Here is a 112,124-nt window from a genome sequence, read left to right as displayed (position 1 = left end):
AGATTTGGAGCGATCCGCGTCTGTTCATTTATGTACGCGTCTCGCGTTTTCTCGTTAATCGAATTGACGAACCGAGAGAGGTTTCGAGTGCTGATCAGCTTAGTAACTTGAAATAGATTGCCCGATTTGGTCAAAGTGATGACTCCGCCTATCGCGTCTTTTGCCGCGGTGTATTTATCCCGCATGATTTCCCGGCGGGAGAGGAGAACTATCTTGATATACGGACATCAACTTCTAAGAATTTTCGAGCGCCTGCATGCTCTTGGACTGGCGGAGTCACAGCGTTCATTCGCGACACGTTGGTGTGGGATGGGGGAAGACTTTCTGCGGGACCACGCGAGACGCGATAGAACGACTGCACGCGTCTCCTCGCGCACCGTCACGCGCCTACGTGCACGACTGGCGGAAGCTGCTCATCTGCTACCTGCCGATGTAGCGGCACAGGTTCGAGAGATCGATCAGGAGATCGTACGCGACATTCACATAGCCGATCTTCTCGGGCGCCGATCAATCGCGACCTGAACCCGCGCCCCATGCCCTGGCAGTTATTCTCGACGATTCACGGCGCACAATTTCTTTGACTCGACGGAATCACTCTTGAACGAATCGAACCTCAAAATTCGCATTTAGCGAAGGGGTTGAGGGAGCGATAGCGACCGAGACATCCTGAGGCGCTGGCCCTGTTTCGTTTCCGTGTCGAGGCCGTAAGCGGCGAGACGCGGCATTGTATCGGGATCGAGCTTGCGAGGTCCCGATTGTCTCATCGAGACCTGTCGAGATGAGAGCTATTCTCATTGTATATACAACGTTGTCTTCTTTTTCTTCCTTAGAACACAATAGACAATGAGAAAGATATTGATGGCAAGGCGTCGATTCGAGTAAATCTCTGTGTACAAACAAAACCACGGAGATACAAGTGACATCGACAAAGACAAATCGTAAAAGCGAACCACTGAAGCCCTGCCCACGCAAAGACGGGATTCAGGTGATGCAGTTCCAGTTTTTCGATAACGACACATCGAAGACCAAGGGAGCGAGCCAGCACACGATGATGCTGGAGGCGTACTGCGAGGGACGCCTGAACCTGTTCAACCCGTATTGGAAGCGCACAGTCCAACTGATCGATCCGAAGCTCGTCATCAAGTGGGCTGACAAGAAGCTGGTCGAGGGCGAGATGACCCCGGAAATCCATGAGACCTACAAGCTCACATACGAGACTGCACAGACCATTGCGGAGAACGACCAGACCGAGTGGGTGAAGATGGGTCACATCGGCTCGAAGCGTGAGAACAAGCGGTACATCGGCCAATTCGTTCTGGTCAGCCGGGACAAGGACGGGCCGATGTCCTGTGTGGTCTTCATCGACGGCGATGTGTTGGCGGCCGGGCGATTTCAGCATGATCTGCGGGCGAAGCCCGGCACGGGTCGCCGCAAGGCGTATGCGTTCTACGACCCTACGGACATGTACGGGGCGATGCAGCGCGAGCAGGCACAGATTGCCGGAGCTTCCAGCCGTGCCGCTCCTGAGCCTCCTGAGGCCAGCTTAGGAGGCATGCCATGGCAGTGACCACGAATGCTACCGCAGAACTCGAATCCCTGCTCGAACTCGTCGCCACGCAGGACGCTCGTATCGCCGCGCTGGAGGCGGAGAACGACTTCCTGCACCGTGAACGCATCCTTTATCGGGAAGGCCCCCAGGAGCTTCTGAGGCAGTTTTCAGGGCCATCCGCAGGTGAGCCCACCCCACCGGGTTACGGCCGCGGAAACTCAGGCCAACTTATCATCCTCGATCCCGAACTGTTGTACCAACGGCTGAGAGAGCAGCGCCTCGGTCTCTGAATCGGCTCGTTTCGATCATGAAGCGGTTCATCCACGCCTTCAGGGCTGGACCAGTGATAGTCTTCGGATTGAGAGCAGGCGGGTGATTGGGGCGTTTCGAGCTAACGGGGGCCTCAGCCTCCTCAGCAGGCTCCTCGACCTGTTGCTCTGATGTCACATGGATGCACGGCTGTGCATCCTTAGAAGACTCAAGAAGGATTTGAGAAGAAAGAGAAAAATCGTTTTCGAGGTCGTGGCGTCTGGCTGAACGGTCGAGCCAAGCAGCCCAGCCAGGATTCAGGATTCGGATGACGTTGGTGTCCCGACGCCGACGCTGGATTCCGATCAGGCGGTACTCGGAGAGGACGCGCAGGGCGTTCTGAGCCGCGCGCTTACAGACCCTGGCCCCATGAGCCAGGAACTCGACCGTCACGTCACAGACGCCGAAGGGAGACTTCCGGACGAAATGGCAGATTCGAGCGATCACGGATTTGACCGCTGGCGTGAATCGCGCGTGCTGAACCAGTTTCGCGGGGATGGTCGCGACCTGGGACAGATAGGACCGTGCCGCTCGCCGATTCCTGTCTCGAACCTGTCGGGCCGAAGTCAGGACACGCCCCTTCTTCGGCGCTGACGGCATCGGGGGCAGGTGCGAGGCGATCTGGCCGCGATCGGCAATCGCCATGCGACGAGACCGGATCAGTTCCTCCAGCAGGCCACCGGCTTCGAGGTCGATGATCGGGTTGTGCCCGCCGTAAGCCTGGATGACCTCGCGCGACAGCGCATCGAGCGCGTCCGGAACCGCCGCGGCGATGCGGGCTCGCAGGCCCTGAACGTATTCTTCCATCCACTTCGACCCCATTCATGAGGCCGAGCGCGCATAGGTTCTCGATCAGAGGACTAGACCTCCGGCGAAACCTTCAATATGACGGGGACTGTTCACGACCCCATTTCGAATCCAACCCGGTCAGCCCTTGCAGGGGCGGCCGGGTTTTTCGCGCGCTCGACGCGAAGCGGGAGTCATGACAGGGAATTCTGAATAGGGCAAGCTGGGAGGCTTGGCTAGTCTATACTGTAGTATATTTAATAATAGGTCTACAGTATAGAAAACCTGATAGCCTCGAATTTGACAGGCTCGCGAATCGGTTTATCTTGTACGTTGGTCATCGGATAGTTGAGATACGATTCGGCAAGGTCTTCCCGGTAGATTCCGGGTTCCTACTTGGAGCCGGACTCGTGGTCGCGACCTTCATCCTGTTTCACAATCCGGCCGAGTACGCGGACGGACGACGGGTCCACAGATCGTTCGTGCATTTCCGCTCCCAAATCCGGAAGGGCAGCACGACCTACCAGATCATCGAGATGCTGATGCAGGAGACGCATCACCCGCTGAACACCTACAAGCGGCGCAACGCCGCTGAGTTTTGGCTCTGGCTCCGAGCACGCAAGATCGATCCGCTGTTCACAGTCTCGGCCAGCCGCCACGAGGGCATGCTGCTACTGATCACGTTCTTGGACGACGCACAGGCGTTCGAGTGGAAGATGCGCTGGGGGTAGGCCGCGGTGCCTAAGCACGGTGCCTATGCCAGACTGAGCTCAAGGCTAAGTGATTGATTTCAATGGTAAAATGGTGGTAGTGCCGCAAGAGGGATTCGACTCCCAGCACCCGCAGCGCTCACCGCACCGGCGCACCTCGGTGGGACCGTTCTCGCACATCTTTGTGCGCCGGAACAGTTCAAGGCGACGGCTGAGCCTCTGGTGCTCGGCATCCGTCTACACTGAATGGAGGTGAGGATTCGAAATAATAAGCAATCGGGCAGCGACCTACCTTCGCCCGGTAGATCATTGGCGTTCAACAATAATTTGCGGTGTACGCTCTCGTTCGGCCGTGGCTGCAACGACCTACGCCTCGTTCCCATCACGGTACCCGCTTCCGTTTCTATATGCGGTCCACTCTGATAGCAGGGCCGACAATGGAGCGAAGGACTTCGAGCCATGGTGCTCGATGTGATCAGCCTGGATCGGCTGGGGCATTATCTGGGTCGAGGCATCCGCTTGCGTCGGACTAAAAGGAGCCCGCGAACGCGAAGATCAGAGCAGATCAGCGAAGCCGATAGGATGACCCCCGCAGGCGGCTGGTCTCGGCAAAAATTCACTAGCAATAATTTCCGACTTGGGCTCAAATCTGTGTCCTAAATTCGTACGCCCCGAATCAGAGGAGGGTCGTGTGAGAGTGTTGATAGTGATCTCAGCGTTTTTCGTTGGTGTATCGTCGGCACTTGCGGTCGATACGCAAGACTTGATTGGGAACTGGCGACTTGTAACTGCTACCCGATTGCTCGTGGATACCAACGAGGTGATCGACGCTTATGGCGGACCAAGACCCACGGGCTGGCTAAATTATAGCTCGGATGGCCGAATGATGGTAGTCGTGGCCCACGAAGGGCGAACAAAACCAGTAGCCAACGATAAGATGACTGATGAAGATCGCGTTGGACTACATAAAAGCTTCTTTGCGTATGCCGGAACATACACCTTTGATGGCAAAAATGTTACTCATAAAATAGATACATCCTGGAACGAAGTCTGGTCTGGAACTTCTCAGGTTAGAAGTGCTGAGTATAAAGACAACAAGCTAGTTATCGCGACCCCGCCGTTCCGCTTTAACGTCGATGGGAAGATGAGCGTTCTCACGCTAACTTATGAAAAATATCCATAGACTACAATCTTTGCGGCACTAAGTTTAAGAATAGTTGACTTCGTAAAACAATAGTATGGGAGGTTCAAATGTTTCTCAGTATTTTGAAGCGGGCGGCGTGTGTATCGGTGGCGCTGCTTATTCCTGCGCTTGCCTTCGCGGAACCTTCCAAAGATGAAGGCCAGAAGGCGGCTGATCGTTGGGACCAAGCCTATAATGCTGGTGACATGGAGAAGCTGGGCAAGCTCTACACATCAGATGGGATGGTCGTTCCGAAAGGAGCACCTGTAAGCGGAGAGAACATTTCGAAATTCTTTGCAGGACTCAAGAGTAAGGGGTTTGAAGACCACAAGACCACGGTCAATTCTGTCTTGCCGAAAGATAAAGTGGTCGTCGTCACCGGTCGGTGGGAGATGATGGGACCCGGAGAGGGCGGCGCCAAAAAGAAGTTCGAGGGAAACTGGATTAATGTAATGGAGCGCCAAGGCGACGAATGGCGAACAGTGCTTCATACTTGGAACTAAATGGGTATTAGTTTAGCTTATTGAATAATCGGAGGGATGAAGGTCGAAATTTGCGACCTTCATCCCTGACCTCATCTAATACGAGTGATTCCAGTTTAGAAGGTGGGAATTTGAAAAAATAGCCAACCACCGCGTGACCTATCCCGCCCGCTTCCAGCTCGTGGCCGCGATGAATCCTTGCCGTTGCGGACAGGCGCTCGAGCCCGGCTACGCCTGCCGGCGCGGGCCCAACGACCGTTGCGTCGCCCAGTACGGAGCCCGCATCTCCGGGCCGCTCCTCGACCGGATCGACCTGCGCATCGAGGTCGGCGCGGTCACCGCCGCCGACCTGATCCTGCCGCCGCCCGCTGAGGGATCGGCCGAATGCGCCGCCCGTGTCGCCGCCGCCCGGCTCATCCAGACGGAGCGCTTCGCCGCCCGCGGGCTCACCGGCGTGATGACCAACGCCACCTGCCCGGCGAAGGTGATCGAGGAGGTCGCCGCCCCCGATGCCGAGGGGGCGACGCTGATCCGCGACGCGGCCGAGGCCATGCGCCTGTCGGCGCGAGGCTTTCACCGGGTGTTGCGGGTGGCGCGCACCCTGGCCGACCTCGACGGCGAGGCGAGGGTGCGGCGCCTCCACCTGGCGGAAGCGCTGTCCTACCGCGGCCGGTCGGAACGGGCCGTCGCCGCCGCCTGAACGTTCCTGCGGCGGTGGCCTATTCCGCCGCCTGCCGCGAAGCGTAGCCGAGGCGCTCGTTGAGTTCGCCGAGCAGCTTGATCGCCGCATCCGCGATCACCGTTCCGGGCGGGAAGATCGCCGAGGCGCCGGCGGCATGCAGGGCCGGGTAGTCGCCGGGTGGAATGACGCCGCCGATGACGATCATCACGTCGCCGCGTCCGGCCTCGTCGAGGGCGGCCTTGAGCTCCGGCACCAGGGTGAGGTGGCCGGCGGCCAGCGACGACACGCCGACGATGTGCACGTCGTTCTCCACCGCCTGGCGCGCCGCCTCGGCCGGGGTGGCGAACAGCGGCCCGATATCGACGTCGAAGCCGAGGTCGGCGAAAGCCGAGGCGATCACCTTCTGGCCACGGTCGTGCCCGTCCTGGCCCATCTTGGCCACGAGGATGCGGGGGCGACGCCCATCCGATTCCTCGAAGGCTTCCACGAGCTTCCTCACCGTCTCGACCACCGGCGACATGCCACCCACCTCCCGCTTGTAGACGCCCGAGATCGAGCGGATCTCGGCCCGGTGCCGGCCCCAGGCCTTTTCCAGCGCCTCGGAAATCTCGCCCACCGTCGCCTTGGCGCGGCCGGCCTGCACCGCGAGCTCCAGCAGGTTACCCTCGCCGGTGGCGGCTTTGGTGAGGGCCGCTAGTGCCGCGTCGACGTCGGCCTGGTTGCGCTCGGCGCGCAGGCGCTTGAGCTTGTCGATCTGGAGGGTGCGGACGTTGCCGTTGTCGACCCGCAGCAGGTCGATGGCACGCTCGTCGTCCGGCTTGAACTTGTTGACGCCGACGATGGTCTGGCGGCCGGAATCGATCCGCGCCTGGGCGCGGGCGGCGGCTTCCTCGATGCGCAGCTTGGGGATGCCGGCCTCGATCGCCTTGGCCATGCCGCCGAGTTCGTTGACCTCGCGGATGTGCTCCCAGGCGCGGGCCACGATGTCCTGCGTCAGCTTCTCGACGTAGTAGGAGCCGCCCCAGGGGTCGACGACGCGGGTGGTGCCGCTTTCCTGCTGCAGGAAGAGCTGGGTGTTGCGCGCGATGCGCGCCGAGAAGTCGGTCGGAAGGGCCAGTGCCTCGTCGAGCGCGTTGGTGTGGAGGGACTGGGTGCCGCCTTGCGTCGCCGCCATCGCCTCGATGCAGGTGCGGGTGACGTTGTTGAACACGTCCTGCGCGGTCAGCGACCAGCCCGAGGTCTGGCTGTGAGTGCGCAAGGGCAGCGACTTGTCGGATTTCGGATCGAACTCCTTGACGAGGCCGGCCCAGATCAGGCGCGCGGCCCGCATCTTGGCGATCTCCATGAAGAAGTTCATCCCGATCGCCCAGAAGAACGATAGGCGCGGCGCGAACTGGTCGATGGTCAGGCCGGCGCCCAGGCCTGCCTTGATGTATTCGACGCCATCGGCGAGCGTGTAGGCGAGCTCGAGGTCCTGCGTCGCCCCGGCCTCCTGCATGTGATAGCCGGAGATGGAAATGGAATTGAACTTCGGCATGTTCTTCGAGGTATAGGCGAAGATGTCGCCGATGATCCGCATCGACCCCTTCGGGGGATAGATGTAGGTGTTGCGGACCATGAACTCCTTGAGGATATCGTTCTGGATCGTGCCGGCGAGCTTTTCGGGCGGCACGCCCTGCTCCTCGGCCGCGACGATGTAGAGGGCGAGGATCGGCAGCACCGCGCCGTTCATCGTCATCGACACGGTCATCTCGTCCAGCGGAATGCCCGAGAACAGCGTGCGCATGTCGTAGATCGAATCGATCGCCACGCCGGCCATGCCGACGTCGCCCGAGACGCGCGGATGATCGGAATCGTAGCCGCGGTGTGTGGCGAGATCGAAGGCCACCGACAGGCCCTTCTGCCCGGCCGCCAGGTTGCGGCGGTAGAAAGCGTTCGAATCCTCGGCCGTGGAAAAGCCGGCGTACTGGCGGATGGTCCAGGGCTGGGTGACGTACATCGTCGGGTAGGGCCCGCGCAGGTAGGGCGCCACGCCGGGATAGGTCTTGAGGAAGGTGACGCCCTCGCGGTCGGCCGGGCCGTAGTGGCCCTTCACGGGAATGCCCTCGGGCGTCATCCACGGCTCGCCCGTCGGCGGCGCCGGCGCCGGGATGGCGTCGGCCGCGTAGGGGACGGTCGCGAAGTCGGGGATGCGGGACGTCATGGGCGGGTGCTCGTGCGGCGACAGGTTGTGCGGCATTATAAGCAAGGCCGCCCTGCGGGCTACTCCCATCGGCGTCGGCGCGCTCGCGCCCGGTCCCGATCCGGCGCGCGGCACGGTGCCGGGCCGTCGCGGGACGCGAGCCAACTTACGCGTTCGTCGATCAGCCCCGTCAGACGCTCGCGCCGGGCATTGCGCCGGCCGCAATCGCCGGGGCAGTCGCTGCCGCCGCCGGGATCGCACTGGACGATCGCCAGCACCAGGACGGCCAGCGCCAGAACGCCGAGGACCACCATCGGCAAGGCCACCCCGAGGCCGACGAGGGCCGCCAAGACGAGTTTTCCGCCGAGCGACCCGGCGACCTTCAGCTTCACCATGACGGCGAAGCTCCCACCGGCGCCGGCGAGCCCCCTCGTGACCCGTGCGATCCAGGTGCGCATCCTCCTGCGACGGGCCAGAGCCTCCAGGCGGGCGAGTTCGCGCCGGATGCGCCGGACGGCGGTATCGTCGTCACCGAGACTGACCTGATGCGGCAAACGGCAGCGCCCTCCACGAACCCGGAAGCGGAATCGATCATGAGGAGCTTAGGGAAGAACGGGGCCGACCTGAACCCGCGGCGCGTGACGGTCCGCCGGACGGCCGCGAGGGGGCACGGCCTCGATCCGTCGCAATTTTTCGGATCCCGTTGAGCAAACCTGAAGGGGTTGAGCCGTACCGTGGTCTCCGGAAACCGAAGGAGACCGACCCATGAGCGATTCCATTGCCGGCCTCGCCACGTCGATCATGGCCGACAAGGCCTCGGCCCTGCGCGGGTCGTTCCAGACCGCCGCCCTGCGTCAGCAGGGCGACAGCGAGAGGGCGATCGCGGGCCTGATCCAGGAGAGCGCCGAAACGCAGAGGGCCGCGCTGCCCGAAGGTCAGGGCAAGGCGGTCGACATCCTTGCCTGATGGCAGGGACGGACCCTCTCGCGCGGCGTGCCGGTCACGGGTCTGCCCCCGACCGAAGCGACGCGCCAAACCCGCAGGGGCCGGTGGCGGGGCTCGATCGAGGGAGAAGTCTGCGGTGAACGTCGTGCGGGCGCGCGGGTCGGCGCGCACCGACTTGGCGGCGGTGGAGCCGTCGATCAGTTGAGGTAGGTGCGGATCCAGTTCGGGGAGAGGATCTCGCCCTCTTCCGTGATGATCCAGGGCTGCTTGGCCGGGTCGGTGAGGGCGCCGGCGGCGGCTTCGATGGCCTCGCGCAGGGTGTCGAAGCGGGCCGGCTGCGCGACGGGGGAGGCGGCCGGCGCGGTGCGCCAGATCGTCAGGTCCGCCGGGCGTTCGAGGGCTTCGGTTTCCATGGTCTTCAGGGTCCTTGTTGGGGGCTGGCCGTTGCGGGCCCGCCGGGTTCGTCGAAGGGTGAGCCCCGGCGTCGCGAGGCATGTGTCGGGGATGATGGAAGCATCTGTGAGGCGATTTCGCGATCAATTGGGGCCGTTCGGCCACGATCGTCGCGTCATCCCCGGTTTCGTTCATCATGAATTCACCACGATGCTCGAAACCGTCGCCCCGGACCGCTCCTCTTGTTCGTCTGATCGCAGAATGATCAGAAGCCGTGTCCAATTCGTTACCGCCGATGACGCCGTGACACGGTGCGTGGACGCACAGTCGTCGATCGGCGCCACCTCACCGGGCCATGTTCCCCTGGTTGAAGGAATCGCGGTGAACGACCAGTTAACGAAGCGTGGCCGCGAAGGCACAGGGCCCCGCTGACCGAAGGAGTTGAGACGTGCCGGACCGGTTCGTGCGGGTCGCCTGGACCGCCGCCCTCTGCCTTTTGGCGCTGTACGTCCTGCAGCCCTACGTCAGCGGCTTCCTCTATTCGGCCGACCGGCCCCGGGCCGTCCTGGCGCGTGGCGACCTCGCCCCGGCCGAGACCTCGACGGTCGACCTGTTCGCCCGTGCCAGCCCCTCGGTGGTGCACGTCTTCGCGCAATCGGCGGCACAGGGGCGCGCGCTGATGGAGCCCGACCCTCAGGACGGCCAGGGCAGCGGCCAGCAGACCGGAACCGGCTTCGTCTGGGACGCGGCGGGACACGTCGTCACCAACAACCACGTGGTCGCCGGGGCGACGCAGCGCGGCGGTTCGATCTCCGTGCGGCTGTCGTCCGGGGACGTGGTGTCGGCGAGCGTGGTCGGCACCGCACCGAACTACGATCTGGCCGTCCTTCGCCTCGGCCGGACCACCACCATGCCGCCGGCGCTCGCCATCGGCACCTCGGCGGACCTCAAGGTCGGCCAGTCCACCTTCGCCATCGGCAACCCCTTCGGCCTCGACAGCACGTTGACCACGGGGGTCGTCAGCGCGCTCCAACGGCGCCTGCCGACGGGTGAGGGCCGCGAACTCTCGGGCGTGATCCAGACCGACGCGGCGATCAACCCCGGCAACTCGGGCGGTCCGCTGCTGGATTCCGCCGGGCGGCTCATCGGCGTCAACACCGCCATCTATTCGCCCTCCGGCGCCAGCGCCGGCATCGGTTTCGCCATCCCCGTCGACGTCGTGAACCGGGTGGTGCCCGAGCTCATCAAGAACGGGCGCACCCGCAATCCCGGCATCGGTATCATCGCCGGGCAGGAGGCCACGGCCGCCCGGCTCGGGATCGACGGCGTCGTGATCGTGCGCGTGATCCCCGGCTCCCCGGCCGCCGCCGCCGGCCTGCGCGGCGTCGACATGCAGACCGGCGACATCGGCGACGTCATCGTGGGCGCCGGCGGCAAGCCGGTAAACCGCCTCGCCGATCTCACCGCCGCCCTCGAGGCCGCCGGAATGGACGCGCCGGTGGACCTGGTGATCGAGCGCGACGGCCGCACCCGCAGGGTGCGGGTGACGACCGCCGACATCGCCCAGGCCCGCCTGTGATGTTCGCGGGCGCTCGACGCCCGAGGCCGCGTCACCCTCCGCAGGCAGTCCGCGCCTGACCGGCGTCGCGGACTGATCCCGGGTGAGGGATGCTACAACGGCCGGACCACCGCCTGGCCAAGACCACCATCAGGACGATCTCCCGCCCATGCCTCCGTTCCACAGATGACCCTGCTCTTCGGCGCCCTCGCCCTCCTCGGCCTGTGGTGGTGGGGAGGGAGCCTCCTACGCCTCGCACCGGCGCTGCGCGCGAAGGTGATCGCGCGGATCGCGGCCTTCGGTGCCCTGGCGCTGGCCGCCCTGTTCCTCGTGAAGGGACGGTTCGACCTGGCGCTGGTGTTCGGGCTCGGCGGGGCCTGGGCGCTCGACGGCGCTCCGGCCCTGGCCCTGCGGGCCCGCAGGGTCTTCGATCGTGCCCGGCGCTGGCGCCCGACGATCTCGGCCGGAGTGGTCCGCCCGGTGATCGGCGCAGACGGATCGATCGTCGACGGCACCGTGATGGCCGGGCCGGATGCCGGCCGCACCCTCTCGACGCTGCCGCGGGATTCCCTCGTCGCCCTGATGGCCGCCTGCCGCAGGCGCGATCCGCGCAGCGCCGACCTGCTAGAGGCGTATCTCGACCGCCGGCACGCCGGCTGGCGTGTAGACGCTGAGCGCGACTCCGACCCGCGGCCGGGCCGTCCGCCGGACCCAGGGGCGATGACGCAGGAGGAGGCCTATCAGATCCTGGGGCTTGAGCGCGGGGCGACCCTGGACGAGGTCCGCACCGCCCACCGGACGCTGATGAAGCGGTCCCACCCCGACCAGGGCGGAACCGTCGAGGGTGCGGCGCGCATCAATGCGGCCAGGGACAGGCTGACGAACCGACATCGCTGATACTCCACGCGCGTTGCCAGGGGGACATTCGGAACGGATCGTTCGGGCAGGTCGTATCGCGCACGCACGGGCGCCTTTCGCGTCCGTGCGCCTGACGAGATCGCGCGAAGGCAGGCGCAGGGTCGCGCCTGGACTTCAGCTACGGGTGGCGAAGCAGTTGAAGCCGTTGCGCTTCAGGGTGTTGCAGGCGTCCTGCGCCGCATCCTGCTCGGAGAATCCCGAGAACCGCGCCCGGTACAGCGTGGCGCCGCCGTGCTCGACCTTCACCGTGTAGGGGGAGGCCTTGGCGAGCGCTCCGCCGCCCCGCGAGCGGGCGGCGCTGAGCATGGACTTCGCCTTGTCCTCGTCGTCCATGGCACCGAGCTGGATGACCCAGGCGGTGGGGGTGACGCGCGGCAGGGCGGCGGATTTCGCGTCGGACCGCGCCTCGGCGCGGGCCGGCGCGTCGACGGAGGCGAGGCGGGCCTCCACCTTCCCGGAATTGGGGAAGGCCGGCTGGCTCGGGATCGCGGCGTAGGCCTGGGCGCTGGCGGTGGCGCCCAGGCGCGCCTTCGGGGCGGCGCTTCCGGGGGTGGTCGTGCGGCCGGGGCTGATGTCGAGGGGCTCGTCGGCGTTGGTCGAGGCCGTGGTGTCGACATCCTCGTCGTCGGCGGCGGAGGCGAACTGGGTGCGGGTGCGGGCGGCGGCATCCGCCACCACCGCCGGGCGGGCGCGCTCGGCGACCTCGACGATGGCCGGCGCCTGGCGGCTGCCGGCATAGGCGCGCGGCAGGCTCTGGCGCACGAGGTCGGCCATGATCCGGTCGCGGCTCGCGCCCGACTTGCCGCCGAGCACGATCGCCACGATCTGGCGGTCGTCGAGCTTGGCCGCGGTCATCAGGTTGAAGCCGGAATCGCGGGTGTATCCGGTCTTGATGCCGTCGACCCCCTCCACCGTGCCGAGCAGCCGGTTGTGGTTGCCGATGGTGCGGCCGTGGAAGGCGAAGGAGCGGGTCTGGAAGTAGCGGTAGTAGCGGGGGAAGCGGTCCTGGATCGCGCGGGCCAGGATCGCGAGGTCGCGGGCGGTGGTGATCTGGTCGGAATCGGGCAGGCCGGAGGCATTGACGAAGTTGGTCCGGGTCATGCCCAGCGAGCGGGCCTTGCGGGTCATCATCTCGCCGAACCGGCTCTCGGACCCGGCGATGTTCTCGCCGATGGCGCAGGCGACATCGTTGGCGGACTTGGTGACGATGGCCTTGATCGCGTCCTCGACCTCGATGGTGCCGCCGGCACGGAAGCCGAGCTTGGACGGCGCGCGCGCCGCGGCGAAGGCCGAGACGGTGAGCGGCGACTCGAGGGTATAGCGACCGCGCTCGAGCTGCTCGAACAGCATGTAGAGGGTCATCACCTTGGTGATGGACGCCGGATGCCGCAGCGCATCCTCGTTGACCGCGTGCAGGGTGCGCCCGGTCTTCACGTCGACCACGATGGCGGCGTAGGGCGGGTTGTAGCCGCCCGCGGGGCGGTGATGCCGGCTGCGGCGGGCTTCGGCCGAATCGGTGGTCACGGCGACGATGGCGGTGGCGGCCAGAAGGGCGGCAAGGGTCCGCGACGGCCGGGTTCGGTTGGGAACGCTACGCATCACGACACACTGTCCTCGGGCCCTGTCGGCACGGGGCCGACCGGCGACGCAAACCGACTGGAGCGGGACGCGGCCCTGCGGCCGTCTCCCTGCAACATCTGTCAATCAGGCTAGGAGGATGCGGTTACGGGCGGGTTAATGCAGCGCCCGCAAATTGCTCGCACATATTGCGACGCAGCATGAGCCTTGACGGGAAATGGTGCGGTGCACATAAATCGTGCGCGGGGCGACCCCTGCCGGATCGCCGATGGCGCCTGCGCGTCTTTCTCGCCTCAAGAAGGCATGCCCGCGAGGGCATGACGACCCCATGATGACCAACCCCCTCGACAAGGCCGCCTTCGACACGCTCCGTGAGACGGGCCATGGCGGCATCGGCGCGATGCTCAAGGCCGTCGGTACGTTCTCCCGGACCGCCCAGACCATGGGCATCGAATCCGTGGATTACGCCAAGCAGTCGATGATCCACGCCAATGAAACGATGAAGGCGCTGGCCAAGGTGCAGACCCCTCAGGCGGCCATGGAGATCCAGACCACATACCTGAAGGGCTCGTACGAGCGGCTGATGGATCAGGCCAAGCTGATGGCCGACCTCTACCAGGGTCTTGCGAAGGACCTGACCAAGCCCGTCGAAGGCCGGGTCCGGGGCGGGCTCCCCGCGGCGGTCTGAAGAAGGCATCGATCCAGCCGTCACATCAGGTCGTTCGGAGGGCGCCGTGGTGCCCTCCTTTCCGTCGTGGAGGCGAGTGGCACGGGCGGGAGGCGTAACGCCCTCGGGGCCGCCGATCCGGACAAGTGCGCGCAGCCGACTGGCGCAGGGCGCGGACGCTCTATAGATTGACGGCGAAGCGAGCGCGCCTCGCCGGCGCGACCCGCGGACCAGCAGCTTCACGAGCAGCATGCCGCACGAACGGGTCGATTCGAGTCAGATGGTTCACGTCCTGCCGCCGGGCGACGGCCCCTTGCGCCCCCACTCGGGCGCCGACCTGTCCGAGCCTCGCGCTTCGGACCCGCGCGATCCGGGCGGCAGCGACGACGGCCGCTCGGGCACCGCCATCATCACCCGAACCAAGACGCGGACCAAGCGCCCGAGCCTCTATCGGGTGCTGCTGCTCAACGACGACTACACGCCGATGGAGTTCGTGGTCCACGTCGTCGAAAAGTTCTTCAACAAGTCGCAGGAGGACGCCTACCAGATCATGATGCACGTGCATCATAATGGCGTGGGCGAGTGCGGGGTGTTCACCTACGAGGTCGCCGAGACCAAGGTGACGCAGGTCATGGACTTCGCACGCAAACATCAACATCCTCTCCAGTGCGTCATGGAAAAGAAATAGGCATCCCACTCAGAGGCCCCGCTTTGCCCAGCTTCTCTCGCAGCCTAGAACAAGCTCTCCACCGCGCCCTCGCGCTCGCCGGCGAGCGCCGGCACGAATACGCGACGCTGGAGCATCTCCTGCTCGCCCTGGTCGACGACCAGGACGCGGCGGCTGTCATGCGGGCCTGCAACGTCGAGGTCGACACCCTCAAGCGCAGCCTCGTCGAATATGTCGACACCGAGTTGTCGAACCTGATCGGCGACGGCCGCCAGGACGCCAAGCCCACCGCCGGTTTCCAGCGGGTGATCCAGCGGGCGGTGATCCACGTGCAATCCTCCGGACGCGAGGAGGTGACCGGGGCCAACGTGCTGGTGGCAATCTTCGCCGAGCGCGAGAGCCATGCCGCCTACTTCCTGCAGGAGCAGGACATGACCCGTTACGACGCGGTCAACTACATCAGCCATGGCATCGCCAAGCGTCCGGGCGCTTCGGAGACCAAGCCGGTGCGCGGCGCCGAGGAGGAATCCGCGGCCGAGCGGCCGAGCGGCGAGGAGGGCGAGCGCACGAAGAAGAAGGGCGACGCCCTCGACGCCTATTGCGTCAACCTCAACAAGAAGGCTCGCGACGGCAAGGTCGACCCGCTGATCGGCCGCGAGACCGAGGTTTCCCGCACGATCCAGATCCTGTGCCGGCGCCAGAAGAACAACCCGCTGCTGGTGGGCGACCCCGGCGTCGGCAAGACCGCGATCGCCGAAGGCCTGGCCCGGAAGATCATTCACGGCGAGGTGCCGGAGGTTCTGCTCGACGCGACCGTGTTCTCCCTCGACATGGGGACCCTGCTCGCCGGGACCCGCTATCGCGGCGACTTCGAGGAGCGTCTCAAGCAGGTGATGAAGGAGATCGAGGCGCACCCCAACGCGGTGCTCTTCATCGACGAGATCCACACCGTCATCGGGGCCGGAGCGACGTCGGGCGGGGCGATGGACGCCTCGAACCTCCTGAAGCCGGCACTCGCGAACGGTAGCTTACGCTGCATCGGCTCGACGACCTACAAGGAGTATCGGCAGTACTTCGAGAAGGATCGCGCCCTGGTGCGCAGGTTCCAGAAGATCGACGTCAAGGAGCCCTCGATCCCCGACGCGATCGAGATCGTGAAGGGCCTCAAGCCGTATTTCGAGGAGTTCCACAAGCTCAAGTACACCACCGAGGCGGTGAAGGCCGCGGTGGAACTGTCGGCGCGCTACATCAACGACCGCAAGCTGCCCGACAAGGCGATCGACGTGATCGACGAAACCGGCGCCTCGCAGATGCTGCTCCCGGAATCTCGCCGCAAGCGCACCATCGGCGTCAAGGAAATCGAGGCGACCATCGCCACGATGGCCCGCATCCCCCCGAAGACCGTGTCGAAGGACGATGCGGTGGTGCTCAAGAACCTCACGGAGAACCTGGGCCGCGTCGTCTATGGCCAGTCCAACGCCATCGAGGCGTTGACCTCGGCGATCAAGCTGGCGCGTGCCGGCCTGCGCGATCCCGACAAGCCGATCGGCTCCTACCTCTTCGCCGGCCCCACCGGCGTCGGCAAGACGGAGGCGGCCAAGCAACTCGCCGCCAGTCTCGGCGTCGAGATGATCCGGTTCGACATGTCGGAATACATGGAGCGTCACACGGTGAGCCGCCTCATCGGCGCCCCCCCCGGCTACGTCGGCTTCGACCAGGGCGGTCTGCTCACCGACGGCATCGACCAGAACCCGCACTGCGTGCTGCTGCTGGACGAGATCGAGAAGGCTCACCCGGACCTGTTCAATATCCTGTTGCAGGTGATGGACCACGGCAAGCTCACCGATCACAACGGCAAGCAGGTCGATTTCCGCAACGTCATCATCATCATGACCTCGAACGCCGGGGCCGCCGACATGGCACGTTCGGCCTACGGGTTCACGCAGACGAAGCGGACGGGCGACGACGTCGAGGCGATCAACAAGTTGTTCGCGCCGGAATTCCGCAACCGGCTCGATGCGATCATCTCGTTCGGTCATCTGCCGAAGGAAGTCGTGGCCAAGGTGGTGGACAAGTTCGTCCTCCAGCTCGAGGCGCAACTCGCCGACCGCAACGTCACCATCGAACTCTCCGACGAGGCCCGCGACTGGTTGGTGGAGCACGGCTACGACGACGCCATGGGCGCCCGCCCGATGGCGCGTCTGATCCAGTCGACCATCAAGACGCCGCTGGCCGACGAGGTACTGTTCGGGAAGCTGAAGGACGGCGGCGCGGTGCGCGTGGTCGTCAAGCCGCCGGTCGAGGGCGAAAAGGACGGGCTCGGCTTCGATTTCCCGGCCGGCCCCGTGACCCCGAAGCCCGAGAAGGACGTGGCCAACGCCGCCAAGCGCCACAAGAGGGTCAAATCGCGCACGGTGGTCCGCAAGAAGGATGACGGCAAGGACAAGGGCGGCGGTTCCGGCAGCGTTCGCACGGTGCCCAAGGTCCCGCTGGTCAAGGCCTGAGTCGACATCTCCGCCGACGGCGATTAGCAAGCGCCGGGATGCGCCCCCGCGAGGGCGCATCCGATGGTGGCGAGGATGGTTTCGCCTCGTCGGATGGCAAACGAAAGGGATGACCGATGAGCGACTTGCATGAGGGTCCCCTCACGCCCGTCTCCGTCGCTCCCTCGCAGGCCCTCACCGCGCGGGAAAAGCGCCGCCGACGCCGCACCCAGCGTCATCGGTTCGAGGAGATCCTGGGCTGGATCGTCGTCCCCTTCATCCTCTACGGGATCTGCTGGGGCGTCAGCGCCGGGTTTGACGTGCTCGGCACGACGCCGGGAACGGTCTGGGACCAGATGATGCAGGTCAAGCAGATGATGGAGAAGCGCGGCTGAGGCCGCGTTTCGAGTCCGTCGCTTTGCGCGGTCGTGGCGCGCTCAGCGCCTCCTGAGGGCGTGGACGGAAAACAACGCGTCGGCGTCGGTCCAGACGCTGACCGGCTCCCAGCCGGCCTCTGCCGCCAAATCGCGAAACGTCGCGACGGTGTACTTGTAGCTGTTCTCGGTGTGGATTGACTCGCCTTTTGCAAAGGAAAACGTCCGGCCGCCGATGGCGACGGATTGGTCGTCCAGGCTGACGAGATGCATCTCGATGCGGGAGGCCCGCGGGTTGAAGAAGGCCCGGTGCGCGAAGCGAGCGACAGCGAAGTCGGCTCCGAGTTCCCGATTGATCCGGTTCAGCAGGTTGAGGTTGAACGCTGCCGTCACGCCGGCCGTGTCGTCGTAGGCCGCCTCCAGAATGTCGACGTCCTTGACCAGGTCGACGCCCACGATCAGCGTCGCACCACGCCCCAGCACGCGCCCGAAATGCGCCAGGAGGTCGGCTGCCTGGGGCGGTTCGAAGTTTCCGATCGTCGAGCCGGGGAAGAAGCCGGCGACCGACTGGCCGCACAGGCCGTCGGGCAAGGTGAAGGGCCGCGTGAAATCGGCCGCCACGGGCTCGATGCCGAGATGCGGGAAGTCGACCGCCAGGGCGTCGGCCTCGCTGCGCAGGAAGCTCTCCGAAACGTCAACCGGCACATAGGCTGCCAGGTCCGGCAGGTGCCTGAGGAGCCGGCGGACCTTGACGGTGGACCCGCTCCCGAACTCGACGAGATCGGCCCGCCGTGGCAAGGCGGAGGCGATCGCCGGCCCGTCGGCGTCGAGGATGCCGAGCTCCGTCCGGGTCGGATAGTACTCCGGCTGGCGGGTGATCGCCTCGAACAGGTCCGATCCGGCAGCATCGTAGAAGTATTTGGCCGACAGGTACTTCTGCCGCGCCGAGAGCCCCTCGACGACGTCGGCGAGGAACTGGCGTTCCGGATCGACGGACGCGAGAGGGCTCGCGTTCGTGAAGACGGGGTTGATGGTCACGGCTCGTCTCCAAGAACGCGAGGACAAAAAGAACGCGAGGACAGTAGGAACGCGAGAATGAACGCTGGGGGCTAGATCAGGCGTTGGCGTCGGCGAGCCGAAGCCCGGTGAACTGCCAGCGCTGGTGCGGATAGAAGAAGTTGCGATACCCGGTACGCGCATGGCCCAGCGGCGTCGCCACCGAGGAGCCACGCAACACGAACTGGTTCGACATGAATTTGCCGTTGTACTCGCCGAGCGCACCAGCGACCGGGCGATAGCCCGGGTAGGCCGTGTAGGCGCTGCGGGTCCATTGCCAAACCGACCCGAAGGCGTCGGCGAGCAGGCCTTCGCGGGCGGCGACTTCCCATTCGAACTCGGTGGGCAGGTCGCGCCCGGCCCAGCGGGCATAGGCATCGGCCTCGTAGTAGCTGACGTGCGTGACCGGCAGGGTCGGCTGGATCGGCCGGCGGCCGGCCAGCGTCATGCTCGACCACCCCTCTTCCCCGTGCTGCCAATAGCCCGGGGCCTCCCACCCTTCCGATTGCGCCATGATCCAGCCGTCGGACAGCCAGAGTTCGGGACGGGCATAGCCGCCGTCCGCCATGAACGCCTGCCACTGAACATTGGTCACGAGGGCGCGGTCGATGGTGCAGGGCAGGATCAGGGTGTCGTGGCGCGGCGATTCGTTGTCGAAAGAGAAGCCATCGCCCTCGTGGCCGATCCGGGTGACGCCTCCCGGCAGCGCGACCGTGCCGGCGACGGCCTCCGGGGCGGGAAAGCGCCAAGTCTTGTCGTAGGCCGGGTTGAGCGGGTTCTGCCCGAAGGCGTGCAGGATATCGGTGATCAGCAGTTCCTGGTGCTGCTGCTCATGATACAGGCCGATCTCCAAGACGGGCAGCACCGACGCGAGAACCGCGTCGGTCGCCTGCGTGATCAGGTGTTCGACCGCCCGGTCGACATGGGTACGGTAGGCGCGGACCTCCTCGGCGTTAGGCCGGGTGATGAGACCCCGCATGATCCGCGGCTGGCGCGGGCCGGCGGCGACATAATACGAATTGAAGAGGTAGTGCAGGCGCTCGTCGTAGACGGAGAAGTCCGGCAGGTTGTCCCGCAGCAGGAACTGCTCGAAGAACCAGGTCGTATGCGCCCGGTGCCACTTCGTCGGGCTCGCATCCGCCATCGACTGGATCTGCTGGTCCTCTGCCGACAGCGGAGCGGCCCGACGCTCGGTCTCGTCCCGGACGTGCCGAAACGCGGCGATCCAGGCCGCTCGATCGATCGGGCGGGCGGCCGGGGAGGGCGGCGGAAACGTCGGACGCGAGAGAGGAGCGTCGCGGAATGCGGCCGTGGCTGCCATGTCGGATGTCCCTTGGTCGCGGTGGGACACCACATATGTGTCGGCCCCGTTTCGACAACCGCCACCCCGCGATCCGGTTCGTCGCGGACCGATCGGACGCCTTTTTCTCGCCGTGGTGAGATGTCCTTAACCCCATTTCGCGGACACTCATCCGTCATCGGGTGTCGCGCGAGAGTCCCATGCCGATCGATCTCATGGCCGGAACAGCGACATCCGCCGTCGTAACCGCCTCGACGCCCGAACCGACGATCCTCGTGTTCGATTCCGGGCTCGGCGGTCTCACCGTGTTCGAGCAGGTGCGCCGGGTCCGTCCGGACGCCACCTATCTCTACGCCGCCGACGATGCCGCCTTTCCCTACGGCGGGCTGCCCGAGCCCGTCCTTGTGGCGCGGGTGCTGGCGGTGATGGACCGGCTCATCGGCCGCCATCGCCCCGACCTCGTGGTGGTGGCCTGCAACACCGCCTCGACGCTGGTGCTGCCGTCCCTGCGGGCGCGCTTCGGCACGCCCTTCGTCGGTGTGGTGCCGCCGATCAAGCCCGCCGCTGCGGCGACGCGCTCCGGCATGATCTCGTTGCTGGCGACCCCCGGCACCGTGGCACGGGCCTATACCCACGACCTCATCGCCACCTATGCCGGCGCCTGCGACGTCACCCTCGTCGGAGCTCCCAACCTCGCGAACTTCGCGGAGGCCGAACTCGCCGGCCAGCCCGTGGACGATACGGCGCTCGCCGCCGAAATCGCCCGCTGCTTCGTGACCGCCGCGGACGGGCGACGCACCGATGTCGTGTGCCTCGCCTGCACCCACTACCCGCTGCTGCTGGCGCGGTTCGAGCGACTGGCGCCATGGCCGGTGACCTGGATCGACCCCTCGCCGGCGATCGCCCGGCGCGTCCTCCAGCTTCTCGGGCCGGCCCCTCAGGACGCCGACCGGATGCGGATGCCGGTGCGGGCGATCTTCACCGGCGGCGGGAGCGTGACCACGCCCCTGCGCCATTCGCTCGCCAGCCGGGGCCTGCGGGAGGTGATGATCGACGCGATGCCGTTGTGCGTGAACGACGCGCCGGCGGATTGACCGGAGCCGGCTTCTGACCTAAGGACGCGACTGCAGCGGGGCTCCGACGAGGGGCCCCGTCGCGTTTTCTAGCGCACCCGTGAGCGGCTCTGTCCGCTCTGTCGTCCCGCCCGCGCCGTATGGCCGCTCGGGAAGAGGAGGGCGCGTTCCTCACCTCTATCTCACCCGCTGAGAGGAACCGCGATGTCGAAACGCATTCAGGCGAAGCACAAGCTCGATCGCCGCATGGGCCAGAACATCTGGGGCCGGCCCAAGAGCCCCGTCAACCGCCGCGAGTACGGCCCCGGCCAGCACGGCCAGCGCCGCAAGGGCAAGATGTCCGACTTCGGCACGCAGCTGCGCGCCAAGCAGAAGCTGAAGGGCTACTACGCCAACATCACCGAGAAGCAGTTCCGCCGCTACTACGCCGAGGCGATCCGCCTGCGTGGCGATTCGGGCGAGAACCTGATCGGTCTGCTCGAGCGCCGCCTCGACGCCGTCGTCTACCGCGCCAAGTTCGTTCCGACCCCGTTCGCGGCCCGTCAGTTCGTCAACCACGGCCACGTCAAGGTCAACGGGCAGCGGGTCAACATCGCCAGCTACCTCGTGAAGCCGGGCGACCTGATCGAGGTCAAGGATTCCTCCAAGCAGCTCGAAATCGTGGTCGTAGCGGTGCAGCTCGCCGAGCGCGACGTGCCCGACTACATCGAGGTGGATCACTCCAAGATGACCGCCCGCGTCACCCGCGTTCCCGGTCTCGGCGAGGTTCCCTACCCCGTCCAGATGGAACCCAACCTCGTGATCGAGTTCTACTCGCGCTGATCGCTCCGACAGCGACCTCGGGGTCGCCGGCGCACTCGAAGGAAAGGCCGCCCCTCGGGGCGGCCTTTCTCGTTTCCGCGACGGTCGCGTCCCGGCGGGGAGAAACGGCCTAACGGACGAGGGCCGGCCCAGCCTTGGGTGCCGCCTTCATCGTCCGCGCCGCATTCGCGGCGCTGGGCGGAAGCGCCGTGGCATTCGAAGGCGGCGCGCCGGGCGTCGCGACCGGGGCGGGGGAGGTCGCCTCCGAGGTGTCCTTCCCGAAGGCGTAGCCTGCATTCACACCGGCGTAGAAGCCCGTGAAGTCCTCGGCGCTTGCCGCCGGTTCGGCGAGGCTTGCCGCCGAGGCGACGAGGACGGCGGCGAAGGTCGAGACGCGCATGCCTTGGCTCACGGTGATCCTGAACGACGAACGGCGGCCTCGCGGCCGCCGTTCAATCCATCGTCGATAGATCCGACGGAATCGGGGCGAACCCCGACCCTAGGATAAAATCAATCGTCGACCTGGACGCTCTGGGCCTCGCGGCCCTTCTGTCCCTCGACAACACCCAGGACGACCTGCTGGCCTTCCGCGAGCGACTCGAGACCGGCCCGCGACAGGGCGGAGCGATGGACGAACACGTCCTTCCCACCGTCGTTGACGGACACGAAGCCGAAGCCCTTCGCCGGATCGTACCACTTGACCGTGCCGGTCATCTCGGTGGACGGGCCGCTGGCGAAACGTCCGCCACCGCCGCCACCACCGGGGCTGCCGTAGCGATCGCCGCCACCGCCGCCGTAACCGCCGCCGGCGCTGCCGTAGCGATCACCGCCGCCGAAACCGCCGGTCCGCGGCGGGCGAGCCTCGCGGGCCGGAGGGGCCGCCTCGGCCGTGGAGGTGTCGACGCTGGTCACGTCGGTGACCTGCGGGCCCTTCTGGCCCTGAGCGGTGTGAACCGTCAGGCGCGTTCCGGGGAGGAGGTCGGCATGGCCCGCGGCCTCGACGGCGCGGATGTGGAGGAAGGCGTCGCCCGAACCATCGGCGAGTTCGACGAAGCCGAAGCCCTTCTCCTTGTTGAACCACTTGACCGTCGCGTCACGCTCCGGTCCGGAGGGGGCTGCCGCCGCGCGCGACGGGCCACGGTCGAAACCGCCGCCGCCGAAGCCACCGCCGAAGCCACCGCTCGGGGGAGCCTGATCCGGCCACCGGGGCTCGGCTCCACCCTCATCGAAGCCGCGCTTCTGCGGCCCCCTGAAATCACGACCACGTCCCATCGAAAGCTCGCCAAAAACCGTCCGCCGTCCATTAGTCTCCGACACCGTGTGCGCGCCGTCCCAGACAGCCCACGCAGCACAGAATCGTCATCCCCGGCAGCGGTAACCAAGAATAACGCCCTAGTCCTGACCGAAAGCTGCCGCAATCGCAAGACGCATCTCGGCTTTCGCCATTCGGTTCCGCAACTTTCCGAGCAAGGCTCCCACTTTTTTGTCGCAGGCGACACCGGGAGGACTCGCCGGGCTCGGCTCGCTGGCTGAATGGGACGCAGGCGCGCCAGGGCGGTCCATGGCAATCGCCGCGTTGCATTAGGGAAGAAAAAAGGCCGTTCGCCGTAACGTCCCGCGCAAGCGCGCTTCGCGCCGGGATGCAAGCCGCCACGCGATGATCGCAACTCCGTCGTTTCCGGATCTCTCGGCCCTCGTCGTCGACGAGAGCCTGTACATCCGCCGAATCGTCCGGGACATGCTGATGCGGGTCGGCATCAAGCGTGTCCTGGAGGCGCCGGACGGCGCCGAAGCCCTCGGCGTGCTCGCCGAGAGCAAGCCCGACATCACCATCATCGATTGGGATCTGGCGATCCTGTCGGGCGAGGAGTTCATCCGCCTCGCCCGCACGCCGATGACGTCGCCCTCGCCGACGGTGCCGATCATCCTGATGCTGGCCCAGCCCCGCCGCAACGTCGTCGACCGGGCCATCGCCATCGGCGTCAACGAGATCATCGCCAAGCCGTTCTCGCCCAAGACGCTGTGGTCGCGCCTCGACGAGGTGATCAACCGGCCCCGCCCGTTCTCCCAGGTCAAGAGCCTGCTACGGCCGGTGCCGCGCATGACCGCCGCCGGCAAGGCCTGACCGGGCCCGCCTGCCGCTCGCCACCATCGCCCCGATGTGGTCAAAGGGCGGCGCATCCGGCGACCGTCCCACCGAACGAGCACCCATGATCCGTCGCCTGTACGAGTGGATCCTCGCCCTGGCGGGAAAACCCGCCGCTCCCTGGGCGCTGGGTGCGGTGTCGTTCGCGGAGAGTTCGTTCTTCCCGGTCCCGCCCGACGTGATGCTGGTGCCGATGGCGGTGAGCCGGCCGGACCGCATCTGGTTCTATGCCCTCGTCACCACCCTGGCCTCGGTGGCCGGCGGCCTGCTCGGCTACGCCATCGGCGCCCTGCTGTTCGATTCGATCGGACAGTGGCTGTTCAGGGTCTACGGGCTGTCGGACAAGGCGGCGACCTTCCAGGCCTCCTACGCGCATTACGGCCATTGGGTGATCCTGCTGAAGGGCCTCACCCCGATTCCGTTCAAGCTCGTGACCATCACGTCGGGCTTTGCCCATTACGATCTGTTCTGGTTCATGGTGCTGTCGCTGATCACCCGCGGCGCGCGGTTCTTCGTGCTCGCCGGCCTGCTCGGACGCTACGGCGTCCAGATCCGCGAGGTGCTCGATCGGCATCTCAACCTCGTCGCCGCCCTGGCCGTGGCGGCGATCGTCCTCGGGTTCGTCTTGTTCAAGGTTCTGCTGTGATGGATGACCGTGCTCTTCTCAGGCTGCGCCAGGCCGCCCTCGTCCTGGTGCTGGGCTCGGGTCTGACGCTCGCCGGAGCGTTCTACTTCGAGTTCGTCCTCGGCTACGCCCCATGCAAGCTCTGCCTCACCGAGCGCCTGCCCCATTACGCGGCGATCCCCCTCGGCCTCCTCGGCCTCGCGGCACCCGAGCGCGCGACGCGCCTCCTGCTCGGCCTCGCCGCCGCCGGCCTGCTCTACGGGGCCGGTCTCAGCGTCTACCATGCCGGCGCGGAGTGGGCGTTCTGGCCGGGTCCCTCCGATTGCGGCGGGGGAACGGGAGCCGCGCCCGCGGCCATCGGCGATTTCCTGAACGCCCTCGAAAAGACCCGCGTGGTGGATTGCTCGTCCGCCGCCTGGCGGCTCTTCGGGATCTCCCTGGCGGGCTGGAACGGGCTCGTCTCGTTCGTCCTCGCGTCGGTCGCGGGCACGGCGGCCCTGCGGCGCTAGAGCGCCCGACCGGCCGAGATGTCCGGTCCGGCGCTCTAGCTCCTTGTTTTTGCATAGGATTTTTCGAAAAGTGGGTCCACTTTCCGGTCCGATGCTCTCATCAGTTGCGGTCGTCGGGCGCGATCGGCAGGGGCGCCACGGCGATCCCTTCCTCGATGAGGTCGCGGGCCTCCTGCGGGCTCGCCTCGCCGTAGATCGGACGACTGTCGACCTCGCCGTAATGGATGCGGCGGGCTTCCTCCGGAAAGCGGTCGCCGACATCGTCGGCGGTCTTCACCACGTGCTCGCGGATGGCGCGCATCATCGCGCGCAAGCGCCGGTCCGGTTCCGCGCTCAGGGCGACCGGCCCGGACTGGGGTTGCATCGGGACCGCAGCCGCCGGAACTTCGGACGGTGGCGTCGCGCGGCCACCACGGGCGATCGCCGGCGCCATCATGCCCTTGCCGACCTCCGCCGACCCGCACAGCGGGCAGGTCACGAGCCCGCGCGCCACCTGCTCGTCGTAGGCCTCGCTCGACGGGAACCAGCTCTCGAAGCCGTGCCCGGCCTCGCAGGCGAGGGTGTAGCGGATCATGAGCGGGGCCTGCCCTCGGGGTCAGGCAGGGCGCCCGACCCTCTCCACCGTAAAGGGCCTGGCGTGTTCGAGGGTCGGGATGCGGGCCCGCGCGTCGGTCACGCGGGAAAGGTCGATCTCCGCCAGGATGACGCCGGGGGCGTCGTTGCCGGCATCGGCCAGCACCTTGCCCCACGGGTCGACGATCAGCGAATGCCCGTAGGTCTCGCGTCCGTCCTCGTGGCGGCCGCCCTGCGCGGCCGAGATCATGAACGATCCCGTCTCGATCGCGCGTGCTCGGTGCAGCACGTGCCAGTGGGCCTGCCCGGTCTGGCGGGTGAAGCAGGCGGGGGCCGTGAGGATCGTTGCACCGGCTTCCGCCAGGGCCCGATAGAGGGCGGGAAACCGCAGATCGTAACAGATGGCGAGGCCGATGGGTGCCCACGGCGTCTCGGCCACCACCGCGCAGGCGCCGCCGGTGTAGATCGCCGATTCCCGCCAGCGTTCGCCGTTGGGCAGGTCGACGTCGTAGAGATGGAGCTTATCGTAGGCGGCGGTGATGTCCCCCTGCGCGTCGATCAGGAAGGCGCGGTTGGCGACCTTGTCGCCGTTGAGGATCGCCAGCGACCCGATCTGCACCACGATGCCCAGGGTGCGGGCGGCCTCGCGGCAGGCGGCCAGGGTCTCGTCCTCGTCCTGCGGGCGCACCTTGGCGAAGAGGTTCTCGCGCCCGCGCTCCACCAGGGAGGTCATCTCCGGCGTCTGGACGAAATCGGCGCCGGCGGCCGCGGCTTCGCGCAGGCCGGCCACCACCGCGTCGCGATTGGCGGCGGGATCGCGCCCGGAGCGCATCTGGACGCAAGCGGCGGTGAAGCGAGTCTCGGACATCGGAGCGCTCATGCCGCGGACAAGAGGGGGTCGAGCTTGCCGGCCCGTTCGAGGGCGTGGAGATCGTCGCAGCCGCCGACGTGGGTGTCGCCGACGAAGATCTGTGGCACGCTGGTGCGCCCGCCGGCTCGTTGCATCATCGCCGCGCGGGCGCCCGCCGTCTTCTCCACGTCGATCTCGGTGAAAGCGACACTCTTGTCGCGCAGCAGCACCTTGGCGGCCGCGCAATAGGGACACCACGACGTCGTATAGATGGTCACCGGCTGCGACATGGGGCTGAACGATTCCGGGGCGATGCATCGGCGCGATGCGACCGTGAATTCGCCTTGTACGCGCCAATCGCCGTTGCCGAAAGCACCCGTCCGTCGGTGACCTGGCTCGCCGCCGGTGGAAGCAGAAACGAAAAAAGCCGCCCGGTCACGGGCGGCTTTGCTGCTCGGCCGGGCGGTGACGCCCGATCCGTCTACTTGATCTTGGATTCCTTGAACTCGACGTGCTTGCGCGCGACCGGGTCGTACTTCTTCATGGACAGCTTGTCGGTCTGCGTCCGCGAGTTCTTCTTGGTGACGTAAAAATAGCCCGTGTCCGCGGTGGAGACGAGGCGGATCTTGATGGTGACGGCCTTGGCCATGACGTGACGCTCCTGGAGATTGCGGCATTCCGCATGAGCGAAACGCAAAATGGCCGGGAGGGCCCGGCGGAATACGAGGCGGGAAATGCCCGATCAGGCGCCGCGCGTCAAGACGGGGCGCCGGGCCGGAGGCGCCACGTCACCAGGAGCGCATAGGCGAGAAACAGCCCGCACAGGGCATGGGCGAAGCCCTGGGGCGGCATCAGGTCCATACCGCCGCCGATGAGCGGCGGCCCCAGCATCAGGCCGACGTTGTAGAGCACGACGAAGGCGGCGTTGGCGCCCGCCAACTCCCGTCCCCTGACGCTGGCGCCGAGGTGGGCGAGACCGACCGTGTAGAGCGTCCCGGCGAGTCCCCCCCAGACGACGAGGAGGATGGCCAGGGCCGGGAACGAGGTCGATGCCAGCGGGATCAGCGCCGCACCGACGGCGCCGCCGATCGCCGAGGCGAGGAGCACGTAGCGACGGTCGAACCGGTCGGACAGCCAGCCGAACGGGATCTGGAACATCACGTTGCCCACCGCCATGAGGCTCACGAGGCCCGCCGCCATGGCCGGCTCGTATCCGATGCGAAGGCCGTAGAGGGGAAGGATCGCGAAGCCCCCAGTCTCCACCGCGCCGTAGACCAACGCCGCGAAGGTCGCGGCCGGGGCCAACCGAAGGTACGCGAGGAACGGCAGGCCCCGGCCCCGGTCCATATGCGGTGACAGGCCACGGGCGAGCACGAGCGGCGCCATGCCGAGCACGAACAGGCCCGCACCCGCGAGGTAGGGCGCGTAGCCCTCGGTGCCGAGGAGGGCGAGCAGCGTCGGCCCGATGGCGAAGCCCAGCGCCAGCACGGTGGCGTAGATGCCCATGACGAGCCCGCGGCGGGCCGGCGGTGCCGCCTCGTTGATCCAGAATTCGGAGAGGACGAACAGCACTCCGAGGCTCATCGAGAAGACGAAACGCAGGACGAACCACCAGCCGAGTTCCGGCAGCACCTTGAACCCCACCAGGGTCACCGCGCCGAGCGCGATGGCCAGGAGGAGCAGGCGCACGACGCCGACCCGCGCGGCCAGGCCCGGCACGAACGGCACCGTCACGATGCTGGCGAGACCCGCCACGGCGGTGTTGATGCCGATCATGGTGCTCGAGGCGCCCATCCGCGACATTTCGAGCGACAGGAGCGGGATCGACAGGCTCAGGCCGATGCCCACCACCGCGACGCAGGTGATCGCTGCCGCGATGGCCGCGAAGCGGTCGCGGTCGAGGCTGGGGGTCGGCGTTGTGTCGAGCATGGCAGAGAGATGGGGTCCGACCGGCGGGGGCGCACCCTCTGGGCCGGATCGGGCCCCGCCGCAACCTCGGCCCGGGCGCCCCTACCGCGCCGAGGCCTGCTTGGGCGGCGCCTGCGCCGGGGGAGGGGGCGCGGCGCGCTCCATCGTCTGGCCGTCGCGCAGGTCCACCGGCGGGCTCAGGACGATCTGCTCGGACCCGTCCAATCCCTCGCTCAGTTCGATGACGGTCCCGCGGTCGCGGCCGATCCTGATGCTGCGCCATTGCACCGTGCCGTCGTCGCGGGAGATCGCGACCTGCGGCCCGCGCTGGTTGAAGACCAGGGCCTCGGCCGGGATCGTCACCGACGGCGCGGTGCGGGGAATCTTGAGCGTCACGTAGACGTAAAGCCCGGCGCGCAGGGCGCCGTCGCGGTTGGCCACGTCGACCTGCGTCGTCAGGGTGCGCGAAGCCGTGAGCAGGGCGACCGAGCTGCGCTCCACCACCCCCGAGAAGGTCCGGTCGGGCATCTGCGGCACCTTGATGGCGGCGGCGACCCCGGGCTGGACGCCGATGGCCACGGCTTGCGGCACGTTGACCGAAATGCGCAGGATGTCGTCGCGGTCCATGGTCAGGAGGGCCGTGCCGGTGCCGTCCGCATGGACGAGGTCGCCGACGTCGACGCTGCGGGTGGTGACGACGCCGTCGAAGGGCGCGGTGACGTCCTTGAAGCCGGCGAGCGCCTTGAGCCGGTTCACGGTGGCGAGCTGCGCCTTGATGTTGGCCTCGGCCACCTTCACCCCGGCCTGGGCCGAGGCGAGGGTCGCGCCCTGGCTCAGGACCGTGGCCTGGGAGTTGTCGGCGTTCTGCTTCGAGGCCCAGCCCTGGCCTGCGAGCGTCGAGGTGCGGTCGTTGGTGGCGTTGGCGAGGTTCACGTTCGCCTTGGCCTGATCGACCAGGGCCTTGGCCTGGAGGAGTTGCGCTTCCTGCTGGCCCACCTGCGCCTCCGCCTGGGCCAGCTGCTGGTCGAGGTCGGGGGCTGCGATGCGCAGGAGGACGTCGCCCTGCTTGACGCGGGAGCCGATGTCGACTCTGCGCTCGGCGATGTAGCCGGTGGCACGGGCAAAGAGGGCCGCCCTGGCGAAGGCGTCGGTCTGCCCCGGCAGCGTCAGCTCGATCGGCTTGTCGGTCCGCTGGACGGAGGCTGTGCGCAGCTTGGGCACGAAGGAATTGATCTTGCGCTGCGTCTCGGCGGCCGCGGCGCGCTGCTGCCACTGGCCGTATCCGCCCCAGCCGAGCAGGCCGATGGCCGCCAGCGCCACAAGGACGAAGGGCGTCTTGCGCGGTGGCGGCGGGATGTCGCCGGGGTCGCGCTTGTGGCTATGCCCCGTCACGAGCGTCCCGCCCCCATCGTCGCCGGCCTCATGCGTAATCCTCCAGCGGCCGCACTTCGGCCCGACGCAGCACCGTGTAGAGGAACGGCACGAACAGCAGCGTCGCGGGCGTCCCCAGCGCGATGCCGCCCATCACGGCGCGTGCCACGGCGGCGTTCTGTTCCGCGCCCTCGCCGTGGCCGAGCGCCATCGGGATGAGCCCGAGGAACATCGCGCCGGCGGTCATCAGCACCGGCCTCAGCCGAGTCTCCCCGGCCAGGATCGCCGCCTCCAGGGCACTGCATCCGGTGGCCTCGCGGTGTTCCTTGGCGAAGGTGACGAGCAGGATCGAGTTCGCGGACGCGATGCCCACCGACATGATCGCCCCGAACAGTGACGGAATCGAGAAGGTGGTGCCGGTGATGAACAGGCTTGCGACGATACCGCAGAAGGCGAGCGGCAGGGCGGCCAGCACCACGAAGGGATCGCCCCAGCTCTGGAAGTTGACCGCCATCAGGAGATAGACCGCCACCAGCGCGATCGAGAGCCCGATTCCCATGCGGAAGAAGGCCGATTGCATGTTCTCGATCTGGCCACGCACGGTGATCTTGTCGGGCGCCGGCAGGGTCTTCTGCTCCTCCTCCACGATCTTGCGGATCTCGCGCGCCACCGAGCCGAGGTCCGAATCCTGGACGGCGGCGTAGATGTTGAAGGTCGGCTGCGTGTTGACGTGGTTGATGACCGTTTGCGAGCCCTCGCGGCGCATCGTCGAGATGCTGGACAGGAGGGTGAGCACGCCGGGCGCGTCGCCGTTGGCGGCGACCTGGAGGGGCGTGTTCTGCAGGGCGGTGAGGGAATCGTTGCGGTACTCGGGGGTCTGGACCCAGAGCTGATAGGGGATGCCGGTCTTGGGGTCGGTCCAGAAGTTCGGCGTCACCTGGAAGGAGCCCGACAGGGAGACGTTGAGGGCCTGGCCGACCTGCTGCTGGGTGAGGCCGATCTCGGCGGCGAGCTGCCGGTCGACATCCACGAAGAACTGCGGCGTGCCGACAATCTGGTGCAGGCGCACGTCCACCGCGCCGCGGGTCTCCTTGAGACGCCGGACGATGGCCTGGGCCGCCGCGAGATCCTTCTCGGTGTTGCGGCCGGAGACCTGGATGTCGATCTGCGCGATGGTCCCGAAGTTGAGGATCTGCGTGATGATGTCGGAGGGCTGGAAGTAGGCCACCACGTCGGGGAAACGCTCCCGCAGGACCTCGCGCAGGCGCTTGGTGTACTCCGCCACCGGGCCGTGGCCCTTCTTGAGGTTGATGAGCATCTGGCCGTCGTTGTAGGCGACGAAGGATCCGTCAGAGAACGCGAAGTTGTAGTTGTTGGCCGGCAGGCCGAGGTTGATCAGGATCTGGTCGACCTCGCCTTCGGGGACGACCTCGCGCACCGTCGCCTCGACCGCCGCGAAGACCTGTTCGGCCGCCTCGATGCGCATGCCCGGGCGGGTGCGCAAGTGCAGCGTCATCTGGCTCGATTCGACCTGCGGGAAGTAGTCCTGGCCCACGACCGTGAAGAGGCCGGCGGTGCCGGCGAACAGGGCCGCGACCACCGCCAGCGTCGCGACCCGCCGGGCAAGCACGACGTGCAGCAGCCCGATGTAGCCGCGATGGAAGCGGGCGAACCAGGCCTCGAACCCCTGGCGGAAGCGACCGGCCAGGCGCAGGAGCGGGCCGAACGCGAAGCCGAGCGCCCTCGCGATTCGGCCCTGGCGCGGTAGGTCGCCCGCCTGCCCGTAGCGCTCGGCGTATTCGCGCGCCACCAGCACGTCGATGAGCACCGGCACGAGGGTCCGCGACAGCACGTAGGAGGTCAGCATCGCGAAGACGACCGCCAGCGCCTGGGGCGTGAACAGGTACTTGGGCGTATCGGCGAGCGCGAAGACCGAGACGAAGGCGACGCAGATCGACAGCGTCGAGATCAGCGCGGGCTTGGCGATGCCGGCCGCCCCCTCCACCACCGACTTACGGAAGGGTTCGCCCTCCTCGAACATCCGGTGGGTGTTCTCGATGGCCACCGTGGCGTCGTCGACGAGGATGCCGACGGCGAGCGCGAGCCCGCCCAGGGTCATGACGTTGATGGTCTCGCCCAGCGACGCCAGGATGGCGAGGGAGGTCAGGATCGAGAGCGGGATCGAGACCAGGACGACCAGGGTCGAGCGCCAGGAGCCGAGGAACAGGAGGATCGTCAGGCCGGTGAGGCTGGCCGCGATCACCGCCTCGTGGATCACGCCCTCGATCGCCGCTGAGACGAAGACCGACTGGTCGAACAATTCGCGCAGGGACATGCCCTCGGGGGCGGCCGCGCGGATGTCGGGCAGGGCCTTCTTGACGTTGTTGACGACATCCAGCGTCGAGGCGGTGCCGTTCTTGAAGACCCGCATCAGCACCGATTGGGCGCCGTCGGCCCGCACGACGTTGACCTGCGGCGGCCCGCCGTCGCGCACGAAAGCGACATCGCGCACCAGCACCGGCTGGCCCGACACCACCTTGATCGGGATGAGGTTGAGGGCGTCGATGGTATCGGGCGAGGCGTTGAGCTGGATCGGGTACTGCTGCTCGCCGATCTTGGCGAGGCCGGAGGGGATCGTGAGGTTCTGCGCGGTGATCGCGTTGGTGACGTCGACCGCGGTGAGACCGAGCGCCTGGAGCGCCTGCAGGTCGAGGTCGACCATCACCTGGCGCGGGGCGCCGCCGAAGGGGGAGGGCAGGGTCGAGCCCGGCACCTGGGTCAGGCGCTGGCGGATGCGGAACTGCGCGTAGTCGTTGACCTTGTTCAGACTGTCCTTGTCCGAGGTCAGCGACAGCTGGATCACCGGCACGGTGGAGGCCGAGAACCGTAGGACGATGGGTGGCTGCACCCCGGGCGGCATCGTCGAGCGGATGGAGTTCATCGCCGAGACGACCTGCGCGATGGCCAGATCGATGCTCACCGCCTGATCGAAGTACACCTTCTGGATCGCCGTACCCTGAAGGGTGGTCGATTCCATCCGGGCGATGTTGTTGACGTTGTTGGAGAGCGAAAACTCGGCGTAGGTGGTGATCCGCCGTTCCATCTCCGATGTGGAGAGGCCGTTGTAGGTCCACACCACCACCACCACCGGAATGTCGACGGTGGGTAGAACGTCCTTGGGCGCGACCACGACCGCCGCGGCCCCGCCGAGCATCATCAGCACGGCCAGGACGTAGATCGTGATGCGGAACTTCAGGGCGTACTGGACGAGGCCCATGGTATCCTCAGGGATCGCACGAGGGTCGGTGTTCGCATGGGAGCCCCGCCGATACAGCCCTGACGCGAGGTCGCAGGGGATGGACTATCACGTCATGGTTGTTCTTGCGCAAGCGAAATACCTGCACGTGAATAACCTATGGATACAAAATAAAAAATGATCCGAGATCGATAATACGGCGTGGTGTGCTCTGGCTGCCGTCGTCGTTTCAACGCACTTCGGTATATCGGTGGCGCAGGCGTGAGCACGATGTGCTGTGCAGTCCGCGTTCAACCCCCGTGCCGCGATGCGATCGTATTCCTCACGTCTTGTCCTCGCGATAGGGATTGCCTTGTCGTCGCTCGACGTTTCTCTCGCCCTGGCCGGCCCGAACCGGAAGCCGGAAGCGGGACAGGGGACATCGTCGGCCCAGAAGGGTGACGCCGCCGCCGGCGGTGAGAAGGACGTCGACACCGAGCACCTCTTCGGCTTCACGGAGGGTGCCGACGCGGGCGAGAAGGGCCAGCAGGAGGTCGTCGTCGACACCGTCGGCCGCATCGGCAAGCGGCGCTCCGATGCTGGCCCGTCGACGTACCGCGCCTTCAATACCCGCCTTGGATACCAGTTCGACCCCATCGATCGGCTGAGCATCGAGGTCAGCGCCTTCGGCGACGTGCGGCGGGTGCGCAATATCCTGGACCTCGACGACAAGTCCGCCGGTAGCTTCGACGGCGTCGGGATCGACGTGAAGTATCAGCTCCTCAAAGGCTCGGCCGACCAGCCCGTTGGGGTCGCCCTCGAAGTGAGGCCGCGCTTCGCCCGGGTCCTGCCGATCGAGGGCCGGGGCGCGGACATCTTCGATATCGAGACCCTGCTCGCCCTCGACGTGCAGATCGTGCCCAAGAAACTCTGGTACGGGACCAATGTCAGTTTCGAGCCGGCGGTGGGACGGGAGCGCGGCACGAAGGACGGGTACCGTTCGTCGACCTTCCTGTGGTCCAATGCCCTGGTCGGGGAGGTCGCCCCCGACACGTTCCTCGGACCGGAGGTCCGGTACCTGCGCGGCTACGAGGGTGCCTTCCTCAACCGCCTGGAGAGCGAGGCCGTCACCGTCGGCCCGGCCCTCCACCATCGCTTCACCGAGAAGGCCTGGGTGACGCTGGCCTACGCGGCGCAGGTGTGGGGCCGCGACACCGACCCCGGCCTGAAGGGACGCGCATCGGGCCTGAACCAGTTCGAACGGCACAACCTGCGCATCAAGTTCGGAATGGAGTTCTGACTGCCGTCGCCTCGTCAGCAGCAGCGGAACCCGCCCGTGTTGCCGACGCCGAAGCGGGCGTTCTCCCGGTTGCGGAAGAACTCCTTCTGCGTCATCGGCGCCATGTCGGGGTGGGTGCGCCTGATGTGGGCGGCATAGGATTCGTAGTCGCCCTGGCCGACCATCAGGCGGGCGCCGTCGCAGACGCATTTCGAGAACGTCTTGAGCCGCTCCCGCAATTCGGACGAGGACAGTGCCATGGCCTCACTCCGCCGCTGCCGGGGCGGGCCCGGTCTCGAGGGCGGTCCAGCGGTCGGCGCGGTAGGCCTTGACGCAGGCCATGATGCCGAAGCTCACGATGGCGATGACGAGGCCGACGAACATCACCGCCAGCACCGCGTCGATCCGGTCGTTGAAGATGATCTGGTTCATTTGGTCGACGGTCTTGGCCGGCGCCAGCAGCTTGCCCTCCTGGAGGGCGGCGCTGAAGCGGTCGGCGTGGGCCAGGAAGCCGATGCGCGGATCGGCCGAGAAGATCTTCTGCCAGCCTGCGGTCAGGGTGCAGAGGCACAGCCAGGCCGTGGGCACGATGGTGATGATCGCGTAGCGGTGACGCTTCATCTTGAAGATCACCACGGTGGCGAGGGTGAGCGCCACGGCGGCCAGCATCTGGTTCGAGATGCCGAACAGCGGCCACAGGGTGTTGATGCCGCCGAGCGGATCGGTGACGCCCTGGTAGAGGAAGTAGCCCCAGGCCGCGACGCAGAGCGCGGTGGCCAGGATGCTCGGGACCCAGGCGGTGGTGTCCTTGAAGCGCGGCGAGGCGAGGCCGAGGAGATCCTGCAGCATGAAGCGCCCGGCCCGGGTGCCGGCGTCCACCGCGGTGAGGATGAACAGGGCCTCGAACAGGATCGCGAAATGGTACCAGAAGGCCATCATCGCCTTGCCGCCGATGGCCGAGGAGATGATGTGGGCCATGCCCACCGCCAGGGTCGGAGCGCCGCCGGCCCGCGAGACGATGGAGGTCTCGCCGACGTCCTTGGCGGTCTGGGAGATCGTCTCGGGCGTGATCGGGAAGCCGAGGGCGGTCACCGCCGCGGCCGCGCTCTCGGAGGTCGTGCCGACCAGGGCCGTGGGGGCGTTCATCGTGAAGTATACGCCCGGGTCGATCACCGAAGCCGAGACCAGGGCCATCACCGCGACGAAGCTCTCCATGAGCATGCCGCCGTAGCCGATGAAGCGCACGTCGCGCTCGTTCTCGATGAGTTTCGGGGTGGTGCCCGACGAGATCAGGGCGTGGAAGCCGGAGACCGCGCCGCAGGCGATGGTGATGAACAGGAACGGGAACAGCTGGCCGGACCAGACCGGGCCGGTGCCGTCCACGAACTTCGTCACCGCCGGCATCTGGAGCTGGGGCGCCACCCAGGCGATGCCGAGGGCGAGACCGACGATGGTGCCGATCTTGAGGAAGGTGGAGAGGTAGTCGCGCGGCGCCAGCAGCAGCCACACGGGGAGGATCGAGGCGAAGAAGCCGTAGCCGATCAACATCCAGCACAGCTGCGGGCCGGTGAAGGTGAAGGCCGGGCCCCAGGTCGGGTGCTCGGCGACGCTGCCGCCGTAGACGATGGCGAGCATGAGCAGCACGAAGCCGATGATCGAGACCTCGCCGACCTTGCCCGGCCGGATGAAGCGCGAATAGACGCCCATCAGGAGCGCGATCGGGATCGTCGCCATGACGGTGAAGGTGCCCCAGGGGCTGCCGGCCAGCGCCTTGACGACGATGAGGGCCAGCACGGCGAGCAGGATCACCATGATCAGGAAGGTGCCGAACAGGGCGATGATCCCCGGAACCAGACCGAGCTCGGCCCGGATCAACTCTCCGAGCGAGCGCCCGTCGCGGCGCATCGAGACGAACAGGATCATCGCGTCCTGCACCGCGCCGGCGAACACGACGCCGGCCAGGATCCAGAGGAGGCCGGGCAGGTAGCCCATCTGCGCGGCAAGCACCGGACCGACCAGGGGACCCGCTCCGGCAATGGCCGCGAAATGGTGACCGAACAGGACGTTGCGGTTGGTCGGGACGTAATCGAGCCCGTCGTTGAGGCGATAGGCCGGCGTCTGGCGCCGGGGGTCGAGCCGCATCACGTGCTCGGCGATGTAGAGCGAGTAGTAGCGGTAGGCGATCAGGTAGACGCAGACCGCCGCCACCACGATCCACAGGGCGTTGATCGTCTCGCCGCGGGTGGTCGCCACCACGGCCAGCGCGGCCGCGCCCAGCGCGCCGACGAGGGCCCACGGCCCGTGTTTCCCGATCGCACCCATCGACGTCCCGCTCCGGCGACCCGTCTCGCCAGCGGGCCGTGAAGCGGCGTTGTCGCCCACATTCGTAGGGAAGACCAGACGTCCCGGACACAGGTCGCGACAGCCGGTCCGTCGTTGTCAGTCCGAGACGATCACCCGGTTCGGCAGTTCGTCGCCATCGCCAGGCGCCGCCGGCAGATCGGTGGCGAGAATGACGCCGACCCGTTCCACGGCGGCCGCGAGGCCCGCTCCGAGGGTGCCGCGGCCGGCCGCGGAGGACAGGTCCGCCACCACGCCGTGCCACGTTCCCGGCGGTACGGCGATGCCGGTATCGGCGACGATCTCGGCATGCCGCTCGGCCAGGGAGACGTAGAGGAGGACGCCGGTCCGGGCCCGTGTCGCAGCCAGCCCACGGGTCCGGAACTCCCGCATCGCCGCCTCGCGCACCCGTCCCCGACGGATGGCGCGCGGCATGATCCACAGGCGTACACGTTCGTCGAAGGTGGCGAGCAGGATCGCAAGGGCGACGCCGACCTGGACCAGGGCGATCGAGGAGGCACTGAGGGCGGTGAAGGCGATCAGCGGCCACGGCACGCAAAGGGCACCGAGCAAGGCGAGCGCCGGAGCCAACGAGCGATAGAGGCCGGCGCGGGCGCAGAGCATCACGACGATCTCGCCGCTGGTGGCGGCCTCGGCCCGTGCGATCGCCTCGGCGATGCAACGCCGGTCGGTCTCCGAGAGGGGGGCTCGAAGGGGGGTATGCCGGCTACCAGTCACCCGAAGCCCCTCCACCGCCGGACGACCCGCCGCCACCCGAGAAGCCGCCGCCCGAGAATCCCCCGCCTCCGGAGAAGCCGCCGCTCCAGCCGCCCGAGGACGGCGTCGGGAAGATCATGATCCCGCCGGGGCCGCGCCCTCGCGGTCCGCCGGGGCGGTTGTTCATGCGCCAGACCACGAAGACGATCCCGAGGATGAGAACGATCCAGAACACGACATCGCCGGCACCCACCGTATCATCGCGGACCTGCGGAGCGCGGCGCTGCCACTGCTCGGCGTCGCCGCTCAGGATCGAGAGCATGGCGTCGACGCCCGCCTCGATGCCGCCGGCAAAATCGCCCTGCTTGAACTTGGGTGTGATCGCGGTGGCGATGATGACCTTGGAGAGCGCGTCCGTCAGCGCCCCCTCGAGGCCGTATCCGACCTCGATGCGGACCTTGCGGTCGTTGGGTGCCACGATGAGGAGAGCGCCGTTGTCGGTCTTGACCTGTCCGATCTTCCAGTTTCGGAACAAGCGGTTGGCGTAATCCTCCACGGTGAGCCCGTCGAGGCCGGCCACCGTGGCGACCACGACCTGATCGGAGGTCTTGTCCTCGTAGGCCTTGAGCTTGGCCTCGATGCCGGCCTTGGCCTCCGGTGCGAGGATGCCGGCGGCGTCCACGACCCGGCCGGAGAGGGCGGGGAAATTGGGCCCGGGGGCCTGCGCGGAACCGGGGGCCTGCGCGGAACCGAGGGAGCCGACGAACAGGACGCCGATCAGCGCCAGGACCGGCGCGAGCCCGACCCGGATCCCCTGCCGCGTGAAGCCGCGCATCGGCGCGCTAGAACTTCACGGACGGCGGCTTGTCGGCGTTCGGGGTCGCCGCGAAAGTCTCCATGGGCTTGGACTCCGGGTAGAACCAGGAAGCGATCCAGCGTCCGGGAATGGTGCGGATCTCGGTGTTGTAGGCCTGGACCGCGCCGATGTAGTCGCGTCGCGCGACCGCGATGCGGTTCTCGGTGCCCTCCAGCTGCGACTGCAGCGCGAGGAAGTTCTGGTTCGACTTGATGTCGGGATAGCGCTCCACGGTCACGAGCAGGCGGCCCAGGGCGCCCGAAAGCTGGTTCTGCGCATCCTGGAATTCCTTGAACTTGGCGGGGTCGCTGATCGTGGAGGCATCCACCTTGACGCTCGAGGCCTTGGCCCGCGCCTCGGTGACGCCGACGAGGACGTCCTTTTCCTGCTGCGCGTAGCCCTTCACGGTCTCGACGAGGTTCGGGATCAGGTCGGCACGGCGCTGGTACTGGTTCTGGACCTCGCTCCAGGAGGATTTCGCGCTCTCCTCCAGGGTCGGAACCCGGTTGATCGCACCGCAGCCCGAGAGGCCCGTCGCGAGCGTGAAGAGGGCCAGAACGGCGCAGACCCGCGCCAGCGGCGAACGCCCGCTCGTCGAACGGAACGGGCGGGAAAGACCGAGCGCGCCTGGACGCATGGATGACACTCCTACGAGGCGCTGCGGCGCCGCCGTCATCACAGATGGGGCTGCGGCGGCCCGCCGCAACCGTTCGATCCCGGAAACCTCGACCGGTTGACAATCGCAGGCCGTTCGGTGCGCTGTGCCGGCCATGGATGAGACGCCTCCATCTCCGAAGGCCGAGAAGCCGCGGGTCGCCATCGTCTACTGTACGCAGTGCCAATGGCTGTTGCGGGCGGCCTGGATGGCGCAGGAACTCCTGTCGACCTTTCGCGACGAAATCGGCGAGGTCGCCCTGGTCCCGGCATCGGGCGGCGCCTTCGTCATCACCTGCGCCGGCGAGCCGATCTGGGACCGGACGACAGACGGCGGCTTTCCCGACGTCAAGACGCTCAAGCAGAGGGTGCGCGACCGCCTCGCACCGGGGCGAGACCTCGGCCATGTCGACAGGGCCGCTCGGGCTCCCGGAACTCAAGGGGAAGCGCCGGGAGACCGACCATGACCTCGGGTGCCGATCCCTCGGCCACCCCGCCCTTCGTGCCGCCCCGGCGGCGCTGGACGCGGGCGGCGTTGGGCGAAACCGCCGAGCGGGTCCGCCGGCGGGGATTCTCGACGCAGGTCTACCTCATCCTGCTGGTGATCGCCCTGATCGGGCCGGGCCTGCTGTTCACCGCAATCCTGCTGGTGCGATACGCCGCCACCGAACGGGCGCGTTTCGAGCAGGATGCTCGGGAGAACGTGCGCAGCATCGCCCTCTCGGTCGACCGCGACACCGCCGGCCTCGTCTCGGTCCTGCAGACGTTGGCGACCTCGCAGCGCCTGCGCGACGGCAACTTCGACAGCTTCGACGCGCAGGCGCGGCTCGTGCGCGACGCCGTCGGCCTCGAGATCCTACTGCGCCGGCCCGATGGGCAGCAGGTCGTCAACACCGCCGTACGCCGCGGCGCGCCGATGCCGTCGAGCGCCCTGCCGTTCGACCGGGAGGTCGCCGCCGGCAGCCAACGCGCCGTTGTCTCGGGCGTGATCCCGGGGCCGATGCCCGGCGAGGCGACCTATGCCGTGGCGGTGCCCGTGCACAACGAGGGCGAGATCGGGTTCATTCTCAGTTTCGCCGTGCCCGCCGGGCGTCTTCAATCCATCATCGCCCGCGAAGCCGTCGAGGGCTGGATGACCGGCATCTCGGACCGCGAAGGCATCGTCCTCGCGCGCATTCCGGATCCGGCATCCATCGTCGGGCGCGCCCGCCTGTCCACGCTGCGCCAGAACCAGACCGAGACCCCCGGGGTGTGGGAGGGCAAGGATCGGCGCATGAAGCCCGTCACCGTCGTCGAGGCGCGCTCGCGCCTCACCGGCTGGAATGTCAGCACCGTGATCCCCCAGGCCCTGGTGGAGGCGCGCCTGCGCAACTGGATCTGGGCCTTCGGGGGGTTCGGCCTCCTCGTGCTGGCGACCTCCTCGATCCTGGCCGTCCACCTGTGGTCGCGGGTGGCGCGCCCGTTGAGGCGGCTCGCCGCCACCGGGCCGGCGCTGGCCCGCGGCGAGGCGATCCCGCGCATCACCTCCCCGATCCAGGAGATCCGCCGCCTCGGCGACGTGCTGGCGGATGCCTCGCTGCGCCTGCGCACCCGCGAAGACGAACGCGACCGCGCCCTCGCCGAGACCCAGCGGGGCCTCAGCGCACTGAAGGAGAGCGAGGCCCGCTTCCGTCACATGGCGGATTCGGCCCCGGCCCTGATCTGGATGACCGACGAGCGGGCCGAGATCAATTTCGCCAACATGCATTTCGACCACCTGTTCGGGCAGCCCGCCTCCGCCCTGAGCGAGGAGGGCTGGAACCGGATCGTCCATCCCGACGACCAGCCCGGCTTCGCGGCACTGTTCTCGGAGGCCTTCGCGAGCCGGCAACCGTTCCGGGCCGAGGTCCGGGTGCTCGACCGCGACGGCATCGTGCGCTGGCTGCGCTGCGAGGGCGTGCCGCGCCTCGACGATACCGGCGCCTTCCTCGGCTACACCGGCTGCAACGTCGACATCACCGACGCCAAGAGGGCCGAGGAGCACCTCCTCCTCCTGATCCACGAATTGAACCACCGGGTGAAGAACACCCTGGCGACGGTGCAGTCGATCGCCACGCAGTCCCTGCGCCGCCTCGACGGCCCGGAGGCCTCGGCCGCCCGGGAGGCTTTCGAGGCGCGCCTCTTGGCGTTGGCGCGGGTCCACGACGTCCTGACCCGCGAGAACTGGGACGGGGCCGAACTGCGCGCCGTCGTGGCGGATGCGATCGCGCCGCTGCATGCCGGCGACGGACAGAGGGCCCGCTTCGTCGTCGACGGCCCCACCCTGCGCCTGCCGCCGCGGCTGGCCCTCTCCATCGCCATGGCCCTGCACGAACTCGGGACCAACGCCGTCAAATACGGGGCGCTCTCCAACGAGCAGGGCACGGTGTCGATCACCTGGACCGTCGACCGCCATCCCGAGACCCGCCTGAACCTGCGCTGGGCGGAGAGCGGCGGCCCGCCCGTCGCGCCGCCGACCCGCACCGGCTTCGGCTCGCGCCTGATCGAACGCAGCCTCGCGCGCGAACTGGCGGGCGATGTGCAACTCACCTTCGCGCAGGGCGGGGTCGTCTGCTCGATCGTCGTGCCGATCCCGCCGCCCACCGCCATGGACCGGCGCATGCGCGGCCTGCCGCTTCCCACGGAGACGCCGCTGCCGCTCTCGGCTTGACCGACGGTCGTACCGATCGGGCAGTCCCGCCGCCTCGAGGCGCGAACGATTTCGCGCGAGACGTGCGGTTCGGCGGGAACGGAGAGAAAGCTTGACCGTTCACGGTGCGATGCCTGCCCGACGCAGGGATCGCGACGAGACCTGCGACCCACCAAACGCCGAACAGCGTGAAACGTCGGCGCGCCGACGCGAACTTGCACGGGCCGGGCTGGACCCGACCACCCGCTAGACGATCCTTTCTTCGATCCGGGCTCAAGGAATGCCGATGCCGATCAAGTTTGTTCTCGCTGCCGCCCTCGCGCTCGCCCTCACCGGGGGCGCCGAGGCGCAGGGGCTGGTTCGTGGCGCCGAACAGGGCGCTGCCGCGGGCCGGGCCACCGGCGGCCCCATCGGGGAGATCGTCGGCGGCGCCATCGGCGCCGCGGCCGGTACCGTCAACGGCATCCTCGGCATCGACGATCGGCCCCGCTTCCGCACCTATGTGCAGGGCGAGCGCCGGAGATCGTATGTCTACGATGGCGACGTCAGGGTGGGCACCGTCCTGCCGTCCGATGGCGTGAGCTACTACGACGTCCCCGACGACTACGGTGCGCGCGGCTATCGCTACACCATCGTCAACGACCGCACCGTCCTCGTGGAGCGCGGCTCCGGCCGCATCGTCGACGTCATCGACTGACGCCGACCGGCTCCCGCGGTCTCAACCGGGGCCGCGGGCGCTCACAGGGGAGGGCGATGTGCCACCGGGCCGGAGCCTTTCCAGTCCGTCGCAGCCGGCACGATCGCGAGGCGTCCATCAGCCGCGGCGCAGCGCCTCGAGCACCTTCGCCCCGGGGCGGCCGGTGGCGGGCATGCCCAGACTGCGCTCGACCTCCTTGATGGCGTCCCGTGTCTTGGAGCCGACCTTGCCGTCCGGCTCGCCGACATCGTAACCGCGCTTGGTCAGGCGGACCTGGAGGTCGCGGCGCTCGGCGCGCGACAGCGGCGGATCGTCGGTGGGCCATTCGGCCTGGATGCCGCCGCGTCCGCGCAGGCGATCGGACAGCACCGCGATGGCGAGGCCGTAGGATTCGGCGGCGTTGTAGGAATAGAGCGCGTCGAAGTTCTTCGTCACCAGGAACGCCGGACCGTCGACGCCCGCGGGCAGCAGGATTCCGGCCGGGCCCTCGCCGGCGAGCGGCTTGCCGTCGATGCGGGTGACCCCGAGGGAGGCCCAATGGCCGATCGGCTTCTTGTTCTTGCGCCCGGCCGCCCCGGCGCTGAAGCCCCGCGGCACGCGGACCTCGTAGCCCCAGGGCTGGCCGTTGTTCCACTTGGCCACGCGCAGGAAGTTCGCCGTCGAGGCGACGGCGTCGGGCACCGAATCGACGAGGTCGCGTCGCCCGTCGCCGTCACCGTCGACGGCGAGGCGCTGGAAGGTGGTGGGCATGAACTGGGTCTGGCCGAAGGCGCCGGCCCAGGACCCGGTGAGGCGCGAGGGATCGATGTCGCCGCGCTCGATGATCTTCAAGGTGGCCATCAGCTCGCCCTTGAAGAAGTCGCGCCGGCGGTGGTTGGCGCAGATCAGGGTGGCGAAGGATTGCACCAGCGGCATCTTGCCGAGGTTCTTGCCGAAGTTGGATTCGACGCCCCACACCGCCGCGATGGTGAAGCGGTCGACGCCGTAGCGGGCCTCGGCATTGGCCAGCGCCTGGGCGTGCTGGCGCATCGCCGCCTTGCCGTCGTCGACCCGCTCCTCGTCCACCAGCGCCGCCATGTAGTCCCAGATCGGCGTCTTGAACTCCGGCTGGGCCTGGGCGAGCTCGAGGACCTTCGGATCGTGCGCGATGCCGGCGGTCGCAGCGCGAAACGTCTGGGCCGAGATGCCCTGCGCGGCGGCCTGCGATTGGAGGCCGGCGAGGCAATCCTGGAAATCGGCACGGGCCGCCGGCGCGGTGCCGGCGCCCGCGAGACAGAGGAGGGCGGTCAGTGTCGCGCGCGGCGTCATGGGGCTGTCTCCGGAGCGGATGCGGGTCTGCCCACCGTTAAGGCGTGCCCATGGTAAACGAACCGTGAGCACGACCGATCTCACGCCCAGCCGCGGGCGGCGATCGTTTCCTCGTAGGCATCGATGGCCGGGGCCCGCTTGAGCGTCAGCCCGATCTCGTCGAGGCCGTTGAGGAGGCTCTCCTTGCGGCCCGGGTCGATGTCGAAACGCAGGGTTCCGCCGTCCGGTCCCTTAATGGTCTGAGCCTCCAGATCCACAGACAGGGTGGCGTTGGCGCCGCGCTCGGCATCCTCGAACAGCTTTTCCAGGTCTTCGGGCGAGACCACGATCGCCAAGATGCCGTTCTTGGCGCAGTTGTTGAAGAAGATGTCGGCAAAGCTCGTGGAGATCACGCAGCGGATACCGAAGTCGGTCAACGCCCACGGCGCGTGCTCGCGGGACGAGCCGCAGCCGAAATTGTCGCCGACGACGAGGATCTTGGCGTTCCGGTAGGCCGGCTGGTTGAGGACGAAGTCGGGATTCTCGGAGCCGTCGTCGCGATAGCGCATCTCGGAGAACAGGCCCTTGCCGAGCCCGGTGCGCTTGATCGTCTTGAGATACTGCTTGGGGATGATCCGGTCGGTATCGACGTTGATGATCCGCATGGGTGCCGCGACACCCTCCAGCGTGGTAAACTTGTCCATCGGTCGCTCGCGCCATCGGAAGAGCCGTCCGGGCTCCCGGGTGCGGCGGGTTCTAAGCGGGTTCCGTAAAAGAGCCCAGGGGTTTTGCGATCCGACCCCGTGGCGGCGCTTTTATCGAAGTGCGGGAGACGGAGCCGGGCGGCAAGCGCAGGCGCCGTCTCGCCGTCGTCGTCGCCAAGCCCTATGGTCGGTGCCGCGCAGCCAAACGCAGGGGGATGCGATGACCGACAGCAGCAGCCAGTTCAAGAAGGCGCCCAAGCGCAAGAAGGAGAAGACGCGGGTCGTGTCCGTGTCGCCCGAGATGCGCCAGGCCTATGCCGACCTCATCAAGGAGCGGGAGGCCCGCGAGGATTACGCCAAACACCTGCCGGCCTCCGACCGCGGCCGGTGAGCCAAGGGCGTCCGAGAGCGGGCGCCACAAAAACGGCCGAATGACACCGGACTTGACGAGGGCGGCAACGACGGCGCCGCGACCATTCCGTCGTCCTTGCCGTGAGGAAGCCCCGCCCCGGTCACCCTGCCGTTCCGTCCTCGTCCGAGGATCCGAGTGGAGACCGAGAGAGGGATCGTCGCGTCCCGCGGGAGCGTCAGGAAAGCCAAGCGATGAGTCTGGACGAGGTCAAGCAGGACGAGCGGGTCCGCCAAGTCGTCGACATCGAGAGCGAGCGGAGGCCCGACCTGCAGCGTGACGCGCAGGTGGTGACCCCGATCGTCGATCGTCGGCTGCCGGCGCTGCTGCGCAGGGCACGCGACCGCCTCGACTGGTCGCGGATCCCGCGCCTGCCGGAGCCGTCGACCAAACCGGTCAACATCGGACGCTCGCTGCTCAAGCAGTTCGGGCTGTTCGTGCTCCTGCCCACCGCCATCATCGCGCTCTATCTCTTCGCGATCGCGTCCGACCAGTACGTCGCCGAGGCGCGCTTCGCCATTCGTGGCAACGTCGAGCCGATGGGTGACGTCGCGCTGGGCGAGTTCACGACCCTGATCAAGAAGCACAACAGCCAGGACAGCTTCATCGTCAAGGACTTCATCGGCAGCCAGAATTTGGTGGAACAGCTGGAGAAGTCGCTCTCCCTCTCGCAGCTGTACTCGCGGCCCGAGGCGGATTTCTGGGCCCGCTACTGGGGGTATTCGGCGATCGAATACCTGACCCGTTACTGGAACCGGCAGGTGGCGGCGCATATCGACGTGATCTCGGGCGTCATCACCCTGACGGTGCGCGCCTTCACGCCCCAGGACGCGCTCACCATCTCGAAGGCGGTGCTCACTCGCTCCGAGCAGCTGATCAACGACATCTCCCAGCGTGCCCAGGCCGACATGCTCAAGCAGGCCGAGATCGAGACCGGCAAGGTCCAGGCGCGGCTGCGCAAGGCCTACATCGGCCTCCAGGAGTTCAGGAACCGCTGGGGAATCATCGATCCGGTCAAGTCCGCCGAGGCGACGGCGACCACCCTGCTGTCCCTGCGCCGCGACAAGCTGAAGGCGGAATCCGACATTCAGGTCCTGCGCGGATCGAACCTCGACGAGAAATCGCGGAGCATCCAGACCCTGGCCGCGACCATCACCGCCATCGACCAGCAGATCCGCCAGCTGCAGGAACAGCTCACCACCGACGGCCTCACCGCCGGCGCATCCACCAACATGACCCAGGCCCTCCTGGAATACGAAGGGCTCATGGTCGAGCGCACCATCGCGGAAAAACTCAACGAATCGGCCAACTTCATCCTCGACAAGGCCCGGGTCGAGGCGAGCAAGCAGCACGTCTTCCTGGCGACCTTCGTGGAGCCGTCGCTGCCCGACGCCTCGCTCTATCCCCGCCGGCCCTACACGGTGATCGTCGCGTTCTTCTGCTTCCTGGTGGTGTGGTCGTCGTGCGCCCTCATCATCGGCGGCCTCAAGGACCAGCGCCTCTAGGGGTTTGGTCGAAGCCGAGACTCATGTGTCACCGCGGCATCGGAGCAGCCACCGCTCCGATCGCGACGCGAGGGGAGCCCACCGCCGGCCATGTCCGATTTCGCCGATCTCGTCGCCCGTGCGGTCAACCCGTCGATGTCGCGCGAGGAGCGCGACGACGTCTACCGCGTCGTCAAGCAAGCGCTCCTGCGCCTCCAGGAGCGGGAGGGGCTCGACCCGGCCGATCCGCGGACCGCGCTGCAACAGCACCTCGTCGAGGAAACCATCCGCGACGTGGAGGCCGACATCGGCAAGATTCTCTCGATGCAGAAGCTGGAGCGCGCCTTCGCGGCACAGAACGCGAGCAACGACGCGGGGCTCTGAGCCGCGACCTGCGGGTCGCCTCTCTCCCTGACGGCGTGGCGCGACCCCGGGGCGGGATCGGCGTCGCGTTTGCCGCAGACGGTCTCCAACCCGTGGGCGGAGTACGTGCCCTCAGCCGTAGGCTGCCATGCGCACTCCGCCCGGCTCGGCGACGGGAAGGCCGGCGTCGCCGTATTCGTTGAGCTTGTTGCGCAGGGTCCGGATCGAGATCCCGAGGATCTTGGCCGCATGGGTGCGGTTGCCCAGGCAATGGTCGAGGGTATCGAGGATGAGCTCGCATTCGACCTGCGCCACCGTGCGCCCGACGAGGCCGCGGGTGGCGGCCTCCGCCACCTGGGCGGCGCGTTCCACCGGACCGATCGGGGCCGCGGCGAGGGATTCCCCCTCCGGCGTGAGGATGGCGTCGGGTCCGATCTCGGACCCGCTGGCGAGCAGGACCGCCCGGTGCAGGGTGTTCTCGAGTTCGCGCACGTTGCCCCGCCACGGGTTCTCCCGGACGAGTCCTTGCGCCTCGCGGCTCAGGGGCCGCACCGGCAGGCCGTTCACCTCCGCGTACTTGCGGGCAAAATGGCCCGCGAGCTCGAGGATGTCGGCCGGGCGCTCGCGCAGCGGCGGCAGGCGCAGGTGCACGACGTTGAGCCGGTAGAACAGGTCCTCGCGAAAGGTGCCCTTCCTGACCTCGTCGAGGAGGTTGCGGTTCGAGGTGGCGAGCACCCGGATGTCGACCTTGACCGGGGCCGAGCCGCCGACGCGGTCGATCACCCGCTCCTGCAGGGCGCGCAGCAGCTTGGATTGCAGCCGCACGTCCATCTCCGAGATCTCGTCGAGGAGGAGGGTGCCGCCGTGGGCCTCCTCGAACCGGCCGATCCGGCGGGCGACGGCGCCGGTGAAGGCGCCCTTCTCGTGGCCGAACAGCTCGGATTCGAGCAGCGCCTCGGGGATCGCGGCGCAGTTGACCGACACGAAGGGGCGCGCGCGCCGGTTCGAGGTCTGGTGGACGTGGCGGGCCAGCACCTCCTTGCCGGTGCCGCTCTCGCCGGTGATGAGCACCGAGGCCTCCGAGCGGGCGACCTGCTCGGCGAGGCGCACCACCTTCTCCATCGAGGCGTCGCGCCAGACGAAGGCGCGGCCGTCCTCGGAGACGGCCTGCAGCACCGCCACGATCAGTTCGGGGTCGGGGGGGAGGGGGATGTACTCTTTGGCGCCGGCCTGGATCGCCGCCACCGCCGCCTTGGCGTCCGTGGCGACGCCGCAGGCGACGACCGGCGTGCGGATGCGCTCGTCGGCGAGTGCCGCCACGAGGTCGCGGATGCTCAAGGAGACGTCGATCATCACGAGGTCGGCGCCCTTGGCGCGCAGCACCGCCAGCCCCTGCTCGATGCCGTCGGCGTGAGTCACCGCCGCGCCCCGGTTCATGGCGATCTTGGAGGCGGTGACGAGCTCGCCGTTGAGCCGTCCGATGATCAGAAGCCGCATGGCGGTCTATCCTTGGTCGAGGGCCTGGAGCGGCCGTCTACGCGATGGTCGGAGCGTCGAGCGGTCAGTCGTCGCTCTTGATGATCTCGGTCATGGTGACGCCCAGGCGCTCCTCGACCAGCACGACCTCGCCGCGGGCGACGAGGCGGTTGTTCACGAAGATGTCGATGGCCTCGCCGACCTTGCGGTCGAGTTCGAGCACGGCGCCGGGCTGGAGCCGCAGGAGGTCGCCGATCGGCATCCGCGAGGACCCCAGCACCGCCGAGACCACCACGGGCACGTCGAAGACCTGCTCCAGGTCCGAAGCGCTCTTGGGCGTGGTGGGCGCGTCGCGGATCGACTCGGTGCCGAGACCGTCGAAGGAGGCGTCGCCGCCATTGAGCTGGGGCAGGCTGAAATCGTCGGCGGACATGGGGGCTCGCGGGTGTGTCAGAGGGGAGGGGAGGGGCTGGGCTGGCCGAGGGATTCGAGGACGGCGGCTTCGATGCGGGCGCGATCGCGCACCACGCCGCCGTCGGCCCATTCCATGCGGGCGTCGCCGGGTGCCATGTGCGGCTCGCCGAGGACGACGAGCCGGCCCTCGAAGCCGCGCTCGCGCGCGAGGCGCTTCACCAGGGCCTCGGCCTCGTCGAGCAGGCTGTCGTGGACCCGCACCACGAGGTGGGGAACGCCGCGCAGGTGCTGGAGCGCGGCGCGGGCCGCATCGGCGATCGCCTCGAGCGGCTGGGAATCGAGGGCGTCGCCGGCGATCTTGCGCGCCAGCGCCATGGCGAAGGCGATCGCCTCGGCCTCGCGCTCGGCGTCGCGGGCATCGGCTTGGCCGAGCAGCCCGGCGGCGGCGAGGCCGAGGCGGGTGAGGGCGTCGGCCATCCGCGCCTGCGCCTGCCGCTCGGCCTGGGCGCGCCCCTCCTGAACGCCGCGGGCATGGGCCTGCGCCACGGCCTGCGCCAGGGCGGCGGCCTCCTTCTCGGCGGCGGCGCCGCTGTCGGGCCGGCGGAAGTCGTTGTCGAACAGGAAGCGATGGGCGTTCAATAGACCAGCTCCTCTTCGCCGCTCGACTTGGCGATCATGATCTCGCCCTTCTCGGCCAGCTCCTTGGCGAGCTCGGTCATCTTGGCCTGCGCCTCGTCGACGTCCTTGAGGCGGATGGGACCGAGGGAGCCCATCTCGTCGGTGATGTTCTTGGCCGCGCGGGTGGACATGTTGCCGAGGAAGAAGCTGCGCACGCGCTCGTCGGCGCCCTTGAGGGCGCGGCAGAGGGTGTCGTTGTCGACCTTGCGCAGCAGCGTCTGGACGCTGCCCGGATCGAGCTTGAGCAGATCCTCGAAGGTGAACATGAGCTGGCGAATCTTCTTGGCCGCCCCCCGGTTCGCCTGGTCGAGGGCCGAGAGGAACCGTCCTTCGGTCTGGCGGTCGAAGGCGTTGAAGACGTCGGCCATGAGTTCGTGGGCGTCGCGCCGGGTGGTCTGGGCGATGGTGGAGACGAACTCCACCCGCAGCGTCTCCTCGATGTGGCGCAGCGCCTCCTTCTGCACCGTCTCCATCCGCAGCATGCGGTTGAGGACGTCGATGGCGAAGTCCTCCGGCAGGATGGTGAGCACCTTGGCGGCGTATTCCGCCCGGACCTTCGAGAGCACGACGGCCACGGTCTGGGGGTATTCGTTGCGCAGGAACGAGGCCAGGATCTCGGGATCGATCTGGGTGATGCTGCCCCAGACCCGCTTGGCGCTGGCGCCCTTGATCTCCGCCATGATCGAGGAGACCTGGTCCTGCGGGAAGATCTTGAGCAGGAGCGACTCGGTCCGCTCGAAGTTCGAAGTGATGCCGCCGCCCGAGGACAGCCGCGACACGAAGTCGACGATGAGCTTCTCCACCGTCTCGGCCTCGAGGGAGCCGAGCTGGACCATGGCGTGCGAGACCTTCTTGATCTCGTCCTCCTCCAGCATCTGCCAGATCGGCGCGCCTTCGGTGTCGCCGAGCAGCAGCAGGAGTGCCGCGGCGCGCTGGGCGCCGGGCATGTTGGCAAAGCCGTCGCCGCCGAGCTGGGCGAGTTCCTTGGCGACGTTCAAACCCGAGGCCATACCATCAACTCCAGGAACTCATGACGGACATCGTCGACAGAGTGGGCACCACCGCGTTCAATTCTCCTGAATCCAGTTGCGGATGACCTCGACGGTCTCGCCGGGGCTGGCACGCACCATGTCGACCACCCGCTGGACGGTCTCGGCCTGGACCTTGCCGTTGAGCTGGGCGAAATCGACGAGCTGCGCGGTCTTGTTCTCGCGCGAGACCATCGCTTCGCCCTCGGGGCCGGGAAGGCCGCCAGCGAGCACGAGGCGGGCCGGCAGGGGTTCCGGGGTCAGAACCCGGCGCACCAGCGGCCGCACCACGGCCAGGAGAACCACCAGGGTGAGCATGGCGAGCACGGCGAGCTCGACGATGCGCAGCACGTCTTCCTTCGTGGGGGAGAGGAACGACTGCACCAGGGAGGGCTCGATGAACTCGGGCGTGGCCGGCGTCTCGGCAAAGCGCAGGTTGACCACCTCGACCTGGTCGCCGCGGCCCTTGTCGAAGCCGATCGCCGACCGCACCAGGGCGGCGATGCGGTCCATCTCGGCTGCCGGCCGCGGCTGGTAGCTCGGCCTGCCGTCGGCACCGGGCACGTAGGCGCCGTCCACCACGACGGCCACCGAAAGGCGCTTGATGCGGCCGCCTTCCAGGAGCTCGGTCTTGGTGACGCGCGAGATCTCGTAGTTGGTGGTCTCCTCGTTCTTGTTGGAGGCGTCCCTGGGCCCCGGCACCGCGCCGGGCTTCTCGGCCCCGGGCAGCTCGTTGCCCACGGTGGTGGCGCCCTCGGCGGCGCTGGTCTGCGAGGTCTCGCTGCGGGTCTGGGTGGAGCGCACCACCCGGCTCTCGGGATCGAAGGTCTCCGAGCGGCTCTCGATGCGCTGGGTATCGAGCTGGGCGTTCACCTGGATGCGGGCGCGGCCCTGGCCGACGATGCCCGCCACGATCTCCTCGATCTGCGAGCGCAGGCGGCGCTCGATCCCGGTCTGCTTCTCCTCCATGCCGGCACCGGTCTCGGCCTCGGCGCCACGGGCGCCATCGGCCAGCAGGCGTCCGCGCTCGTCGACGATGGAGATGCGCTCGGGCTTGAGCCCCTCCACGGCGGAAGCCGCCAGGTGCCGGATCGCCCGCACCTGAGAGGCGTCGAGGTCGCCCATCAGCTTCAGGATGATCGACGCGCTCGGGGCTTCCCGGTCGCGCTCGAACAGGCGCCGCTCGGGCATGACGAGGTGGACGCGGGCGGCCTGGACCCGGCCGATGGCGCGGATCGAGCGCGACAGCTCCCCTTCGAGCGCGCGCAGATGGTTCACGTTCTGGACGAAGTTGGTGGACGAGAAGGCATCGCCCTTGTCGAAGATCTCGTAGCCGACGCCGGTGGCGCTCGGCAGGCCCTTGCCGGCGAGATCCATGCGCAGGCGCGGCAGGTCGGCGCGCGGGGCCATGATCGTCTGCCCGGCATCGCCCTTGGTCTCGTAGCGGATGCCGCGCGTGTCGAGGTCGCGGATGACGGCGCTGGAATCCTGCATCGAGAGGTCGGCGAACAGGACGCCCATGTCGGGCTTGGAGACCCGCAGGATCACGAAGGCGAAGAACCCGACCAGCGTCAGGGTGACGGCCGCCATGGCGGCGAGGCGCGCCGGCCCCAGCTTGGTCACCAGTTCGAGGACCGATTTCACGACGCGACCAACCCACCCGTCCGAGCCTGGCGGCTCACCCGCCCGGCTCGGCAAAATTTGCCCAGGCCGTGGTTAGCGTGTGGTTAACGAATGGCCGGATCGCGGCCGGGCGGCCGCGAAATCGGCCGATACGGTTGCCCGGCGGTTCGGCCGAACCCGAAAAGAGCGGACCTGCCGCAGGACGGCCCCTTGGTTGCCCGCAGGTCACGCTCCCCACGAGGCCGTTAGGCGCAGGCGAGGAGCGCCGGCCCGCATCCCGGATCTCGGCTCGGCGCCACCTCCCGCCGGGTCGCAGCAAAAAGGCCTCCGACCGTATGGTCGAAGGCCTCGGTAGGCGATGCGCCGTTCGACCCGCTCAGCGCTTGAGCGGGCCTGCCTCGATCACGTCCTCGAGGGTGCGCAGGCCGGCGCGCGGCGCGTTGACTAGGCAGGCCATGTTGCCCGGCGGGTGCTGGTTCTTCCACATCTTGGTGTGGGCGTGGGGAATCTTGTCCCACGGGAACACCTCGCTCATGCACGGGTCGATGCGCTGGTCGAGCACGAACTGGTTGGCCGCCGAGGCCTGCTTGAGGTGTGCGAAATGCGACCCCTGGATGCGCTTCTGGCGCATCCAGACGTAGCGGGCGTCGAACGTGATGTTGAAGCCGGTGGTGCCGGCGCAGAACACCACCATGCCACCGCGCTTCACCACGAGGGCCGAGACCGGGAAGGTCGCCTCGCCCGGGTGCTCGAACACGATGTCGACGTCGTTGCCCTTGCCGGTGATGTCCCAGATCGCCTTGCCGAACTTGCGCGCTTCCTTGGTCCAGGCGTGGAACTCGGGGCTGTTCACCTTGGGCAGCTGGCCCCAGCAGTCGAAGTCCTTGCGGTTGATGACGCCCTTGGCACCCAGGCTCATGACGTAGTCGCGCTTCGACTCGTCCGAGATCACCGCGATGGCGTTGGCTCCGCTGGCCGCGCAGAGCTGCACGCCGAACACGCCGAGGCCGCCGGAAGCGCCCCAGATGAGCACGTTCTGGCCAGGCCGGACGGTGTGGGGCGCGTGGCCGAACAGCATGCGGTAGGCGGTGGCGAGGGTGAGCGTGTAGCAGGCGCCTTCCTCCCAGGTCAGGTGCTGGGGCCGCTTCATGAGCTGGCGCGACTGCACCCGGCAGAACTGCGCGAAGGAGCCGTCCCCGGTCTCGTAGCCCCAGATCCGCTGCGAGGGCGAGAACATCGGGTCGCCGCCGTTGCACTCCTCGTCGTCGCCGTCGTCCTGGTTGCAGTGGATGATGACCTCGTCGCCGACCTTCCAGCGCTTGACCTTGGAGCCCACCGCCCAGACGATGCCCGAGGCGTCGGACCCCGCGATGTGGTACTCCGTCTTGTGGACGTCGAAGGGCGAGATCGGCTCGCCGAGGCCGGCCCAGACGCCGTTGTAGTTGATGCCCGCGGCCATGACGTAGACCAGCACCTCGTCGTCGCCGATGTCCCAGACCGGCAGGACCTCGACCTGGAACGACTCCTCCGGAGGCCCGTGGCGCTCGCGTCGGATCGCCCAGGCGTACATCTTGGCCGGCACGTGCCCGAGCGGCGGGATCTCGCCGAGCTCGTAGAGGTCCTTGACCTCGCCCTGTTTCACCTGCGCCCCTGCCGACATCCTGGCTCTCCCTGATTGTTCTCTGCCGCCCCTATATCGGCGAACCGTAGCCGCTCCAAGGCCCCCAAAACGCTCGGAAGCGGTCCCATCCCAGGTAAAACGCGGCCTCAGACGTCCCGAAGGGCCTGGTATGCAGTATTAATGGCGTTCCCCGCCTTGCAACGACCGATCGGTTTCAAATCGCTTCATGGTGGCGTGAACAATTTTTCAGATGCTCGCGCCGCGTCGCCTCCCCGGTTTCACCCACCGGCAGATGACGGGCGCCCGCGGCTTGGCTAGGGTGCCGCTCAGAAAGCGGCACGGGCCGCGCCGAACGACAAGAGACGGAGCCACGTGGAATGAGCGCGAACGCGACCATCGCCGAGGTCAAGCGCGACAAACCCTGGATCATCCGGACCTATGCCGGGCACTCCAACGCCAAGGAATCGAACGCGCTCTACCGGGGCAACCTCGCCAAGGGCCAGACCGGCCTCTCGGTGGCCTTCGACCTGCCGACCCAGACCGGCTACGACCCGGACCACGAACTCGCCCGCGGCGAAGTCGGCAAGGTCGGCGTCTCGATCGCGCACCTGGGCGACATGCGGACCCTGTTCGCCGACATCCCGCTCAGCCAGATGAACACCTCGATGACGATCAACGCCACGGCGCCGTGGCTGCTGTCGCTCTACCTCGCGGTGGCCGAGGAGCAGGGCGTGCCGCTCAGCGGGCTGCAGGGGACGACGCAGAACGACATCATCAAGGAATACCTGTCGCGCGGCACCTACGTATTCCCGCCGGCACCCTCCCTTCGGCTGACCAAGGACGTGATCCTGTTCACGACCAAGGAAGTGCCGAAGTGGAACCCGATGAACGTCTGCTCCTACCACCTGCAGGAGGCGGGGGCGACGCCGGTCCAGGAGCTGTCCTACGCGCTGGCCATCGCCATCGCGGTGCTCGACACCGTGCGCGACGACCCCGATTTCGACGAGGCGAGCTTCGCCGACGTGTTCAGCCGCATCTCGTTCTTCGTGAACGCGGGCATGCGGTTCGTCACCGAGATCTGCAAGATGCGGGCGTTCTCCGAACTCTGGGACGAGATCGCCCAGGGGCGCTACGGCATTACCGATCCGAAGAAGCGCATCTTTCGCTACGGCGTCCAGGTGAATTCGCTCGGCCTCACGGAGCAGCAGCCCGAGAACAACGTCCACCGCATCCTCATCGAGATGCTGGCCGTGACGCTCTCCAAGCGCGCCCGTGCGCGGGCCGTGCAGCTGCCGGCCTGGAACGAGGCCCTGGGCCTGCCGCGCCCGTGGGACCAGCAGTGGTCCATGCGCATGCAGCAGATCCTCGCCTTCGAGACCGACCTCCTCGAATACGACGACATCTTCGACGGCTCCAAGGTCATCGACGCCAAGGTCGAGGACCTCAAGGCGCAGACCCGCGCGGCGCTGGAGCAGATCGGCGGCATCGGCGGTGCCGTGGCGGCGGTGGAGACCGGGGCCCTCAAGCGGGCGCTGGTGGAATCCAACGCCAAGCGCATCTCGGCCATCGAGGCCGGCGACCAGATCGTGGTCGGCGTCAACAAGTTCCAGGCCGGCGAGCCCTCCCCCCTCACGGCCGGGGAGGGGGCGATCTTCACGGTCTCCGAGACCGTGGAGATGGAGGCCGAGCAGGGCATCCGCGCTTGGCGGGCCAAGCGCGACCAGAAGGCGGTGGACAAGGCCCTCGACGAGCTCGAGGCGGCGGCGCGCTCGGGTGCCAACATCATGCCGGTCTCCATCGCAGCCGCGAAGGCGGGGGTCACCACCGGCGAGTGGGGCGGGCGCCTGCGCGAGGTCTTCGGCGAGTACCGCGCACCCACCGGCGTCACGCTGGAGACGGTGTCGTCGGGCGCGGCCGAGGAGGCCAAGCTCCTCATCGCCGACCTCGGTGATCGGCTCGGCGAGCAGCCGCGGATGGTGGTGGGCAAGCCCGGGCTCGACGGCCATTCCAACGGCGCCGAGCAGATCGCGCTGCGCGCCCGCGACGTGGGCTTCGACGTGACCTACGACGGCATCCGCCAGACCCCGGCGGAGATCGTGGCCAAGGCGCGCGAGACCGGCGCCCATGTGGTCGGCCTGTCGATCCTGTCGGGCAGCCACGTGCCCCTGGTGCGCGACGTCAAGGCGAAGATGCGGGAGGCCGGCCTCGACCACGTGCCGCTGGTGGTGGGCGGCATCATCTCGCCCGACGACGAACTCGTGCTCAAGAACATGGGCGTGACCGCCGTCTACACGCCCAAGGACTACATCCTCGACACGATCATGATCGGCATCGCCAAGGTCGTCGGGCGCGCGCTGGACAAGCAGGCCGCCGAACGGGCGGACGCGGCGGCCGGCGTGGCGGGGTCCGCGCCGCGCGACGGCGCCGAGAAGGTGTTCTGAGGGCCGCCCGGCGCGACACGGCCTGCCTGTCCCGATGACCTTCGCGCCCCTCGTCGCCATTCCCCTTGCCGCCGGGTTGAGCGCCGGGCTCGTGATCGCCCTGCGTCCCCTCCTCGTTCGCTATGCCCTGGCCCGGCCGAACGCGCGCTCGAGCCACAGTGTGCCGACGCCCCAGGGCGGCGGCATCGCGGTGGTCGTCGCGGCCATCGCGGCGACGGGTCTCCTGGTCGCCGGGCAGGCCGACGACCTGGCGGTCATCGAGGTCGTCGTCCTCGGCCTCGCCGCCACCGCCCTCGCCATCGTCGGCGCCGTGGACGACATCCGGCCGCTGCCGGCCTCTTTGCGGCTCGTCCTACAGGGCCTCGTGGTCGCCGGGCTGGTCGCCGCGGTGGGCGGACGGCTCCTGCCCGCGATCCCGCTGCCGCTCGAGCGGGGGCTCGCCGTCCTCGCCGGGCTCTGGTTCGTGAACCTTACCAACTTCATGGACGGGGTCGACTGGATGACGGTGGCCGAGATGGTGCCGCTGTGCGCGGCGCTCGCCCTCCTCGGCCTGGCCGGCGGCCTCGATCCGCTTCCGGTGCTCGTGGCGGCGTCCCTACTCGGGGCGCTCCTGGGCTTCGCGCCCTTCAACCGCCCGGTGGCGCGGCTCTTCCTCGGCGATGTCGGCTCGCTGCCGATCGGACTCGCCGTCGCCTGGCTGCTCTACCGCCTCGCCCTTGATGGCGGCCTCGCCTCAGCGATCCTCCTGCCGCTCTATTATCTGGCGGATGCGACGATCACCCTGGTCCGCAGGGCGGCCCGCGGCGAACGGGTGTGGGAGGCGCACCGCAGCCACTACTACCAGCTTGCCACCGTCAACGGCCTGTCGGTGATGGGCGTGGTGACCCGGGTCTTCTTGCTGAACCTCGGGCTCGCGGCCCTGGCCGGGCTCACCTTGCTTTGGCCGTCCTGGCCCGTCACGCTCGGCGCATTGGCGCTCGGAGCGGGCGCGGTCGCCTGGGTGCTGCGCGGCTTCTCGCATCCCCGCCCCAAGATGGGATGAGGACCGAACGCGTGGGCGGACCGCTGATCGCGCTGACCGGCGCCACAGGCTTCATCGGGCGCCATCTCCTGCGCAGCCTGTCCGCCCGCGGCTTTCGCGTGCGCGTGCTGCTGCGCCGGCCGGTGTCGGTGCCGGACGGGGCGAGCGGTGCCGTCGTCGGCGACCTCACCCGGCCGATGAACATGGCCGCGGCCCTCGCCGGCGTCGATGCCGTCGTCCATTCCGCCGGGCTGGCGCATGCGATGTCGGGCGCGCCGGAAGACGACTATCGCGCTTCCAACACCGAGGCGACGCGCCGGCTCGGGGAGGCCGCGGCGCGGGCGCGGGTGCGTCGGTTCGTGTTCCTGTCCTCGATCCGGGCCCAGACCGGGTGGAGCGCGCCGGGCGTCGTGCGCGACACCGACGAACCGGCTCCCACCGACGCCTACGGCCGGTCCAAACGCGATGCCGAGGTGGCGCTGTCGCGACTCGACATCGACTGGGTCGCCCTGCGCCCGGTGCTGGTCTACGGCGCCGGCATGAAGGGCAACATGGCATCGCTCATGGCACTGGCGCGCTCGCCCTATCCGCTGCCGCTCGCCAGCCTCGGGGGACGTCGCTCCCTCGTCTCGCTGGAGAGCCTGTCCGACGCGGTGATGACGGCCCTGGACGCGCCGGCTCCCCTGCGCCGATCCCTCGTCGTGGCCGAGCCCGATCCGCTGACGCTGCCCGAGATGATCGCGGCGTTCCGTGAGGGGCTCGGCCGCCGGGCCGGCCTGCTGCCGTGCCCGCCGGCGCTGCTGGAACTCGCCTGCCGCCTCGGCGGGCGCAGCGAGGCCTTCGCCCGGGTCGCCTCCGACCTGGTGGCGGATTCGGCCGGCTTGTCGGCCCTCGGCTGGGTTCCGCGCACGACGAGTCGCGCCGGTCTCGCCGCTTTGGCGCGTTCGACCGCCGAGGCGGACGGCCCGTCCACATAATCGAGACCTCCGAGCCTCCTCGATCAGCCCTGGAGGGCGAGGCTCCCGGTCACGGACGCGGCGGCGTCATGGGAGGGAGCCGGCACGTCGACGCTCGCCGACGCTGCCACGCGGTGACGGAAATCCGGGATCGCCTCCTCGAACACCGCCTCGGCCGCCGCCCTGTCGCCCGCCGTCACCGCCGCCTGAAGACGGACGATCCAGCCGTCGAGGATCCTACGGTCGGCGAAGATCGGCTTGGCCGCCATCACGCCGTCGATCCCGTCGAGGCTGACGCGGGGTTCCTCGCGGGCGAACAGGATCTCGTTGAGGCGCTCGCCGGGCCTTGCGCCGGTGACCGCGATCTCGATGTCCTCGCCGGGCTCGAAGCCGGCGAGCCGGATCATGCGCTCGGCGAGATCGCGGATGCGCACCGGCTGGCCCATCTTGAGGACGTAGACCGCCGCGCGCTGGTCGGTGGCGGCATCGGGGGCAGCCCGTCCCTCGCGGTCGGCGTGGGAGGCGGCGGTGAGGACGAGGTCTGCGGCCTCGCGCACCGTCATGAAGTAGCGCACCATGTCGGGGTGGGTCACGGTGACGGGACCGCCGCGGGCGATCTGCGCCTTGAACACCGGCACCACCGAGCCGACAGAGCCCAGTACGTTGCCGAAGCGCACCGCGATCAGCCGGGTCGGGCAGCGCGCGCCGCCGGCCGCCTGCTCGGCGTCGTGGGCCTGCGCCACCATCTCGGCGAGGCGCTTGGTGACGCCGAGCTGCGACACCGGCTCGATCGCCTTGTCGGTGGAGATCATCACCATGGCCCGGGCGCCCGTGGCCAGGGTCGCCTCGGCGACGTTGATCGAGCCGAAGACGTTGGTCTTGATGCCCTCGGTCCAGTCGCGCTCCAGATAGGGCACCTGCTTGAGCGCGGCCGCGTGGAACACGTAGTCGGGCCGGAACGCCGCGAAGACCTCGCGCAGGCGCGTGCCGTCGCGGATGTCGGCGAGCGCGCCGCTGACTTCGGCCTGCGCATCCTGGAGCGCCGGCTGGTTGAGGACGCCGTGGAGCGCGGGCTCGGAACTCTCCACCACCAGGACGGCGCTGGCTCCGAAGGCCACCGCGCGCGCGCAGATCTCGGCGCCGATCGACCCGCCGCCGCCGGTGACGATCACCCGCGACCCGTGCAGGAAGCGCTCGAGCCGCGGCCGGTCGATCGACACGGTCGGGCGCAGCAGCAGGTCCTCGATCTCGAGGGGCGCGAGTTCGGTGTCGCGCATCCCGTCGCCCAGGCTCGTCGCCCGCGACAGCGGCAGGCCGAGGCGGCGGGCACGGGCAATGAGGTCGTCGGGCTCGGATTCCGGCGCCAGGGCGCTCGGGGTCGCCACGAGGCGCCGCACCGGCGTGCCCCGCTCGGCCAGCCCCGCGATGACCGCTTCGAGGTCGGAAAAGCCACCGAGCACGGGCACGCCGCGCATGGTCTGGCCGGCTTCGTCGGCGCGGGGCGACAGGATGCCCTTGGGGGCGAGGCGGCGGATCGATCCCGCTTCGATCGCCCTCAGCACGATCTCGATGTCCGACCCGCGGCCGAGCAGGAGTGTCGGCGTCGAGGCGTTGCGGGCCTGGGTCTGGCGCGAGCGGGCGTATTTGACGTAGCGGAACGCCAGCCGCATGCCGCCGAGCAGGAACACCTGCAGCACCCAGTACAGCCCAATGGCGATCTTTCCGAAGAAATAGAACCCGTACATCGTCGAGGAGACGAGCACGTAGTCGAGCACCAGCAGCGTCAGGGCCAGGACGCTGGCGGCCCGCACGATGCCGGCGAGATCGGGCAGCGAGGCGAAGCGCCACTTGGTGCGGTAGAGCCTGAACCGGGCGTAGACGAAGCCGGCGAACAGCACGAACGGCGGCAGCAGGAGCGGAAGCGCGTGCAATCGCTCGGCGAGGAGGGCGCCGTCGAACCGGAACACGAAGGTGAGGATCACGGCCAGCGCGGTCGCCACGAGATCGTGGGCGACCATCACCGCCAGTTTGTATGTGCGCTGCTGCATGGCCCGCCCGGCCGGCGGTATCGGCGCGGGCCCGCGCGATGTCAACGCGGGCGCGCCGCCGCCTGCGCCTACTCGGCCTCCCGCTGCGGCTTGCCGGCCAGCGCCACGTAGAAGCCGAGCCCGTCGCCCGCCGGCAGCGGGTGGAGACGGTCGACGAAGCCCTTGCGCTTGGCCTCCAGCAGCATCCGCCCGACGGGTTGGAACAGGGTCTCGCCGCCGCCCTCCGGGGGAGGCGCGAGGCGGATCGCCACGGTCTTGCCGCGCGAAAAGCGGCTGCGCTCGATCATCTCCTTGAGCGAAGCTTCGGCGGTGGGCCTGTTGGTCTCGCGAAGGTCGAGAACCGATTCGGCGTCGGTGACGCCGAGGGAGCCGCGCAGCTTGTCGGCGTTGACGTCTTCGAAATGGGGCAAGGCGGGTCCTGGGTCGGGCGTTCGGGGCGGCGGGTCAGAACACGATGCCGGTGTACACGTCCCGCACCGCGACCGCACCGCCGAGTTCGGGCAGGTCGATCGCGGCGTCGAGGCCGAGCACCCTCCGGTCCCACTCCCCGGGACCGCTGCGCCGGAACACCTCGATGCGGGCCTCGTCCTGATAGACGATCAGGATGTGCCGGAGCGTCTCCACCGTCTGGTAGAAATCGACCTTGCGGCCGCGATCGGTCGACAGCGTCGAGGGCGAGAGGACTTCGGCCACGAGCAGCGGATCGGGCGCATAGCCGTCGGGGAGCAGCGGCCCGCATCGCACCACCACGTCGGGGATCGGCGCGAAATCGTCCATCGCCTCGCTGAGGATGGCGAGGCCGGGCAGGGCGCGGCAGCCCTTGTCTCGCGCCACTGGTGAGAGAGCCACGATTAGATTGGCGACGATTCCCTGATGCCGTTCGCGCGGGGGCGACATCAAGATCGGCACGCCGTCGAGCAGTTCCCAACGCTCCCAGTCGGGCTTGGCCTCGACCCAGGTGCGGAACTCGGCGACGGTCATATGGGTGTAGCGTCGCGCCGCGACGGCCATGGCACGCCCTCCCGATGGAAGCGGCGATGGTAGCACCCCGCCGGAGCGCCGCAACACCGCAGCCGCCTCGTCAGAACGTCACGCGCGCGTAGATGTCGCCGACGGCCAGCGAACCGCCGAGTTCGGGCAGCTCGATCACCCCGCCGAGACCGAGGCCATTCATGCTCCAACCGTCGCCGCGACTCCAGAGTTCGACCCTGGGCTGGTCCTGGTAGACGATCAGAAAGGTGCGCAGGCTCTGCACGGAGCGATGGAAACCGGTGTTGCGGCCGAGATCGTCGGTCATGGTCGACGGGGACAGTACCTCGGCCACGAGGACCGGATCATGGGTGTAACCGTCCGGCGGCAGCGGCCCGCAGATGACCACGACGTCGGGGATCGGCGCGACATCGTCCATCGCCGCGCTGAGGACGCCGAGGCCGGGCAACGCATTGCGACCGCGCCGCTCGGCAAGGCGATCGAGATGCCGGCCCAACTTCATGACGATGCGCTGATGTCGCGCGTTCGGCGGCGACATCAGCTCGGGCTCTCCGTCCAGCAACTCCCAACGCTCGTCGTCCGGGCGGTCCGCGACCCAGGTCCGATACTCGGCGGCACTCATCCCGGTTTCACGCCGAACCGCGACTGCCATGGCTGATCCTCCGTTCGGAGGATCACCGTAGCAGCCGCCAGGCCGTCCGCCACGGTGCGAACGGCCGAGGTACCGGTCAGCCGTGAACGAGCACGTTGCGGAACTGCCAGGGGTCGCTCTCGTCGATGTCCTCCGGGAACAGGCCGGGGCGGCCGGTGAGCGGGGTCCAGTCGGTGTACACGCCCACGACCGGGCCGAGATACGGCATCTGGACTTCGAGGCAGCGGCGGAAGTCCATCTCGTCGGCCTCGACGATGCCCGCCTCCGGGTTTTCCAGCGCCCAGACCATGCCCGCGAGCACGGCGGAGGTCACCTGAAGGCCGGTGGCATTCTGGTAGGGCGCGATGCGGCGCGTCTCCTCGATGGAGAGCTGCGAGCCGAACCAGTAGGCGTTCTTGGCGTGGCCGTAGAGCAGCACGCCGAGCTCGTCGATGCCGTCGACGATCTCTGTCTCGTCGAGGATGTGGTGCTTCTCCTGCACGGCGGCGGCCTTGCCGAACATCTCGTGCAGCGACAGCACGGCGTCGTCGGCCGGATGATAGGCATAGTGACAGGTCGGGCGGTAGGCGGCGCGGCTCCCCTCCATCACCGTGTAGTAGTCGGAGATCGAGACCGCCTCGTTGTGGGTCACGAGGAAGCCGAACTGCGCCTGGGCGGTGGGGGTCCACGAGCGCACGCGGGTGTCGGCGCCGGGCTGCAGCAGGTAGATGGCGCAGCGCGAGCCCTTCTCCTGGTCGCGGGCGTTGTCGGGGCGCCAGGTCTCGTGGGTGCCCCAGCCGAGCTCGGCCGGCTGGTTGCCCTCGGAGACGAAGCCCTCCACCGACCAGGTGTTCACGAACACACCCCGGGGCTTGGGGGTCTTGGCGCGCTGGGTGTCGCGCTCGGCGATGTGGATGCCCTTGACGCCGACCTCGCGCATGAGCTTGCCCCATTCGGCGCGGGTCTTGGGCTCGGGCGCCGAAAGGCCGAGGTCGGCCGCCACGTTGAGGAGGCCCTGCTTGACGAACCAGGACACCATGCCGGGGTTGGCCCCGCAGCAGGAAACGGCCGTGGTGCCGCCGGGCGCGGCGGCCCGGGCGGCGAGGATGTCCTCGCGCAGGGCGTAGTTGGTGCGGTCGCCCTGGCTCTTCGACTTGTCGAAGTAGAAGCCCGGCCAGGGCTCGGCGACGGTGTCGATGTAGAGGCAGCCGAGCTCGCGGCACAGTTCCATGATGGCGCGGGACGAGGTGTCGACCGAGACGTTGACGCAGAAGCCCTGGCCACCGCCCTCGGTGAGGAGCGGGGTGAGGACGTCGCGATAGTTCTCGCGGGTCAGCGCCACCTGCTCGAAGCGCAGGCCGTGCCGGTCCGCCAGGGCCTTGTGGGCGTCGGAGGGCTCGATGACGGTGAAGCGGGCCTTGTCGTACTCGAAGTGGCGCTCGATCAGCGGGAGCGTGCCGCGGCCGATCGAACCGAAGCCGATCATCACGATGGGGCCGCTGATGCGCCCGTGCACGGGCCAGGAGGAGGGGGAGTCGGTCATGGCGCGGACGATCCTTCTGGTTCGCTCTGGAATCGGGAGTGTCCCGATTCCGGAGTTTGCCGGCTTACCCGGCGGGAATGACGAATGAGCGACGGGTTCAGTGGAGGCGCAGGCCGGAGCGGTCAACAGCGGCGGCGTCGATCGCGCCGGAATCGCGGCCGGCGCATGAGGCCCCTGCATGGCCGTCCCGGCGTAACGGCCGGTTGCGGCGACGACGGGCGAGGGCCGATATTGCACTGCAACAAAGCGGGTTCCACCACCCCCCGCTTCAGGAGCCGACCATGCTGGTTTTCCTCGCCACAACCCTGCCGCAGCCGGCCGAGGACGTCCTCGACCGCGATCCGGGCATCCTCACCCTCGCCGCCGCCCTGGTGAACGCCTGGCAGCGCCGCCTCGGCCGCCACCGGGACAACGCGGCCTGAACCGGGTCCGCGCATGGCCTTGGCGGTTCGCCGTTCGGGACCTGCGACAAATCGAGATCCGCGCCGGCCGAGGCGTTGGCCAGCCCGCACGAACCTGCTTAACCATCCCGTATGATGGATGTGTCCCGAGCCCCCCGCGTGCTCCCGCCTTCGTGGCGGGCGACGATCCTCGCCGCCGTCCTGCTGCTCGCTGCGGGCCCGCTCGCGGCACGCGCGCAATGGCAGGGCCACGGCGGGCCGGTGCGGGCCCTGGCGGTGGCGCCCGACGGCGGGCTCGCCATCTCCGGCAGCTTCGACCACTCGGCGATCCTCTGGGCGATCGAGCCCGGTGCGGCCTTACGGGTGCTGCGCGTCCACGAGGGCGCGGTCAACGCCGCGGTCGCGGCGGGCGGCGGGCGTTTCCTCACCGGCGGCGAGGACGGTCGCATCGCCCTGTGGCAAGTCGGATCGCCCGAGCCGGTCACGGTCTTCACCGACCACCAGGGTCCGGTGGCCGGCCTCGCCCTGTCGCCCGACGGGAGCCTCCTCGCCTCCGCCTCCTGGGACGGCACCGCCCGGATCCGCTCGACCGGCGGCGGCGCGGTGCGGACGCTGGCGGGCCACACCGGCCCGGTCAACGCGGTGGCCTTCCTCGGCGACGGCCGCCTGGTCTCGGCGGGCTACGACGGCACCCTGCGGATCTGGCCGGTGGAGGGCGAGGCGCCGCCCGCGGTGATCACCCTGGGCACGCCGCTCAACACCGTGGCCGTGGCCGCGGACGGTGAGATCGTGACGGCGGGTGCAGACAGCGTCGTGCGAGTCCTATCGGCCGAGGGGCAGGTCAGGGCCAGCGCCGAACTGGCCCCGAACCCCGTCATCGCCCTGGCGCTCTCCCCCGACGGGACGCGGATCGCCGCCGCCACGGTGGCGGGCACCGTGGCGATGATCGCGCGGGCGGAGGCAAAGGTGCTGTTCAACCTCGTCGGACCCGGCCTGCCGGTGTGGTCGCTGGCCTTCCGGCCGGACGGGGCCGAACTGCTCACCGGCGGCGGCGACCGGCTGGTGCGGCGCTGGAACGCCGCCACGGGCGAGCCCATCGGCGCCCTCGCGATGGCCCGCCCGGCCGATGCGCTCGCGGCCTACAAGGGCGAGCGCGGCGCCGAGGTGTTTCGCGCCTGCGTCGCCTGCCACACCCTATCGCCCGACGAGGGCCCGCGCGCCGGCCCGACCCTGAGCGGCATCTTCGGTCGCCGCATCGCCAGCGCGCCGGGCTACCGGTTCTCCGAACCGCTCAAGCACCTCGATATCGTCTGGGATGCGCGCACCATCGCCGAACTCTTCGAGGTCGGTCCCTCGCGCTACACCCCGGGCACCAAGATGCCCGAGCAGACGATCCGCGACCGGGACGACCGCGAGGCGCTGGTGCGCTTCCTCGAGAAGGCGACCCGGGCGAACTGATCACTCCGGATCAGGCGAGGGGATCGCCGCGCTCGGCCCGCTCGCGCAGATAATCCTCGCTCGTGCGGGGCCGGGGGCGCTCGGGCGCCGCATGCGGGTCGAAGCCGGTGTTGGTGGCGACCTCGATCCGGCAGATGTCGCACATCATCAGCGTGCGCAGGCGCTCCTCGCCCGCACTGCCGGCGAACATCCAGTGGCGATCCTTGAGTTTGGCCATGACGCGCTCGATCGTGCTGCGGGTGCCGAACGGCTTGCCGCAGGCGACGCAGTCGAACGGCTCCTCCTCCTTCACCACGCGGCGTGGCGCCGCCCAGGCCTCGAAATCGATCTGCGGCTTGAGCGTGATGACCCGCTCCGGGCAGGTCGCGGCGCACAGGCCGCATTGCACGCACAGGCTCTCGTCGAAGGCCAGCAGCGGCCGGTCCTGGCTATCGCCCAGCGCATGGGTGGGGCACGCGCTCACACAGGACAGGCACAGCGTGCAGCCCTCGACATCGATGTCGAGGCCACCGAACGGCGCGTCCGCCGCCAGCGGCACCACCGCGACCGGAGCGGGGGCGGCCACGTGCAATTCGCGGAACGCGAACCGAAGGACGTCGCGTTTCGGGCCGACCGGCATGAAGGCGGCGGGCGAGGGTGCCGCCGTTCCCAGCGGCATCGCCGCGAGCGCCGCCGACAAGGCGTCGGGATCGTCCGTCTCTATGAGGCCGACCACGGTGCCGCCGCCCGCCGGGCCGTAGCCGAGCGCCCGGACGACGGTATCGGTGAGCGCGGCGAGGCGGTGGACCGTCTCGATATCGTGCCGGGGCTTGGCACGCACCAGCAGCCGGACGCCGACGGCGCCGTAGGCGAACAGCGCCGCCACCGCCTCGGGGCCGATCTGGGTCAGTTCGTTGACGGCGACCGGCAGCACGTTCGCCGGCAGGCCGTCGCCGTAGCGAGCCAGCGCCTGGATCAGCGGCGTACCGTGCTCGTCGTCGTGGAACAGCACCACGCCGTCGCGGCCGCCGGCCGCGTGGTAGGCCCGCATCAGGGTGCGCAACCGGCGCATCAGGGCGTCGGCGGCGGGAAGGGTGTAGGCGGCGGCCCCCGTGGGACAGACCGAGGCGCAGGAGCCGCAGCCGGCGCAGACATGGGGGTCGATCGCCACGTGCTCGCCGGCCGGCGCGATGGCACCGGTCGGGCACACGTCGAGGCAGCGGGTGCAGCCGGTGATGCGCGAGCGCGAATGCGCGCACAGATCGGCATGGAAATCGATGAACCGGCTTTTCTCGAAGGTGCCGACGAGGTGCGAGACCGCGAACAGGGCCGCCTCCACGGCGGTGGGATCGCGCGGGTCGGCGCGGACGTAGCCGCTCCTGAGGTCGTGGGCCGGGAACAGCGGCGTTCCGCCGGTGAGATCGAGGACGAGATCGCAGGTCGAGGTCGCCCCGTTGCGCGCCTCGCCGAACAGCAGCGAGCCACGCGAGGCGGGGGAGGGGACGGCGTAGTCGTCGATCCGCAGCGAGAACGCCCCGAGGTGTCCCGAGGCGCCGGCGATGGTGCCCTTCAGGACGGGAAAGTCGTTGCGCCGCGGCGGGGCGACGTCGCCGGGCCGGCTCAGCAGCACCGTGACGTCGAGGTGGTCCGCGAGCCTTCGCCCGGCCTCCACTGCGACCTCGTCGCAGCCGTAGACCAGGACGACGCCCTGGCTCTCCATGGTGAGGATCTGCGGCGCGGCGGCGACCTCGGCGGCCGAGGCCAGGAGCGCGGCGATCTTGGGGCCGGCGGCGGCCCCTTGCGAGGACCAGCCGGCGCTCTCGCGGATGTCGATGCAGGTCAGGCGATCCTCGGCCCCGATCTCGGCCGCGTGTTCGGAAAAGAGCGGCGCCTGCATGCTGCAGGAGACCGTTACCTCGGCGCCCGACTCGAGGCTGGCCACCAGCCGCTCGATCTCGCGGCCGCAGAGCTCGGTCGCCGTCTCGAGGCGCCCGCCGCAGGCCGGAGCGATGGCGGCGGCATCGAGGGGGACGGTACCCTCGCAGGAACAGGCGAACACGACGCGGTCGGACACGGGGACAGGCTTTCGGCGGCGAGGACAACGGGTCGAGGGGGATGCCGAAGGGGCGCGGGCGGCGGCCCTTCGCGTTCCCGTATCGGCGCCTTATACTCGAACCGTTCGAAAGAAGGGACCCGGCCCGTTGGCGCAGGGATATCGAGGGCGCCGGACCGATGACGGGCACGACATGACGATCCCTCCCGACACGCAGAGGGGGCGCCGGCTCGCGCTCCCGCCGGCGTTTTCGCCGGTGGTGCTGCCGTTCGATTCCGACGGCGCATTCGCCCATGCCTGCCGCATTGCCGCCGACATGCCAGACGGGGCCGCACCGCTGGTCTGGGCCGGCCCGGCCGAGACCTTCGACATCGCCGTGGTGCTGGTGCCGGAGGAGCCCCTGCGCACGGCCCGCAGGGCGTTCCTTGCCGGCATGGTCGCCCTGGCGGCGGCGGTGGGCGCCCATGCGCCGCCCGAGATGCCCGTGGAGATCGCCTGGCCCGACACACTGCTGTTCGACGGCGCCCGCATCGGCGGTGGCCGCCTCGCCTGGCCGCCGCGCTGCGGCGAGGACGAGGTGCCCGATTGGCTGGTGGTCTCCGGCATGCTGATCGTGTCCAAGGCCTATGCCGGCGACCCGGGCCTGACCCCGACCTCGACCTCCCTGGACGAGCAGGGGTTCGGCCACGACGACCAGGAGAGCCTGGTGGAGGGCTTTGCGCGCAACCTCATGAAGACCTTCGAGGTCTGGGCCGAGGACGGGTTCGATGCGGTGGGGCGTCGCTACCTCGCCCATCTGCCGGCGGGCGAGGGTGACGTGCGACTCGCGCTGACCGAGACCGGCGACCTGTCGGACGGAACGATCCGGCCACTGATGCCCGCTCTGGCGGTGCCGGCCTGGCTCGATCCGGCGACGGGCCGGGTGCGCCTGTGAGCGGCCTCAAGCTGCCGCGCACCCTGCGGCTCGACCCCTCCGACACCTTCGTCTTCGAGCGTCCGGCCGAACCCGGCGAATGGGCGGTCACCGGCTCGTTCCTGTTCTTCGACGTCGCCCCCGAGACGCTGGCACCGAAGGCGCGGGCGGCCTTCCGCTCCGGCTTCGTCGGCGTCGCGTCGCTGGGGTTCTCGACCCTGGTCGTGGTGTCCGAGGCCACGGAGGGCGAGCGCGACGCGGCGGTCTCGGCGCTGGCGCGGCACATCCACGACACCCTCGGTGCCCCCGACCTCGCGACCGCCGAGGCGGCGGCCCGCGAGGAGATCGAGACCGCCGCCTCCCTGTGCGCGCCCGCCGTCGGTACGGTGCTCGCCCTGCATCGCACCAGCGAGGACGGTGGGATCCGCGAGCGGTTCCGCACCCTCAACGCCCGGCCGCCGGGCCTGCCCGGTGCCGACCGAATGCACGCGCACGCCCGTGCGTTCACCTTCGTCGAGACCGACGACGAGCCCGAGGAGGTCGCCGACCTGATCGGGCTGATGGAGAATCCTGCACGATGACCGAGTTCTGGGTCTCCAGCGGCCATCACCTGGCCGGACGGACGGAGGGCGGCGGGCTCGCCGTCACCGACGAACTGCTGCTCGCCTATCTCGCGCGTCCCGAACTCCTGCCGCCGGAAGAGGCCTGCGAGGCCGAGCGCGACCTTCACGCCAGGCTGATGGAAGCGCCGCGTCTCGCGGTTCCTCCCCGGGCGGTGGCCGCGATGGCCGATGCCGACGCCCGCGAGAACTGGGAGATGATGCTCGCCTTCCGTGACCGGCTCCTGGCGGCGCGCTCCGTGGAGGCCGCCTACCTCGATCTCGTGCGCAACGGCCTGCGCGGCACGCCGCCGATCTTCCTCAATCAGCTCGTCCACCTCATCCTTCGCAACGCCCTCGACGGCTGCGAGGACCCCTACGTCCTGAGGGCGGCCGAGCTGTTCTTCCGGCCGCAGAAGGTCTCGCTGCACGAGGGCCGGGTTCTCCTGGCCGATGCCGAGGTGATCGAGGCGCGCGAGAGCACCAACGCCGCCTCGCCGCTGGTGGCGATGCTCGGCAAGGAGCCGGCGAACGAGCTCGACGTCATGGTCGACGACAACGCCTGGACCTACTGGAGCCGGTCGGACGCCTTCACCATGGCGCTCGATCTCGGCACCAACCCTCGGAGCCGCGACGGCCTCGCCCGCGCCATCGAGGCCTGGATCGGCCATCTCCTCCATGCGGGCGTAACGGTATCGCCGATTCCGACGATGGAGGATGCCGACTGGCGCTGGTTCGTCGGCCTCGACGCCGAGGCCACCCGGATCGGCAACGCCCTGTGGAACGGGCAGGCCCTCGACGCCGAGACCGGCCGCCGGGTGCTCGCCCTGTTCAGCCTCGTCTTCGAGGACGCCGCCCGGGTCGACCCCCAGGTCGGCGACCGGCCGGTCTACCTGATCCTAGCGATGGGCGGCGACGGGCGGTTGACCCTCAAGCCGCAGAACCTCGTCGCCGGCCTGCCCCTCATCCAACCCGCCGAGGTCCTATGATGGAGACCGCTTCGCCGGTATCCGCCGGTTCGCCCGAACACCGCTTCGCGGTCGGCATCATCGTGGTCCGGCGCAAGCTGAAGGGCATCTGGGCGAGCCATGCCTGGCTCCCCGTGGCCGCCCTGCCGGCGATCCCCGCCACCGCCCCCTGGACCCGGCTGGCGGTGAGCGAGGAGGAGGAGACCTTCTATGCCGGCGCCTACGAGGTCGCCCTGCACCCGAGCGAGACCTCGCACTACCGGGACAACCTCGTTTCCGGTCGCCCGTCGCTGTGGGTGGCGCTGCGGCAGGTCGCAGAGGATTCCTACGAGGTCGCGGCCGTCACGGCCGACCCCTACGAGGGAGAATCCATGGCCGAGGGTATCGGCGAAGTGGTCGAGGCCGTGCCGATGCCGGCCGAGATCCAAGCCAAGCTCGCACAGTTCTTCGAGGCCTTCCACGTCGAGCGGGTGTTCCACAAGCGCAAGCGCGACCGCGCCGACCCGGAGGCCCTGGCCCGCCAGGACACCGGGCGCCGTCGCAAGGGAGACACCTGATGGCCGGGGACGATTTCCTGTCGCGCTGGTCCCGCCGCAAGCGTGAGATCGTGCGCGAGGAGGCGCCGCCCGAGCTCCCGACGCCCGACTCGTCGGAGCGCGAGGCGCCGCCCGGGCCGGGAGACGAACCGCTTGCCGCGGCATCTGCCGATGACGAGGCCCATGCCGGCATTGGTGACATGGGCGACATGGCCGGCATCGACGAAGACGCCGTCGCCGCGCTGCCGTCCCTCGATTCGCTGACCGCCGACTCCGACCTCGCGCCGTTCCTCAAGGCCGGGGTGCCGCAGGTCCTGCGCAACGCGGCGATGCGCCGGATGTGGTCCCTCGATCCCGGCATCCGCGACTACCTCGGCGAGGCGCGCGAATACGCCTTCGACTGGCACATCCCCGGCGCGGTGCCGGGCACCGGGCCGATGCTGCCGACCGACGACATTGCCGGGATGGTCCGGCAGATCTTCGCAGGGGCTAAGCCCCGCGTCGAGGTGGAGGCCGAGGCCGAAGTCGAGGCTCTCCCGAACGACGCCGACGCAGACGCGGTATCGCCGGTGGATGCGGACGCGCCCGTGCAAACGACGCCGGCGGCGATCGCGCCTCCCGCGCCGCCGCCCGCGATGGAGCCGGAGCGTCCGGGGCCCGAGCTCGCCTCGCAGCGGGAGCCCGAGCTGGAAAAAGGCCCGTCCCAGGCCCGGCTGCGGCGCCATGGCGGCGCTTTGCCGATTTGATCCATTAAAAACTAGATTGCGGGCGTCTCAAACGGCATTAAGATGGCCTGCATACAAGGGCGGCATCGGCGGGTACGGCCGAGGCGCGGGGACGGACATGCGTTCGGGTGACACGGTGCAGGACAGGGTGGGCGACGTCGCCGGCCGTGATGCCGCGTTCGGCGTCATCGGCGACGTGAGCCCGGTGATCGACGAGATCGATCGGTCCCGCGCCGATCAGTACGACCTCCTCGCCGTGCTGCTCGGGCGCTCTCCGTCTCCCGACCTGCTCTCGGCGCTCGCCGGCCTGCGGGGCGACGCGACGCCCCTCGGGCGTGCGGTGACGGATCTCGCCAAGGCGGCGGGAGAGGCCGACCTCAGGGCCGTTCAGCGCGAGTACTTCGATCTCTTCGTCGGCGTCGGGCGCGGGGAACTCGTCCCCTTCGCGTCCTACTACCTCACCGGGTTCCTGAACGAGCGGCCGCTCGCCCGCCTGCGCGAGGATCTCCGTCGCCTCGGCGTCGAGCCGACCGGGGGCATGAGCGAGCCCGAGGACCACATCGCCATCGTGATGGAGATCATGGCGGGCCTGTGCGGCGGACGGCTCGGTGACGAGGCCGGTGCGGACCGGGACTTCTTCGCCCGCCACGTCGAACCGTGGGCGGCCCGCTTCTTCCGCGACGTCGCGCAGGCGCAGGCGTCGCGTTTCTACCGCGCCGTGGGCACCCTCGGCGCCACCTACATCGACATCGAAGCGGAGGCCTTCGGCCTCGACGGCGCGTCGTGACCCCGTCACGCGTGCCCGACCGGATGGATTTTGGAGCGACGGACATGGACGAAGACCGCAAGGGCGCGCTCGGGCGCCGCCAGTTCTTCCGGGCCCTCGGCGGTGGCTCCGTCGCGGTCGCCGCAGCGGCCGTCGGCCAGCCGATGATGGCCACGCCCGCCCAGGCCTACGACCCGGGGACGGAGGAGACCAAGGCCCGCTATCGCGAGAGCGACGAGGTCAAGGCCTTCTACCGGACCAACGGCTACGAGACATTGAAGAAGTAGAGGGCGCCATGCTGATTAAGCGCAAGACCGGCGGCCAGGGCCGCGCACGACCCGAACTCTCCGCCGCCCCCGCCGCCGTCGATCGCCGCACCTTCCTGCGCCGCTCCGGCCTCGTCGCCGGCGGCCTCGCCGCGGCCGGCTCGCTCCAGCTCGGCGCCGTGCGCAAGGCACAGGCCGCCGGCTCGTCGGTGAGCGGCCCCGAGGTGGCGATCAAGAAGAACATCTGCACCCACTGCTCGGTGGGCTGCACGGTGACGGCCGAGGTGGTCAACGGCGTCTGGGTCGGCCAGGAGCCGTCCTATGCCAGCCCGATCAACCGCGGCACCCATTGCGCCAAGGGCGCGGCCCTTCGCGAACTTGTGTCGAGCGACCGCCGACTCAAGTTCCCGATGAAGATCGTCAACGGCGAGTGGACCCGCATCTCCTGGCAGCAGGCGATCGACGAGATCGGCGACAAGGTCACCGCCTTGCGCGAGACCCACGGATCGGATTCCGTCTACTGGCTCGGCTCGGCCAAGTTCACCAACGAGGCGGCCTACATCTTCCGCAAGCTCGGCGCCTTCGCCGGCACCAACTCGGTCGACCACCAGGCCCGCATCTGCCACTCGACCACGGTGGCGGGCGTCGCCAACACCTGGGGCTACGGCGCCCAGACCAATTCCTACAACGACATCCGCAACGCCAAGACCATGATCATCCTCGGCGGCAACCCGGCCGAGGCGCACCCGATCTCCATGCAGCACGTGCTGTCGGGCAAGGAGATCAACCGCGCCAACATGATCGTCATCGATCCGCGCTTCACCCGCACGGCCGCGCACGCCACCGACTACGTGCGCATCCGCTCGGGCACCGACATCCCGGTGGTCTGGGGTATCCTCTGGCACGTGTTCGAGAACGGCTGGGAGGACAAGGAATTCATCCGCCAGCGCGTCTACGCCATGGAGGACGTCCGCAAGGAGGTCGCCAAATGGACGCCCGACGAGGTCGAGCGGGTCTCCGGCGTGCCCGGCGAGCAGCTCAAGCGCGTCGCCAAGATGTTCGCCACCGAGAAGCCCTCGACGCTGATCTGGTGCATGGGCGCCACCCAGCACACGGTTGGCACCGCCAACGTGCGGGCGCTGTGCATCCTGTGCCTGGCCACCGGCAACATCGGCAAGCCGGGGACCGGCGCGAACATCTTCCGCGGCCATACCAACGTGCAGGGCGCCACCGATCTCGGCCTCGATGTCACGACCCTGCCGCTCTACTACGGCCTCGTCGAGGGCGCCTGGAAGCACTGGGCCCGCGTGTGGGACGTGGAATACGACTGGCTGCAGTCCCGTTTCGATGAAGTCCCCGCCAAGGGCGGCCGCAAGGCAAAGACCCGCAAGGACAGCATGGAAACGCCGGGCATGACCTCGACACGGTGGTTCGACGGCGTCAACCTGCCCGAAGAGCAGATCGACCAGCGCAGCACCATCAAGGCGATGATGGTGTTCGGCCACGGCGGCAACACCGTCACCCGCCTGCCCGAGGCGATCGAGGGCCTGACCAAGCTCGACCTCCTGGTCGTGGCCGATCCGCACCCCACCACCTTCGCGGCCCTGAACGCCCGCAAGGAGAACACATACCTGCTGCCGATCTGCACCTCCCTGGAGATGGACGGCAGCCGCACCGCCTCGAACCGCTCGATCCAGTGGGGCGAGCAGATCGTGAAGCCCGCCTTCGAGTCGAAGAGCGACTACGAGGTGATCTACCTCCTGTCGAAGAAGCTCGGTTTCGCCGACAGGATGTTCAAGAACATCAAGGTCGAGAACGACGCTCCGGTCGCCGAGGACATCCTGCGCGAGATCAACCGCGGCGGATGGTCGACGGGCTATTGCGGCCAGAGCCCCGAGCGGCTGAAGGCGCACATGCGCAACCAGCACAAGTTCGATCTCGTCACCCTGCGTGCGCCCAAGGACGACCCGGAGGTCGGCGGCGACTACTACGGCCTGCCCTGGCCGTGCTGGGGCAAGCCCGAGCTCAAGCACCCGGGCACGCACATCCTCTACAACACCAACCTCCACATCAAGGAAGGCGGCGGCACGTTCCGCGCACGCTTCGGCGTGGAGCGCAACGGCCAGACCCTGCTGGCCGAGGATTCGTTCGCGAAGGGCTCCGACCTGACGGACGGCTACCCCGAGTTCACCATGGCCGTGTTCAAGAAGCTCGGCTGGGACAAGGACCTGACGGCGGCGGAGATGGCGAGCATCACCAAGACGGGTGGTGCCAACATCGATGCCGTGAGCTGGGCCACCGATCTCTCGGGCGGCATCCAGCGGGTCTGCCTCGACCACGGCGTGACGCCCTACGGAAACGGCAAGGCACGGGCGAACGCCTGGAACCTGCCCGACCCGGTGCCCGTCCACCGCGAGCCAATCTACACGCCGCGTCCCGACCTCGTGGCGAAGTACCCGACCCGTCCCGACGAGCGCCAGCTGCGCATGCCCAACATCGGCTTCTCGGTGCAGAAGGCGGCGGTGGACAAGAACATCGCCAAGGACTTCCCGATCATCCTCACCTCCGGGCGCCTCGTGGAATACGAGGGCGGCGGCGAGGAAACCCGGTCGAACCCGTGGCTGGCCGAACTGCAGCAGGACATGTTCGTCGAGGTGAACACCACCGATGCCGCCGATCGCGGGATCAAGGACGGTCAGTTCGTCTGGGTCACGGGGCCCGAAAACGGTGTCAAGTCGAAGATGAAGGCCCTGGTGACCGACCGCGTCGGCAAGGGCGTGGCCTTCATGCCGTTCCACTTCTCCGGGTGGTACCAGGGCGAGGACATGCGCCGGTTCTACCCCACCGGGACCGATCCGGTCGTGCTCGGCGAGAGCTCGAACAACGGCACGACCTATGGCTACGATCCTGTGACGGGCATGCAGGAAACGAAGTGTACCCTGTGTCAGATCCGGGCCGCGTGAGGAGAGACCACTATGGCTCGCATGAAATTCCTGTGTGATGCGGACCGCTGCATCGAGTGCAACGCCTGCGTCACGGCCTGCAAGAACGAGCACGAGGTGCCCTGGGGCATCAACCGTCGCCGCGTCGTCACCCTGAACGACGGCAAGCCGGGCGAACGCTCGGTCTCGATGGCGTGCATGCATTGCACCGACGCACCCTGCGCCGCCGTCTGCCCGGTGAACTGCTTCTACACCACGGCCGATGCCGTGGTGTTGCACTCCAAGGACCTGTGCATCGGCTGCGGGTATTGCTTCTACGCCTGCCCGTTCGGCGCGCCGCAGTATCCGCGGGTCGGCAACTTCGGTTCGCGCGGCAAGATGGACAAGTGCACCTATTGCGCCGGCGGCCCGGAAGCGGATTTCTCGACGATCGAATACGAGAAGTACGGCTCCAACCGGCTTGCCGAAGGCAAGCTGCCGCTCTGCGCCGAGATGTGCTCGACCAAGGCCCTGCTTGCCGGCGATGGCGAGATGATCGCCCAGATCTACAAGGAGCGGGTGATCAAGCGCGGCTACGGCTCGGGTGCCTGGGGCTGGAAGACCGCCTACCGCGAGACCGTGGCGATCTGATCGCGAAACGAGCCCGAGCGGGCCAACTGTCGAGAGGGGAACGCCGATGCGGCGGGGATTGACGCTTTTCAGGACGATCGTCGTGGCTGCAGCCCTCGCCGCGTCCGCGCCGGCGATGGCGCAGCAGACGAAGGACGGCCTCAACCCGACCGGGCAGAACCCGACGGCGGATTCGGTCAACGAGGAGTTCCTGTTCAAGCAGGACCCCAAGATCGTCGGCCGCGTCACGATCCCAGACGGCAAGGCCGCGAGCCTGATCCAGCCCCAGGGTCGAGACTACCGTGCGTTCCGCGAGAGCTGGCTGCCCTGGATCGGCGGGCTCGCCGTGCTCGGGGCCATCGCCCTTCTCGCCGGCTTCTACCTCTGGCGAGGCCGGATCAAGCTCGAGCGGGGCCCCGATTCCGGCAAGAAGATCCTGCGCTTCGGCACCTTCGAGCGGGTGACGCACTGGATGACGTCGAGCTGCTTCATCATCCTGTCCCTGTCGGGCCTGAACTACATCTTCGGCAAGCGTTTGCTCGCCCCGGTGATCGGGCCGGACGCCTTCGCGGTGGTGTCGCAATACGCGAAATACGCGCACATCTATCTCGCCTGGCCTTTCATGCTAGGCATCGCGCTGATGTTCGTGGTCTGGCTGAAGGACAACATCCCCAACCGGATCGACTGGCACTGGATCAAGGCCGGCGGCGGCCTCATCGGTAACGACCATCCCCACGCCGAACGGTTCAATGCCGGCCAGAAGATGGTGTTCTGGATGGTGGTGGGCTTCGGCACGGCGATGAGCGTGACCGGCCTGATGATGATCTTCCCCTTCGCGCTCACGGACATCACCGGCATGCAGGTGATGCAGGTGGTCCACTCGCTGATCGGCGTCGTCTTCATCGCCGGCATCCTGGCCCACATCTACATCGGCAGCGTCGGCATGGAGGGCGCCTACGATGCGATGGGCAGCGGCAAGGTCGATCTCGGCTGGGCCCGGTCGCACCACGACCTCTGGGTCGAGAAGGAAATTGGCAAGGTCGACCACGGTACGCGCCGGCCGGTGCGTCCGGTCCCCGCCGAATAGACGGCGTGCCGGGGCGTTCCGCCCCGGCCGCGAGCAGGCTATGCGAGCCCGGCCCCGGCCCGGTTCGGTGAGAGAGGGTGACATGAAAGCGTTTGCCGTGGCCGTGATCGCCGCGATCGGTTTGGGCCTGGCGGCCGCCTACGTCATGGATAGCAACCGGGTGCTCGCCTACCAGGCGTACTCCACCTCCGGTGCGCGCGTCTCGCATCCCGGTACGAACCTCGTCGGTCCCCAGTGGTCCGGCGACACCCCATTGCCGTCGGGTCACAAGCCCCACGGCGCCTGATCCGAGCAGCGCCGGGCGCGTCCGTCACGATGCCGCGGCCATCGCCTCGAACACGAGGGCGTGGCGTCCGGCCAGGGCATCGATGTCGGTGGTGTAGCCGCCGCCGATGACGGCGACGAGCGGGATACGGCGCCGCCGAACCTCTTGAACGACATAACCGTCGCGGCGGGCCAGTCCCTCATCGCTGAGCGAGAGACGACCGAGGCGGTCGTCCCGGTGCGGATCGACGCCTGCGTTGTAGAACACGAGGTCGGGGGCGAGCCGGTCGAGGAGGTCCGGCAAGCAGCCCGCCAGGACCGACAGGTAGCCGGCATCGTCGATGCCGTCCGGGAGTCCGATATCGCGGTCGCCGGGAATCTTGCGGGTCGGGTAGTTCTTCTCCCCGTGCACGGAGAGGGTGAACAGGTCCGGCGAGCGGCCGAGGCAGTCGGCCGTGCCGTCGCCCTGGTGCACGTCGAGGTCCACGACCAACGCCCGCGCGATCGATCCGTCCGCCTGGAGGGCGCGGGCCGCCACCGCCACGTCGTTGAACACGCAGAAGCCTGCCCCGCTTTCGCGGCGGGCGTGATGGCTGCCGCCGGCGGCGCTGCCGGCGAGCCCGCCCGCAAGCGCGAGCCGCGCGGCGGCGAGCGTTCCCCCCGCCGACGCGCAGGCACGGGCGACGACGCCGGCATCCACCGGCAATCCGATCTCCCGTTCGACGGCCGGAGGCAGGCGAAGGCCGAGGGCGGCCTCGACATAGGCTCGCTCGTGGGCCAGCGCGAGGAGGTCGGGGCCGGCCGGTTCCGGGCGGACGAATCCGTTCGGGACGAGGCCCTTCGCGGTCAGCACCTCGGCGAGGCGTCCGTACTTGCGCATCGGAAAACGGTGACCGGGCGGCAGGACCGTCTCGTAGGCGGGATGGAACACGATGGGAGGCGGCATCAGGCCGCCGGGTCCGTCAGGTCCGCGACGATGCGCGCGGCCAACGCCGATCCGCTGTCGAAGGCAGCCTCGATGCGCGGCCCGAGGCACCAGTCGCCGCAAGCGCCGAGGCGCAGCGCGGGGTCGTAGAGGCAGTCCTGGCCGATCGCGGTCTCCACGAGGGCGTAGCGCCAGCGATGGGCGCTCGCAAAGGTGGGCGTGAGCGGCCTGCCGAGGCGCTCGGCCAGCGCGTCGAGCAGCCGCCCGGTGACGGACTCTCGGGTCTCCTCCAGGTGCCGGCGCGACCACTCGGGACCGGCATGGACCAGGAGGCGCGTACCCGCCGCCCGCCCGGGGCGCGACTCCTCGCGGACGATGGCGGCGATGGCACCCTCGGCAAAACGGCGATCGGCCTCGGGAAACGGTGCCGGGCCGTCGAGGGCGACCATCAGGGACCAGCACGGCGCGTAGGCCGCCGACTCCGGCCCGGTGAGGGTGAGACCGCTGGCGTCGATGAGGCGCGTCGTCTGGACGGATGGAAATCCGATCGCCACGGCCGAGAAGGTTTCCGCGACGGCGCCTTCGGCGACCGACACGCGCCAGCCCGCGGGTTCGCGAACCAACGACGTCACCGTGACTCCGGTGCGGACGTCGAGACCGACAAGGAGGTCGCGCACCGGCGCCGTCATGGTGTGGGTCCCGACGTAGCGGTCGTGCCCGCCCCAGGGGGCGACGACACCGCGCGCCAGCCAGTCCGCCACCTGCGCCCGGAAAGCCGGACCGCGGGCGCGCAGGAACTGGGCGCCGTGATCGAACGAGAGGTCGCTGTCCGCCACCCGCCGGGTCGCCATCCGTCCCCCGACCCCTCGGCCCTTGTCGAGGACGACGACGGTGAAGCCGGCCCGGGTCAGGGCCCGCGCCGCAGCCGCGCCGGAGATCCCGGCCCCCAGGACCGCCACGCGCATTCCCATCCCCGCCTCCGACCGCCGCCGCGGCCTTTGTCATACGGTTGAAACAGGCCGGCTGTTAGGCCCCCTCGCCAGTGGTACGGCGCCTCACCGGCGATCCCTGCCGGATGAGGAGACGGCGATGACGGGCAGTGTCGAGGCCGGCGAGGTCGAGATCGGCATGGTCGTCGCCCTGTCGCTGTGTGCGCTGCTCACCCTCGTCAACCTCGTCAGCCTGGCGATGGCGGCCCGGCGCCTCGGCCGATCCGACGGGCGTTCGACCTTCCCGGTCGGAGCGCCGGTTTCCCTGGTGCGGCCCGTCTGCGGGATCGAGGCCTTCAGCGAGGAGATGCTGACGCGCGGGTTCAAGCTCGACTATCCCGATTACGAGCTGATCTTCTGCGTCGCCGATGCCGACGATCCGATCGTGCCGCTGCTGCATCGCCTGATGGCGGCCCATCCGCGGGTACCGTCCCGGCTCATCGTCGGCGACGAGCGGGTGAGCGACAACCCCAAGCTCAACAACTGCGTGCGCGGCTGGGAGGCGGCCCGGCACGAGTGGGTGGTGCTGGCCGATTCCAACGTGCTGATGCCGCCGGACTACCTGCAGCGGCTCCAGGCCTCCTGGCGGGAGGACACCGGCCTCGTCTGCTCGACCCCGGTGGGGGCGCGGCCGCACGGATTCTGCGCCGAGCTCGAATGCGCCTTCCTCAACACCCTGCAGGCGCGCTGGCAATATGCCGGCGAGAGCGTCGGCCTCGGCTTCGCCCAGGGCAAGAGCATGCTGTGGAACAAGCCGTTCCTGGAGGCCAACGGCGGCATCCGGGCACTGGCGGCCGAGATCGCCGAGGACGCCGCGGCGACCAAGCTCGTGCGCGCGGCCGGAAAGCGGGTCCACCTCGTCGCCTCGCCGTTCGAGCAGCCCCTCGGGCGGCGGTCCTTTGGGGAGATCTGGTCGCGCCAGCAGCGCTGGGCGCGGCTGCGGCGTGTCACCTTCCCGCTGTTCTTCGCCCCGGAGATCGGCACCGGGCCGCTGCTGCCGTTCACCCTCGCCGTCGCCATCGTGCCGACGCCCGAGGTGGCCGGTGCGGTCCTCGGCATGGCGGCGGCCTGGTATGCCGGCGAGTACGCCCTCGCCGCCCGTGCGGGCTGGTATCGCCGGCCGCGGACGATCCTCGCCTTCCTCGTGCGCGATGCGGTATTCCCGGCGATCTGGGCCAGCGCCTGGATGCAGAGCGCCATCGTCTGGCGCGGCAACACCATGGACATCCGCGCCAAGGAGCCGGGCCGCCTGCGCGCGGGCGAAAGCGCCGCCTGACGCCCCATTGATCCGGCAGCGATCTTGCGAGACCTTCAGGCAGACCGGATCCGGTCGATTGAGGGTGACGGAATGGCAAGCGCGGGACCCGGCCTCGACAAGAGCCTCAACGCCTTTCACCTTTGGGGCATCGCCGTCGGCCTCGTCATCTCCGGCGAGTATTTCGGCTGGAGCTACGGCTGGGCCAGTGCCGGCACCCTCGGCTTCCTCGTCACCACCACCGTCATCGCGGCGATGTACGTTGCGTTCATCTTCAGCTTCACCGAACTCACCACCGCGATCCCGCAGGCGGGCGGCCCGTTCGCCTACAGCTACCGCGCCTTCGGCCCCACCGGCGGCTGCATCGCAGGCTTTGCGACGCTGATCGAGTTCGTATTCGCGCCGCCCGCCATCGCGCTGGCCATCGGCGCCTATCTGAACGTTCAGTTTCCCGGTCTCGACCCGAAGCACGCGGCGCTCGGCGCCTACCTCCTGTTCATGACCCTCAACATCGTCGGCGTTCAGATCGCGGCGACCTTCGAACTGTTCGTGACCATCCTGGCGGTGGGCGAACTCCTCGTGTTCATGGGCGTCGTCGCCCCCGCCTTCACCTGGTCGAACTTCGCGGTGGACGGTTGGGCCGGCAGCAGCACGTTCGGATGGCCGGCCATCGGCGGCATGCTGGCGGCGATCCCCTTCGCCATCTGGTTCTTCCTCGCCATCGAAGGCGTCGCCATGGCCGCCGAGGAGGCCAAGGACCCCAAGCGCACCATCCCCATCGCCTACATCACCGGGGTGCTGACCCTGACCGTGCTCGCCTTCGGGGTGATGATCTTCGCCGGCGGGGCGGGCGACTGGAAGGCCCTGAGCAACCTCAACGACCCGCTTCCCCAGGCGATGAAGGGCGTGGTGGGCGAATCGAGCGGCTGGCTGCACATGCTGGTCTGGCTCGGCCTGTTCGGCCTCGTGGCTTCCTTCCACGGCATCATCATGGGCTACTCGCGCCAGATCTTCGCGCTCGCGCGCGCCGGGTACCTGCCGCGGGTGCTGGCCACCGTGCATCCGCGCTTCCAGACGCCCCATATCGCCACCCTGGTCGGGGGCGCCATCGGCATCGCGGCGATCTACAGCGACAACCTCGTCGTCATCGCCGGCCAGTCGCTCACCGCCAGCATCGTCACCATGGCGGTGTTCGGGGCGCTCGTGATGTACGGGATGAGCATGGCGAGCCTGTTCAAGCTGCGCCGCTCCGAGCCGACCCTCGCCCGTCCCTATCGCGCGCCGTTCTATCCGGCCGCACCCGCCTTCGCGCTCGCCATGGCGGGCGTCTGCTTCGTCGCCCTCGTCGTGTTCAATCCGGTGATCTTCGCGATCTTCGCCGCGACCATGGCGGTGGCGGTGATCGCCTCCCGCGTCCTGGGAAGGAGCACGGTGTCCGCGCCGGCATTCGACCCGGCGATCTGACCGGGCCGGATGCGACATCGACGCATCCGCTAGTGGCATTCGACGTCGCGACGAAGTCGCCCACCCTGGCCATCCGACGGCAAACCCCCTAAATGCGGGCGAACGGGCCGCGGTCCGGCAAAAGCTCGGGACCGACCTCGTCCGCCCCTCGGGGAGATGGCGTGGCGCCCCGGCGGAGGCGGACGCCGACGATATGAACTTTGCGGGACAGCAGAAAGCGCTTGCCGACGCTAAGACGGTGGAAACGCCGGTCGTCGCGGACCCTGCCGCCCCGGCCAACCCGCGCAGCCATTTCGGAGGCCGCTATGCGTGGCTCGGAACCGCCGCCAGCATCGGGATCTTCGCAGCCTCGATCTTCGTCGTCTGGAAACTCGCCCAGACCGTCACCTGGGCGGAACTCCATGCCGCCTTCACGGCCGCGACGCCGGGGCAACTCGGCCTCGCCTTCCTGTTCGTGGCGATCAGCTACCTGTTTTTGACCTGCTACGACGCGTTGGCACTGCGCCAGCTCCAGCTGAAGGTGCCCTACCGCACCACCGCGCTCGCCTCCTTCACGAGCTACGCCGTCAGCTTCACCCTCGGTTTCCCCCTCCTGACCGCGGGGACGATCCGCTACTGGATCTACTCAGAGCGCGGTCTCAGCCCGGCCAAGATCGCGGCCCTCACGGTGATCGCCGGCTTCACCTTCTGGCTCGGGATGGGCGTGGTGCTCGGCCTCAGCCTGATCGTCGAGGCCGGGCAGCTGGCGGCCCTCACGCTGACCAGCATCCGGATCAACCAGGCGGTCGGGCTGGCCGCCCTCGTCGCCGTGGTGAGCTATCTCGCCTGGGTCTCGTTCAAGCGGCGCAGCGTCAAGGTGAAGGGCTGGCGCCTCGAGCTTCCGGGGGCGTCGGTGTCGCTCAGCCAGATGATCGTCGGCATCGGCGACGTCTGCGCGGCGGCGGCCACCCTGTACGTCCTGCTGCCGGCGGACCTGAACTTCGGCTTCACCACCTTCCTGGCGATCTACGTGCTCGCTGCGATGCTGGGCATCGCTTCCAACGCCCCCGGGGGCCTCGGCGTGTTCGAGGCGACGATTCTCATCGCCCTGTCGAGCCTGCCGCGCGACCAGGTGCTGGGCGCGCTGCTGCTGTTCCGGGTCTGCTACTACCTCGTTCCCTTCGCCATCGCCCTGGCGGCGCTTGGGGCCTACGAGTTCCTGCGCCGCGCCCGGCGCGCGCGGGCCGCCGCCTGACGGGGCCGTCGCCGCGGCCTCGCGCGGGTCCGGCGACCAGGCCCACGGATGTCTCGACGAAGGCCTGCTGAAGGAGGACCGAGCCATGGCCCGTGGCGCCCGCAGATCCGCCTGGACCGGTGCCGGTGTCGCCGTCGCGGTTCTGACCGGCGCCGGTTGGACGAGGGGAAGCCTCGACGCCGGGTACGTCGCCGCTGCGGTGCTCGCCGTCGCAGTGGGCGGCCTCATCGGAGGACTGCGGCGATCCCCCGTGGTCGCGCCGCCCGAGTCCACCGCCGCCGAGCGGCATTCGATCGCCGAGGCCCTGCTTGCGAACATCCCCGATTCGGTCATCCTGGTCGATCGCCGTTCGGTGGTGATCGAGGTCAACCCCGCCGCCCGCGCCCTGCTGCCGACCCTCAAGCTGCGCCACCCGCTCTCCTTCGCCCTGCGGGCGCCCGAGATCCTCGACGGAATCGAGGAGGTGCTGCGCACTGGCCAGCCGCTCAAGACCCTCTACGCCACCCGCGTGCCGACGGAACGGGCCTTCGAAGTCCAGATCGGCGCCCTGCCGATGCCGGACGGGCCGATGGGGGGGCAGCCCAACGTGGTGCTGTTCCTGCGCGACCTCACCTCGGCGCGACGCCTGGAGGCGATGCGCGTGGATTTCGTCGCCAACGCCAGCCACGAACTGCGCACGCCGCTCGCCTCCCTGCTGGGTTTCATCGAGACCCTGCAGGGGCCGGCGCGTGCCGATGCGCCGGCTCGGGAGCGGTTTCTCGGCATCATGAAGACGCAGGCACTGCGGATGACGCGGTTGATCGACGACCTGCTCTCCCTGTCGCGGATCGAGCTGCGCGAGCACGTCGCCCCGACCCAGGACGTCGACCTCGGCCAGATCGTGCGCCAGATGGTCGACACGCAGGGGCCGCTCGCCCGCGACCGCGGCGTCGCGCTGGCCGTCTCGGCGCCCGATGCGCCCTATCCCATCCTCGGGGACCGCGACGAACTCCTGAGGGTCGTCGAGAACCTCGTGGAGAACGCCGTGAAATACGGTGGCGGCGGAACCGTCACCATCGCGCTCGGCCGCGAGACGCCGGCCAACCCGAGGAAGCCGCGGATCGTCCTGGAGGTGCGGGACGAAGGGCCGGGCATCGCGCCGGAACACATCCCGCGCCTCACCGAACGGTTCTACCGGGTCGACGTCGCCTCGAGCCGCGCCCAGGGTGGGACCGGACTGGGGCTCGCCATCGTCAAGCACATCGTCAACCGCCACCGCGGGCGGCTCGTCATCGAGAGTGCGCCGGGCAAGGGCACGAGCGTGCGCGCCCTGCTGCCCGAGCATGGCAGCGAGACCCTGCATTGACGGTATCCGCACCGGCGCGGCACCATATGAACGGCATGACCAACCCTCCCTCCGCCAATCCGTCTTCGCCCGATCGTGCCATCGTCGTCGCCGTCGAGGGCATGACCTGCGCGTCCTGCGTCGGTCGGGTCGAGCGGGCGATCATGGCCGTTCCCGGCGTCTCGGCGGTGTCGGTCAACCTCGCCACGTCGCGCGCCAGCCTGCGCATCGCTACCGATGGTGCCGTCGCCGGGGTGATCGAGGCGATCGATCGGGCGGGCTATCGCGTCCCGCCGGGCGAGACCACGGTGGCGGTCGGGGGCATGACCTGCGCCTCCTGCGTCGGCCGCGTCGAGCGGGCGCTCGCCGCCGTCCCGGGCGTCACATCGGCCTCGGTCAATCTCGCCACGGGCCGCGCCACCGTCCACCTCCCCGAAGGCGTGGTGACGCGCCGGGATCTCGAAGGCGCGATCGAGGCCGCGGGCTACGAACCCGGACCCGTCACCTCGGATGCGCGGACGCTGCAGGCGGTGCGCCAGGAAGCCGAGGCGTCGAGCCTGCGCCGCGACGTCGCCGTGGCCCTCGCCCTGTCGCTGCCGGTGGTCGCCCTCGACATGGGCGGGCACCTGGTGCCGGGGCTGGGACAAGCCCTGCATCATGGGCTAGGCCTGCGCGGGCTCGGGCTGATCGAGGGCGCCTTCGCGACCCTGGTCCTGGCCGGGCCGGGCCGGCGATTCTTCGCCCTCGGCATCCCGGCGCTCCTGCGCGGGCATCCCGACATGAACGCCCTCGTCGCCCTCGGGGCGGGGGCGGCCTACCTCTACTCGGCGGTCGCGACCCTGGCCCCTTCGATCCTGCCGCCCGGAACGGCGCACCTCTACTTCGAGGCCGCCGTTCTCATCGTCACGCTGATCCTGGTCGGGCGCAGTCTCGAGGCCCGGGCGCGCGGGCGGACGAGTTCGGCCATCGCCCGCCTCGTCGACCTTTCGCCCAAGACCGCGCGGCGCCTGGCGGGCGGGACGGAAACGGACGTCGCGGTGGCGGAACTGCGCGTCGGCGACGTCGTGCGCATGCGCCCCGGCGAGCGTATCGCCGTCGACGGCACCGTGGTGGCCGGATCGAGCTTCGTCGACGAGAGCATGGTCACCGGCGAGCCCGCACCGCGCCTGCGCGAGGTCGGCGCGGCGGTGGTCGGCGGCACGCTCAACGGGCGCGGCAGCCTCGACGTCAGGGTCGATACCGTGGGGAGCGACACGCTGCTCGCGCGGATCGTGGCGATGGTGGAGGCGGCGCAGGGCGCCAAGCTGCCGATCCAGGCCATGGTCGACCGGGTGACGGCCCGGTTCGTGCCGGCGGTGATGCTGGCATCCGCCGCAACCTTCCTCGCCTGGCTCGCCTTCGGCCCGAGCCCCGCGCTGGGGTTCGCCCTCGTCAACGCCATCGCCGTCCTCATCATCGCCTGCCCCTGCGCCATGGGCCTGGCCACCCCGACCTCGATCATGGTCGGGACGGGACGGGCCGCCGAATCGGGCGTGCTGTTCCGGAACGGCACCGCCCTGCAGGCCCTGCGCGACGTGACGGTCGTGGCCTTCGACAAGACCGGGACGCTCACCCTCGGCCAGCCGACCCTGACCGACCTCGCGGCGGCCCCCGGCGTCTCGCCCGATGCCGTCCTGGCCTTGGCGGCAGGCCTCGAGGCCCATTCCGAGCACCCGATCGGGCGGGCGCTGGCGAAGGCCGCCGAGGCCAAGGGCCTGGCCCTCGGCGAGGTCGAGGGGTTCGAGGCGGTGCCCGGCCACGGCGTTGCCGGCCGGATCGGCGGCCGAACGGTGGCGGTGGGATCGCGTCGCTACATGGATCGGCTCGCCATGCCCATCGCGGCGATGGCGGAGGAGGCCGAGCGCCTGGAGGCCGGCGGACGTAGCCCGCTGCACGTGGCCGTGGACGGCCGCCTCGCCGCCGTGTTCGCGGTGTCCGATCCGGTCCGGCCGGAAGCGGCGGCCGCGGTGGCCGCGCTCAAGGGGCAGGGCCTCGTCGTCGCGATGATCACCGGCGACGATGGCGCCACGGCTAAGCGCATCGCCACCGCCCTCGGCATCGCGCACGTCGAGGCGCAGGTCCTGCCGGAGGGCAAGGTCGATGCGTTGCGCCGCCTGCGTGGCGCCCACGGACCCATCGCCTTCGTCGGCGACGGCATCAACGACGCCCCGGCCCTGGCCGAGGCCGATGTCGGGATCGCCATCGGCACCGGCACCGACATCGCCGTGGAGAGCGCCGACGTGGTGCTGATGTCCGGCGACGTCTCGGGCGTCGTCACCGCCCTGGCCCTGTCGCGTGCCGTCATGCGCAACATCGGCCAGAACCTGTTCTGGGCCTTCGCCTACAACGTCGCGCTGATCCCGGTGGCGGCCGGAGCGCTGTTTCCCTTCGGCGGCCCGCTCCTCTCTCCGGTCCTGGCCGCGGCCGCCATGGCCCTGTCGAGCGTCTTCGTGCTGGCCAATGCCCTGCGCCTGCGTCGCGCCGGCGTTGGAGGGGGGTGAATCACGCGGATTGGCCCCTTGCTTGCTGCACCGGCCTGCGCCTTCATGGGTGTCCGCCTCCCCGAAAGATCAGTCCCATGCCTGTCCTCGACCGGATCGCCGCTTTCGCGGACGAGATCACCGCTTGGCGGCAGGACCTGCATGCCCACCCCGAGCTTCTCTACGAGGTCCACCGCACGGCGGGCTTCGTGGCCGACAAGCTCAGGGCCTTCGGCTGCGACGAGGTCGCCACCGGCATCGGCCGCACCGGCGTTGTCGGCGTCATCCGCGGCAGGGCGCGCGGCTCGAACCGGGCGATCGGCCTGCGCGCCGACATGGACGCCCTCCCGATCCGCGAGGTCCGCGACCTGCCCTACCGCTCGACGGTGGAGGGGCGGATGCACGCCTGCGGCCACGACGGCCATACCGCGATGCTGCTCGGGGCCGCCCGTTATCTCGCCGAAACCCGCGATTTCGACGGCACCGCCGTGCTCATCTTCCAGCCGGCGGAGGAGGGCGGCGGCGGCGGCGAGGCGATGGTGCGCGACGGGCTGATGGAGCGCTTCGGCATCGACACCGTCTACGGCATGCACAACATCCCGGGCCTGGCGCTGGGGTCCTTCGCGATCCGGCCGGGCCCGATCATGGCCTCCACCGACCGCTTCACCATCACCATCGACGGCCGCGGCGGGCATGCGGCCCTGCCTCACCTCGCCATCGATTCCGTGCTGGTGGCGAGCCACATCATCGTCGCCCTGCAATCAATCGTCTCGCGCTCGGTCGATCCGTTGGAGGGGGCTGTGGTGTCGGTCTGTGCGATGGAGGCCGGCGAGGCCTTCAACGTGTTGCCGCACCGCGTCACCATGCGCGGCACCATGCGTGCGCTGGCAAAGCCGGTGCGGGCGGTGATGCAGGAGCGGATCGGCGTCCTCGTCACCCATGTGGCCGCTGGCTTCGGCGCCACCGCCAGGGTCGACTACAGCGGCGGCTATCCGGTGACCGAGAACCACCCGGTCGAGACCGCCTTCATGGCGGACGTGGCAGCGGGCATCGTCGGCGAGGACCGGGTCGACCGCGACGTGGCGCCGATGATGGCGGCGGAGGATTTCTCCTACATGCTGGAGAATCGCCCCGGCGCCTACATCTTCCTCGGCAACGGCGATTCGGCCGGCCTGCACCACCCCGACTACGATTTCTGCGATGCAGCCGCGCCCTACGGCGCTTCGCTCTGGGCGCGGCTGGTGGAAACCGGCTTGCCGGTCCGCGGATGAGCTACTGGCCCGCGGCGCGGCGCGACAGCGAGACCGCGTAGGCCGGCGAGCGGACCGCGAACATCGGGTCGTCGGTCGGGCCGGCGATTCCGGCGGGCAGATCGACCACGGGGTCGAAGGTGTTGGCGTCACAGGTGGCGTTCGGCTCCAGAGCGGTGATCGCCAGGGTGCCGAGCTTGACGCTCTTGCGATTCTCCTCGGGCCACATCGCGGTGGGATCGCCGGTGGGGTCGCCGGCTTCGCTAAGGATGGCCACGAGGTCGAAGCTCGCCGGACCCTTGGCGAGGCGCTCCTTCAGCTCGTCGGCATAGAAGCTGTCGGGCTTCGCCTTGAGGTCCTCGTCCGAGAGGCCGAGCTGCCCGGCGGTGGCCACCGTCTTGAGCTTGACGACCGTGTTGTCGCCCTTGGCATTGGTCAACGTGTAGGCATGGACGCCCCAGTAATCGACGCCGGCATAGCTCGCCGGGACCGGACGGGCGTTCAGCCAGGCGCTCTGCTTGGTCGTCTCGGGGTTGGCGGCGGCGAACGCCTTGATCTTGTCGGCGTCCGGCTTGCCGTCGGGCCCCGGGATGCGGACGGTGGCGAAGTCGAGCAGTTGCTTGGGCGTCTTGGCCGAGAATACCGGCGCCGAGATGATCACGAACACGAGGTCGCCGGTGGTGTCGGACAGGCGCATGGCGAAGCCCCGGGTCACGGGCTTGGCCTTGTCCGAAATCTTGGCGTTGCTGCCGCCCATCGAGAACCGGGCGGTCACCGGGACCGTCTTGGCGAAATGAGGGGCCTTTGTCAGGCTCGGCGCCTCGGTCGACGGGGTGAACGTGCCCTTGACGCAGACGCCCTTGGCGCCGCTGGCGCGCACGCCCTTCTGGTTTCCGGCCGTCGCGAATTGCGCGTCGACGATGGCCTGCGGCTCGGCGTCCTGGCCGAGCGCGGAGGTCGCCAGAAGGCAGGTGACGGCGAGCGCGCTGCCGCGTCCGATGAGTGCGAATGACATGATGTGGATCTCCCGATGGATCGGCGTGCCGTGCGGGCCGCATCACCGGGCCGCATCGGCGCCGGCGACGAATCGTAATTCGCCGCCCCGCTACCGGACGTTACCTTGGCAGGAGATCGATGGCGCGCAACTCACTTGCCCGTGTTTGAACCGATTCCAAGGATGAAACCGGGTCACTGCCCGGTCACGCGGAGCGGTTCGAGGTCCCGCCGAGGTTGAACACCCGGTGCGGCACCAACTCGCCGCGCTCGACGTCGCCCACTGCGACAAGGATCCCGCCGCAGGTGGCGAAGGCTTTGCCCTCCATCGGCGCGTCTCGTCCGCGCAGGATGACGGGCTGGCCCCGCATCAGGCGCAGGGCCATGTCGCGCGAGACGGGAACCGAGGGTACCGCGTCGAGGGCCGTCTCGACACCGTGGAGATGGGCGCCGTTGCCGTCGGGTCCACCGGCCTCCAGGGTCGCGACGACGCAGGATTCGGCTTCCGTGAAGGGACCGACGCGGGTACGGCGCAGGGCCGAGACGTGGCCACAGCAACCGAGCACGCGCCCGAGGTCGCGAGCGAGCGCCCGGACATAGGTGCCCTTGCCGCATTCGGCCTCGATGACCGTGCGATCCGGCGCGTGGTCGACGACCGCGAGGCGATCGATCTGCACGGACCGGGCGACGAGTTCCACGATCTCGCCGTCACGGGCAAGGTCGTAGGCGCGCTCGCCCGCGATCTTGATCGCGGAGTAGCGCGGCGGCACCTGCTCGATGGCGCCCGTGAAGGTCGGCAGCGCCGCCTCCACCGCCTCGCGGGTCGGCCGCGTGTCGCTGGTGGCGACGGGGCGCCCCTCCGCATCGTCGGTATCGGTCTCGATGCCCCAGGTGACGGTGAAGACGTAGGCCTTGCGCCCGTCCATCACGAAGGGAACGGTCTTGGTCGCCTCGCCGAGCGCGATCGGCAGGATGCCGGAGGCCAGCGGATCAAGGGTGCCGGCGTGGCCCGCCTTCTTGGCGTTGAACGCGCGTTTGACCACCGCCACCGCGTGGGTCGAGGTCATGCCCACGCCCTTGTCGAGGATGACCCATCCGTTGACGTCGCGCTTCTTCGGCCGGTTCGGATCGGGCGCCCCGCGACCCTGCCGCCGCCCGCCACGCTGCGGCTCGCGCATCGGCGTATCGGAGGGGAGGGCGGGCGGCTCGATCAGGGGGTCGTCGATCATGCTATCCTCGAAGCGGGGAACGGAACGCGGCCTGCGCGGCGGGCATCGATGGCCCGCGGGTGCCTGCGACCGGTCCCGGTCTGTGATTGTCGCGGTCGGGCCGGCGGTCAGGCCGGCTCCGAGTCGGGGTCCGGGCTCGCACCCGATTCGAGATCGCGCCTCACCTTCTCCGAACGCAGCAGGGCGTCGATGCGGCCGTATTCGTCGAAGGTCTCGTCGCGTAGGAAGCGCAGGTCGGGAGCGAACTTCAGGTTCACGCGCCGCGCCACTTCCTGGCGCAATACCTTCTTGTTGCGCTCGAGCGCGGCGATGACCGGCGCCTCGTCCTTGCCGCCGAGCGGCATGATGTAGGCCGTGGCGATCTTGAGGTCGGGCGACATCCGGACCTCGGGCACGGTGATGACGTGGGAACTCAGGGTCGGGTCCTGGACGTCGCCGCGCTGGAGCACCTCGGCCAGGGCGTGGCGGACCAGTTCGGCGACGCGCTGCTGGCGCTGCGAGGGGCCTGTCGGAGTGGGTTTCTGGGCCATGGTCAATCTTCAAAAGGAAACGGCGGCCGCAGCAGGGCTGCAGCCGCCGCAACGTTGATGCCCCAAGCCGTCAGAGCGTGCGGCGGACCTCTTCGACCCGGTAGCACTCGATAACGTCGCCGGCGCGCATGTCCTGGAAGTTCTCGAAGGACATACCGCACTCGTAGCCGGAGATGACCTCCTTGGCGTCGTCCTTCAGGCGCTTGAGCTGCGAGAGTTTGCCCTCGTGGATCACTACCTCGTCGCGGATCAGGCGGACATGGGCACCGCGCTGCACGACACCGTCGGTGACGCGGCAACCGGCGATCTTGCCGACCTTCGACACGTCGAAGATCTGCAGGATCTGCGCTTCGCCCAGGCGCTCCTCGCGGAGCGTCGGCGGGAGCATGCCCGACATCGTCGCTTTGATGTCGTCCACGAGGTCGTAGATGATGTTGTAGTAGCGGATCTCGACGCCGTTGCGCTCGGCCGACTCGCGGGCTTCCTTGTGGGCCCGCACGTTGAAGCCGATGACGACGGCCTTGGAGGCCTCCGCCAGCGTAATGTCGGACTCGGTGATGCCGCCGACACCCGCGAGCAGGATGCGGGCCGAGACCTCGTCGTTGCCGAGCTTCTCGAGGGCGCCGTTGATGGCCTCCACCGAGCCCTGCACGTCGCCCTTGACCACGAGCGCCAGTTCCTTGCGGCCGGCACCCTCCTTGAGGTCGCGCATCATGTCGACCAGCGAGCGATTGGCGCCGCCGGTCCGCGCGGCCAGACGCTCGCGCTTCTGGCGGGCACGGTACTCGGTGACCTCGCGGGCACGGGCCTCGCTCGGCACCACCGCGACGCGGTCTCCGGCATCGGGCGTACCGTTGAAGCCGAGCACCTCCACCGGCACCGACGGGCCGGCATAGGAAACGTTCTCGCCCTTGTCGTCGATGAGGGCGCGCACGCGGCCCCATTCGGCACCGGCCACGACGATGTCGCCGGTAAACAGGGTGCCGCGCTGGACGAGCACGGTGGCCACGGGGCCGCGGCCGCGATCGAGCTTGGCCTCGATCACCGTGCCCTCGCCGTCGCGGGTCTCGTTGGCGCGCAGGTTCAGGATCTCGGCCTGGAGCTGCAGACCTTCGAGGAGGTCGGGCAGGCCGTCGCCGGTCTTGGCCGAGACCTCGAATTCGAGCGTCTCGCCGCCCATCGATTCGACCTGGATGTCGTGCTGCAACAGCTCGGTGCGGACCCGCTGCGGATTCGCCTCGGGCTTGTCGATCTTGTTGATCGCCACGATGAGCGGCACGCCGGCCGCCTTGGCGTGGCTGATCGCCTCCACGGTCTGGGGCATGACGCCGTCGTCGGCCGCCACCACCAGCACCACGACGTCGGTCACCTTGGCGCCACGGGCGCGCATCGAGGTGAAGGCGGCGTGGCCGGGGGTGTCGATGAAGGTGATCATCTCGCCCGAGGGCGAAGCGACCTGATAGGCGCCGATGTGCTGCGTGATGCCGCCGGCCTCGCCCGAGACGACGGTGGTCTTGCGGATCGCGTCGAGCAGCGAGGTCTTGCCGTGGTCGACGTGGCCCATGATCGTGACGACCGGGGGACGGGGATCGAGATCCTCCTCCAGGTCCGGCTCGTCGTTGAACAGGCCTTCCTCGACGTCGGACTCGGCAACGCGACGGACGGTGTGGCCGAGCTCTTCCGCGATGATCTGCGCCGAATCCGAATCGATCACGTCGGTGATCTTGTGGATCTGGCCCTGCTTCATGAGCAGACGGATCACGTCCACGGCTCGCTCCGACATGCGGTTGGCGAGTTCCTGGATGGTGATCGTCTCGGGAATGGTCACCTCGCGAGACAGCTTTTCCTTCTGCTCGACGTGGCGGTTTCCACTCATGCGCTGCTGGCGCCGCCGGAAGGAGGCGACGGAGCGCGTGCGCTCGTCCTCTCCCGAGGTCGCCGTCGCGATGGTGAGACGGCCGCGATTGCGGTCGCCGCCCGGCTGCTTGGGGGTCTTGGGCGGCGTGATGATCTTGAGCGGCATGCCCGGACGACGGATCACGCGCTTCTGCTCGCTCTCCTCCTCGGCGGCCTGCGGGCGGCCCGGAACGCGGGCCGTGGTGGCAGCGGCGCCGGCCGGACGCGTGGCGGTGGCGGCCGTCGGGGTCGCCTCCGGCTCGGGCGCCGGGGCGGGGCGTGCCATGAAGTTCAGGTCGCGGGGCTTGCGCGTATCGGCCGTGATGGTCTTGCGCGGCTCGGCCGGGGTCGGCCTGGCGGTCAAGGGCGGCCGTGCCGCGGGTGCGGCGGGACGGGCAGGCGCCGCCGGTGCGGCGGGAGCCGGAGCCGCTGCGGCCGGGCGGGCCGGAGGTGCCGGCGCGACACGCACGCTGGTCGGCGCCTGCGGCATCGGCGTCGTCGCCTTGGTCGGCGCGGCGGCCGGCGTCGTGGCGGTCACCTCGGCACTGCGGGCGGCCTCCTCGCTGGCGAGCTTGCGCGCCTCCTCGGCGGCGCGACGCTTCTCTTCCTCTTCGAGGCGGCGGCGCTCTTCCTCTTCACGCTTGCGCGCAGCGGCGGCGTCACGCTCGCGCTGTTCGGCGGCTTCCTGCTCGCGGCGCTGGGCGGCCTCCTGCTCGGCGATGCGGCGGGACTCCTGCTCGCGACGCTGGGCGTCGGCCAGGGCGGCGGCGCGGGCATCCCGCTCCTGCTCGCTCAGGGTCCGCAGCACCACGCCGGAGGCGGCACGCTGCGCCGGGCGCGTCGGCGCCGGGGCGGCCGGCGGAACCGTACGCGACGGGGCCGCCGGGACCGTTTCCCGCGGCGGCGTGGCGGGCGCCGGAGACGCCCCGATGACGCGGCGCTTCACCGTCTCGACCACGACCTGCTTGGTGCGGCCGTGGGAGAAGCTCTGGCGAACCGTGCCCTGCTCGATCGGACGCTTCAACGACAGCGGCTTCGCGGGAGGTCTCGTCTGCGTCTTGTCGCCCGGATTGTTCGTATCGCTCATTCAGTCCAAACCCTGAGGGTTTCCATCGTCCCGTGAACCGGCAAACTGCTGTGCGCCGGGCAAATCCGTCTGGTCGTCGTCTTGCAGATCGGAGGCGGTTCGCCCAACGCGGGTCGTACCGGCCTCGTCGGCCGTCGTGGCAGCGCCCTCGAAAAAGCGAAGCCTACGCCAACGCGCAAGGCAGCCGGTACTCCCGACTCCTGCGACGAGTGCCGCATGTATCACATGATCCCGGCCCAAGGCCATGTCCAATTCTTCACTGGACAGATCATCGATCACCGGGACGCTGGATATGGCATCGCCGAAGCGCCGGTGCAATGCCGCCGCGATCTTACGGCGGCCGTCCGCACTCCCGTCGGAGGCCTGGATCACCCCGGCGATGCCGGCCTTGTCGCCGATCGCCGACTCGACCTTGGCAAAGCCCGCCACGACGCACCCCGCCTTGTTGGCGAGCGACAGAGACTGGCGCAGGTCCGCCCGCAGGCCGGCCGCGACCTGATCGGCGAGATCCGCCGCGACCGTCGCGTCCTTCGTCTTGAAGGCGCGCAGGAACAGCTTGCGCTTGACGGCGGTCTCCACCGCCTCCCGGCTCACGGTGAGCCAGGCCCCGCGCCCGGGAAGCTTCGCCCGCAGGTCGGCCACCACGGACCCGTCGGGCGCCAGGACGAACCGGACCAGCCGGCGCGGATTCTGCGCCACCCGCGTGACGATGCAGGTGCGCTCGGCGTCGGCCCGGCCGCGGCCGAGACCCGGATCGAGCAGGTCGGCCTCGGTGTCGTCGGTGGGTTCGGCCGTCATGCGGTGATGCCGCCGTTGAATGGGATGTGGATGACGCGAGCGTGCGAAAGGAGTTTTCTCCCTTCGCGGGGAGGAACCGTATGTGGGGGTGGCCGGGCCCGCATGGCGCGGACGCGAACACCCCGGCCCCCGTCTCCGCAAGGAGAGGGGAGCGGCCGCTACACCGGCTGCGCTTCGGCGTCGTCCTCCGTCGCCTCGGGCTCGGGCAGCGCCTCGATCCAGCCGGCATGGAGGCGGGCAGCCATGATCATGCCCTCGGCCTCGGCGCGGGAGACTTCGAAGCCGTCGAGGTAGCCGGCGTGCTTTACGGCCTCCGGCCCGCGGCCTTCCGTGTAGCCGACGAGATCGTCGGTGGCGCAGCCGGCGAGGTCCTCGACCGACTTCACGTCGTTCTCGCCCAGCGCCACCAGCATCGGCGTGGTGATGCCGTCGATCTCGCGAAGGTCGTCGGCGACGCCGAGCTCGAGACGCTTGGCGTCGAACTCCGATTCGACCCGGGCGAGGTGATCCTGGGCGCGAGCCTGGATCTCGGTGCCGCTCTCCTCGTCCAGCCCCTGGATGTTGCCGAGTTCGCCCGGCTCCACGTAGGCGATCTCCTCGACGGTGCGGAACCCTTCGGCGGCCAGCAGCTGGCCGACCGTCTCGTCGACGTCCAGCGCCTCCATGAACACGGCGGTCCGCTCGGCGAACTCCTTCTGCCGGCGCTCGGATTCCTCGGCTTCCGTCAGGATGTCGATGTCCCAGCCGGTAAGCTGGCTGGCCAGCCGCACGTTCTGGCCGCGACGACCGATGGCCAGCGAGAGCTGGTCGTCGGGCACCACCACCTCGATGCGGTCGGCCTCCTCGTCGAGCACCACCTTGACGACTTCCGCCGGCTGCAGCGCGTTGACGATGAAGGTCGCCTGGTCCTCGGACCACGGGATGATGTCGATCTTCTCGCCCTGCAACTCACCGACCACCGCCTGGACGCGGGAGCCCCGCATGCCGACGCAGGCGCCGACGGGATCGATCGACCCATCGCGAGAAATCACCGCGATCTTGGCGCGCGAACCCGGATCGCGGGCGACCGCCTTCACCTCGACGATGCCGTCGTAGATCTCCGGCACTTCCTGGCCGAACAGCTTGGCCATGAACTGCGGGTGCGAGCGGCTGAGGAAGATCTGCGGCCCGCGCACCTCGCGGCGCACGTCGAACAGGTAGGAGCGGATGCGGTCGCCCGGCCGGAAGGTCTCGCGGGGGATCATCTCGTCGCGGCGCACGATGCCTTCGCCGCGCCCGAGGTCGACGATGACGTTGCCGTATTCGACCCGCTTGACGAGGCCGTTCACGATCTCGCCGATGCGGTCCTTGTACTCGTCGAACTGGCGGTCGCGCTCGGCGTCGCGAACCTTCTGCACGATGACCTGCTTGGCCGATTGCGCGGCGACGCGCCCGAAATCGAACGGCGGCAGGGTATCGGAGATGACGTCGCCCACCAGCGCACCGGGGTTGAACCGCCGGGCCTGGTCGAGGGTGACCTCGCGGGCGTCGTTCTCGACCTGATCCACCACCACGAGGTGGCGCGACAGGCGCAACGCCCCGGTCTTCGGGTCGATCTCGGCGTGCACGTCGGTCTCGGCGCCGTAGCGCGAGCGGGCGGCCTTGGCGATGGCCTCCTCCATGGCGTCGATGACGATGGAACGGTCGATCACCTTCTCGCGCGCGACTGCTTCGGCGATCTGCAGGAGTTCGAGCCTGTTGGCGCTGACGACGGCCATCGGTTTTCGTCCTTCTCTTCGTCGGTGAGACGTATTCGCCGTCCCGCAACGATGCGGGGCGGCGGAAAAAATCAGTGGAGCTTGCCGTCGTCCTTCACCCGCACAGCCTTGGTGCGGACGGGCTTGGCCTTGTTCCTGGCCTTGGCGGCGAGGCTCGCTTGCGTTTCGACCTTGTCCGGCTTCGGCTTGGCCGAGGCCTTGGGCTTGAGCGGGCGCGAGACCGTCTTCTTGGGGGGCGCCGGTTCGGGCGCCGCCTCGATCTCGTCGGCGTCCACGTCGTCGTCCTCGTCATCGTCGAGGACGGGCGGACCGCCGCGGCGCAGGGATTCGCGCACGAGATCGTCCGTGAGCACGAGATAGGCGTCGCCGAGGTCCCGAAGCGGCAGGTCGATCCGGCTCGGCAGCCCCTCCTTCACGTCGGGCAGATCGATCGGCACCGTCCGCCCGTCGGGGTTGGGCACGCCGATGATCCCGCGGAAACGCTTGCGGCCGTCCAGCGGTACGGCCAGTTCGACCTTGGCCTCGTAGCCCGCCCAGCGTGCGAAATCGCAGGCCCGCACCAGCGGCCGGTCGATCCCCGGAGACGAGATCTCGAGGTAGTACGGCTTGCCGATGGGGTCGTCGAGGTCGAGCAGCGGAGAGATCGCGCGACTCACGATCTCGCAATCGCCCACCGACATGGTGCCGTCCGGCCGCTCGGCCATGATCTGGACGGTGCAGCCGTTGGCGCTCGACACCCGCACCCGCACGACACGGAAGCCAAGGCCCTCGATCGAGGCCTCGATGACCTGCACCACCCGCGCGGCGACGCCCGTCTCGGTGATGAGCCGCTTCTCGGTGGGGTCCGTGTCTGGAATATCCGCCATGCTGCGCTTTGAGGTCCGGCCCTACGGGACGTTCCGGCCCGGAAGGCGTTGCGGCAATAAAAAAGAGCGGACCCGGCGGGGCCCACTCCCGAACCGCAGCCTTACGACTGCAACCAGAACTGATCCCGTTTTGTACGCGCCCCGGCGCCTGGTTTCAAGCGGTTTTCCCGCGGCCGCCGTCCGCGATCATCATCTCGCCGCGTCGGCGCCCGATGCACCGGGCCGGAGCGAGCCCGAGGAGGAAGTGGACGATGACGGCAGACCCGCGATTCGGACCCGATCCCGACTGCCTCCATCCGATCCCCGGGCACCGGCGTGTGACGTTCATCCGCAATCTCGACCTGCCGGCCAACGTCACGGTCGGGGCCTATACCTACTACGACGATCCGGCCGGGCCGCAGGCCTTCCTCGACGCCATTCTCTACCATTTCGCCTTCCTCGGCGACCACCTCCGGATCGGCCGCTTCTGCGCCATCGCGGCGGGCACGCGCTTCCTGATGAACGGCGGCAACCATCGGCTCGACGCGCCTTCGACCTATCCCTTCGTGATTTTCGGCGGCGCCTGGGCCGGACGTTTCTCGCACGAGGCGGCCTTCCCCCATCGCGGCGACACGGTGATAGGCAACGACGTGTGGCTCGGCTTCGAGAGCACCATCCTGCCGGGCGTCACCATCGGCGACGGCGCCGTGGTGGCGGCCAAATCCGTGGTCACCCGCGACGTACCGCCCTACGCCATCGTCGCCGGTAATCCGGCGACGCTCGTCCGCATGCGCTTTCCGCCGGAGATCGCCGAGCGCCTGCAGGCGGTGGCGTGGTGGGATTGGGACGTCGCGCGGATCACGCGGTGCCTGCCGGCGATCAGCGGTGGGGAAGTGGCGGCGGTGGAGATGGAGGCGGCCGGAGATCTGAGCGTTAGGTAGGCAGCCGCGTGCGACGACAAACGCCCGATCGTCGTCTTGGGCTTCGGTAAACCCACCGCTGCAGGCCCTTGGGCACAAACCGCCGATTGTGCTCCTCGATCTAGCCAACGCCTTCGAGCGGAAACGCATTTCGCTGCCAGTGCGGCTCCAACGGGCTCCCGACGAGGTTTTCCGCCTCCCATTGCGCCAGGAGGTAACAGAGCGCGGCGCGGTCCCCGGAGCGCAGCGGCTGATCCAGGGCGCGAAGGCGGTCGTACACGCGTTGTTCCGCCGGGTTCTCCGCAGGTTGCCCCCCGACACGATGAGCTTTCAACTCAGACAGGAGTTCTCGCGCTCTTTCGATCTCACCGAGCGCGAGGCAAGCGCCCAGGTGCCAGTAGTGATTCAAGTAACCGCTTCGTTGCGGGTCGTCGCGCTGGAACTCCAGACACCCGCGCGTCGTGTCCAGGGAGCGGAACAGCGGCAGAACCTCCCCCTCGATGCGATCGACAAAATCCCCGTAGATCGTTGAATCGGACCAGATCCAGCCCCATCCGCCCGGGAATTGCTTGGACCGACCAACGCGATCGCCGCAACGCCCCAGACTGGACCAGGATGTCGTCTCGGGCATGAAGTACGCGACGATATGCCAGCTAATGGCACAGCTGTCGGGATCGGATGTCCGATCGATCAGGATCAACCGCCCGACGTGATCGATCGGTGTGAGCCAGAGGCTGTTCTTTCCGGCGGCCACGAGATCGGGGTTGCGTGCAAGAAGCGGCGCCGAGAGCTCCTTGATCTGGCGAGCGGTCGTCATGGTTGTGGGCGCACCTGAATCATGATGATGCCTCTCGATGTCGGGAAATGCCGCTTTGCGGTTCTGGCCAGGACGAGGGCTCGATCGTAGCTGAGGCCTTCTTGGCCGGTCTTGGGATCGTATACGCAGACCATCTGGTCCGGCGTCAGCTCGGAGATGTCGAGCCGCGTCGAGTTTCTCGCGCCGTAAGGTATTTCGTTTCCGGTTGTATTGTCCAGTGAATATTCAGTCCTGATCTCGGGATAGTTTCGAGCCTTGAATGTCTTTTGAACATCTAAATGAATGAGACTTCCAAGTCTCGTCTTGTCGAGATTTCAGTTCGCTGCCGTCAGGCGTCGCGTCGCCTCGTCGGTCACGGCCTGGACCTCCTCGCTATGCGGGCAGAATTGGTGGAGGGTGGATAGATCGACCGGTCCGACCCACACCTTCGAATACTTCTCGCCCTCGTCCGGTTCGAAATCGTACCGCAGGGCAATCGAGCCCCGTTCCTTGCCGAGGCCGGCGGATCGCGCCGCGAGAACCGTCAGCAACATCGCCCCGGCTTCGAGCGTCGCGGCAAGGGCGGGCGCGACGAACGGCAGGGCCGGCAGGAAGGCCGGCCGCACCGTCGCTTCCGGCGCGGTGCCATCGGTCGCGAAGGTCGAGCGCGACAGAATTTCGCCGGTCTGCCCATCCCGAATGGTCTGGGTCTCGCCGGAGTTCTCGAAGATTCGGCTGTCTCCGTCGGGGGTGACGACCGTGTGGTGTTCGTCCCATTCGTCACGCCCGGACCGGATGCGGAGGGTGAGAACCTCGCCGCCGTCCAGCATCGTCCGGTGCTCGGTCGTCTCGCCCGAAATCGGAGCGTCAGGACCCGCCTGTCGACCCCCTCCGGAGCCGCCGTCCGACGTCCAGCGGCCGCTGTCGCTCTGGCCCGCCGAAGCGCGGGGCTGATCGGGGCTGTCCTTGCGGCTCAGGGAGCGGCGGAGGCGGACCAGCTTGGTCTCGGTCCTCAACACCGCGAGGAGCAGGCGCAGGTCACGCGCCTCGGTGGCTGGTCCAGACAAACCCCGACGTTGGATCTCTGACACGGCGATCTCCAATGTTCATGTTTTGTTCTGTTTTTGCGAGTTTATAATAGGAAATAAATCAATGGTAATGCGCCGTCCACCGACTGTCCCGCCCAACGAAAAACGCCGCCCCGCGAACGGGACGGCGTCACCGGAGACCGGATCGATCCCCGTGGCCCCAGGGGGTCACAAGGGGGTCGCCGACGTCAGGCAGCTTGCTTGGACGCACCCAGGAGCTTGCGGTTGATCAGCATCTCGGCGATCTGCACGGTGTTTAGCGCCGCGCCCTTGCGCAGGTTGTCCGAGACGCACCAGAACGACAGGCCGTTGTCGACCGTCGAATCGGCACGGATGCGCGAGACGTAGGTGGCGTCTTCGCCCGCCGCCTCGTGGGGGGTCATGTAGCCGCCGGGCTCGCGCTTATCGACCACGAGGATGCCCGGCGCCGAGCGCAGGATGGCGGTGGCCTCCTCGGGCGAGATCGGGTGCTCGAACTCGACGTTCACCGCCTCGGAGTGGCCGATGAACACCGGCACCCGCACGCAGGTGGCCGTGAGCTTGATCTTGGGATCGAGCATCTTCTTGGTCTCGGCGACCATCTTCCACTCTTCCTTGGTGGAACCGTCGTCGAGGAACACGTCGATCTGCGGGATGACGTTGAAGGCGATCCGCTTGGGGAACTTCTCCATGGTCATCTGGCCGGCGGTGAACACCGACCGGGTCTGCTGGAACAGCTCGTCCATGGCGTCCTTGCCGGCGCCGGAGACCGACTGATAGGTCGAGACCACCACGCGCAGGATCTTGGCGACGTCGTGCAGGGGCTTGAGGGCCACCACGAGCTGGGCCGTCGAGCAGTTCGGGTTGGCGATGATGTTCATCTTCGTGAAACCCGAGATCGCGTCCGGGTTCACCTCGGGCACGATCAGCGGCACGTCCGGGTGGTAGCGGAACGCCGAGGAGTTATCGATCACGACGCAGCCGGCCTGGCCGATGCGGGGCGACCATTCCTTCGAGATCTCGCCGCCCGCCGACATCAGGCAGATGTCGGTGTCGGAAAAATCGTAGTCGTCGAGCGCCTTCACCTTCAGGATCTTGTCGCCGAAGGAGACCTCCTGGCCCATGGAGCGGCGCGAGGCGATGGCCACGACCTCGTCCGCCGGGAAGGCGCGCTCGGCGAGGATGTCCAGCATCTCGCGTCCGACATTGCCCGTCGCACCGACGACGGCGACCTTGTAACCCATCTCGTTCACTCCGTTTCCTGAGGATGCCCGGCGACCGGACCGCGGCGATGCCGCGGCTCCCGGACGTGTCGACGCGTCCCCGCATTCGGTCGCCCACCGCGCCACGGACCCGGCTCGCTGTCACGCGACCCGGCTCGGGTCCACGCCGCCGGCTATCAGACGTGCGAACGTCTCCGCACGGGACGCGGGGCGGACATCGGCCCAACCAAGACGCCGTGCTCCGGTGGCTGTCAAGGGACGTCGGGTGCCTGCGAAGGAAGCGTTCACCGCGATGCGGGAAAGATGGTGTCTCGAATGCCCGGTGAAACGCGATGGCATCCGCGGGGGCGCCATACCGCGAGGCCGAGGACGACACGCCCGTCGTCGGCGAGAGCCAGCCCGCGAGACAGATGACCCCACGCGCCGCATCCCCGCTCGTCCCCGAACGCGGCCTTTCGGCGCCTCGCCGCGGATTTCCGTGGCGCTCCGTGAGACGGGCGGGCGTCGCCGTGGCGCTGGTCGCCGTCCTCAGTGCCTTGGCCGTCGAGCGGGAGGTATCCCGGTCGACCGATGCCCAGCCCCAGGCAGGGGTCGCGCAGGCGTACACACCCTCGGCCGCCGTCCCCGCGCGTGCCGCCATCCCAGACGCACCCTCGCGATTCAGCCTTGACGAGGCCGACCCCACGGCCCCCTCCCGGCTCGATCCGGCCCGGCGCGACCCGGCGACGGGACGGCGCGAGGACGGCCTCAGCCAGGGCTCCTTTGCAGACCACGAGACGCCGTACCTGCGCCTCGTGGTCGTGGACGGTCCTGCCGACGAGGCGCCGGCGCTATTCGTGACGATGGTCCGGCGCGCGGCGGACGGCCCGTCGCTCTTCGTCTCCCGCACCGGCGAGCGCGGGCGCATCGACAGCCGATCCGGCCCCCTGGAGACCCTCGAGGCGAAGCTGACCGCGCTGCCTGACGGCGACGGCAGCCGGACCTGCACCGGATTCACCACCCGGCCGCCGGCCGCGATCCGGATCGAGGGGTGGCTGTGCGCGCCCCTCGGTCAGGCGCCCGAGCCGAGCGCGATCGCCTGCGCCCTCGACAAGCTGGTTCGGAACGGCCAAGCTTCGATCGCACGAGGCGACGTGGCGGGGATCGTGGCGCGGGCCAAACCCCGGGAAGGGACGGATTGCGGCGCGCCGCCCGCCGCCACCGCCCACACCGGATCGATCGGCCGGCCCGCCAAGCGCAATGAGGCAAGAGTGCGGCGAAATGCGCAAGCGAGGCCTTAAGTTGCAAACCTGGGCCTTAAGCTCGGAACAACGATCGTCCTGATACGTCTTTCTCCCATGATCGGGCGGCGAGGCCCAAGGCCCCTCCGCTCACCGACTTCCAGACACGAGGTGCTTCCATGCGCGTTGCCGCTCTCGCCCTGATGGGCGCTCTCACCGTCGCCGGGTCGATCGCCGGTCTCGGTACCGTCGCCCCGGCCCAGGCCCAGTCGCGCGGCTACACCGTCGAGCGCGTCGGTCCGGCCCTGCCGATCCGCATCCGTCCGCGCAGCTGGCTCGATGGCAGCAACGTGGTGGAGCCCGGCAACGGCTCGGTGAGCAACCCGGCCACCAACCCGCAGTTCATCACCGCCAGCTACCTGAACACGCCGCCCTACGGCCGCAACGACCGCTTCGGCGCCGGCAACATCTCCGATCCGATCACCAACGGTCCGTTCGTGGGCGCCCGTTCCAGCGCGATCCGCGGCGTCGACTTCTCGGCTATCGACGTGATCGACCCGACCTCCTACGCGGCGCGCTACGGCAGCCCGTACTGATCCCGACGCAACGTTCCACGACGTGACGTGAAGGCGTCGGCCCAAGCGGGCCGGCGCCTTTTGTTCGTTCCCGTCAGCGCAGGCGCGCCGCCAGCGCGTCGGCGACGGCCTTGCCCATGGCGGCCGTGCCGATAGCGGCGATCCCCTCGCCGGCGATGTCAGCCGTCCTAGCGCCCGAGGCGAGGGTGTCGGTGATGGCGCGGTCGACGAGGTCGGCGGCCTCGCCGAGGCCGAACGAGTAGCGCAGCGCCATGGCCAGGGATCCGATCATGGCGATGGGGTTGGCGATGTCGCGGCCGGCGATGTCGGGGGCCGAACCATGGACCGGCTCGTAGAGCGCCTTGCGGGTGCCCTTTCCGTCGACGGCGCCCAGGGACGCCGAGGGCAGCATCCCGAGGGAGCCGGTGAGCATCGCCGCCACGTCCGAGAGCACGTCGCCGAACAGGTTGTCGGTCACCAGCACGTCGAACTGCTTGGGGCGCCGCACGAGCTGCATCGCGCAGTTGTCGGCCAGCACGTGCTCGAGCGTCAGGTCGGCATGGTGCTCGGCGTGGACGCGGGTGACCACCTCCTTCCACAGCACGCCCGACTTCATGACGTTGTGCTTCTCGGCCGAGGAGACCCGGCCCGATCGCTTGCGTGCGAGGTCGAAGGCCACGTGCGCGATCCGCTCGATCTCGGCGGTGGTGTAGACCTGGGTATCGACGGCACGCTTGGAGCCGTCCGGTAGCGTGGTGATCTCCTTGGGCTCGCCGAAGTAGACGCCTCCGGTCAACTCGCGCACGATCATGATGTCGAGGCCCTCGACGAGGTCGCGCTTGAGCGCCGAGGCATCGGCCAGCGCCGGGTAGCAGATCGCCGGGCGCAGGTTGGCGAAGAGGCCGAGGTCCTTGCGCAGGCGCAGCAGGCCGGCCTCGGGACGGATCTCGTAGGCCACGGTCGCCCATTTCGGCCCGCCGACGGCGCCGAGCAGGATCGCGTCGGCCGCATCGGCCCTGGCCAGCGTCGCATCGGCGAGCGGGACGCCGTGGGCATCGATCGCCGACCCGCCGACGAGGTCGCGCTCGATCTCGAAGCGCGCGAGACCGGCGCCGCTCAGCACGCCGAGCACCACCTCCACCTGGGCCATCACCTCGGGGCCGATTCCGTCGCCGGGCAGGAGGAGGAGCTTGTAGCTGGTCATGGCGGGGCACTCGCTGACGGGATGATCACGGCACCGCGCGGCTGTAGCGAGACCGTCCGGCCGTTGGCAAGGGAGTGGGCGCTCCCCCGCCGCCCGTGACCCGAGGGTCCGCCGTCCCGAACGATCAATGGCCGCCGCGGGTCAGCGTCGCGCCGGGCTTGTCGTGACGGCCGACGCGGTCGACCAGACTGGCCGTCGCCTCGTTCATGCCGACGATCTCCACCGGCACGCCCTGATGACGGAACTTGAGCACGACGCGGTCGAGGGCGTCGATGCTGCTGATGTCCCAGAAGTGTGAGGCGGTCAGGTCGATCGCCACGGCGGCGAGGTCTGTTTCGCGAAAGTCGAAGGCGGCATGGAACGCCTCCGCCGTGGCGAAGAAGATCTGGCCCGTCACGACGTAGCGCCGCCGGTTCGACGCCTCGTCGCGGTGCGCGGTGACGGAGAAGAACCGCGTCACCTTGTGGGCGAAGAACAGGCCGCTCAGGACGACGCCGAACAGCACGCCCTTGGCGAGGTCGTGGGTGACCACCACCACGACGACGGTGCCGAGCATGACGAAGCTGGAGCTCTTGGGGTGGGTGAGTAGCGTGCGCACCGACTTCCATTGGAAGGTGTTGATCGACACCATGATCATCACCGCAACGAGGGCCGCCATGGGGATCTGCGCCACATAGGGTCCGAGCACCACGATGAGGAAGAGCAGGAACGCGCCCGCCCAGAGGGTGGAGAGCCGGCCCCGCCCACCCGAGGAGACGTTGATCACCGATTGGCCGATCATGGCGCAGCCGGCCATGCCGCCGAAGAAGCCGGCGGTGACGTTGGCGAGGCCCTGGCCGGCGCACTCGCGGTTCTTGTCGGAGGTGGTGTCGGTCATCTCGTCGAGGATCGCCGCCGTCATCAGGCTCTCCAGCAGGCCGACCATGGCGAGCGTGAGGGCGTAGGGCAGGATGATCCGCAGGGTCTCCAGGGTAAGCGGCACCTGCGGCAGGGCGAACCACGGCAGCTCGTCGGGAAGCGCGCCCATGTCGCCGACGGTGCGCAGATCGAGCCCGAACCACATCGAAACCCCGGTGAGCAGGACTATGGTGACGAGCGGGGAGGGGACGGCCTTCGTCAGGTAGGGAAGGCCGTAGATGAGGCCGAGGCCGACCGCCGTCATCACGTAGACACCGGTGCCGCGCCCGATCAGCTCCGGCATCTGCGCGAGGAAGATCAGGATCGCCAGGGCGTTGACGAAGCCGGTGACCACCGAGCGCGACACGAAGCGCATGAGGTCGCCCAGGCGAAGCAGGCTCGCACCGACCTGGATGAGGCCGGTGAGGATGGTCGCGGCGAACAGGTAGCCGAGGCCGTGGTCCTTCACGAGAGTGACCATCAGGAGGGACATCGCCCCCGTGGCCGCCGAGATCATCGCCGGCCGCCCCCCGGCGAAGGCGGTGACGACGGCGATGCAGAACGAGGCGTAGAGCCCGACCTTGGGGTCGACGCCGGCGATGATCGAGAAGGCGATGGCCTCCGGGATCAACGCCAGGGCGACGACGGTGCCCGCCAGGATTTCACGCGTGACGTTGGGAGCCCACTCGCTCCGGAGGTGCTGGATCGACATCGCAATAAACGGCTTTCGAAAGCCCCGCGCGCATCGCGCCGGCAGGGGCCAGGCATCACGGACCCGGCCGCCGCTGGCGGGCCGGGCGAACGACTTCGGACGACGCGGCCGCTACGGCGGCGTCAGCCCCAGGAAGTCGATGAACCGTTTGAGATGCATGGCGCTCCCATACCACGCCCTTGCCGCGACGCAACATCGCCGGGCGTGGCAGGGAGTCCGCGTCAGACCGTCCGCATCACCGTGAAGCGCGCTGCCTGACGCAGGGTCTCGGCCTTCTCGCCCCAGGAGACGACGGCCGCGTCGCAGACATCCACCAGCCGGTCGCATTCGGCCCGTGCGCCGTCCAGGCCGAGCCGGTCCACCAGCGTCGCCTTGCCGGCGTCCTTATCCTTGCCGGTGGCCTTGCCCATCGCCTCGGGCGAGGCCTCGCGGTCGAGGATGTCGTCGGCGATCTGGAAGGCCTGGCCCAGGGCCAGGCCGTAGCGCAGCAGCGCCGCGCGCTGGTCCGAGGTCGCGCCGCCCACCAGGGCGCCGGCGTCCACCGAAAACGCCAGGATCGCGCCGGTCTTCATGGCCTGGAGCTGGAGCGTGTCCTCGACGGTGAGCGACACCGGCCCGAACCGGCCCTCGGCGCCGAGGTCGAGGATCTGGCCTCCGACCATCCCGCCGAGGCCCGAAGCCCTGGCCAGACCGAGCACGAGGTCGGCCCGGATGGCCGCCTGGGGCTGCCACGTCGGGTCGGCCAGGATCTCGAAGGCGAGGGTCTGGAGCGCATCGCCGACGAGGATCGCGGTGGCGTCGTCGTAGGCCTTGTGGACGGTGGGCTTGCCGCGGCGCAGGTCGTCGTCGTCCATGGCCGGCATGTCGTCGTGGACCAGGGAATAGCAGTGGACGAGCTCGATCGCCGATCCGGCGGCCAGGGCGCCGGCCTCGTCGCCGCCGAGCATGCGCGCGGTCTCCACCGCCAGGAACGGGCGCAGGCGCTTGCCGCCGCCCAGTACAGCATGGCGCATCGCCTCCATCAGCCGCGCCGGACGGACGATCTCGCCGGTCTGGGTCGCGTCGCCGAGGCGTTCGGCGAGGAAGGCCTCGACGGCGTCGGCCGTCGCGCCGAGCTTGTGGGTAAAGGCCTGCGTCGCGGCATCCACCTTGACCGAAGCGTGCGATGGTTGCGTTGAACTCATGGTCGGTCTTTCGACGGTGGCGGCGAGGCGAGCGGGTGTTGCGTGTGGTGAGACGCGATCAGGACGACGAGGAGGACATGGGGCGCCCCCTCGAGCGGGCCGGGCGCCGGAGCGGGGGATTGCGGCGCATGGTCGGCGTGGTCATGCTGCTCCCTCTCCTCCTGCTGGTGTCCGTCGTCGGCCTCGCGCTCGTCTATAGCGCGGTGACGCCGCCCTCAACCCTGATGCTGGGGCGATGGTTGACGCTCCAGCCCGTGGCGCGCGACGTCGTGGGCCTCGACGCGATCTCGCCCCTGCTCGTCCAGGCGGTGATCGCATCGGAGGACCAGCGTTTCTGCCAGCACGGCGGCGTCGACTGGGGCGCCCTGCGCGACGTGGTCGACGACGAGGAAGGCCCGAGCCGGGGCGCCTCCACGATTTCGATGCAGACGGTCAAGAACGTCTTCCTCTGGCCGGGCCGCTCTGTCGTCCGCAAGGCCCTGGAAATTCCTCTGGCCATGGTTGTCGACACGCTTTGGGGCAAGGTCCGCGTCCTGGAAGTCTATCTCAACGTCGCCGAGTGGGGGGAGGGGGTGTTCGGGGCGGAGGCCGCCGCCCAGCGTTGGTTCGGCAAGCCGGCCCGCGCGCTCACCCGCGGCGAGGCCGCGCTGCTGGCCGCCGTTCTGCCCAACCCGATCCTGCGCAATCCGGCCCTGCCGTCGCGGGGCGTGCGAGCGCAGGCCGCGCGCATCCAGGCGCGAATGAATGCAGTCTCCGGCCTGATGGGCTGCTTGAAACGCTGACGGTTTTGACGGGACGGGTACTGGTGCACCGCTCGGCGATCGGCGATACGGCCAACCTGCCTGTTCCGGATCGCGTCTCCCCATGCTCTGTCGCCCCCGCGTCGCCCTCGCGCTCGCCTTGTGTGCCGCCCTGAACGCCCCGCAGGCGCTGGCCAACGACAGTGCCGCCGAACTCGATGCCGGTGGCCTCGTCCTGGTGAAAGACCCCGAGGTCGCCCTCGTTCGCGAGGATCTCACCATCGGCCTCGACCGGATCACCGTGCGCTACGTCTTCCGCAATCGCTCGGCGGCCGCGCGCACCCTCAAGGTGGCGTTCCCGCTTCCGCCCATCAATGGCGCGGAACTGACCAGTTCCGCGCAGAGCCTGCCGGACGAATCGAGCGCCAACTTCGTCGGGTTCACGGTGACGGTGGACGGTCAGGCGCTGACACCGCACCTCGAGGAACGCGCCTTCCTGGGAGCCCGCGAGGTCAGCGATCTCCTGCGCAAGCACGCCGTTCCCCTCAATCCCATGCGCCGGGACGCCTATGGAGCGGCGGTGGCCAAGCTCACGCCGACGGCGAAGGCCGAACTCGCCGCCGCGGGGCTGATCCCAGAGGACGAGGGCCCCGATGGCGGGCAATGGCGCAGCGAGGCCAAGTTTTATTGGGATCAGACCTTTCCGGCCGGGCGCGATCTCGTCATCGAGCATGCCTACCGGCCGGTGAAGGGCAGCATCCTCATCGGACGCAGCGACCTCGACGACCGCGCCTTCCGCCAGCGCTACTGCCTCGATGATGCCGGCGTCGCGGGCGTGCGTCGGTTTCTCGCCGGAAAGGGCAAGGACGATGCGGTGCGGGGCGTCGTGGTCCCCTACATCGTCACCACGGCGCGCAACTGGGCCGGGACCATCGGTACCTTCGCGCTGACCATCGACAAGGGGCATCCGAAGACCCTCGTGAGCCTGTGCCGGAACGGTCTCGTCAAGACCGGGCCCAGTACTTTCTCCTTCACCGCCACGAACTTCGTGCCCGATGCCGACCTGCGGGTCCTCTACGTCTCCCAGGATGCGGAGGCTCTCGGTATCCGATAGAGCCAAGCTGGAATGCTTCTCGAAAGACCCCCGATGCCCGAACCGACACCGACCGAGCCGACCGTTGATCTCACCCTCGAGCGCATCGCGCTGATCCGCCGGATGGTGGTGGCATGGAACCCCGAGGGCGTGGGTGCCCCGATCGTCCATCCCGACGCGCCCTACGGCAGCGCCGACCGTGACGGCGACATCGCCAATGTCACCGGCGACGACGACGGCGCCGACGAGGAACACCGGGCGCTCGGCGATGCGCTGGCGGTGTTCGTCATCCACGCCGTCCTCAAGCCCGGCCGCTACGCCTATCACAACACCCTGGCCAAGCTCGCCTCGGACGACGTCGGCGACGTGTTCCGCGACGAGGACACCGGGGAAACGCCCGAGCACATCACCTTCGACGTGATCACCGAGCACCTGGCGCTGATCCCGGCCCTGGCAATCGTCTGGGACGAAGGCCGCGACATCCCGGCGGTCGACACGGAGGCGCCCTACGGCGCCGTGCGAGACGTTGCCGGCCTCGGTCCGCTCCATCACGAGATGCAGCCGGCCCTGCAGATCTTCCTGCGGTACGCCGACCTCGGCCCCGGGTTGTTTCCGGCCAGACCGCTCGCGTGATGTGAAAGCCGGCGTCGGCCTCCAGCTTTCGCCCCGGGGGCGTCCGGGACCGACCGGGCGCCGGCCTCTTTTGTCCGGCGCGTTTATGCCCCCAGCAGCTTCTTGCGCTGCGCCAGGGTCCGCAGCCGCAGCGCGTTGAGCTTGATGAAGCCGGCCGCGTCGCGGTGATCGTAGGCGACCGCGCCCTCCTCGAAGGTGACGAGGTCCTGGTCGTAGAGCGAGTTCGGGCTCGACCGGCCGATGACGTGGATGCCGCCCTTGTAGAGCTTCAGCCGGACCTCGCCGGTGACCATTTCCTGGCTCTTGTCGATGAGGGCCTGGAGCATCTCGCGCTCCGGCGAGAACCAGAAGCCGTTGTAGATCAGCTCCGCGTATTGCGGCATGATCTGGTCCTTGAGGTGGGCAGCGCCGCGGTCCAGCGTGATCGACTCGATGGCGCGGTGGGCCGGCAGCAGGATGGTGCCGCCCGGCGTCTCGTACATGCCGCGGCTCTTCATCCCGACGAAGCGGTTCTCCACGAGATCGAGGCGGCCGATGCCGTTGTCGTGGCCGAGCTGGTTGAGCTTGGCCAGCAGGGTGGCCGGAGACATCGCCACCCCGTCGATGGAGACCGCGTCGCCCTTCTCGAAGCCGATGGTGACCACGGTGGGGGTATCGGGCGCGCCCTCCGGCGAAAGGGTGCGCGAGTAGACGTAGTCCGGAACCTCGTCGGCGGGATCTTCCAGCACCTTGCCCTCGGAGGAGGCGTGCAGGAGGTTGGCATCCACCGAGAATGGGCTCTCGCCGCGCTTGTCCTTCGAGATCGGGATCTGGTGCGCCTCCGCGAAGGCGATCAGGGCTTCGCGCGAGCGCATGTCCCACTCGCGCCAGGGGGCGATGACGGTGACGTCGGGCTTGAGGGCGTAGTAGCCGAGTTCGAACCGGACCTGGTCGTTGCCCTTGCCGGTGGCGCCGTGACAGACCGCATCGGCGCCGACCCTCTCGGCGATCTCGATCTGCTTCTTGGCGATGAGCGGCCGGGCGATCGAGGTGCCCAGCAGGTAGACGCCCTCGTAGACCGCATTGGCGCGGAACATCGGAAACACGTAGTCGCGCACGAACTCTTCGCGCAGGTCCTCGATGAAGATGTTCTCGGGCTTGATCCCGAGGAGTTCGGCCTTGCGGCGAGCCGGCTCCAGCTCCTCGCCCTGGCCGAGGTCGGCGGTGAACGTCACCACCTCGCAGCCGTATGTGGTCTGCAGCCACTTGAGGATGATCGAGGTGTCGAGACCGCCGGAATAGGCGAGGACGACCTTCTTGACGGTCTTGGGAAGCTCGGCCTGGGGAGTCTCGGACGTCATGGGTCTCGCTTCGCTCGACGGGTCGTGATCGGGGTCTCTTGGGCTTACCAGCCGGGCGATACGCCGTGCAACCGCCATGCCGCCCGTGCGTTCGCCCCCCCGAGACCGGTGACGCGCCGCCGCCTTGCGGCATAGGGTGCGTCACGCCACGGTCCTTCCCGACCAACCACCCTGGAGAGGCGACGAATGGCGCGGCGGCCGACCCTGGAATTCTGGTACGAATTCGCGTCCACCTACTCATATCTGGCGGCGATGCGCGTGGAGGCGGCGGCGGCGGCGGCCGGCGTCGAGATCCGCTGGCGACCCTTCCTGCTCGGTCCGATCTTCGCGGCCCAGGGCTGGAATTCCTCCCCCTTCAACCTCTTCCCGGCCAAGGGCAAGGCGATGTGGCGCGACGTCGAGCGCGAGGCCGCCCGGCTGGCGCTGCCGCCGCTGACGCGGCCCAACCCCTTCCCCCAAAACAGCCTGAGCGCCACCCGAGCGGCCACCTACGGCATGGACCACGACTGGCTGGTGCCGTTCTCCAAGGCGGTGTTCGAGAGCGTGTTCGCGAAGGGCCAATCCATCGCGGAGCCTTCGGCGGTGGTGGCGCTCCTCGACGGCCTCGGCCTCGACGGCACGGTGATCCTCAAGGCCGCCGCCCTGGAGGCCAACAAGGGCCGCCTGCGGGTGAACGGCGAGGAAGCCCGCTCGCGCGGCATCTTCGGCGCCCCCACCTTCCTCACCGAGGACGGCGAATTGTTCTGGGGCAACGACCGCCTCGATCAGGCGCTGGCCTGGTCGGTGGGAGACCGCCCCGGCACGCTGCGCTGAGACGCTACCGACGGATCGAGCGGGTGGCGCCTGCGCGGACCATGCAGGCGACCGCCCCGGCCAAATGCTTGTCCGGGGCGTCGTGGTTCGAGGGATCGCACGGGTCGTTCGGCATCTGCCGCGAGGTCGCATCGGCCCAAGGCGGGGCCGGCGGCCACGACCGCGGCGGTCACGGGATCCGTGCCGTCTCGGCAGTCGGCGTCGACGCCGAGCAGCGGAGAAACGCGGGGCCGAGTCCGGTCGGCACGATCCGGCCATGGCGTCACGGCGCACAACTCTCCGACAAGGACAATTTTTACTTCTGATATCATTTATTTTTTAAACCATCGCCAGACCGACAACGCTTGGCAATATGAATACCTCTTGAAAAACAGATTTTTTACATGCGCGACATTTCCGAAAAACTACCGTATGGTTCAGCTCCCGACATTTGAATGCCATGCCGTTCTTGGGTCACGATGCCCTGTGGATGTCGATGAGACGTCGCGCGGTCCGGTCGATCGACCGCCCCTCGGCGGCGCCGGATCCGCCACTGCGCATCTCGCGGCTGGCATGAGGAGACGATCGACATGAGAGCCAGTCCACCGACGTGCACCACATGGACCCCTCGGCATCTGCGGCTGGCCATCGACGCCGCCGGTGTCGCCCTGTGGTCCTGGAACGTCGACGACGACACGTTCACCATGGACGAGTACGGACACACGCTCTGGGACCTCCCGATGAGCGAGCGCGTCAGCTTCGAGGATCTCTCCTCCCGCATCCATCCCGCCGACAAGGACCGGGTGAGGGCGGCGTTCTCCGCGACCCGGGCCATCCTCGGTCCCTACGAGACCGACTTCCGCGTCCTCCATGGCACCGACGTCCGCTGGATCTCCGCCCGGGGCCAGGGCGACGACCACGGCATCGTCGGGGCGATCATGTTCGGCATCTTCCTCGATGCCACCGGGCGCAAGCAGGCCGAGGAAGGCCAGGAGCTGCTGGCGGGCGAGATGAGCCATCGCGTCAAGAACCTGCTGGCGATCGCGGCTTCGCTGACAGCGATCACCTCGCGTTCCACCTCCACCACTACCGACATGGCGCGCGAGCTCACCCAGCGCCTCACCGCCCTCGGGCGGGCGCACGACCTCGTCCGTCCGCTGCCCGGCGGCCAGGGAAAGGCCGCCCTTCTCGGCGACCTGCTGTCGATCCTGCTGGCGCCCTACGAC

The 112,124-nt window shown here is 68.8% G+C and carries 106 protein-coding genes and 1 pseudogene (1 of these 107 only partly in view); 56 read left to right on the top strand and 51 right to left on the bottom strand.

The window, feature by feature from the left end; translation table 11 throughout:
- Positions 1-988: 988 nt before the first annotated feature.
- Both ASG59_RS00710 and ASG59_RS20175 read left to right on the top strand, forming a co-directional pair.
- Positions 989-1,567 (top strand): hypothetical protein, encoded by a 579-nt coding sequence (locus ASG59_RS00710; protein ID WP_056406410.1) that lies wholly within the window; start codon positions 989-991, stop codon positions 1,565-1,567.
- A complete protein-coding gene (locus tag ASG59_RS20175) occupies positions 1,558-1,839 on the top strand; it encodes a hypothetical protein (RefSeq protein ID WP_156399059.1) in 282 nt (93 codons plus the stop codon). Before ASG59_RS00710 ends, ASG59_RS20175 begins: the two co-directional genes overlap by 10 nt.
- On the opposite strand, the gene ASG59_RS20170 is transcribed toward ASG59_RS20175, so the two are convergent.
- Positions 1,781-2,665 carry a hypothetical protein gene (locus tag ASG59_RS20170; protein WP_156399058.1) on the bottom strand — a complete coding sequence of 295 codons (885 nt, stop codon included), beginning with the start codon at positions 2,663-2,665 and terminating at the stop codon, positions 1,781-1,783. The genes ASG59_RS20175 and ASG59_RS20170 overlap by 59 nt on opposite strands.
- 389 nt (positions 2,666-3,054) lie before the next feature.
- Between ASG59_RS20170 and ASG59_RS00705 the strand changes: the two genes are divergently transcribed.
- The 4 genes and pseudogenes from ASG59_RS00705 to ASG59_RS00700 all read left to right on the top strand — a co-directional run.
- Positions 3,055-3,375: a hypothetical protein gene (locus tag ASG59_RS00705; protein WP_056406408.1), complete on the top strand. Its 321-nt coding sequence runs from the start codon at positions 3,055-3,057 to the stop codon at positions 3,373-3,375.
- Positions 3,376-4,045: 670 nt separating this feature from the next.
- Positions 4,046-4,537: a lipocalin-like domain-containing protein gene (locus ASG59_RS19590; RefSeq protein ID WP_082528559.1), complete on the top strand. Its 492-nt coding sequence runs from the start codon at positions 4,046-4,048 to the stop codon at positions 4,535-4,537.
- A gap of 68 nt (positions 4,538-4,605) precedes the next feature.
- On the top strand, positions 4,606-5,040 hold the full coding sequence (locus tag ASG59_RS19585; RefSeq protein WP_082528558.1) for a nuclear transport factor 2 family protein: 435 nt from the start codon (positions 4,606-4,608) through the stop codon (positions 5,038-5,040).
- A gap of 121 nt (positions 5,041-5,161) precedes the next feature.
- Positions 5,162-5,719: pseudogene (locus tag ASG59_RS00700) on the top strand (ATP-binding protein); the annotation flags it as partial.
- A gap of 19 nt (positions 5,720-5,738) precedes the next feature.
- On the opposite strand, the gene scpA reads toward ASG59_RS00700, so the two are convergent.
- Positions 5,739-7,904, bottom strand: coding sequence for a methylmalonyl-CoA mutase (scpA, locus tag ASG59_RS00695; protein ID WP_055884680.1), 2,166 nt, complete (start codon positions 7,902-7,904; stop codon positions 5,739-5,741).
- 59 nt (positions 7,905-7,963) lie between these two features.
- Positions 7,964-8,437 (bottom strand): hypothetical protein, encoded by a 474-nt coding sequence (locus ASG59_RS00690; protein ID WP_056406406.1) that lies wholly within the window; start codon positions 8,435-8,437, stop codon positions 7,964-7,966.
- A gap of 211 nt (positions 8,438-8,648) precedes the next feature.
- Between ASG59_RS00690 and ASG59_RS00685 the strand changes: the two genes are divergently transcribed.
- The gene (locus tag ASG59_RS00685) at positions 8,649-8,849 is read left to right on the top strand and encodes a hypothetical protein (RefSeq protein ID WP_056284921.1); all 201 of its coding nucleotides are present in this window, start codon (positions 8,649-8,651) and stop codon (positions 8,847-8,849) included.
- A gap of 176 nt (positions 8,850-9,025) precedes the next feature.
- Here the strand turns inward: ASG59_RS00685 and ASG59_RS00680 are convergent, their stop codons facing one another.
- The gene (locus ASG59_RS00680; protein WP_055883866.1) at positions 9,026-9,241 is read right to left on the bottom strand and encodes a hypothetical protein; all 216 of its coding nucleotides are present in this window, start codon (positions 9,239-9,241) and stop codon (positions 9,026-9,028) included.
- A gap of 428 nt (positions 9,242-9,669) precedes the next feature.
- Between ASG59_RS00680 and ASG59_RS00675 the strand changes: the two genes are divergently transcribed.
- Both ASG59_RS00675 and ASG59_RS00670 read left to right on the top strand, forming a co-directional pair.
- Positions 9,670-10,800 (top strand): trypsin-like peptidase domain-containing protein, encoded by a 1,131-nt coding sequence (locus tag ASG59_RS00675; protein ID WP_055883861.1) that lies wholly within the window; start codon positions 9,670-9,672, stop codon positions 10,798-10,800.
- Between the two features lie 165 nt (positions 10,801-10,965).
- Positions 10,966-11,676 carry a DnaJ domain-containing protein gene (locus ASG59_RS00670; RefSeq protein WP_056406404.1) on the top strand — a complete coding sequence of 237 codons (711 nt, stop codon included), beginning with the start codon at positions 10,966-10,968 and terminating at the stop codon, positions 11,674-11,676.
- Positions 11,677-11,811: 135 nt separating this feature from the next.
- Here the strand turns inward: ASG59_RS00670 and ASG59_RS00665 are convergent, their stop codons facing one another.
- Positions 11,812-13,296, bottom strand: a complete 1,485-nt coding sequence (locus tag ASG59_RS00665) for an SPOR domain-containing protein (protein ID WP_056406402.1) — start codon at positions 13,294-13,296, stop codon at positions 11,812-11,814.
- Between the two features lie 307 nt (positions 13,297-13,603).
- Between ASG59_RS00665 and ASG59_RS00660 the strand changes: the two genes are divergently transcribed.
- The 4 genes from ASG59_RS00660 (at position 13,604) to ASG59_RS00645 (ending at position 17,487) form a co-directional block, all read left to right on the top strand.
- A complete protein-coding gene (locus ASG59_RS00660; protein ID WP_244475586.1) occupies positions 13,604-13,963 on the top strand; it encodes a phasin family protein in 360 nt (119 codons plus the stop codon).
- Positions 13,964-14,222: 259 nt separating this feature from the next.
- Entirely contained in the window at positions 14,223-14,630 is a 408-nt protein-coding gene (clpS, locus tag ASG59_RS00655) for an ATP-dependent Clp protease adapter ClpS (protein WP_244475585.1), read from the top strand.
- A 23-nt stretch (positions 14,631-14,653) separates the two neighbouring features.
- Entirely contained in the window at positions 14,654-17,113 is a 2,460-nt protein-coding gene (clpA, locus tag ASG59_RS00650; protein ID WP_056406400.1) for an ATP-dependent Clp protease ATP-binding subunit ClpA, read from the top strand.
- A gap of 116 nt (positions 17,114-17,229) precedes the next feature.
- On the top strand, positions 17,230-17,487 hold the full coding sequence (locus ASG59_RS00645) for a hypothetical protein (protein ID WP_056406398.1): 258 nt from the start codon (positions 17,230-17,232) through the stop codon (positions 17,485-17,487).
- Between the two features lie 42 nt (positions 17,488-17,529).
- On the opposite strand, the gene egtD is transcribed toward ASG59_RS00645, so the two are convergent.
- Entirely contained in the window at positions 17,530-18,504 is a 975-nt protein-coding gene (gene egtD, locus ASG59_RS00640; RefSeq protein ID WP_056406397.1) for an L-histidine N(alpha)-methyltransferase, read from the bottom strand.
- Positions 18,505-18,580: 76 nt separating this feature from the next.
- Entirely contained in the window at positions 18,581-19,843 is a 1,263-nt protein-coding gene (egtB, locus tag ASG59_RS00635; RefSeq protein ID WP_056406395.1) for an ergothioneine biosynthesis protein EgtB, read from the bottom strand.
- 179 nt (positions 19,844-20,022) lie between these two features.
- Between egtB and murI the strand changes: the two genes are divergently transcribed.
- Positions 20,023-20,916, top strand: a complete 894-nt coding sequence (gene murI / locus ASG59_RS00630; RefSeq protein WP_056406393.1) for a glutamate racemase — start codon at positions 20,023-20,025, stop codon at positions 20,914-20,916.
- Positions 20,917-21,099: 183 nt separating this feature from the next.
- A complete protein-coding gene (gene rpsD, locus ASG59_RS00625) occupies positions 21,100-21,717 on the top strand; it encodes a 30S ribosomal protein S4 (RefSeq protein WP_055883823.1) in 618 nt (205 codons plus the stop codon).
- Positions 21,718-21,826: 109 nt separating this feature from the next.
- On the opposite strand, the gene ASG59_RS00620 is transcribed toward rpsD, so the two are convergent.
- Both ASG59_RS00620 and ASG59_RS21370 read right to left on the bottom strand, forming a co-directional pair.
- Positions 21,827-22,108 (bottom strand): hypothetical protein, encoded by a 282-nt coding sequence (locus ASG59_RS00620; RefSeq protein ID WP_244475584.1) that lies wholly within the window; start codon positions 22,106-22,108, stop codon positions 21,827-21,829.
- Positions 22,109-22,206: 98 nt separating this feature from the next.
- Positions 22,207-22,968: a cold shock domain-containing protein gene (locus ASG59_RS21370; protein WP_056406389.1), complete on the bottom strand. Its 762-nt coding sequence runs from the start codon at positions 22,966-22,968 to the stop codon at positions 22,207-22,209.
- Positions 22,969-23,353: 385 nt separating this feature from the next.
- Here ASG59_RS21370 and ASG59_RS00610 point away from each other — a divergent pair, with 385 nt between their 5' ends.
- The 3 genes from ASG59_RS00610 (at position 23,354) to ASG59_RS00600 (ending at position 24,976) form a co-directional block, all read left to right on the top strand.
- Positions 23,354-23,821 (top strand): response regulator, encoded by a 468-nt coding sequence (locus ASG59_RS00610; RefSeq protein WP_055883813.1) that lies wholly within the window; start codon positions 23,354-23,356, stop codon positions 23,819-23,821.
- A gap of 85 nt (positions 23,822-23,906) precedes the next feature.
- On the top strand, positions 23,907-24,488 hold the full coding sequence (locus tag ASG59_RS00605; protein ID WP_056284952.1) for a YqaA family protein: 582 nt from the start codon (positions 23,907-23,909) through the stop codon (positions 24,486-24,488).
- Complete coding sequence (locus ASG59_RS00600) at positions 24,488-24,976, top strand: disulfide bond formation protein B (RefSeq protein ID WP_056406686.1); 489 nt, start codon at positions 24,488-24,490, stop codon at positions 24,974-24,976. The genes ASG59_RS00605 and ASG59_RS00600 overlap by 1 nt, the downstream gene beginning before the upstream one ends.
- 100 nt (positions 24,977-25,076) lie before the next feature.
- On the opposite strand, the gene ASG59_RS00595 is transcribed toward ASG59_RS00600, so the two are convergent.
- The 7 genes from ASG59_RS00595 to ASG59_RS00565 form a co-directional block, all read right to left on the bottom strand.
- Positions 25,077-25,550: a DUF1178 family protein gene (locus ASG59_RS00595; RefSeq protein ID WP_056406387.1), complete on the bottom strand. Its 474-nt coding sequence runs from the start codon at positions 25,548-25,550 to the stop codon at positions 25,077-25,079.
- Positions 25,551-25,571: 21 nt separating this feature from the next.
- Positions 25,572-26,417, bottom strand: a complete 846-nt coding sequence (locus ASG59_RS00590) for a carbon-nitrogen hydrolase family protein (RefSeq protein WP_082494579.1) — start codon at positions 26,415-26,417, stop codon at positions 25,572-25,574.
- 8 nt (positions 26,418-26,425) lie between these two features.
- Complete coding sequence (gene grxC, locus ASG59_RS00585) at positions 26,426-26,689, bottom strand: glutaredoxin 3 (protein ID WP_055883795.1); 264 nt, start codon at positions 26,687-26,689, stop codon at positions 26,426-26,428.
- A gap of 191 nt (positions 26,690-26,880) precedes the next feature.
- Positions 26,881-27,048 carry a 50S ribosomal protein L33 gene (gene rpmG, locus ASG59_RS00580; protein WP_055883792.1) on the bottom strand — a complete coding sequence of 56 codons (168 nt, stop codon included), beginning with the start codon at positions 27,046-27,048 and terminating at the stop codon, positions 26,881-26,883.
- A 107-nt stretch (positions 27,049-27,155) separates the two neighbouring features.
- Entirely contained in the window at positions 27,156-28,328 is a 1,173-nt protein-coding gene (locus ASG59_RS00575; RefSeq protein ID WP_056284964.1) for an MFS transporter, read from the bottom strand.
- Positions 28,329-28,409: 81 nt separating this feature from the next.
- On the bottom strand, positions 28,410-29,699 hold the full coding sequence (locus ASG59_RS00570) for an efflux RND transporter periplasmic adaptor subunit (protein ID WP_056406385.1): 1,290 nt from the start codon (positions 29,697-29,699) through the stop codon (positions 28,410-28,412).
- A gap of 28 nt (positions 29,700-29,727) precedes the next feature.
- Positions 29,728-32,955: an efflux RND transporter permease subunit gene (locus ASG59_RS00565; protein ID WP_056406383.1), complete on the bottom strand. Its 3,228-nt coding sequence runs from the start codon at positions 32,953-32,955 to the stop codon at positions 29,728-29,730.
- Between the two features lie 331 nt (positions 32,956-33,286).
- Here ASG59_RS00565 and ASG59_RS00560 point away from each other — a divergent pair, with 331 nt between their 5' ends.
- Positions 33,287-34,213 (top strand): hypothetical protein, encoded by a 927-nt coding sequence (locus tag ASG59_RS00560; protein WP_244475583.1) that lies wholly within the window; start codon positions 33,287-33,289, stop codon positions 34,211-34,213.
- 14 nt (positions 34,214-34,227) lie between these two features.
- Here ASG59_RS00560 and ASG59_RS00555 read toward each other — a convergent pair whose 3' ends face one another.
- From ASG59_RS00555 to ASG59_RS00535, 5 genes are all read right to left on the bottom strand, one after another.
- Entirely contained in the window at positions 34,228-34,452 is a 225-nt protein-coding gene (locus tag ASG59_RS00555; RefSeq protein ID WP_055883778.1) for a YbdD/YjiX family protein, read from the bottom strand.
- Positions 34,453-34,456: 4 nt separating this feature from the next.
- Positions 34,457-36,514, bottom strand: coding sequence for a carbon starvation CstA family protein (locus ASG59_RS00550; RefSeq protein ID WP_056406380.1), 2,058 nt, complete (start codon positions 36,512-36,514; stop codon positions 34,457-34,459).
- A 117-nt stretch (positions 36,515-36,631) separates the two neighbouring features.
- Entirely contained in the window at positions 36,632-37,270 is a 639-nt protein-coding gene (locus tag ASG59_RS00545) for a hypothetical protein (protein WP_055884671.1), read from the bottom strand.
- Positions 37,260-38,084, bottom strand: coding sequence for a TPM domain-containing protein (locus tag ASG59_RS00540; protein ID WP_082528556.1), 825 nt, complete (start codon positions 38,082-38,084; stop codon positions 37,260-37,262). Before ASG59_RS00540 ends, ASG59_RS00545 begins: the two co-directional genes overlap by 11 nt.
- Positions 38,085-38,091: 7 nt before the next feature.
- Positions 38,092-38,742, bottom strand: coding sequence for a LemA family protein (locus ASG59_RS00535; protein WP_056406379.1), 651 nt, complete (start codon positions 38,740-38,742; stop codon positions 38,092-38,094).
- Positions 38,743-38,875: 133 nt separating this feature from the next.
- Here ASG59_RS00535 and ASG59_RS00530 point away from each other — a divergent pair, with 133 nt between their 5' ends.
- From ASG59_RS00530 to ASG59_RS00520, 3 genes are all read left to right on the top strand, one after another.
- Positions 38,876-39,226 carry a SelT/SelW/SelH family protein gene (locus tag ASG59_RS00530; RefSeq protein ID WP_056285205.1) on the top strand — a complete coding sequence of 117 codons (351 nt, stop codon included), beginning with the start codon at positions 38,876-38,878 and terminating at the stop codon, positions 39,224-39,226.
- Positions 39,223-41,448: an HWE histidine kinase domain-containing protein gene (locus tag ASG59_RS00525; protein ID WP_082528555.1), complete on the top strand. Its 2,226-nt coding sequence runs from the start codon at positions 39,223-39,225 to the stop codon at positions 41,446-41,448. Before ASG59_RS00530 ends, ASG59_RS00525 begins: the two co-directional genes overlap by 4 nt.
- A gap of 265 nt (positions 41,449-41,713) precedes the next feature.
- Positions 41,714-42,124: a DUF1236 domain-containing protein gene (locus ASG59_RS00520; protein ID WP_056285209.1), complete on the top strand. Its 411-nt coding sequence runs from the start codon at positions 41,714-41,716 to the stop codon at positions 42,122-42,124.
- Between the two features lie 117 nt (positions 42,125-42,241).
- Here ASG59_RS00520 and ASG59_RS00515 read toward each other — a convergent pair whose 3' ends face one another.
- Positions 42,242-43,432, bottom strand: coding sequence for a lytic murein transglycosylase (locus tag ASG59_RS00515; RefSeq protein WP_056284976.1), 1,191 nt, complete (start codon positions 43,430-43,432; stop codon positions 42,242-42,244).
- A gap of 80 nt (positions 43,433-43,512) precedes the next feature.
- On the bottom strand, positions 43,513-44,115 hold the full coding sequence (gene leuD / locus ASG59_RS00510) for a 3-isopropylmalate dehydratase small subunit (protein ID WP_055883764.1): 603 nt from the start codon (positions 44,113-44,115) through the stop codon (positions 43,513-43,515).
- A gap of 220 nt (positions 44,116-44,335) precedes the next feature.
- Between leuD and ASG59_RS20850 the strand changes: the two genes are divergently transcribed.
- From ASG59_RS20850 to ASG59_RS00500, 3 genes are all read left to right on the top strand, one after another.
- On the top strand, positions 44,336-44,506 hold the full coding sequence (locus ASG59_RS20850) for a hypothetical protein (RefSeq protein WP_165700238.1): 171 nt from the start codon (positions 44,336-44,338) through the stop codon (positions 44,504-44,506).
- A gap of 212 nt (positions 44,507-44,718) precedes the next feature.
- Positions 44,719-46,029, top strand: a complete 1,311-nt coding sequence (locus ASG59_RS00505; RefSeq protein ID WP_055883760.1) for a hypothetical protein — start codon at positions 44,719-44,721, stop codon at positions 46,027-46,029.
- Positions 46,030-46,119: 90 nt separating this feature from the next.
- Positions 46,120-46,392, top strand: a complete 273-nt coding sequence (locus tag ASG59_RS00500; RefSeq protein WP_056406377.1) for a hypothetical protein — start codon at positions 46,120-46,122, stop codon at positions 46,390-46,392.
- Positions 46,393-46,503: 111 nt separating this feature from the next.
- On the opposite strand, the gene ASG59_RS00495 is transcribed toward ASG59_RS00500, so the two are convergent.
- The 6 genes from ASG59_RS00495 to ccrA form a co-directional block, all read right to left on the bottom strand.
- Positions 46,504-47,868 carry a sigma-54 dependent transcriptional regulator gene (locus ASG59_RS00495; RefSeq protein WP_056406375.1) on the bottom strand — a complete coding sequence of 455 codons (1,365 nt, stop codon included), beginning with the start codon at positions 47,866-47,868 and terminating at the stop codon, positions 46,504-46,506.
- A 64-nt stretch (positions 47,869-47,932) separates the two neighbouring features.
- The gene (gene fliN / locus ASG59_RS00490) at positions 47,933-48,280 is read right to left on the bottom strand and encodes a flagellar motor switch protein FliN (protein WP_055883750.1); all 348 of its coding nucleotides are present in this window, start codon (positions 48,278-48,280) and stop codon (positions 47,933-47,935) included.
- 17 nt (positions 48,281-48,297) lie between these two features.
- Positions 48,298-48,900, bottom strand: coding sequence for a FliH/SctL family protein (locus ASG59_RS00485; protein ID WP_056406372.1), 603 nt, complete (start codon positions 48,898-48,900; stop codon positions 48,298-48,300).
- Positions 48,897-49,949, bottom strand: a complete 1,053-nt coding sequence (gene fliG, locus ASG59_RS00480) for a flagellar motor switch protein FliG (RefSeq protein ID WP_055883739.1) — start codon at positions 49,947-49,949, stop codon at positions 48,897-48,899. Before fliG ends, ASG59_RS00485 begins: the two co-directional genes overlap by 4 nt.
- Before the next feature lie 57 nt (positions 49,950-50,006).
- Complete coding sequence (gene fliF / locus ASG59_RS00475; RefSeq protein ID WP_055883736.1) at positions 50,007-51,611, bottom strand: flagellar basal-body MS-ring/collar protein FliF; 1,605 nt, start codon at positions 51,609-51,611, stop codon at positions 50,007-50,009.
- A 355-nt stretch (positions 51,612-51,966) separates the two neighbouring features.
- Complete coding sequence (gene ccrA, locus ASG59_RS00470) at positions 51,967-53,250, bottom strand: crotonyl-CoA carboxylase/reductase (protein ID WP_055883733.1); 1,284 nt, start codon at positions 53,248-53,250, stop codon at positions 51,967-51,969.
- A gap of 338 nt (positions 53,251-53,588) precedes the next feature.
- On the opposite strand from ccrA, the gene ASG59_RS00465 reads away from it, so the two are divergent.
- From ASG59_RS00465 to ASG59_RS00455, 3 genes are read left to right on the top strand one after another with little or no spacing between them, the layout of a single operon-like run.
- Positions 53,589-55,652 carry a methylmalonyl-CoA mutase family protein gene (locus tag ASG59_RS00465; RefSeq protein ID WP_056406371.1) on the top strand — a complete coding sequence of 688 codons (2,064 nt, stop codon included), beginning with the start codon at positions 53,589-53,591 and terminating at the stop codon, positions 55,650-55,652.
- Between the two features lie 34 nt (positions 55,653-55,686).
- Entirely contained in the window at positions 55,687-56,694 is a 1,008-nt protein-coding gene (locus tag ASG59_RS00460; RefSeq protein WP_056406369.1) for a glycosyl transferase, read from the top strand.
- A gap of 11 nt (positions 56,695-56,705) precedes the next feature.
- Positions 56,706-57,650 (top strand): NAD-dependent epimerase/dehydratase family protein, encoded by a 945-nt coding sequence (locus ASG59_RS00455; RefSeq protein WP_055884654.1) that lies wholly within the window; start codon positions 56,706-56,708, stop codon positions 57,648-57,650.
- A gap of 23 nt (positions 57,651-57,673) precedes the next feature.
- Here the strand turns inward: ASG59_RS00455 and ASG59_RS00450 are convergent, their stop codons facing one another.
- From ASG59_RS00450 to ASG59_RS00430, 5 genes are all read right to left on the bottom strand, one after another.
- Positions 57,674-59,677, bottom strand: a complete 2,004-nt coding sequence (locus tag ASG59_RS00450) for a nucleoside-diphosphate sugar epimerase/dehydratase (protein ID WP_056406367.1) — start codon at positions 59,675-59,677, stop codon at positions 57,674-57,676.
- Between the two features lie 68 nt (positions 59,678-59,745).
- The gene (locus ASG59_RS00445) at positions 59,746-60,087 is read right to left on the bottom strand and encodes a hypothetical protein (RefSeq protein WP_055883722.1); all 342 of its coding nucleotides are present in this window, start codon (positions 60,085-60,087) and stop codon (positions 59,746-59,748) included.
- Between the two features lie 34 nt (positions 60,088-60,121).
- The gene (locus ASG59_RS00440) at positions 60,122-60,688 is read right to left on the bottom strand and encodes a Uma2 family endonuclease (protein WP_056406365.1); all 567 of its coding nucleotides are present in this window, start codon (positions 60,686-60,688) and stop codon (positions 60,122-60,124) included.
- A gap of 70 nt (positions 60,689-60,758) precedes the next feature.
- Positions 60,759-61,319: a Uma2 family endonuclease gene (locus ASG59_RS00435; protein WP_056406362.1), complete on the bottom strand. Its 561-nt coding sequence runs from the start codon at positions 61,317-61,319 to the stop codon at positions 60,759-60,761.
- A 76-nt stretch (positions 61,320-61,395) separates the two neighbouring features.
- Positions 61,396-62,841 carry a saccharopine dehydrogenase NADP-binding domain-containing protein gene (locus ASG59_RS00430; protein WP_056285001.1) on the bottom strand — a complete coding sequence of 482 codons (1,446 nt, stop codon included), beginning with the start codon at positions 62,839-62,841 and terminating at the stop codon, positions 61,396-61,398.
- 281 nt (positions 62,842-63,122) lie between these two features.
- Between ASG59_RS00430 and ASG59_RS20845 the strand changes: the two genes are divergently transcribed.
- Complete coding sequence (locus ASG59_RS20845) at positions 63,123-63,263, top strand: hypothetical protein (RefSeq protein ID WP_165700239.1); 141 nt, start codon at positions 63,123-63,125, stop codon at positions 63,261-63,263.
- Positions 63,264-63,401: 138 nt separating this feature from the next.
- Positions 63,402-64,700 (top strand): c-type cytochrome, encoded by a 1,299-nt coding sequence (locus tag ASG59_RS00425; RefSeq protein WP_244475582.1) that lies wholly within the window; start codon positions 63,402-63,404, stop codon positions 64,698-64,700.
- A gap of 10 nt (positions 64,701-64,710) precedes the next feature.
- Here the strand turns inward: ASG59_RS00425 and ASG59_RS00420 are convergent, their stop codons facing one another.
- Complete coding sequence (locus tag ASG59_RS00420) at positions 64,711-66,753, bottom strand: 4Fe-4S binding protein (protein WP_056406360.1); 2,043 nt, start codon at positions 66,751-66,753, stop codon at positions 64,711-64,713.
- A 172-nt stretch (positions 66,754-66,925) separates the two neighbouring features.
- Between ASG59_RS00420 and ASG59_RS00415 the strand changes: the two genes are divergently transcribed.
- From ASG59_RS00415 to ASG59_RS00365, 11 genes are all read left to right on the top strand, one after another.
- A complete protein-coding gene (locus ASG59_RS00415; RefSeq protein ID WP_056406358.1) occupies positions 66,926-67,666 on the top strand; it encodes a biotin/lipoate--protein ligase family protein in 741 nt (246 codons plus the stop codon).
- Entirely contained in the window at positions 67,663-68,226 is a 564-nt protein-coding gene (locus tag ASG59_RS00410) for a DUF6505 family protein (RefSeq protein WP_056406357.1), read from the top strand. The genes ASG59_RS00415 and ASG59_RS00410 overlap by 4 nt, the downstream gene beginning before the upstream one ends.
- The gene (locus ASG59_RS00405) at positions 68,223-69,233 is read left to right on the top strand and encodes a DUF6352 family protein (protein ID WP_056406355.1); all 1,011 of its coding nucleotides are present in this window, start codon (positions 68,223-68,225) and stop codon (positions 69,231-69,233) included. Before ASG59_RS00410 ends, ASG59_RS00405 begins: the two co-directional genes overlap by 4 nt.
- Complete coding sequence (locus ASG59_RS00400; protein ID WP_156387633.1) at positions 69,230-69,769, top strand: DUF3305 domain-containing protein; 540 nt, start codon at positions 69,230-69,232, stop codon at positions 69,767-69,769. The genes ASG59_RS00405 and ASG59_RS00400 overlap by 4 nt, the downstream gene beginning before the upstream one ends.
- Positions 69,769-70,494, top strand: coding sequence for a DUF3306 domain-containing protein (locus ASG59_RS00395; RefSeq protein WP_056406352.1), 726 nt, complete (start codon positions 69,769-69,771; stop codon positions 70,492-70,494). The genes ASG59_RS00400 and ASG59_RS00395 overlap by 1 nt, the downstream gene beginning before the upstream one ends.
- Positions 70,495-70,591: 97 nt before the next feature.
- Positions 70,592-71,260, top strand: a complete 669-nt coding sequence (locus ASG59_RS00390) for a molecular chaperone TorD family protein (RefSeq protein ID WP_082523980.1) — start codon at positions 70,592-70,594, stop codon at positions 71,258-71,260.
- A 44-nt stretch (positions 71,261-71,304) separates the two neighbouring features.
- Entirely contained in the window at positions 71,305-71,526 is a 222-nt protein-coding gene (locus ASG59_RS00385) for a hypothetical protein (RefSeq protein ID WP_055883688.1), read from the top strand.
- 8 nt (positions 71,527-71,534) lie between these two features.
- Positions 71,535-74,468: a formate dehydrogenase subunit alpha gene (locus tag ASG59_RS00380; protein WP_056406350.1), complete on the top strand. Its 2,934-nt coding sequence runs from the start codon at positions 71,535-71,537 to the stop codon at positions 74,466-74,468.
- Between the two features lie 12 nt (positions 74,469-74,480).
- The gene (fdh3B, locus tag ASG59_RS00375; protein ID WP_055883683.1) at positions 74,481-75,077 is read left to right on the top strand and encodes a formate dehydrogenase FDH3 subunit beta; all 597 of its coding nucleotides are present in this window, start codon (positions 74,481-74,483) and stop codon (positions 75,075-75,077) included.
- Between the two features lie 46 nt (positions 75,078-75,123).
- Entirely contained in the window at positions 75,124-76,143 is a 1,020-nt protein-coding gene (locus tag ASG59_RS00370) for a formate dehydrogenase subunit gamma (RefSeq protein ID WP_056406348.1), read from the top strand.
- 82 nt (positions 76,144-76,225) lie between these two features.
- Complete coding sequence (locus tag ASG59_RS00365; protein ID WP_056406346.1) at positions 76,226-76,429, top strand: hypothetical protein; 204 nt, start codon at positions 76,226-76,228, stop codon at positions 76,427-76,429.
- Between the two features lie 24 nt (positions 76,430-76,453).
- Here the strand turns inward: ASG59_RS00365 and ASG59_RS00360 are convergent, their stop codons facing one another.
- Positions 76,454-77,353, bottom strand: a complete 900-nt coding sequence (locus ASG59_RS00360) for a histone deacetylase (RefSeq protein ID WP_056406344.1) — start codon at positions 77,351-77,353, stop codon at positions 76,454-76,456.
- The gene (locus ASG59_RS00355; RefSeq protein ID WP_244475581.1) at positions 77,353-78,297 is read right to left on the bottom strand and encodes an NAD(P)-binding protein; all 945 of its coding nucleotides are present in this window, start codon (positions 78,295-78,297) and stop codon (positions 77,353-77,355) included. Before ASG59_RS00355 ends, ASG59_RS00360 begins: the two co-directional genes overlap by 1 nt.
- A 124-nt stretch (positions 78,298-78,421) precedes the next feature.
- Between ASG59_RS00355 and ASG59_RS00350 the strand changes: the two genes are divergently transcribed.
- The 6 genes from ASG59_RS00350 to ASG59_RS00325 all read left to right on the top strand — a co-directional run bounded on the left by ASG59_RS00350 (position 78,422) and on the right by ASG59_RS00325 (position 87,388).
- Positions 78,422-79,597 (top strand): ceramide glucosyltransferase, encoded by a 1,176-nt coding sequence (locus ASG59_RS00350; RefSeq protein WP_056406341.1) that lies wholly within the window; start codon positions 78,422-78,424, stop codon positions 79,595-79,597.
- Between the two features lie 72 nt (positions 79,598-79,669).
- Positions 79,670-81,040 (top strand): ethanolamine permease, encoded by a 1,371-nt coding sequence (eat, locus tag ASG59_RS00345; protein WP_055883667.1) that lies wholly within the window; start codon positions 79,670-79,672, stop codon positions 81,038-81,040.
- 193 nt (positions 81,041-81,233) lie between these two features.
- Entirely contained in the window at positions 81,234-82,274 is a 1,041-nt protein-coding gene (locus ASG59_RS00340) for a lysylphosphatidylglycerol synthase domain-containing protein (RefSeq protein ID WP_082528553.1), read from the top strand.
- 85 nt (positions 82,275-82,359) lie between these two features.
- Positions 82,360-83,619, top strand: coding sequence for an ATP-binding protein (locus ASG59_RS00335; protein ID WP_056406675.1), 1,260 nt, complete (start codon positions 82,360-82,362; stop codon positions 83,617-83,619).
- Between the two features lie 35 nt (positions 83,620-83,654).
- Positions 83,655-86,138 carry a heavy metal translocating P-type ATPase gene (locus tag ASG59_RS00330; protein WP_244475580.1) on the top strand — a complete coding sequence of 828 codons (2,484 nt, stop codon included), beginning with the start codon at positions 83,655-83,657 and terminating at the stop codon, positions 86,136-86,138.
- Between the two features lie 77 nt (positions 86,139-86,215).
- Positions 86,216-87,388 (top strand): M20 aminoacylase family protein, encoded by a 1,173-nt coding sequence (locus tag ASG59_RS00325; RefSeq protein ID WP_056406334.1) that lies wholly within the window; start codon positions 86,216-86,218, stop codon positions 87,386-87,388.
- Between the two features lies 1 nt (position 87,389).
- Here ASG59_RS00325 and ASG59_RS00320 read toward each other — a convergent pair whose 3' ends face one another.
- The 7 genes from ASG59_RS00320 to rimP form a co-directional block, all read right to left on the bottom strand.
- Positions 87,390-88,382, bottom strand: a complete 993-nt coding sequence (locus ASG59_RS00320; RefSeq protein WP_056406332.1) for a catalase family peroxidase — start codon at positions 88,380-88,382, stop codon at positions 87,390-87,392.
- Positions 88,383-88,566: 184 nt separating this feature from the next.
- A complete protein-coding gene (truB, locus tag ASG59_RS00315) occupies positions 88,567-89,589 on the bottom strand; it encodes a tRNA pseudouridine(55) synthase TruB (protein ID WP_055883650.1) in 1,023 nt (340 codons plus the stop codon).
- Between the two features lie 107 nt (positions 89,590-89,696).
- On the bottom strand, positions 89,697-90,119 hold the full coding sequence (gene rbfA / locus ASG59_RS00310) for a 30S ribosome-binding factor RbfA (RefSeq protein ID WP_055883647.1): 423 nt from the start codon (positions 90,117-90,119) through the stop codon (positions 89,697-89,699).
- Between the two features lie 70 nt (positions 90,120-90,189).
- Complete coding sequence (infB, locus tag ASG59_RS00305; RefSeq protein WP_055883644.1) at positions 90,190-93,102, bottom strand: translation initiation factor IF-2; 2,913 nt, start codon at positions 93,100-93,102, stop codon at positions 90,190-90,192.
- Positions 93,103-93,900: an RNA-binding protein gene (locus tag ASG59_RS00300; RefSeq protein WP_056406330.1), complete on the bottom strand. Its 798-nt coding sequence runs from the start codon at positions 93,898-93,900 to the stop codon at positions 93,103-93,105.
- Between the two features lie 158 nt (positions 93,901-94,058).
- Positions 94,059-95,657 (bottom strand): transcription termination factor NusA, encoded by a 1,599-nt coding sequence (gene nusA, locus ASG59_RS00295; RefSeq protein ID WP_055883639.1) that lies wholly within the window; start codon positions 95,655-95,657, stop codon positions 94,059-94,061.
- Between the two features lie 71 nt (positions 95,658-95,728).
- Positions 95,729-96,523: a ribosome maturation factor RimP gene (gene rimP, locus ASG59_RS00290; protein WP_056285053.1), complete on the bottom strand. Its 795-nt coding sequence runs from the start codon at positions 96,521-96,523 to the stop codon at positions 95,729-95,731.
- Positions 96,524-96,774: 251 nt separating this feature from the next.
- Between rimP and ASG59_RS00285 the strand changes: the two genes are divergently transcribed.
- Positions 96,775-97,443, top strand: coding sequence for a CatB-related O-acetyltransferase (locus ASG59_RS00285; RefSeq protein ID WP_056406328.1), 669 nt, complete (start codon positions 96,775-96,777; stop codon positions 97,441-97,443).
- A 100-nt stretch (positions 97,444-97,543) separates the two neighbouring features.
- On the opposite strand, the gene ASG59_RS00280 is transcribed toward ASG59_RS00285, so the two are convergent.
- From ASG59_RS00280 to ASG59_RS00270, 3 genes are all read right to left on the bottom strand, one after another.
- A complete protein-coding gene (locus ASG59_RS00280; RefSeq protein ID WP_056406327.1) occupies positions 97,544-98,239 on the bottom strand; it encodes a hypothetical protein in 696 nt (231 codons plus the stop codon).
- A 314-nt stretch (positions 98,240-98,553) separates the two neighbouring features.
- On the bottom strand, positions 98,554-99,048 hold the full coding sequence (locus ASG59_RS00275; protein ID WP_056406325.1) for a hypothetical protein: 495 nt from the start codon (positions 99,046-99,048) through the stop codon (positions 98,554-98,556).
- A 446-nt stretch (positions 99,049-99,494) separates the two neighbouring features.
- Entirely contained in the window at positions 99,495-100,529 is a 1,035-nt protein-coding gene (locus ASG59_RS00270; RefSeq protein ID WP_055884641.1) for an aspartate-semialdehyde dehydrogenase, read from the bottom strand.
- 488 nt (positions 100,530-101,017) lie between these two features.
- Here ASG59_RS00270 and ASG59_RS00265 point away from each other — a divergent pair, with 488 nt between their 5' ends.
- Complete coding sequence (locus ASG59_RS00265) at positions 101,018-101,788, top strand: hypothetical protein (RefSeq protein WP_244475579.1); 771 nt, start codon at positions 101,018-101,020, stop codon at positions 101,786-101,788.
- A gap of 119 nt (positions 101,789-101,907) precedes the next feature.
- Positions 101,908-102,324: a hypothetical protein gene (locus ASG59_RS00260; RefSeq protein ID WP_056406321.1), complete on the top strand. Its 417-nt coding sequence runs from the start codon at positions 101,908-101,910 to the stop codon at positions 102,322-102,324.
- Positions 102,325-102,397: 73 nt separating this feature from the next.
- Here the strand turns inward: ASG59_RS00260 and leuB are convergent, their stop codons facing one another.
- The 3 genes from leuB to ASG59_RS00245 form a co-directional block, all read right to left on the bottom strand.
- Positions 102,398-103,507: a 3-isopropylmalate dehydrogenase gene (gene leuB / locus ASG59_RS00255; RefSeq protein WP_056406319.1), complete on the bottom strand. Its 1,110-nt coding sequence runs from the start codon at positions 103,505-103,507 to the stop codon at positions 102,398-102,400.
- A gap of 124 nt (positions 103,508-103,631) precedes the next feature.
- On the bottom strand, positions 103,632-105,116 hold the full coding sequence (locus ASG59_RS00250) for a SulP family inorganic anion transporter (RefSeq protein WP_156399055.1): 1,485 nt from the start codon (positions 105,114-105,116) through the stop codon (positions 103,632-103,634).
- Between the two features lie 221 nt (positions 105,117-105,337).
- Positions 105,338-106,300 (bottom strand): polyprenyl synthetase family protein, encoded by a 963-nt coding sequence (locus tag ASG59_RS00245; protein WP_055883618.1) that lies wholly within the window; start codon positions 106,298-106,300, stop codon positions 105,338-105,340.
- Positions 106,301-106,344: 44 nt separating this feature from the next.
- On the opposite strand from ASG59_RS00245, the gene mtgA reads away from it, so the two are divergent.
- From mtgA to ASG59_RS00230, 3 genes are all read left to right on the top strand, one after another.
- Positions 106,345-107,082 (top strand): monofunctional biosynthetic peptidoglycan transglycosylase, encoded by a 738-nt coding sequence (gene mtgA / locus ASG59_RS00240; RefSeq protein WP_156399054.1) that lies wholly within the window; start codon positions 106,345-106,347, stop codon positions 107,080-107,082.
- An 82-nt stretch (positions 107,083-107,164) separates the two neighbouring features.
- Entirely contained in the window at positions 107,165-108,154 is a 990-nt protein-coding gene (locus tag ASG59_RS00235) for a DUF4424 domain-containing protein (protein WP_056406314.1), read from the top strand.
- Between the two features lie 33 nt (positions 108,155-108,187).
- Positions 108,188-108,766: a hypothetical protein gene (locus ASG59_RS00230; protein WP_056406312.1), complete on the top strand. Its 579-nt coding sequence runs from the start codon at positions 108,188-108,190 to the stop codon at positions 108,764-108,766.
- A gap of 83 nt (positions 108,767-108,849) precedes the next feature.
- On the opposite strand, the gene ASG59_RS00225 is transcribed toward ASG59_RS00230, so the two are convergent.
- Positions 108,850-110,106 (bottom strand): argininosuccinate synthase, encoded by a 1,257-nt coding sequence (locus ASG59_RS00225; protein ID WP_056406310.1) that lies wholly within the window; start codon positions 110,104-110,106, stop codon positions 108,850-108,852.
- Positions 110,107-110,292: 186 nt separating this feature from the next.
- Between ASG59_RS00225 and ASG59_RS00220 the strand changes: the two genes are divergently transcribed.
- From ASG59_RS00220 to ASG59_RS00210, 3 genes are all read left to right on the top strand, one after another.
- Positions 110,293-110,919 carry a 2-hydroxychromene-2-carboxylate isomerase gene (locus ASG59_RS00220; protein WP_055883604.1) on the top strand — a complete coding sequence of 209 codons (627 nt, stop codon included), beginning with the start codon at positions 110,293-110,295 and terminating at the stop codon, positions 110,917-110,919.
- 41 nt (positions 110,920-110,960) lie between these two features.
- On the top strand, positions 110,961-111,224 hold the full coding sequence (locus ASG59_RS00215) for a hypothetical protein (protein ID WP_056406308.1): 264 nt from the start codon (positions 110,961-110,963) through the stop codon (positions 111,222-111,224).
- 264 nt (positions 111,225-111,488) lie between these two features.
- A protein-coding gene (locus ASG59_RS00210; protein WP_055883601.1) for a sensor histidine kinase crosses the window boundary here: on the top strand, positions 111,489-112,124 show its 5' portion. 366 nt of this gene lie beyond the right edge of the window; the window shows 636 of its 1,002 coding nt (coding positions 1-636); it begins with the start codon at positions 111,489-111,491; its stop codon lies beyond the right edge, outside the window.

The organism is Methylobacterium sp. Leaf466, assembly GCF_001425565.1.
Lineage (GTDB): Bacteria > Pseudomonadota > Alphaproteobacteria > Rhizobiales > Beijerinckiaceae > Methylobacterium.
This window is presented reverse-complemented; position numbering and strand designations above follow the sequence as displayed.

Coding starts and splice junctions, on each gene's coding strand:
- ASG59_RS00710 (WP_056406410.1), top strand. CDS start 989: ATGCAGTTCCAGTTTTTCGATAACGACACATCGAAGACCAAGGGAGCG.
- ASG59_RS20175 (WP_156399059.1), top strand. CDS start 1,558: ATGGCAGTGACCACGAATGCTACCGCAGAACTCGAATCCCTGCTCGAA.
- ASG59_RS20170 (WP_156399058.1), bottom strand. CDS start 2,665: ATGGAAGAATACGTTCAGGGCCTGCGAGCCCGCATCGCCGCGGCGGTT.
- ASG59_RS19585 (WP_082528558.1), top strand. CDS start 4,606: ATGTTTCTCAGTATTTTGAAGCGGGCGGCGTGTGTATCGGTGGCGCTG.
- scpA (WP_055884680.1), bottom strand. CDS start 7,904: ATGACGTCCCGCATCCCCGACTTCGCGACCGTCCCCTACGCGGCCGAC.
- ASG59_RS00685 (WP_056284921.1), top strand. CDS start 8,649: ATGAGCGATTCCATTGCCGGCCTCGCCACGTCGATCATGGCCGACAAG.
- ASG59_RS00680 (WP_055883866.1), bottom strand. CDS start 9,241: ATGGAAACCGAAGCCCTCGAACGCCCGGCGGACCTGACGATCTGGCGC.
- ASG59_RS00670 (WP_056406404.1), top strand. CDS start 10,966: ATGACCCTGCTCTTCGGCGCCCTCGCCCTCCTCGGCCTGTGGTGGTGG.
- ASG59_RS00665 (WP_056406402.1), bottom strand. CDS start 13,296: ATGCGTAGCGTTCCCAACCGAACCCGGCCGTCGCGGACCCTTGCCGCC.
- ASG59_RS00660 (WP_244475586.1), top strand. CDS start 13,604: ATGATGACCAACCCCCTCGACAAGGCCGCCTTCGACACGCTCCGTGAG.
- clpS (WP_244475585.1), top strand. CDS start 14,223: ATGGTTCACGTCCTGCCGCCGGGCGACGGCCCCTTGCGCCCCCACTCG.
- ASG59_RS00645 (WP_056406398.1), top strand. CDS start 17,230: ATGAGCGACTTGCATGAGGGTCCCCTCACGCCCGTCTCCGTCGCTCCC.
- egtB (WP_056406395.1), bottom strand. CDS start 19,843: ATGGCAGCCACGGCCGCATTCCGCGACGCTCCTCTCTCGCGTCCGACG.
- murI (WP_056406393.1), top strand. CDS start 20,023: ATGCCGATCGATCTCATGGCCGGAACAGCGACATCCGCCGTCGTAACC.
- rpsD (WP_055883823.1), top strand. CDS start 21,100: ATGTCGAAACGCATTCAGGCGAAGCACAAGCTCGATCGCCGCATGGGC.
- ASG59_RS21370 (WP_056406389.1), bottom strand. CDS start 22,968: ATGGGACGTGGTCGTGATTTCAGGGGGCCGCAGAAGCGCGGCTTCGAT.
- ASG59_RS00610 (WP_055883813.1), top strand. CDS start 23,354: ATGATCGCAACTCCGTCGTTTCCGGATCTCTCGGCCCTCGTCGTCGAC.
- ASG59_RS00605 (WP_056284952.1), top strand. CDS start 23,907: ATGATCCGTCGCCTGTACGAGTGGATCCTCGCCCTGGCGGGAAAACCC.
- ASG59_RS00600 (WP_056406686.1), top strand. CDS start 24,488: ATGGATGACCGTGCTCTTCTCAGGCTGCGCCAGGCCGCCCTCGTCCTG.
- ASG59_RS00595 (WP_056406387.1), bottom strand. CDS start 25,550: ATGATCCGCTACACCCTCGCCTGCGAGGCCGGGCACGGCTTCGAGAGC.
- ASG59_RS00590 (WP_082494579.1), bottom strand. CDS start 26,417: ATGTCCGAGACTCGCTTCACCGCCGCTTGCGTCCAGATGCGCTCCGGG.
- grxC (WP_055883795.1), bottom strand. CDS start 26,689: ATGTCGCAGCCGGTGACCATCTATACGACGTCGTGGTGTCCCTATTGC.
- rpmG (WP_055883792.1), bottom strand. CDS start 27,048: ATGGCCAAGGCCGTCACCATCAAGATCCGCCTCGTCTCCACCGCGGAC.
- ASG59_RS00575 (WP_056284964.1), bottom strand. CDS start 28,328: ATGCTCGACACAACGCCGACCCCCAGCCTCGACCGCGACCGCTTCGCG.
- ASG59_RS00565 (WP_056406383.1), bottom strand. CDS start 32,955: ATGGGCCTCGTCCAGTACGCCCTGAAGTTCCGCATCACGATCTACGTC.
- ASG59_RS00555 (WP_055883778.1), bottom strand. CDS start 34,452: ATGGCACTGTCCTCGTCCGAATTGCGGGAGCGGCTCAAGACGTTCTCG.
- ASG59_RS00550 (WP_056406380.1), bottom strand. CDS start 36,514: ATGGGTGCGATCGGGAAACACGGGCCGTGGGCCCTCGTCGGCGCGCTG.
- ASG59_RS00540 (WP_082528556.1), bottom strand. CDS start 38,084: ATGCGCGGCTTCACGCGGCAGGGGATCCGGGTCGGGCTCGCGCCGGTC.
- ASG59_RS00535 (WP_056406379.1), bottom strand. CDS start 38,742: ATGCGTCCAGGCGCGCTCGGTCTTTCCCGCCCGTTCCGTTCGACGAGC.
- ASG59_RS00530 (WP_056285205.1), top strand. CDS start 38,876: ATGGATGAGACGCCTCCATCTCCGAAGGCCGAGAAGCCGCGGGTCGCC.
- ASG59_RS00525 (WP_082528555.1), top strand. CDS start 39,223: ATGACCTCGGGTGCCGATCCCTCGGCCACCCCGCCCTTCGTGCCGCCC.
- ASG59_RS00520 (WP_056285209.1), top strand. CDS start 41,714: ATGCCGATCAAGTTTGTTCTCGCTGCCGCCCTCGCGCTCGCCCTCACC.
- ASG59_RS00515 (WP_056284976.1), bottom strand. CDS start 43,432: ATGACGCCGCGCGCGACACTGACCGCCCTCCTCTGTCTCGCGGGCGCC.
- leuD (WP_055883764.1), bottom strand. CDS start 44,115: ATGGACAAGTTTACCACGCTGGAGGGTGTCGCGGCACCCATGCGGATC.
- ASG59_RS20850 (WP_165700238.1), top strand. CDS start 44,336: ATGACCGACAGCAGCAGCCAGTTCAAGAAGGCGCCCAAGCGCAAGAAG.
- ASG59_RS00505 (WP_055883760.1), top strand. CDS start 44,719: ATGAGTCTGGACGAGGTCAAGCAGGACGAGCGGGTCCGCCAAGTCGTC.
- ASG59_RS00500 (WP_056406377.1), top strand. CDS start 46,120: ATGTCCGATTTCGCCGATCTCGTCGCCCGTGCGGTCAACCCGTCGATG.
- ASG59_RS00495 (WP_056406375.1), bottom strand. CDS start 47,868: ATGCGGCTTCTGATCATCGGACGGCTCAACGGCGAGCTCGTCACCGCC.
- fliN (WP_055883750.1), bottom strand. CDS start 48,280: ATGTCCGCCGACGATTTCAGCCTGCCCCAGCTCAATGGCGGCGACGCC.
- fliG (WP_055883739.1), bottom strand. CDS start 49,949: ATGGCCTCGGGTTTGAACGTCGCCAAGGAACTCGCCCAGCTCGGCGGC.
- ccrA (WP_055883733.1), bottom strand. CDS start 53,250: ATGTCGGCAGGGGCGCAGGTGAAACAGGGCGAGGTCAAGGACCTCTAC.
- ASG59_RS00465 (WP_056406371.1), top strand. CDS start 53,589: ATGAGCGCGAACGCGACCATCGCCGAGGTCAAGCGCGACAAACCCTGG.
- ASG59_RS00460 (WP_056406369.1), top strand. CDS start 55,687: ATGACCTTCGCGCCCCTCGTCGCCATTCCCCTTGCCGCCGGGTTGAGC.
- ASG59_RS00450 (WP_056406367.1), bottom strand. CDS start 59,677: ATGCAGCAGCGCACATACAAACTGGCGGTGATGGTCGCCCACGATCTC.
- ASG59_RS00440 (WP_056406365.1), bottom strand. CDS start 60,688: ATGGCCGTCGCGGCGCGACGCTACACCCATATGACCGTCGCCGAGTTC.
- ASG59_RS00435 (WP_056406362.1), bottom strand. CDS start 61,319: ATGGCAGTCGCGGTTCGGCGTGAAACCGGGATGAGTGCCGCCGAGTAT.
- ASG59_RS00430 (WP_056285001.1), bottom strand. CDS start 62,841: ATGACCGACTCCCCCTCCTCCTGGCCCGTGCACGGGCGCATCAGCGGC.
- ASG59_RS20845 (WP_165700239.1), top strand. CDS start 63,123: ATGCTGGTTTTCCTCGCCACAACCCTGCCGCAGCCGGCCGAGGACGTC.
- ASG59_RS00415 (WP_056406358.1), top strand. CDS start 66,926: ATGACGATCCCTCCCGACACGCAGAGGGGGCGCCGGCTCGCGCTCCCG.
- ASG59_RS00405 (WP_056406355.1), top strand. CDS start 68,223: ATGACCGAGTTCTGGGTCTCCAGCGGCCATCACCTGGCCGGACGGACG.
- ASG59_RS00400 (WP_156387633.1), top strand. CDS start 69,230: ATGATGGAGACCGCTTCGCCGGTATCCGCCGGTTCGCCCGAACACCGC.
- ASG59_RS00395 (WP_056406352.1), top strand. CDS start 69,769: ATGGCCGGGGACGATTTCCTGTCGCGCTGGTCCCGCCGCAAGCGTGAG.
- ASG59_RS00390 (WP_082523980.1), top strand. CDS start 70,592: ATGCGTTCGGGTGACACGGTGCAGGACAGGGTGGGCGACGTCGCCGGC.
- ASG59_RS00385 (WP_055883688.1), top strand. CDS start 71,305: ATGGACGAAGACCGCAAGGGCGCGCTCGGGCGCCGCCAGTTCTTCCGG.
- ASG59_RS00380 (WP_056406350.1), top strand. CDS start 71,535: ATGCTGATTAAGCGCAAGACCGGCGGCCAGGGCCGCGCACGACCCGAA.
- fdh3B (WP_055883683.1), top strand. CDS start 74,481: ATGGCTCGCATGAAATTCCTGTGTGATGCGGACCGCTGCATCGAGTGC.
- ASG59_RS00370 (WP_056406348.1), top strand. CDS start 75,124: ATGCGGCGGGGATTGACGCTTTTCAGGACGATCGTCGTGGCTGCAGCC.
- ASG59_RS00365 (WP_056406346.1), top strand. CDS start 76,226: ATGAAAGCGTTTGCCGTGGCCGTGATCGCCGCGATCGGTTTGGGCCTG.
- ASG59_RS00360 (WP_056406344.1), bottom strand. CDS start 77,353: ATGCCGCCTCCCATCGTGTTCCATCCCGCCTACGAGACGGTCCTGCCG.
- ASG59_RS00355 (WP_244475581.1), bottom strand. CDS start 78,297: ATGCGCGTGGCGGTCCTGGGGGCCGGGATCTCCGGCGCGGCTGCGGCG.
- ASG59_RS00350 (WP_056406341.1), top strand. CDS start 78,422: ATGACGGGCAGTGTCGAGGCCGGCGAGGTCGAGATCGGCATGGTCGTC.
- eat (WP_055883667.1), top strand. CDS start 79,670: ATGGCAAGCGCGGGACCCGGCCTCGACAAGAGCCTCAACGCCTTTCAC.
- ASG59_RS00340 (WP_082528553.1), top strand. CDS start 81,234: ATGAACTTTGCGGGACAGCAGAAAGCGCTTGCCGACGCTAAGACGGTG.
- ASG59_RS00335 (WP_056406675.1), top strand. CDS start 82,360: ATGGCCCGTGGCGCCCGCAGATCCGCCTGGACCGGTGCCGGTGTCGCC.
- ASG59_RS00330 (WP_244475580.1), top strand. CDS start 83,655: ATGACCAACCCTCCCTCCGCCAATCCGTCTTCGCCCGATCGTGCCATC.
- ASG59_RS00325 (WP_056406334.1), top strand. CDS start 86,216: ATGCCTGTCCTCGACCGGATCGCCGCTTTCGCGGACGAGATCACCGCT.
- ASG59_RS00320 (WP_056406332.1), bottom strand. CDS start 88,382: ATGTCATTCGCACTCATCGGACGCGGCAGCGCGCTCGCCGTCACCTGC.
- truB (WP_055883650.1), bottom strand. CDS start 89,589: ATGATCGACGACCCCCTGATCGAGCCGCCCGCCCTCCCCTCCGATACG.
- rbfA (WP_055883647.1), bottom strand. CDS start 90,119: ATGGCCCAGAAACCCACTCCGACAGGCCCCTCGCAGCGCCAGCAGCGC.
- infB (WP_055883644.1), bottom strand. CDS start 93,102: ATGAGCGATACGAACAATCCGGGCGACAAGACGCAGACGAGACCTCCC.
- ASG59_RS00300 (WP_056406330.1), bottom strand. CDS start 93,900: ATGACGGCCGAACCCACCGACGACACCGAGGCCGACCTGCTCGATCCG.
- nusA (WP_055883639.1), bottom strand. CDS start 95,657: ATGGCCGTCGTCAGCGCCAACAGGCTCGAACTCCTGCAGATCGCCGAA.
- rimP (WP_056285053.1), bottom strand. CDS start 96,523: ATGGCGGATATTCCAGACACGGACCCCACCGAGAAGCGGCTCATCACC.
- ASG59_RS00285 (WP_056406328.1), top strand. CDS start 96,775: ATGACGGCAGACCCGCGATTCGGACCCGATCCCGACTGCCTCCATCCG.
- ASG59_RS00280 (WP_056406327.1), bottom strand. CDS start 98,239: ATGACGACCGCTCGCCAGATCAAGGAGCTCTCGGCGCCGCTTCTTGCA.
- ASG59_RS00275 (WP_056406325.1), bottom strand. CDS start 99,048: ATGCTGGACGGCGGCGAGGTTCTCACCCTCCGCATCCGGTCCGGGCGT.
- ASG59_RS00270 (WP_055884641.1), bottom strand. CDS start 100,529: ATGGGTTACAAGGTCGCCGTCGTCGGTGCGACGGGCAATGTCGGACGC.
- ASG59_RS00260 (WP_056406321.1), top strand. CDS start 101,908: ATGCGCGTTGCCGCTCTCGCCCTGATGGGCGCTCTCACCGTCGCCGGG.
- leuB (WP_056406319.1), bottom strand. CDS start 103,507: ATGACCAGCTACAAGCTCCTCCTCCTGCCCGGCGACGGAATCGGCCCC.
- ASG59_RS00250 (WP_156399055.1), bottom strand. CDS start 105,116: ATGTCGATCCAGCACCTCCGGAGCGAGTGGGCTCCCAACGTCACGCGT.
- ASG59_RS00245 (WP_055883618.1), bottom strand. CDS start 106,300: ATGAGTTCAACGCAACCATCGCACGCTTCGGTCAAGGTGGATGCCGCG.
- ASG59_RS00235 (WP_056406314.1), top strand. CDS start 107,165: ATGCTCTGTCGCCCCCGCGTCGCCCTCGCGCTCGCCTTGTGTGCCGCC.
- ASG59_RS00230 (WP_056406312.1), top strand. CDS start 108,188: ATGCCCGAACCGACACCGACCGAGCCGACCGTTGATCTCACCCTCGAG.
- ASG59_RS00225 (WP_056406310.1), bottom strand. CDS start 110,106: ATGACGTCCGAGACTCCCCAGGCCGAGCTTCCCAAGACCGTCAAGAAG.
- ASG59_RS00220 (WP_055883604.1), top strand. CDS start 110,293: ATGGCGCGGCGGCCGACCCTGGAATTCTGGTACGAATTCGCGTCCACC.
- ASG59_RS00215 (WP_056406308.1), top strand. CDS start 110,961: ATGCAGGCGACCGCCCCGGCCAAATGCTTGTCCGGGGCGTCGTGGTTC.